At 66.1% G+C, this 103617-nt stretch carries 97 protein-coding genes, 1 pseudogene and 2 riboswitches; of the genes and pseudogenes, 45 read left to right on the forward strand and 53 right to left on the reverse strand.

The window, feature by feature from the left end:
- On the forward strand, nucleotides 1-1250 hold a 1250-nt coding region (madC, locus tag GOSPT_RS17750; RefSeq protein WP_005207832.1), incomplete at its 5' end, for a MadC family VWA domain-containing protein.
- A gap of 10 nt (nucleotides 1251-1260) precedes the next feature.
- Here the strand turns inward: madC and GOSPT_RS17755 are convergent.
- Entirely contained in the window at nucleotides 1261-2490 is a 1230-nt protein-coding gene (locus GOSPT_RS17755; RefSeq protein ID WP_039856568.1) for an acyl-CoA dehydrogenase family protein, read from the reverse strand.
- Nucleotides 2491-2620: 130 nt separating this feature from the next.
- Between GOSPT_RS17755 and GOSPT_RS17760 the strand changes: the two genes are divergently transcribed.
- Nucleotides 2621-3292 (forward strand): (2Fe-2S)-binding protein, encoded by a 672-nt coding sequence (locus GOSPT_RS17760; RefSeq protein ID WP_005207834.1) that lies wholly within the window; start codon nucleotides 2621-2623, stop codon nucleotides 3290-3292.
- A 78-nt stretch (nucleotides 3293-3370) separates the two neighbouring features.
- Here the strand turns inward: GOSPT_RS17760 and GOSPT_RS17765 are convergent, their stop codons facing one another.
- Together GOSPT_RS17765 and GOSPT_RS17770 are read right to left on the reverse strand one after the other, a co-directional pair.
- Complete coding sequence (locus GOSPT_RS17765; RefSeq protein ID WP_005207835.1) at nucleotides 3371-4189, reverse strand: CbtA family protein; 819 nt, start codon at nucleotides 4187-4189, stop codon at nucleotides 3371-3373.
- Between the two features lie 24 nt (nucleotides 4190-4213).
- Nucleotides 4214-4441, reverse strand: a complete 228-nt coding sequence (locus GOSPT_RS17770) for a CbtB domain-containing protein (protein ID WP_005207836.1) — start codon at nucleotides 4439-4441, stop codon at nucleotides 4214-4216.
- A gap of 22 nt (nucleotides 4442-4463) precedes the next feature.
- Nucleotides 4464-4618: riboswitch (cobalamin riboswitch) on the reverse strand.
- 53 nt (nucleotides 4619-4671) lie between these two features.
- Between GOSPT_RS17770 and GOSPT_RS17775 the strand changes: the two genes are divergently transcribed.
- A complete protein-coding gene (locus GOSPT_RS17775; protein WP_005207837.1) occupies nucleotides 4672-9339 on the forward strand; it encodes an ATP-dependent helicase in 4668 nt (1555 codons plus the stop codon).
- On the forward strand, nucleotides 9332-10144 hold the full coding sequence (locus GOSPT_RS17780) for a DNA-formamidopyrimidine glycosylase family protein (protein ID WP_005207838.1): 813 nt from the start codon (nucleotides 9332-9334) through the stop codon (nucleotides 10142-10144). Before GOSPT_RS17775 ends, GOSPT_RS17780 begins: the two co-directional genes overlap by 8 nt.
- 10 nt (nucleotides 10145-10154) lie before the next feature.
- On the opposite strand, the gene GOSPT_RS17785 is transcribed toward GOSPT_RS17780, so the two are convergent.
- The 5 genes from GOSPT_RS17785 to GOSPT_RS17805 all read right to left on the reverse strand — a co-directional run bounded on the left by GOSPT_RS17785 (nucleotide 10155) and on the right by GOSPT_RS17805 (nucleotide 15857).
- Nucleotides 10155-10577: a pyridoxamine 5'-phosphate oxidase family protein gene (locus GOSPT_RS17785; RefSeq protein WP_005207839.1), complete on the reverse strand. Its 423-nt coding sequence runs from the start codon at nucleotides 10575-10577 to the stop codon at nucleotides 10155-10157.
- An 85-nt stretch (nucleotides 10578-10662) separates the two neighbouring features.
- On the reverse strand, nucleotides 10663-12405 hold the full coding sequence (locus GOSPT_RS17790; RefSeq protein WP_005207840.1) for a glycerol-3-phosphate dehydrogenase/oxidase: 1743 nt from the start codon (nucleotides 12403-12405) through the stop codon (nucleotides 10663-10665).
- A 36-nt stretch (nucleotides 12406-12441) separates the two neighbouring features.
- Nucleotides 12442-12927 carry a hypothetical protein gene (locus tag GOSPT_RS17795; RefSeq protein ID WP_005207841.1) on the reverse strand — a complete coding sequence of 162 codons (486 nt, stop codon included), beginning with the start codon at nucleotides 12925-12927 and terminating at the stop codon, nucleotides 12442-12444.
- Complete coding sequence (locus GOSPT_RS17800; RefSeq protein ID WP_141630927.1) at nucleotides 12924-14171, reverse strand: hypothetical protein; 1248 nt, start codon at nucleotides 14169-14171, stop codon at nucleotides 12924-12926. Before GOSPT_RS17800 ends, GOSPT_RS17795 begins: the two co-directional genes overlap by 4 nt.
- A 282-nt stretch (nucleotides 14172-14453) precedes the next feature.
- Nucleotides 14454-15857, reverse strand: coding sequence for an NAD(P)H-quinone dehydrogenase (locus GOSPT_RS17805; protein WP_005207843.1), 1404 nt, complete (start codon nucleotides 15855-15857; stop codon nucleotides 14454-14456).
- 166 nt (nucleotides 15858-16023) lie between these two features.
- Here GOSPT_RS17805 and GOSPT_RS17810 point away from each other — a divergent pair, with 166 nt between their 5' ends.
- A complete protein-coding gene (locus GOSPT_RS17810) occupies nucleotides 16024-16506 on the forward strand; it encodes a gamma-glutamylcyclotransferase family protein (RefSeq protein ID WP_039856596.1) in 483 nt (160 codons plus the stop codon).
- A 34-nt stretch (nucleotides 16507-16540) separates the two neighbouring features.
- Here the strand turns inward: GOSPT_RS17810 and GOSPT_RS17815 are convergent, their stop codons facing one another.
- Nucleotides 16541-17707, reverse strand: coding sequence for an amidohydrolase (locus GOSPT_RS17815; RefSeq protein ID WP_005207845.1), 1167 nt, complete (start codon nucleotides 17705-17707; stop codon nucleotides 16541-16543).
- On the reverse strand, nucleotides 17704-18417 hold the full coding sequence (locus tag GOSPT_RS17820; protein ID WP_005207846.1) for an enoyl-CoA hydratase/isomerase family protein: 714 nt from the start codon (nucleotides 18415-18417) through the stop codon (nucleotides 17704-17706). The genes GOSPT_RS17815 and GOSPT_RS17820 overlap by 4 nt, the downstream gene beginning before the upstream one ends.
- 58 nt (nucleotides 18418-18475) lie before the next feature.
- Here GOSPT_RS17820 and GOSPT_RS17825 point away from each other — a divergent pair, with 58 nt between their 5' ends.
- From GOSPT_RS17825 to GOSPT_RS17840, 4 genes are read left to right on the forward strand one after another with little or no spacing between them, the layout of a single operon-like run.
- Nucleotides 18476-19288, forward strand: coding sequence for a purine-nucleoside phosphorylase (locus GOSPT_RS17825; RefSeq protein ID WP_039856598.1), 813 nt, complete (start codon nucleotides 18476-18478; stop codon nucleotides 19286-19288).
- A 32-nt stretch (nucleotides 19289-19320) separates the two neighbouring features.
- Complete coding sequence (locus GOSPT_RS17830; RefSeq protein ID WP_005207848.1) at nucleotides 19321-21018, forward strand: phospho-sugar mutase; 1698 nt, start codon at nucleotides 19321-19323, stop codon at nucleotides 21016-21018.
- Nucleotides 21019-21066: 48 nt separating this feature from the next.
- Nucleotides 21067-21735 carry a hypothetical protein gene (locus tag GOSPT_RS17835; RefSeq protein WP_039856599.1) on the forward strand — a complete coding sequence of 223 codons (669 nt, stop codon included), beginning with the start codon at nucleotides 21067-21069 and terminating at the stop codon, nucleotides 21733-21735.
- Nucleotides 21736-21788: 53 nt separating this feature from the next.
- Nucleotides 21789-22583 (forward strand): ABC transporter ATP-binding protein, encoded by a 795-nt coding sequence (locus GOSPT_RS17840; protein ID WP_005207850.1) that lies wholly within the window; start codon nucleotides 21789-21791, stop codon nucleotides 22581-22583.
- A gap of 46 nt (nucleotides 22584-22629) precedes the next feature.
- Here the strand turns inward: GOSPT_RS17840 and upp are convergent, their stop codons facing one another.
- Nucleotides 22630-23253 carry a uracil phosphoribosyltransferase gene (upp, locus tag GOSPT_RS17845; protein ID WP_039856600.1) on the reverse strand — a complete coding sequence of 208 codons (624 nt, stop codon included), beginning with the start codon at nucleotides 23251-23253 and terminating at the stop codon, nucleotides 22630-22632.
- A gap of 104 nt (nucleotides 23254-23357) precedes the next feature.
- On the opposite strand from upp, the gene GOSPT_RS17850 reads away from it, so the two are divergent.
- Genes GOSPT_RS17850 through GOSPT_RS17860 form a run of 3 tightly spaced genes read left to right on the forward strand, consistent with a single transcriptional unit; the run spans nucleotide 23358 to nucleotide 25985 of the window.
- Complete coding sequence (locus GOSPT_RS17850; RefSeq protein WP_005207852.1) at nucleotides 23358-23681, forward strand: type VII secretion target; 324 nt, start codon at nucleotides 23358-23360, stop codon at nucleotides 23679-23681.
- Entirely contained in the window at nucleotides 23678-24625 is a 948-nt protein-coding gene (locus GOSPT_RS17855; protein WP_005207853.1) for a C40 family peptidase, read from the forward strand. The genes GOSPT_RS17850 and GOSPT_RS17855 overlap by 4 nt, the downstream gene beginning before the upstream one ends.
- 58 nt (nucleotides 24626-24683) lie before the next feature.
- Nucleotides 24684-25985 (forward strand): SatS C-terminal domain-containing protein, encoded by a 1302-nt coding sequence (locus tag GOSPT_RS17860; RefSeq protein ID WP_005207854.1) that lies wholly within the window; start codon nucleotides 24684-24686, stop codon nucleotides 25983-25985.
- A 30-nt stretch (nucleotides 25986-26015) separates the two neighbouring features.
- Here GOSPT_RS17860 and GOSPT_RS17865 read toward each other — a convergent pair whose 3' ends face one another.
- Complete coding sequence (locus GOSPT_RS17865) at nucleotides 26016-27143, reverse strand: adenosine deaminase (RefSeq protein WP_005207855.1); 1128 nt, start codon at nucleotides 27141-27143, stop codon at nucleotides 26016-26018.
- 186 nt (nucleotides 27144-27329) lie between these two features.
- On the opposite strand from GOSPT_RS17865, the gene GOSPT_RS17870 reads away from it, so the two are divergent.
- Entirely contained in the window at nucleotides 27330-27695 is a 366-nt protein-coding gene (locus GOSPT_RS17870) for a hypothetical protein (RefSeq protein ID WP_005207856.1), read from the forward strand.
- Nucleotides 27696-27891: 196 nt separating this feature from the next.
- Here GOSPT_RS17870 and GOSPT_RS17875 read toward each other — a convergent pair whose 3' ends face one another.
- Nucleotides 27892-29193 carry a thymidine phosphorylase gene (locus GOSPT_RS17875; protein ID WP_005207857.1) on the reverse strand — a complete coding sequence of 434 codons (1302 nt, stop codon included), beginning with the start codon at nucleotides 29191-29193 and terminating at the stop codon, nucleotides 27892-27894.
- Between the two features lies 1 nt (nucleotide 29194).
- Nucleotides 29195-29596 carry a cytidine deaminase gene (locus GOSPT_RS17880; RefSeq protein WP_005207858.1) on the reverse strand — a complete coding sequence of 134 codons (402 nt, stop codon included), beginning with the start codon at nucleotides 29594-29596 and terminating at the stop codon, nucleotides 29195-29197.
- 220 nt (nucleotides 29597-29816) lie between these two features.
- Here GOSPT_RS17880 and sdhC point away from each other — a divergent pair, with 220 nt between their 5' ends.
- The 8 genes and pseudogenes from sdhC (at nucleotide 29817) to GOSPT_RS17920 (ending at nucleotide 37774) form a co-directional block, all read left to right on the forward strand.
- Nucleotides 29817-30224 (forward strand): succinate dehydrogenase, cytochrome b556 subunit, encoded by a 408-nt coding sequence (gene sdhC, locus GOSPT_RS17885; RefSeq protein ID WP_005207859.1) that lies wholly within the window; start codon nucleotides 29817-29819, stop codon nucleotides 30222-30224.
- 12 nt (nucleotides 30225-30236) lie between these two features.
- Entirely contained in the window at nucleotides 30237-30695 is a 459-nt protein-coding gene (locus tag GOSPT_RS17890; protein ID WP_005207860.1) for a succinate dehydrogenase hydrophobic membrane anchor subunit, read from the forward strand.
- A gap of 14 nt (nucleotides 30696-30709) precedes the next feature.
- On the forward strand, nucleotides 30710-32470 hold the full coding sequence (gene sdhA, locus GOSPT_RS17895) for a succinate dehydrogenase flavoprotein subunit (RefSeq protein ID WP_005207861.1): 1761 nt from the start codon (nucleotides 30710-30712) through the stop codon (nucleotides 32468-32470).
- Nucleotides 32470-33252, forward strand: coding sequence for a succinate dehydrogenase iron-sulfur subunit (locus GOSPT_RS17900; protein ID WP_005207862.1), 783 nt, complete (start codon nucleotides 32470-32472; stop codon nucleotides 33250-33252). The genes sdhA and GOSPT_RS17900 overlap by 1 nt, the downstream gene beginning before the upstream one ends.
- 183 nt (nucleotides 33253-33435) lie before the next feature.
- Nucleotides 33436-33855: a hypothetical protein gene (locus tag GOSPT_RS17905; protein ID WP_005207863.1), complete on the forward strand. Its 420-nt coding sequence runs from the start codon at nucleotides 33436-33438 to the stop codon at nucleotides 33853-33855.
- 759 nt (nucleotides 33856-34614) lie between these two features.
- Nucleotides 34615-36121, forward strand: a pseudogene (locus GOSPT_RS17910) (APC family permease).
- Nucleotides 36111-37049 (forward strand): universal stress protein, encoded by a 939-nt coding sequence (locus GOSPT_RS17915; RefSeq protein WP_005207867.1) that lies wholly within the window; start codon nucleotides 36111-36113, stop codon nucleotides 37047-37049. Before GOSPT_RS17910 ends, GOSPT_RS17915 begins: the two are co-directional and overlap by 11 nt.
- The gene (locus GOSPT_RS17920) at nucleotides 37046-37774 is read left to right on the forward strand and encodes a type 1 glutamine amidotransferase (protein ID WP_005207870.1); all 729 of its coding nucleotides are present in this window, start codon (nucleotides 37046-37048) and stop codon (nucleotides 37772-37774) included. Before GOSPT_RS17915 ends, GOSPT_RS17920 begins: the two co-directional genes overlap by 4 nt.
- Nucleotides 37775-37780: 6 nt before the next feature.
- Here GOSPT_RS17920 and GOSPT_RS17925 read toward each other — a convergent pair whose 3' ends face one another.
- Nucleotides 37781-38398, reverse strand: coding sequence for a TetR/AcrR family transcriptional regulator (locus GOSPT_RS17925; protein ID WP_039856574.1), 618 nt, complete (start codon nucleotides 38396-38398; stop codon nucleotides 37781-37783).
- Nucleotides 38399-38451: 53 nt separating this feature from the next.
- Between GOSPT_RS17925 and GOSPT_RS17930 the strand changes: the two genes are divergently transcribed.
- From GOSPT_RS17930 to GOSPT_RS24395, 3 genes are all read left to right on the forward strand, one after another.
- Entirely contained in the window at nucleotides 38452-38898 is a 447-nt protein-coding gene (locus tag GOSPT_RS17930) for a PaaI family thioesterase (RefSeq protein WP_005207873.1), read from the forward strand.
- Nucleotides 38899-38968: 70 nt separating this feature from the next.
- Complete coding sequence (locus tag GOSPT_RS17935; protein WP_005207874.1) at nucleotides 38969-39670, forward strand: NAD-dependent epimerase/dehydratase family protein; 702 nt, start codon at nucleotides 38969-38971, stop codon at nucleotides 39668-39670.
- A complete protein-coding gene (locus GOSPT_RS24395; RefSeq protein ID WP_005207875.1) occupies nucleotides 39670-39897 on the forward strand; it encodes a Rossmann-fold NAD(P)-binding domain-containing protein in 228 nt (75 codons plus the stop codon). The genes GOSPT_RS17935 and GOSPT_RS24395 overlap by 1 nt, the downstream gene beginning before the upstream one ends.
- An 18-nt stretch (nucleotides 39898-39915) precedes the next feature.
- Here GOSPT_RS24395 and GOSPT_RS17940 read toward each other — a convergent pair whose 3' ends face one another.
- On the reverse strand, nucleotides 39916-41337 hold the full coding sequence (locus GOSPT_RS17940; RefSeq protein WP_005207876.1) for an NAD(P)/FAD-dependent oxidoreductase: 1422 nt from the start codon (nucleotides 41335-41337) through the stop codon (nucleotides 39916-39918).
- A complete protein-coding gene (locus GOSPT_RS17945) occupies nucleotides 41337-42836 on the reverse strand; it encodes a gamma-aminobutyraldehyde dehydrogenase (RefSeq protein ID WP_039856576.1) in 1500 nt (499 codons plus the stop codon). The genes GOSPT_RS17940 and GOSPT_RS17945 overlap by 1 nt, the downstream gene beginning before the upstream one ends.
- A 122-nt stretch (nucleotides 42837-42958) precedes the next feature.
- Between GOSPT_RS17945 and GOSPT_RS17950 the strand changes: the two genes are divergently transcribed.
- The 3 genes from GOSPT_RS17950 to GOSPT_RS17960 all read left to right on the forward strand — a co-directional run bounded on the left by GOSPT_RS17950 (nucleotide 42959) and on the right by GOSPT_RS17960 (nucleotide 46245).
- Nucleotides 42959-43411 (forward strand): Lrp/AsnC family transcriptional regulator, encoded by a 453-nt coding sequence (locus GOSPT_RS17950; RefSeq protein WP_005174049.1) that lies wholly within the window; start codon nucleotides 42959-42961, stop codon nucleotides 43409-43411.
- Complete coding sequence (locus tag GOSPT_RS17955; RefSeq protein ID WP_005207878.1) at nucleotides 43408-44781, forward strand: aspartate aminotransferase family protein; 1374 nt, start codon at nucleotides 43408-43410, stop codon at nucleotides 44779-44781. Before GOSPT_RS17950 ends, GOSPT_RS17955 begins: the two co-directional genes overlap by 4 nt.
- Before the next feature lie 99 nt (nucleotides 44782-44880).
- A complete protein-coding gene (locus tag GOSPT_RS17960) occupies nucleotides 44881-46245 on the forward strand; it encodes a D-alanyl-D-alanine carboxypeptidase family protein (protein ID WP_005207879.1) in 1365 nt (454 codons plus the stop codon).
- Nucleotides 46246-46250: 5 nt separating this feature from the next.
- Here GOSPT_RS17960 and GOSPT_RS17965 read toward each other — a convergent pair whose 3' ends face one another.
- From GOSPT_RS17965 to GOSPT_RS17975, 3 genes are all read right to left on the reverse strand, one after another.
- Nucleotides 46251-47306: a YhjD/YihY/BrkB family envelope integrity protein gene (locus GOSPT_RS17965; protein ID WP_005207880.1), complete on the reverse strand. Its 1056-nt coding sequence runs from the start codon at nucleotides 47304-47306 to the stop codon at nucleotides 46251-46253.
- Nucleotides 47307-47375: 69 nt separating this feature from the next.
- Nucleotides 47376-48428 (reverse strand): tryptophan--tRNA ligase, encoded by a 1053-nt coding sequence (trpS, locus tag GOSPT_RS17970; RefSeq protein ID WP_039856578.1) that lies wholly within the window; start codon nucleotides 48426-48428, stop codon nucleotides 47376-47378.
- 80 nt (nucleotides 48429-48508) lie between these two features.
- A complete protein-coding gene (locus GOSPT_RS17975; RefSeq protein WP_039856608.1) occupies nucleotides 48509-49354 on the reverse strand; it encodes an exodeoxyribonuclease III in 846 nt (281 codons plus the stop codon).
- A gap of 144 nt (nucleotides 49355-49498) precedes the next feature.
- On the opposite strand from GOSPT_RS17975, the gene GOSPT_RS23295 reads away from it, so the two are divergent.
- Together GOSPT_RS23295 and bfr are read left to right on the forward strand one after the other, a co-directional pair.
- Nucleotides 49499-49690 carry a (2Fe-2S)-binding protein gene (locus tag GOSPT_RS23295; RefSeq protein WP_005207883.1) on the forward strand — a complete coding sequence of 64 codons (192 nt, stop codon included), beginning with the start codon at nucleotides 49499-49501 and terminating at the stop codon, nucleotides 49688-49690.
- 95 nt (nucleotides 49691-49785) lie between these two features.
- Nucleotides 49786-50271, forward strand: coding sequence for a bacterioferritin (gene bfr, locus GOSPT_RS17980; RefSeq protein WP_005207884.1), 486 nt, complete (start codon nucleotides 49786-49788; stop codon nucleotides 50269-50271).
- Nucleotides 50272-50344: 73 nt separating this feature from the next.
- Here bfr and GOSPT_RS17985 read toward each other — a convergent pair whose 3' ends face one another.
- Nucleotides 50345-51589 carry an MFS transporter gene (locus tag GOSPT_RS17985; RefSeq protein WP_231894917.1) on the reverse strand — a complete coding sequence of 415 codons (1245 nt, stop codon included), beginning with the start codon at nucleotides 51587-51589 and terminating at the stop codon, nucleotides 50345-50347.
- Nucleotides 51590-51704: 115 nt separating this feature from the next.
- Entirely contained in the window at nucleotides 51705-53498 is a 1794-nt protein-coding gene (locus GOSPT_RS17990) for a cutinase family protein (RefSeq protein ID WP_005207886.1), read from the reverse strand.
- 313 nt (nucleotides 53499-53811) lie between these two features.
- Nucleotides 53812-53961, forward strand: a riboswitch (SAM riboswitch).
- 62 nt (nucleotides 53962-54023) lie between these two features.
- On the opposite strand from GOSPT_RS17990, the gene GOSPT_RS17995 reads away from it, so the two are divergent.
- Both GOSPT_RS17995 and metX read left to right on the forward strand, forming a co-directional pair.
- Nucleotides 54024-55346 carry a bifunctional o-acetylhomoserine/o-acetylserine sulfhydrylase gene (locus GOSPT_RS17995; protein ID WP_005207889.1) on the forward strand — a complete coding sequence of 441 codons (1323 nt, stop codon included), beginning with the start codon at nucleotides 54024-54026 and terminating at the stop codon, nucleotides 55344-55346.
- A 29-nt stretch (nucleotides 55347-55375) separates the two neighbouring features.
- On the forward strand, nucleotides 55376-56524 hold the full coding sequence (gene metX / locus GOSPT_RS18000; RefSeq protein ID WP_005207890.1) for a homoserine O-acetyltransferase MetX: 1149 nt from the start codon (nucleotides 55376-55378) through the stop codon (nucleotides 56522-56524).
- 38 nt (nucleotides 56525-56562) lie between these two features.
- Here the strand turns inward: metX and GOSPT_RS18005 are convergent, their stop codons facing one another.
- The 5 genes from GOSPT_RS18005 to GOSPT_RS18025 form a co-directional block, all read right to left on the reverse strand.
- On the reverse strand, nucleotides 56563-57471 hold the full coding sequence (locus GOSPT_RS18005) for a GlxA family transcriptional regulator (RefSeq protein WP_005207892.1): 909 nt from the start codon (nucleotides 57469-57471) through the stop codon (nucleotides 56563-56565).
- 4 nt (nucleotides 57472-57475) lie between these two features.
- Nucleotides 57476-58027 carry an isochorismatase family protein gene (locus GOSPT_RS18010; RefSeq protein WP_005207893.1) on the reverse strand — a complete coding sequence of 184 codons (552 nt, stop codon included), beginning with the start codon at nucleotides 58025-58027 and terminating at the stop codon, nucleotides 57476-57478.
- A gap of 73 nt (nucleotides 58028-58100) precedes the next feature.
- The gene (locus GOSPT_RS18015; RefSeq protein WP_005207894.1) at nucleotides 58101-59627 is read right to left on the reverse strand and encodes an Hsp70 family protein; all 1527 of its coding nucleotides are present in this window, start codon (nucleotides 59625-59627) and stop codon (nucleotides 58101-58103) included.
- A 255-nt stretch (nucleotides 59628-59882) separates the two neighbouring features.
- Nucleotides 59883-60206 (reverse strand): DUF3017 domain-containing protein, encoded by a 324-nt coding sequence (locus tag GOSPT_RS18020; protein ID WP_005207895.1) that lies wholly within the window; start codon nucleotides 60204-60206, stop codon nucleotides 59883-59885.
- Nucleotides 60203-61087 carry a bifunctional methylenetetrahydrofolate dehydrogenase/methenyltetrahydrofolate cyclohydrolase gene (locus GOSPT_RS18025; RefSeq protein WP_005207896.1) on the reverse strand — a complete coding sequence of 295 codons (885 nt, stop codon included), beginning with the start codon at nucleotides 61085-61087 and terminating at the stop codon, nucleotides 60203-60205. Before GOSPT_RS18025 ends, GOSPT_RS18020 begins: the two co-directional genes overlap by 4 nt.
- 139 nt (nucleotides 61088-61226) lie before the next feature.
- Between GOSPT_RS18025 and GOSPT_RS18030 the strand changes: the two genes are divergently transcribed.
- Both GOSPT_RS18030 and GOSPT_RS18035 read left to right on the forward strand, forming a co-directional pair.
- On the forward strand, nucleotides 61227-62183 hold the full coding sequence (locus tag GOSPT_RS18030; RefSeq protein WP_039856582.1) for a serine/threonine dehydratase: 957 nt from the start codon (nucleotides 61227-61229) through the stop codon (nucleotides 62181-62183).
- A 102-nt stretch (nucleotides 62184-62285) separates the two neighbouring features.
- Nucleotides 62286-62750 (forward strand): tRNA (cytidine(34)-2'-O)-methyltransferase, encoded by a 465-nt coding sequence (locus GOSPT_RS18035; protein WP_039856609.1) that lies wholly within the window; start codon nucleotides 62286-62288, stop codon nucleotides 62748-62750.
- Between the two features lie 113 nt (nucleotides 62751-62863).
- Here the strand turns inward: GOSPT_RS18035 and GOSPT_RS18040 are convergent, their stop codons facing one another.
- From GOSPT_RS18040 to GOSPT_RS18060, 5 genes are all read right to left on the reverse strand, one after another.
- Complete coding sequence (locus tag GOSPT_RS18040) at nucleotides 62864-63091, reverse strand: DUF167 domain-containing protein (RefSeq protein ID WP_005207899.1); 228 nt, start codon at nucleotides 63089-63091, stop codon at nucleotides 62864-62866.
- Between the two features lie 66 nt (nucleotides 63092-63157).
- On the reverse strand, nucleotides 63158-66424 hold the full coding sequence (locus GOSPT_RS18045) for an error-prone DNA polymerase (RefSeq protein WP_039856584.1): 3267 nt from the start codon (nucleotides 66422-66424) through the stop codon (nucleotides 63158-63160).
- Nucleotides 66425-66634: 210 nt separating this feature from the next.
- A complete protein-coding gene (locus tag GOSPT_RS18050) occupies nucleotides 66635-68026 on the reverse strand; it encodes an MFS transporter (RefSeq protein WP_039856610.1) in 1392 nt (463 codons plus the stop codon).
- A 5-nt stretch (nucleotides 68027-68031) separates the two neighbouring features.
- A complete protein-coding gene (locus GOSPT_RS18055; RefSeq protein WP_005207902.1) occupies nucleotides 68032-68607 on the reverse strand; it encodes a cysteine hydrolase family protein in 576 nt (191 codons plus the stop codon).
- A gap of 26 nt (nucleotides 68608-68633) precedes the next feature.
- The gene (locus GOSPT_RS18060; RefSeq protein WP_005207903.1) at nucleotides 68634-69062 is read right to left on the reverse strand and encodes a MarR family winged helix-turn-helix transcriptional regulator; all 429 of its coding nucleotides are present in this window, start codon (nucleotides 69060-69062) and stop codon (nucleotides 68634-68636) included.
- 217 nt (nucleotides 69063-69279) lie between these two features.
- Here GOSPT_RS18060 and GOSPT_RS18065 point away from each other — a divergent pair, with 217 nt between their 5' ends.
- Together GOSPT_RS18065 and GOSPT_RS18070 are read left to right on the forward strand one after the other, a co-directional pair.
- On the forward strand, nucleotides 69280-71199 hold the full coding sequence (locus GOSPT_RS18065) for an SDR family oxidoreductase (protein WP_005207904.1): 1920 nt from the start codon (nucleotides 69280-69282) through the stop codon (nucleotides 71197-71199).
- Complete coding sequence (locus GOSPT_RS18070) at nucleotides 71196-72263, forward strand: alanine racemase (protein ID WP_005207905.1); 1068 nt, start codon at nucleotides 71196-71198, stop codon at nucleotides 72261-72263. Before GOSPT_RS18065 ends, GOSPT_RS18070 begins: the two co-directional genes overlap by 4 nt.
- Nucleotides 72264-72445: 182 nt before the next feature.
- Here the strand turns inward: GOSPT_RS18070 and GOSPT_RS18075 are convergent, their stop codons facing one another.
- Together GOSPT_RS18075 and imuA' are read right to left on the reverse strand one after the other, a co-directional pair.
- Nucleotides 72446-74029, reverse strand: a complete 1584-nt coding sequence (locus tag GOSPT_RS18075; RefSeq protein ID WP_005207906.1) for a DNA polymerase Y family protein — start codon at nucleotides 74027-74029, stop codon at nucleotides 72446-72448.
- The gene (gene imuA' / locus GOSPT_RS18080) at nucleotides 74029-74940 is read right to left on the reverse strand and encodes a DnaE2-dependent mutagenesis accessory factor ImuA' (protein ID WP_005207907.1); all 912 of its coding nucleotides are present in this window, start codon (nucleotides 74938-74940) and stop codon (nucleotides 74029-74031) included. Before imuA' ends, GOSPT_RS18075 begins: the two co-directional genes overlap by 1 nt.
- Before the next feature lie 275 nt (nucleotides 74941-75215).
- Between imuA' and GOSPT_RS23955 the strand changes: the two genes are divergently transcribed.
- Nucleotides 75216-75359, forward strand: a complete 144-nt coding sequence (locus tag GOSPT_RS23955; RefSeq protein ID WP_156527456.1) for a hypothetical protein — start codon at nucleotides 75216-75218, stop codon at nucleotides 75357-75359.
- A gap of 76 nt (nucleotides 75360-75435) precedes the next feature.
- Here the strand turns inward: GOSPT_RS23955 and GOSPT_RS18090 are convergent, their stop codons facing one another.
- The gene (locus GOSPT_RS18090) at nucleotides 75436-76467 is read right to left on the reverse strand and encodes an Rv2578c family radical SAM protein (protein ID WP_039856586.1); all 1032 of its coding nucleotides are present in this window, start codon (nucleotides 76465-76467) and stop codon (nucleotides 75436-75438) included.
- 130 nt (nucleotides 76468-76597) lie between these two features.
- Between GOSPT_RS18090 and GOSPT_RS18095 the strand changes: the two genes are divergently transcribed.
- The gene (locus tag GOSPT_RS18095; protein ID WP_005207910.1) at nucleotides 76598-77929 is read left to right on the forward strand and encodes a serine/threonine-protein kinase; all 1332 of its coding nucleotides are present in this window, start codon (nucleotides 76598-76600) and stop codon (nucleotides 77927-77929) included.
- A 35-nt stretch (nucleotides 77930-77964) separates the two neighbouring features.
- On the opposite strand, the gene GOSPT_RS18100 is transcribed toward GOSPT_RS18095, so the two are convergent.
- A complete protein-coding gene (locus GOSPT_RS18100; RefSeq protein ID WP_005207911.1) occupies nucleotides 77965-78660 on the reverse strand; it encodes a response regulator in 696 nt (231 codons plus the stop codon).
- Nucleotides 78657-79997, reverse strand: coding sequence for an ATP-binding protein (locus GOSPT_RS18105; RefSeq protein ID WP_083837496.1), 1341 nt, complete (start codon nucleotides 79995-79997; stop codon nucleotides 78657-78659). Before GOSPT_RS18105 ends, GOSPT_RS18100 begins: the two co-directional genes overlap by 4 nt.
- 82 nt (nucleotides 79998-80079) lie before the next feature.
- Here GOSPT_RS18105 and GOSPT_RS18110 point away from each other — a divergent pair, with 82 nt between their 5' ends.
- Nucleotides 80080-81435 (forward strand): PspC domain-containing protein, encoded by a 1356-nt coding sequence (locus GOSPT_RS18110; RefSeq protein WP_005207913.1) that lies wholly within the window; start codon nucleotides 80080-80082, stop codon nucleotides 81433-81435.
- Complete coding sequence (locus GOSPT_RS18115; RefSeq protein WP_005207914.1) at nucleotides 81432-81713, forward strand: hypothetical protein; 282 nt, start codon at nucleotides 81432-81434, stop codon at nucleotides 81711-81713. The genes GOSPT_RS18110 and GOSPT_RS18115 overlap by 4 nt, the downstream gene beginning before the upstream one ends.
- 25 nt (nucleotides 81714-81738) lie before the next feature.
- Here GOSPT_RS18115 and guaA read toward each other — a convergent pair whose 3' ends face one another.
- Nucleotides 81739-83364, reverse strand: coding sequence for a glutamine-hydrolyzing GMP synthase (guaA, locus tag GOSPT_RS18120; RefSeq protein ID WP_039856614.1), 1626 nt, complete (start codon nucleotides 83362-83364; stop codon nucleotides 81739-81741).
- Between the two features lie 114 nt (nucleotides 83365-83478).
- Here guaA and GOSPT_RS18125 point away from each other — a divergent pair, with 114 nt between their 5' ends.
- From GOSPT_RS18125 to GOSPT_RS18135, 3 genes are read left to right on the forward strand one after another with little or no spacing between them, the layout of a single operon-like run.
- The gene (locus tag GOSPT_RS18125) at nucleotides 83479-84132 is read left to right on the forward strand and encodes a biotin transporter BioY (protein ID WP_005207916.1); all 654 of its coding nucleotides are present in this window, start codon (nucleotides 83479-83481) and stop codon (nucleotides 84130-84132) included.
- Nucleotides 84133-84154: 22 nt separating this feature from the next.
- On the forward strand, nucleotides 84155-84829 hold the full coding sequence (locus GOSPT_RS18130; RefSeq protein ID WP_039856616.1) for an energy-coupling factor ABC transporter ATP-binding protein: 675 nt from the start codon (nucleotides 84155-84157) through the stop codon (nucleotides 84827-84829).
- Nucleotides 84826-85428, forward strand: coding sequence for an energy-coupling factor transporter transmembrane component T family protein (locus GOSPT_RS18135; protein WP_005207918.1), 603 nt, complete (start codon nucleotides 84826-84828; stop codon nucleotides 85426-85428). The genes GOSPT_RS18130 and GOSPT_RS18135 overlap by 4 nt, the downstream gene beginning before the upstream one ends.
- A 133-nt stretch (nucleotides 85429-85561) precedes the next feature.
- On the opposite strand, the gene GOSPT_RS18140 is transcribed toward GOSPT_RS18135, so the two are convergent.
- The 3 genes from GOSPT_RS18140 to guaB form a co-directional block, all read right to left on the reverse strand.
- Complete coding sequence (locus GOSPT_RS18140; RefSeq protein WP_005207919.1) at nucleotides 85562-87364, reverse strand: FAD-dependent oxidoreductase; 1803 nt, start codon at nucleotides 87362-87364, stop codon at nucleotides 85562-85564.
- A gap of 68 nt (nucleotides 87365-87432) precedes the next feature.
- Nucleotides 87433-88575, reverse strand: coding sequence for a GuaB3 family IMP dehydrogenase-related protein (locus GOSPT_RS18145; protein WP_005207920.1), 1143 nt, complete (start codon nucleotides 88573-88575; stop codon nucleotides 87433-87435).
- A 75-nt stretch (nucleotides 88576-88650) separates the two neighbouring features.
- Nucleotides 88651-90162, reverse strand: coding sequence for an IMP dehydrogenase (guaB, locus tag GOSPT_RS18150; RefSeq protein ID WP_005207921.1), 1512 nt, complete (start codon nucleotides 90160-90162; stop codon nucleotides 88651-88653).
- Between the two features lie 316 nt (nucleotides 90163-90478).
- On the opposite strand from guaB, the gene GOSPT_RS18155 reads away from it, so the two are divergent.
- A complete protein-coding gene (locus tag GOSPT_RS18155) occupies nucleotides 90479-90868 on the forward strand; it encodes a DUF5319 domain-containing protein (protein ID WP_039856619.1) in 390 nt (129 codons plus the stop codon).
- A gap of 175 nt (nucleotides 90869-91043) precedes the next feature.
- Here the strand turns inward: GOSPT_RS18155 and GOSPT_RS18160 are convergent, their stop codons facing one another.
- From GOSPT_RS18160 to GOSPT_RS18170, 3 genes are all read right to left on the reverse strand, one after another.
- The gene (locus GOSPT_RS18160) at nucleotides 91044-91982 is read right to left on the reverse strand and encodes an anti-sigma-D factor RsdA (RefSeq protein WP_082933739.1); all 939 of its coding nucleotides are present in this window, start codon (nucleotides 91980-91982) and stop codon (nucleotides 91044-91046) included.
- A complete protein-coding gene (locus GOSPT_RS18165) occupies nucleotides 91966-92553 on the reverse strand; it encodes a sigma-70 family RNA polymerase sigma factor (RefSeq protein ID WP_005207924.1) in 588 nt (195 codons plus the stop codon). Before GOSPT_RS18165 ends, GOSPT_RS18160 begins: the two co-directional genes overlap by 17 nt.
- 61 nt (nucleotides 92554-92614) lie before the next feature.
- Complete coding sequence (locus GOSPT_RS18170) at nucleotides 92615-93418, reverse strand: hypothetical protein (RefSeq protein WP_005207925.1); 804 nt, start codon at nucleotides 93416-93418, stop codon at nucleotides 92615-92617.
- A gap of 452 nt (nucleotides 93419-93870) precedes the next feature.
- On the opposite strand from GOSPT_RS18170, the gene GOSPT_RS18175 reads away from it, so the two are divergent.
- Entirely contained in the window at nucleotides 93871-94167 is a 297-nt protein-coding gene (locus GOSPT_RS18175; protein ID WP_005174148.1) for a WhiB family transcriptional regulator, read from the forward strand.
- Nucleotides 94168-94311: 144 nt separating this feature from the next.
- On the opposite strand, the gene groL is transcribed toward GOSPT_RS18175, so the two are convergent.
- From groL to GOSPT_RS18190, 3 genes are all read right to left on the reverse strand, one after another.
- Nucleotides 94312-95925, reverse strand: a complete 1614-nt coding sequence (gene groL, locus GOSPT_RS18180) for a chaperonin GroEL (RefSeq protein WP_005207926.1) — start codon at nucleotides 95923-95925, stop codon at nucleotides 94312-94314.
- A 114-nt stretch (nucleotides 95926-96039) separates the two neighbouring features.
- Nucleotides 96040-96339 carry a co-chaperone GroES gene (gene groES, locus GOSPT_RS18185; RefSeq protein WP_005174150.1) on the reverse strand — a complete coding sequence of 100 codons (300 nt, stop codon included), beginning with the start codon at nucleotides 96337-96339 and terminating at the stop codon, nucleotides 96040-96042.
- 174 nt (nucleotides 96340-96513) lie between these two features.
- Entirely contained in the window at nucleotides 96514-98049 is a 1536-nt protein-coding gene (locus GOSPT_RS18190) for an MFS transporter (protein WP_005207927.1), read from the reverse strand.
- A gap of 99 nt (nucleotides 98050-98148) precedes the next feature.
- Between GOSPT_RS18190 and GOSPT_RS18195 the strand changes: the two genes are divergently transcribed.
- The gene (locus GOSPT_RS18195) at nucleotides 98149-98559 is read left to right on the forward strand and encodes a MarR family winged helix-turn-helix transcriptional regulator (protein ID WP_005207928.1); all 411 of its coding nucleotides are present in this window, start codon (nucleotides 98149-98151) and stop codon (nucleotides 98557-98559) included.
- On the opposite strand, the gene tsaD is transcribed toward GOSPT_RS18195, so the two are convergent.
- Genes tsaD through alr form a run of 6 tightly spaced genes read right to left on the reverse strand, consistent with a single transcriptional unit; the run spans nucleotide 98560 to nucleotide 103569 of the window.
- Nucleotides 98560-99609 (reverse strand): tRNA (adenosine(37)-N6)-threonylcarbamoyltransferase complex transferase subunit TsaD, encoded by a 1050-nt coding sequence (gene tsaD, locus GOSPT_RS18200; RefSeq protein WP_005207929.1) that lies wholly within the window; start codon nucleotides 99607-99609, stop codon nucleotides 98560-98562. It abuts the gene before it with no gap.
- On the reverse strand, nucleotides 99606-100103 hold the full coding sequence (rimI, locus tag GOSPT_RS18205; RefSeq protein ID WP_005207930.1) for a ribosomal protein S18-alanine N-acetyltransferase: 498 nt from the start codon (nucleotides 100101-100103) through the stop codon (nucleotides 99606-99608). The genes tsaD and rimI overlap by 4 nt, the downstream gene beginning before the upstream one ends.
- Complete coding sequence (tsaB, locus tag GOSPT_RS18210) at nucleotides 100100-100801, reverse strand: tRNA (adenosine(37)-N6)-threonylcarbamoyltransferase complex dimerization subunit type 1 TsaB (protein ID WP_005207931.1); 702 nt, start codon at nucleotides 100799-100801, stop codon at nucleotides 100100-100102. Before tsaB ends, rimI begins: the two co-directional genes overlap by 4 nt.
- The gene (tsaE, locus tag GOSPT_RS18215) at nucleotides 100794-101246 is read right to left on the reverse strand and encodes a tRNA (adenosine(37)-N6)-threonylcarbamoyltransferase complex ATPase subunit type 1 TsaE (RefSeq protein ID WP_005207932.1); all 453 of its coding nucleotides are present in this window, start codon (nucleotides 101244-101246) and stop codon (nucleotides 100794-100796) included. The genes tsaB and tsaE overlap by 8 nt, the downstream gene beginning before the upstream one ends.
- A complete protein-coding gene (locus tag GOSPT_RS18220; protein WP_005207933.1) occupies nucleotides 101243-102370 on the reverse strand; it encodes an alpha/beta fold hydrolase in 1128 nt (375 codons plus the stop codon). Before GOSPT_RS18220 ends, tsaE begins: the two co-directional genes overlap by 4 nt.
- Nucleotides 102367-103569 (reverse strand): alanine racemase, encoded by a 1203-nt coding sequence (gene alr / locus GOSPT_RS18225; RefSeq protein ID WP_082946550.1) that lies wholly within the window; start codon nucleotides 103567-103569, stop codon nucleotides 102367-102369. Before alr ends, GOSPT_RS18220 begins: the two co-directional genes overlap by 4 nt.
- Nucleotides 103570-103617 lie beyond the last annotated feature (48 nt).

Below are 103617 nucleotides of genomic sequence, written 5' to 3' on the forward strand. Positions count from 1 at the left end.
TTCCGCGACCCCGCGGCACGGCAGCCGAACTGCCCGATGACATCGCCTGGGATGATGAGTTCGACGGCGCGGCGAGGAGGATCGGCGCAGACGAGCACACCGATGAGATCGGCGATCTGATGGCCGACGATCCAGACGCACGGGAGCGTCAAGGGGAGAGCGCGCATCGCGAAGAAAACGACTTCTCGGTATCGGCGGGGACCGAACAGTTGGCTGTCGACTCTGACAGCAACACCGTCGCAGGCGGAATCACCTACACGGTCGAGATCGACGGAGCAGCAGCAGCCAAGGCCGGGGAGCTCGTCGGCTCGACGGCCCGCGTCAGCGGAACGTCGCTCTCCATGGCCGATGCCGCAGCGATTCTCGCCGCTCTCGACGCCGCCGACGCACGCAGCGCCTACGACGACGACGGCGCGGACAACCTCACCGACGAGCAACGTGAGGAGCTCGAACATGCTCTGTCCCAGTTCATCTCGGCCCTATCCGAACGTCTTGCCGCCACACCCGTGATCACCGGTCCTGACACCGATCCGGTTCACGGCACCGACCAAGCACAGATCGACCGAGCATGTCACCGACTCGTCCAACGAATTCGGGGAGCGCCGCGCACGGTGGTGCGCGCGGCTGATCGTGGATCGCTCGACATGCGTCGCACGATGCGCTGCGCCGTCCGCACCGACGGGGTCCCCCTCACACTGTGGCGCAGGAATCGCACACCCGGCCCGGTACGGCTTCTCGTCCTTGTCGACGTCTCGTTGTCGGTGCGACCAGTCGCGGGCTTCATCCTGCGACTCGCACAAACCCTGTACGAGTTCGGCGACCACTGCGAGGTCGTCGCATTCGTGGACCGACCCGTGCTGGTCACCACCGCACTGCGAACCGCAGCAGCTGACGACGCACTCACGGCCGTGCTGGCCACCGACGACCTGGACCTGTCAGCGACCAGCGATTATGGCCGAATGCTCACCGAGTTGCTCGAGATCCACCGCGGTCTCATCACGCCGCGTACGTCGGTTCTCGTCGTCGGCGACGCGCGCAGCAACGGTTTCGATCCGCAAGTCGATCTGTTCGCCGAGCTGGCCAGGCGCGTCCATCGGGTGGCCTGGCTCACCCCCGAGCCGCGCCGCTACTGGACCCAAACAGGTTGCGCGCTCGATGAGTACTCACTGCATTGCAGTGGCGCGGTGAGCGCGCGCGACGGGACAGAACTGATCGAGAAGGTCGACGAACTCGGCTCAGCACTGGCCTGACACATCGCTATTACGCCAGCAGCCCCTTTGCCACGTGTGTCACCTGGATCTCGTTGCTGCCGGCGTAGATCATCAACGACTTCGCATCGCGCGCAAGCTGTTCCACGCGATACTCCGTCATGTAGCCATTGCCGCCGAACAATTGCACTGCTTCCATCGCGACCTCGGTGGCCGCGCGAGACGAGTAGAGCTTCATCGCCGACGCCTCGGCAAGCGACAGCGGTTTACCCGCCTTCGCTCGTTCGAGTGCGTTGAACAGCATGTTCTGCACGTTGATCCGTGCGATTTCCATCTCGGCCAGCTTGAGCTGGATGAGTTGGAACTTCCCGATCTCCTGACCCCAGAGCGTGCGCGACTTCGCATACTCGATCGAAAGTCGTTGCGCCTCATTGATGATGCCCATCGACAGTGCGGCGATACCGATCCGTTCAGCGGTGAAGCCCGCCTTGACGCCATCGTCGCCACGACTACCCGATCCGACGTCCTCGGTCTCGCCGAGCAGCCGGTCGCGACCGAGGCGAACGTTGTCGAAGAAGAGCTCACCGGTCGGCGAGCTCATGATGCCCATCTTCTTGAACGGCTTGCCCTGGGTGAGGCCTTCCATGCCCTTGTCGAGGACGAAGGTGAGCACCTTGCGTTCACGCATTGGGGTGCCATCGCCCTCGTCGAGCTTCGCGAACACGACGATCGTGTCGGCGTACGGACCGTTGGTGATGAAGGTCTTCTGCCCGTTGAGGATGTAACCGTCGCCATCGCGGCGGACCGTCGTCTTCATGCCACCGAGTGCGTCTGAGCCGGAATCCGGTTCGGTGATCGCCCAGGCACCGACTTTCTCGAGCGTGACCAGCTCGGGGAGCCACCGCTTCTTCTGTGCGAGTGTGCCTTTCGACCGGATCGTCGACACCGTCAACCCGACACTGACGCCCATCGACACCACCATGCCGAGGCTCGCGGCCGCGAGTTCCATGTTGAGGATCAGCGCCATCGAGTTCATCATGCCGCCGCCGGAACCCCCGGAACCCTTGGACTTCGACTCGCCCGCGGCCTCTGCGTCGAGCTCCTTCTCCAGGCCCTCGCGTGCCATTGCGTCGACGCCGAACGACGTCATCAGCTTGCGCAGGATGTCGTACGGCGGCAACTGACCGCTCTCGAGTTCGTCGGAATGCGGGCGGATCTCCTTGTCGACGAACGACCGCACCGCGTCGCGCACCATGAGGTCTTCCTCGGACCACTCGAACATTGCCACCCACCGTTCAACGCCGGAAATTAGAACACGTTCCATACTGTGTCAGCCCCGATCCCAACTTGTCCAGCGGCGGCCCTCGCGGGCTCGCTGGACGCGCGAGCGGTCGATGAGATAGGCAGAGAGCGTGAACGATCACGTGTTCGCCGAGTTCGGACCGTTCTTTGCGACCGACACCCACGCAGCCGCGGCACCAGTCGACGGGCCGTGGTCGACTCTGGCTGCGGCACTGGCGAATCCACGACGCATCGACAGCCGCGTCGAAAGGGTCCGGAAGGCTCTGGCTGCGGGCGCGGCGTCGAACGTCTCACCTCGCGTCGCGGCGTCGGTGACTCACCTTGGTCTCGTCGCCAGGCTGCTTGCACCGGCGCTCGCTGCAGCGGTGATCGGCACCCGCCTGTCCCTCGACCCCGCAGACGTCTGGTGGCAGGACCATCTCGGCGGGCCCTTCCCCCTATCCGTCGTGACGGTCGACGCGAAGCCTGCGCTCGACGACGGGTTCCCTCGCGCCGTCGACGACCTCACCGCACTCTTCGACGCGTCGTACCCGGTTGGGCCACACGTCCTCGGCGGCAACATCGCGTCGGCGATCAACTCGGCGGTGCGCATGATCGGTACCGCCCGGCCAGAACTCGCCGACGCGGCCCGACGCCACGCCGACCTTTTCCTCGCACGCCCCGACATCGAGGGCGGATACCTGCGGGCCGGACCGAGTTTCCGACGACGCAGCTGCTGCCTGATCTACCAGGTATCGGGCGATCGCACAGCCGTGTGCGGCGACTGCGTGCTGTCCGGATAAGCCAAACGCGGCCCGAACTTGCGAACGCGGCTGGTGTACCAGCCGCGCCTGCCAACTCGAGCCGCGTTTAAAGGAGCGTCAGGCGACCGTTTGCGTCGCGGGGTCGTCGACAACCTGCTTCGACGACCGCGAGCGCGACATCGCGCCCAGGACCAGCGCGAACACCGCGGTGAGCACCGTCCACAGGATCACCTGGTTGGCGATCGCGTAGACGCGGAAGTCGCCGATGACGTCGCCCGGGAAACCTGGGAACACGATCTGGCCCGCGTCGTTGGTGACCGGCGTCGGTACCTCGTCGAAGCTCGGCAGCAACGCGATCGCGACGGTGACCACTACCAGGTAGCCGACGCCGCCCGCGATCGCACCGAGCAGCCCACCGATGCGTGGACGCAGCCACAGCGCGAAGACGACGGCCGCGATGATCGCGATTACCGACACCACGGTGATGGTGAGATAGGCACTCGACCTGTCGGCGATGGTCTCGTCGTTGCCGACAGCCGGCGGGTTGGCCGGATAGGCGAAGTACGGGACGCCGAAGAAGGCCACGAATCCGAGCGCGCCGAGCGCGGCCGCCGCCCAGCGCGGATCGGTCGCGGGGTATCGCCGTCCGAGGTAGGTCCACAAGACCGTGAACCCGACCGCGAAGAACGCGCCCATCGCGATCGCGAAGATCACGGTGCCGACCCCGGCCCCGATGTTTTCCTGCACCGACCTGGTGAACACCTCGTGCTCGTGGCCGTGTTCGCCGCTGAGCATCTCCTCGGCGTGGCTGCGACCCTCTTCGTAGTCGATCGCCTTGGCGACCACCGGCTCGATGAAGATACGAGCGAACACATACGCAAAAATTCCGGCGATCAGGCCTGATAGCAGGCCCGCGCCGACGAACTTCTTCTCCATTGTTCTGTTGTCTCCCGGGTCAGATCAGTGGCAGGGGAAGCCGAGGAAGTGGCGGGAGTCGTGCACGAACTCGTGGATGTGGGTGTCGCTGCCGAACACCGACCAGGCGCCCTGGTCGTACCCGATGAAGTAGTAGGCCAGCGCGGCGATGAGCACAGTGGCGGTGAGCCAGAGCGCGGCCGAAGCGACCGAGAGATTCGGTACGGCGAGCGCAGCGGGCCGACGTTCGGCCTGTGATGAGGTGGCAACCATTGAGAGGGTTCCTTCCGGGATGACGCGTCCCTGACGTGGAGCAATGTGGCCTGGTTGCCACGTCCTGACTCGTCGCGACAGGTCGCTTCCCGTCGGACTTACAGTGGCGCGACCGTCCCGGATTCTCACCGGGTTCCTGGCAACCAGCGTGGATCGACTCTATACCAGGTTCTCGCCGCCGGACCAGCACGTCGCACCGCACTGTCAGACCCGTGCGGAACAATGGAAGAGTGCCCAGCTCGTCCTCCATCCTGAACCGCTTCACCGACCCGACGCGTCGGTGGTTCGGCGGCGCCTTCCCCGCGCCGACACCCGCCCAGCAGGGCGCGTGGAAAGCCATCGCCGACGGCGAGAACACCCTGGTCATCGCGCCCACCGGCTCGGGCAAGACCCTGTCGGCGTTTCTCTGGGCACTCGATTCACTTGCCGCCCGCCCCGATCGGTCCAAGGGCACGCGCGTCCTCTACATCTCCCCACTCAAAGCACTGGCGGTCGACGTCGAGCGCAACCTGCGCGCGCCACTGGCGGGCATCACACGCGCCTCGCAGGAACTCGGGATCACCGAACCGTCGATCACCGTCGGCGTGCGCTCGGGCGACACCCCCGCCGCCCAGCGTCGACTCCTCGCCAAAACGCCACCCGACATCCTCATCACCACGCCCGAGTCGCTCTACCTGATGCTCACCTCGTCGGCACGGGAAGCGCTCACCACGGTCGAGACGGTGATCGTCGACGAGGTACACGCCGTCGCAGGCACCAAACGCGGCACGCACCTGGCGCTGTCGCTCGAACGCCTCGACGAACTGCTCGACTCTCCGGCGCAACGCATCGGACTCTCGGCGACGGTCCGCCCGCCCGAGCTAGTCGCTGAGTTCCTCTCCGGCTCCCGTCCGTGCACCATCGTGCGGCCAAAGGCGTCGAAGACCTTCGACCTCCGCGTCGACGTCCCGGTACCCGACATGGCCAACATCCCGCCGCCACCGGATGCACCGGATGCGGATGAGCTCGACGACGCGTTCTCGCCGACCGCGGGTTCGCTCTGGCCCTACGTCGAAGCGTCGATCGTCGATCTCATCGAGACCAACCGTACGACGATCGTGTTCGCCAACTCTCGACGGCTCGCCGAGCGTCTCACCGCGCGGCTCAACGAGATCCACGAGCAACGCACCGAGCCTGGCCGCGAACCACCACGCAACGACCGCGTCGGTGGCGGCGCACCCGCAATGGTCATGGCCTCGGGGGCCACCACCGGCGCCGCGACTGTCCTGGCCCGCGCACACCACGGGTCGGTCTCCAAGGAGCAGCGCGCCGAGATCGAAGACGACCTCAAGAGCGGCCGCCTGCGCTGTGTGGTCGCGACGAGTTCACTCGAGCTCGGCATCGACATGGGCGCGGTCGATCTGGTGATCCAGGTCGAGACACCACCCTCGGTGGCCAGCGGGCTGCAGCGGATCGGACGCGCGGGCCACCAGGTCGGCGAGATCAGTCAGGGGGTTCTGTACCCCAAGCATCGCACCGACCTGATCGGCTGCACGGTCGCCGTCTCGCGGATGCGTGCGGGCGCAATCGAAGAGCTGCAGGTACCGCGCAGTCCACTGGATGTGCTTGCGCAACAGACGATCGCCGCGGCCGCTCTCGACGTGCTCGAGGTCGACGAGTGGTACGAGATCGTCCGCCGCGCTGCGCCGTACCGGGAGTTGAGCCGGTCGATCTACGAGGCGACACTCGATCTCATCTCGGGTCGCTTCCCCTCCGACGAGTTCGCCGAACTACGTCCACGTGTCACCTGGGATCGTGATGCTGGCACACTGACCGGTCGCCGTGGTGCGCAACGACTAGCGGTCACCTCTGGCGGCACCATCCCCGACCGTGGGCTCTTCGGTGTGTTCATGGTCGGCGAAAAGTCCAGCCGCGTAGGCGAACTCGACGAGGAGATGGTCTACGAGTCGCGCGTCGGCGACGTCTTCGCGCTCGGCGCGACGAGTTGGCGAATCGAGGACATCACCCACGACCGCGTACTCGTCTCACCCGCATTCGGTCAGCCCGGCCGCCTCCCGTTCTGGATCGGCGACGCACAGGGACGCCCGGCCGAACTGGGCGCGGCGATCGGGAAGTTCGTCGGCTCCATCGCCGACGAGGCCGAACTCGACCGTCAGGCAACAGAACTCGGGCTCAGCGAGTACGCACGCGACAACCTCGCGTCGATCATCTCCGAGCAGCGCGACGCGACCGGACAGGTACCGACCGACCGGACCCTGGTCATCGAGCGGTTCCGCGACGAGCTCGGCGACTGGCGCCTGATCCTGCACTCCCCCTACGGTTTACGCGTACACGCGCCGTGGGCGTCGGCGATCTCCGCCCGCCTGCAGGCCACCCTCGGACTCGACGGTGCGGTCACCGCATCCGACGACGGCATCATCGTGCGCCTCCCCGACACCGACGACGAACCGCCGGGCGCCGCAGTCTTCGTCGTCGATCCCGACGAGATCGAGCAGATGGTCACCGACGCCCTCGCCGACTCGTCGATGTTCGCCTCACGATTCCGGGAGTGCGCGGCCAGAGCCCTGCTACTCCCCCGCCGCGACCCCGGCCGTCGGGCACCGCTGTGGCAGCAGCGCCAGCGCAGCGCCCAATTGCTCTCCGTCGCATCGCAATTCCCCGACTTTCCGATCATCCTGGAGACGGTCCGCGAATGCCTGCAGGACGTCTACGACCTGCCGTCGCTCACCGACCTCCTCACTCGCATCCGATCGCGACGTGTTCGGCTGATCGAGGTCGAGACCCCGGAACCGTCGCCGTTCGCGGCATCGCTGCTGTTCGGCTACGTCGGAGCGTTCATGTACAACGACGACGCCCCGCTCGCCGAACGTCGCGCCGCAGCACTCTCCCTCGACACCGCGCTCCTCGCACAGCTACTCGGGCGCGTCGACCTGCGCGAACTGCTCGATCCCGCCGTCATCGCCGCCGTGGTCGCACGGCTGCAACGCCTCGACGAGCACCGCAAGGCACGCGACGCCGAGGATATCGCCGACCTGCTGCGGTGGCTCGGTCCGCTCACGACCGACGAGGTGGCGCTGCGGTATCGGCGCGACGACGACAGCCCTGCGGCGCTTGACGTGTTGACCGAGTTGCATCGGCGTGGCGCGATCATCTCCGTGAGCATCCGTGGCGTGCCGCTCTGGGCCGCTGTCGAAGACACCGCACGCCTGCGCGACGGCTTGGGAGTTCCTGCGCCACTGGGTGTTCCGGCAGCTTTCACCGAGTCTGTTCCCGATCCCGTCGGCGATCTCGTCCATCGGTACGCGCGCACGCACGGCCCGTTCACCGTCGACGAGGCCGCCGAGTCGATCGGAATGGCACCCGCGGTGGTGCGCGACACGCTGATTCGCCTTGCCGCCGAACGCAAGGTCGTCGAAGGCGACTTTCTACCCGCCACCGACGACGACCCCGACGGCAGCCCCGCGTGGACCACACAGTGGTGTCACAGCGACGTGCTCGGGCAGATCCGACGAGGCTCACTTGCCGCGAGCCGAGCCGACGTCGCACCCGTCGACGGCCCGACCTTCGCCAGATTTCTCGGAGCGTGGCAGCACGTCGCCGACGACGAAAGGCTCACCGGAGTCGACGGACTCGCGGCGGTCCTCGACCAACTGGCGGGCCATCAGCTCCCGGCGTCGGCGTGGGAGTCGCTGATCTTGCCGAGCAGGATCAGTGACTACCGGCCGGCCATGCTCGACGAACTCCTCTCCAGCGGCGACTTCATGTGGGCGGGTCACGGCCGGATCGGCTCCACCGACGGCTGGATCAGCTTCTTCCCCGCCGACCTCGCACCGCTGTTCGTACCGACCGAGGTCGAGATCGACACCACCGAGATCCACACCCGCCTCCTCGACACCTTCGGCACCGGGGGCGGACTGCGCTTCGCCCAACTGCTCGACGACGCGTCGACGGAGAGCGAAGCATCGCCGGGCGCCACCGCGACGCGCCAGCAGGTCGAGGACGCCCTGTGGGACCTCGTCTGGGCCGGTCACGTCAGCAACGACACGTTTGCGCCGGTCCGTGCGTTGCAGGCGCCTCGCCGCACCTCGTCGTCGAGTCGGTCCATGCCGTCACACCGATCGCGCGGTCAGGCTCCGCGCCTGCGGCCCGGACGGTTGAGCACGCGGCATCTCCTCTCGCAGACAGGCGGCGCCACGACGCCCTCCACGGCAACCGGTCGTTGGTTCGCAACCCCTACAGCGCTGCTCGAGACCACTGTCGCGACTCAGGCCCTGTGCGACCAACTGCTCGCACGCTACGGGGTCGTCACCCGGGGCAGCGTGACGGCGGAGGACGTCGTCGGAGGATTCGCACGAATCTACAAGGCGCTCAACATCTTCGAAGACAGCGGCCAGGTGCGACGAGGCTACTACGTCGACGGCCTCGGCGGTGCCCAGTTCGCGGGCACCTCCACCGTCGACCAATTGCGCCGCCACGCCCTGACCGACGACGCACCGGGCAGTCACCGCGCACCGAACACCGCGACGGTTCTGGCCGCCACCGACCCGGCCAATCCGTATGGGGCAGCGCTGCCCTGGCCAGACACGACGCCCGGCGCAGGCGGGCATCGACCGGGCCGCAAACCAGGCGCCCTCGTATGTCTCGTCGAGGGCGAACTCGTCGCATTTGTCGAACGCGGCGGGAAGACCGTGTTGACCTTCAGCGACGACGTCCCCGCATTAGAGGCCATGGCAGCAGCGCTCGCCGACATCGTGCGGGCCGGTCGTGTCGCCCGCCTGACCATCGACTCCATCGACGGCGTCACCGCGTTGCGCTCCGACCTGCAGCGGGTGCTCGTCGGCGCCGGATTCGCGACCACTCCCCGCGGCCTCCGAATGCGATACGGACAGCATGCCTGAGGGCGACACCGTCTACCAGGCCGCAGACCGTCTCCGTCGCGCATTCGATCAGACCACGTTGGAGCGCACCGACTTTCGCATTCCGTCGCTGGCCACCACCGACCTGCGCGGCGGACGGGTCGCCGCGGTCCGCTCCCGGGGCAAACATCTGCTCATCGACGTCGTGCCCGCGGCGGCGACTGCGACGTCGGCGCCCGATGGCGTCAGCATCCACAGCCACCTGAAGATGGAAGGCGTGTGGCACGTACATCGCGTCGGCACCAAGTGGCGCCGACCCGCGTATCAGGCGCGAATCGTGTTGGAGGCAAACGGGTACGAGGCCGTCGGCTTCGAACTCGGGATTCTCGAGCTACTTCCCCGTGCCGCCGCCGACCTCGACTACCTCGGACCCGACCTTCTCTCCGACGACTTCGACGCCGCGCGCGCCGTCGCCAACATCGAGGCACGGCCGGACGCGAAGATCGGCGAGGCGCTACTCGACCAACGGCTCATGGCAGGTGTCGGCAATGTGTACCGGTGTGAGGCGTGCTTCCTCCGGGGTGTCCGACCCGACCGACTCGTCGCCGACGTCGACGTGCCACCACTCGTCGACCTGTGCCGAAGAATGTTGTGGGCCAACAGGCTTCGCACGGCACGCACCACCACCGGTCGCACCGGACACAATGCGCGCACCTGGGTCTACGGACGAATCGGGCAACCGTGCCGACGATGCGGAACGCTCATCGCCCGCGAGTTCTGGCGCGACCGGCCGGACTCGACCAGCGAGGATCGGGTCGTCTACTACTGCCCGCGGTGCCAGAGCTGAACGTCGGCGCCTAGACCGGATACCGCTCCGGCTCTGGCCCGAACTCGAAGCGACGCGCGCTGACCTCGTCCGGCACGATCTCGACGTAGTTGTACTTCAACGTCGGGATCAGCGGGCGCAACGGGGCCTCGTCGGCCTTGGCGATCTCGGCGCCGGTGGTCAGAATTCGCGCCGACCCCTTGACCACGACACTCCACCCGCCGTCGTCGTCGTAGGCATCGGCCTCGAAGGCCACCTTGCCGTTGACGGCGAGTTCGGCGAGCTTGGTGCCCTCCGCTGTGCGCATCAACACGCGACCGTCACCGGCGAAATAGTTGATGGGAAAGATGTCGGGCTGGCCACCGACGCTCAACGCGATCCTTCCGACGTCGGAGGTGGCGAGCAGCGCCCATGCCTCGTCGACGGGAAGCTCGTGAATGGGATTGTGCACCATGGCGTCTCCTCTGCTCATGAATCCATTGTCACGCCGCCGAGGCGCCGGGCGAAGGGCATTTGGTCCTGTTGCGAAAGCGTGCCATTCAGTCCGGAATCGGCACCGGTTCCAGGATGTCGACCCGCGACTCAGGTGCAGCGGCACGCAGCGCGTCTGCCGATTCGTCGTCGGGTTGCTGTTGTGAGGCGATCTCCGCGGCGACCCGCGCCTTGTAGGTCTCGACCTCGAACGCCACCTTCTCAGGGCCCCAGCCGAGAACCGGCGCGACGAGGTCGGCGACCTCTTGAGCGCAGTCGACGCCGCGATGCGCGTACTCGATCGAGATCCTGGTTCTGCGCGCCAGGATGTCCTCGAGGTGCAGTGCCGCCTCATCGACGGCCGCATACACGACCTCCACGCGCAGATACTGCGGCGCGGCCTCGAGTGGACGCAGCAGCGACGGATCATCCGCCGCGTAGAACAACACGTCGTCGATCAGCGATCCGTACCGGTTGAGCAGTCGACGGATCCGGTAGGGGTGCAGTCCGTACTTCTCGCCGAGAGACTCGCACTGGTTGATCAGCGCGAAGTACCCGTCGGCGCCGATGAGCGGGACACGCTCGGTGATCGACGGCGCAACGCGTGTCGGGATGAAATCGACGCAGGCATCGACGGCGTCGGCGGCCATCACGCGGTACGTCGTGTACTTGCCACCGGCGATCGAGATGAGCCCCGGCGCGATCTCGGCCACCGCGTGCTCGCGTGAAAGCTTCGACGTCGCTTCGTCCTCGCCTGCGAGCAGGGGTCGCAGCCCGGCGTAGACGCCTTCGATGTCGTCGTGACGCAGCGGTGTCACCAGCACCTCGTTGACACGTTCGAGCAGGTAGTCGATGTCGGCGCGGGTCGCGGCCGGGTGCGCGAGATCGAGGTGCCAGTCGGTGTCGGTCGTGCCGACGATCCAGTGCGTCTCCCACGGGATCACGAACAGCACCGAGGACGCGGTCCGCAAGATGATCGCCGTCTCGCTCACGATCCGATCGCGCGGCACCACGATGTGTACGCCTTTGGAGGCCCGGACCTTGAACCGCCCGCGTTGCTTGGACAGTGCCCGCACCTCGTCGGTCCACACGCCTGCCGCGTTGATCACGCAGTGCGCTTTGATCTCGGCGGTCTCACCGTTCTCGGTATCGCGGACGCGCACACCCATGATGCGGTCGGCGTCGCGCAGAAATCCGACCACCTGCGTCGACGTGCGGATCACCGCACCGTAGTTCGCGGCGGTGCGCCCGACGGTGAGACTGTGCCGGGCGTCGTCGACAACGGTGTCGTAGTAGCGGATGCCGCCGATCAGCGAATCACGCTTCAACGCGGGCGCCACGCGGAGCGCACCCGACCGCGTCACATGCTTCTGGCCCGGCACCGATTTGGCGCCGCCCATCGTGTCGTAGAGGAAGATCCCCGCGGCGACGTACGGACGTTCCCAGACGCGATGCGTGAGCGGGTAGAGGAACGGCAACGGCTTGACCAGGTGCGGGGCCAGCAGGCTGAGTGAGAGTTCGCGCTCGTGGAGCGCTTCACGCACCAACCCGAACTCGAGTTGTTCGAGATAACGCAGTCCGCCGTGAAACATCTTCGACGAGCGGCTCGACGTGCCCGAAGCGATGTCTCGCGCCTCGACGAGCGCGACCCGCAGGCCACGCGTCGCGGCGTCGAGAGCCGCTCCGACGCCGACGACACCACCGCCGATGACGACGATGTCGAACTGTTCGGTACCCAGCCGACGCCACGCCTGCTCGCGGTAGAGCGGCCCAAGGTCAGCTGGTCGGTCCGGATTGAACTCCGTCTCCATGAGCCGAGACTAATCGACACCACGGGGGTTCACCGGTCATTGATACGGCGCGCCGACCGGCACGCGGGCACCCGGTCGGGTGAAGTCGACCAGCACGCCGACCACACCCGCGCTGCCACCCAGAGCGACCGACGCCTCGTACACCGCTTCTCGCATACGACGCCGAGCGACGATGTCGGCGTCGAAAATGATTGCCAGACAAGTCAATCCGCGAGCAGCGCGAAAGTGAACCCGTTGGGTGAACGCATCGCCCGCACGGTGCGCAGCGAGGCCGTCGACATCACGCTGCACCATCGCGGCGTCGAGTCGCTTGCGGGTGTCCTTCGACACCCGACCAGTGGTCTGCCATTGGGTCATCGCGTCGCGTACCGATTCGACCCCACCGATGTCGGTGACGTCGACAACGACGACCGCCAGTCGGCCGAGCGCATCGTCGACGACGTCGTCGGCAATGCGGTCGGCGAGACCGCGAACGTCAGGCGACAACCTGTCGATCCGACCGGCGGTGGCGTTCGGAGTCATCGGCCCGCACCCCGCTCACGAGAGGCCTCAGCGTGCGCACCGGATCGCTGCGCATCGACCTTCGGTTCGCTCGCGCTGGTGTCGGCAGCGGGATCGAGCGGCGGCATCGACTGCGGCGTCCAGTCGCCGATCACCGGCGGACCGACGAGCGGGAGGTCGCCGACGATCTCCTCGCCGTGCTCACGGGTGTTGAGGTAGCGGGCCGACTGGTGCTTGTTGTCGCCACGGTCGCGGGCACCGCCACCCGACGCCGGTGGCATCGCGGAGTTCGGACCCGACCGCATCGCAGGTCCCGCACTCGGGCTCGCCGACATTGCAGGCGTCGACGGCGCGGTGCCCAACCCAGGCGGTCGCGATGCGCCGAGTGATGGCGCAAGTGCACTCCCCGAACCGGCGCCGACGCCCTGACCTGCGCCGAGACCGGACGATCCGCTACGACCCGCGCCGAGCGATCCCGTCCGCCCGGAGTCCGCTGCACCGGGTCCACCGATACCGCTCACCGGTGTGCTCGCCGCGGCAGAGTCGGCGCTGCCGAACCCTCCTCGCGTCAGCCGGTCGGCATCAGCGTCGGCCGTGCCTGCCGCCGACGTTCCGGTGGAGCTCGACGGTCCGCCGGGGCCCACTCCACCCGCAGCGGGGGACGCAGGCGCCGGCGTCGACGGCGAGGTCGAGACCTCGCCGCTCGATCCCGGTCCGGCGGAGCCGCTCAGGTCGGAATCGGCGACGTTGCCCGACTGCGTGCGCCCCGATCCCGCGCCGGTGCCGGCGACGACACCCTGGCCCGAGTCGCTGCCCGCCATCGGATCCGACGACGCAGCCGGCAGTTCGGGTAGCCACGTCTGGACGCTGACCATCGGGTTCGTGTAGACGCCTTCCATCAACGACACGACCTCCGCACGCAACGTCGACGCATCCTCGGGATGCGCGCGGATCTGCGCGGCCGCATGCCTGACAGCACCGGCCTGCTGAGAGGTAGCGGTGAGGACGTCCTGGGCCTGCGCGAGTGCGTCGATCGCGGGCCGGACGGACTCGGCCGCCGCTGAGATGGCTTTGCCGACACCCGCACCCGCCGCGGTACTTCCGTCGGCCGCACGCCCGAGCATCGTGTCGTCTCCGAAGGCGCTCGTCAGACTCTTCACGACCTTCCCGACAGCGTCGAGCGCGGCTTGAATGGCGTTCGCGTCACCGCTGGCAGAGCTGTCGGTGATGCTCTCGATCTTCGCGAGGATCTCGGCGACACTCATCGAAGCCCATGGAGTGCGGCCGTTGCTGGTCGCATGAGCACCCCCGTCGTTGAACAGGTAGCTGTTCCGAGAGCCTGTACCAGTGCTTACCGCGGGCAAATCGGGATGCTCGTAGTACCGACCCGACACGCGTACCCCCCCGTCAGTCGTCGCGTGATCTCGCCGAAACGGTACCGCGACATCGCCGCGCGCGGCCGAGGATTCTCACGCCTGTGCACCAACTCCAGCCTGTGCACCAACTCAACCTGCGCTGGCCCTTCGCCGCGGGCACGCCGAGAGAACTCAGTCGAGGTCGTCGTGCCGCACGAGCTGTCGCGCGGCCTCGGTGATCGAACCCGAGAGCGAGGGATAAACCGAGAGCGTCTGGGCGAGATCGCCGACGGTCAGCTTGTTCTGCACGGCCAAGGCGATGGGAAGGATCAACTCCGACGCCGTCGGTGCGACCACCACACCCCCGATCACGACACCGGTCGCGGGGCGGCAGAAGATCTTGACGAAGCCTCTCCGCAGACCGCTCATCTTGGCGCGCGGGTTGGTGGAGAGCGGCAGCATCACGGTGCGCGCCGGGTACTCGCCGGCGTCGATCGCCTGCTGCGAGACGCCGACGGTGGCGATCTCCGGACGCGTGAAGATCGCGGAGGCAACGGTTTTCAGCTTGATCGGGCTCACGCCCTCGCCGAGCGAGTGATACATCGCGATGCGACCCTGCATGGCGGCGACGGAGGCAAGCGGGAACAACCCGGTGCAGTCGCCCGCCGCGTAGATACCCGGCACAGAGGTGCGCGACACCCGGTCGACGGTGATGTAGCCGCCCTTGTCCGTCGCGACTCCCGCACGGTCGAGACCGATTTCCCCCGTGTTGGGGACCGAACCAACGGTCATCAGCACATGCGAGCCGGTCACCGTGCGGCCGTCGGCGAGGTACACGGTCACGGAGTCGCCGGTGGGCTCCACCTTGTCGGCACGCGCATGTTTGACCAATTCGACGCCGCGCTCGGCCAGCGCATCCTCGAGGACCAGCGCAGCGTCTTCGTCCTCGCCGGGCAGCACGCGGTCGCGGCTGGAAACGAGCGTCACCTTCACTCCGAGTTCGGTGTAGGCGTGCACGAACTCGGCACCCGTCACACCCGAGCCGACGACGACGAGATGCTCTGGCAGCTTGTCGAGGTCGTAGAGCTGGCGCCACGTCAGGATGCGGTCGCCATCCGGCGCGGCGTCGGGCAGGACGCGCGGCGACGCGCCTGTCGCGATCAGGACGACATCGCCGTCGTAGTGCTCGGTCGTGCCATCCTGCAGCGTCGCCACGACGCGGTGCGACGCGATGCCGGGGTGCGTCTCCTCCAGCGAGGCGTAGCCGGACACGAGTGTCACGCCTTCGCTGAGCAGCCTGTCGCGGATGTCTGCCGACTGCGCGAACGCGAGGTCGCGGACGCGCTGGTGAATCTGCGGCAGCGTGACCAGCGCGTCGTCGGTGCGCAGGTTGATGCCGAGATCGATGGCTCGCCGAACCTCGGTTCGGATACCGGTCGACGCGATGAAGGTCTTGGACGGCACGCAGTCCCACAGCACACACGCGCCGCCGATGCCGTCGGAGTCGATCAGGGTGACGTCGGCGCCGTACGCTGCCGCAACCAGCGCCGCCTCGTAGCCGGCGGGGCCACCGCCGATGATCACGATCCTGGTCACAGAGCACACTCCTGTTCGGTGAGAGGGGCCATCGGGTACGGCGCATAGAGGCACCGCTCAACACCTCCAACCTAGTCCCACCCCGACGTCCACGCCGTCACCGGGCGAGTCGCGTCGCTCACCGTCCGCTTTCGTGACGGGCCGCGACCATCTAGAGTTTCCCGACGTGCCGATATATGCCGCGTACGGGTCCAACATGAGTCCGGATCAGATGACCGAGCGCGCGCCGCACTCCCCGATGTCGGGGACCGGCTGGCTGCGTGGTTGGCGACTCACCTTTGCCGGCGCCGACATCGGCTGGGAGGGATCGCTCGCGACGGTCACCGAGGACCGCGACGATCCCGAGGCCAAGGTCTTCGTCGTGCTCTACGACGTCCCCGACGAGGACGAGGCCACCCTCGACCGGTGGGAGGGCTCAGAACTCGGCATCCACCGCAAGATCCGTGCGCGCGTCGACACCTCCGACGGCCCCGTCCTCGCGTGGCTCTACGTGATGGACGCCTTCGAAGGCGGACTGCCGTCGGCGCGCTACCTCGGCGTGATGGCCGACGCGGCCGAAAGTGCAGGCGCCCCAGCTGATTACGTGCAGGACATCAGGCTGCGCGAGGCGCGCAACGTCGGACCGGGACCCGGCCCCATCGACTCCTGAGCGACGCCGCGGGCCCGACGCGGGGCGGGCGTGCTCAGCCTATGTCGAGCACGACGCCCGCGAGGGTGCGCACGCCGACCTCGAGTGCGCGCTCGTCGAGGTCGAAGTTGGGCTGGTGCAGATCCATCTGCGGCCCCAGCCCGTCCCACACGCCGAGCCTGCCCATCGCACCCGGAACGTGCTCGAGATACCACGAAAAGTCTTCTCCCCCAGGCGATTGCGGGGTGTCCGCGATGGCCTGTGGCCCTAGCGTCGATACCGACTTCGCCAACATCGCGATCGCGGTCTCGTCGTTGACCACCGGCGGCACTCCACGGAAGTAGGACAGGTCGTAGGAGACTCCGAGCGGGCCGAGCAGTTGCCCGACGACACTGCGCACCAACGGTTCCAACTCGTCCCACGTGCCGTGGTCCCCGGTGCGGACGGTGCCCCGCAGCATGCCCTCCTGCGGAATCGCGTTGGGCGCGTTGCCCGCATGCGCCGCACCCCACGCCATGACCGTGCCCGAGCGGGGGTCGACCCTGCGCGACAGCACACCGGGGAGTCCGGTGATCACCGTACCCATCGCGTACACGATGTCGCCGGTGAGGTGCGGGCGCGATGTGTGCCCGCCGGGCGAATGTATTTGCAGTTCAATGTGATCCGCCGCCGATGTCAGCGCGCCGGCTCGGAGGCCGACCGAGCCGACAGGAAGTCGGGGATCGCAGTGCAGCGCAAAGATCCGACTGACGCCCTCGGTCACTCCGGCGGCGACGGCGTCGAGCGCACCGCCGGGCATGACCTCCTCGGCGGGCTGGAAGATCAGTCGCACACCGACCGGTAGCAACGGCACGGCCGCGAGCAGCCGGGCCACCCCGATCAGGATCGCGGTGTGCGCATCATGGCCGCACGAGTGCGAGACACCCTCCACGGTCGACGAGAACGGCAATCCGGTGTGCTCGGTGATGGGCAGCGCGTCCATGTCGGCACGGAGCGCGATGCGCTGACTTGTCGTCGGGCCGAGATCGCAGACCACACCAGTGCCCAGCGGAAGACGCGTGGGGTTCAGGCCCACTTCTCCGAGAAGCGCCATGACCATCTGGGTGGTCTTGACCTCTTGCCGAGACAACTCGGGCTGCTGGTGAATGGCACGCCGCCAGCCGACGACGTCGGCGCGGTGAGCCGCCCACCAGTCGTCGATGATCGACGCGCCGTCGCTCATAGCAGCGCTGCAGGGGTCGGGGCCGCGAGATCGGCGAGAAGGTGCTGCCGCAGTGCCCGTTTGACGTTGGCGAGGTTCGGCCCGGCGACCGCCGTACGCTCAGCGGCGACCTCACTCGCCCGCGTGAGCAGGTCGTCGGCCGCCACAGCGTCGTCGACGATGCCCGCCGTCACGGCGTCGGCCGCACCGTAGCGGCGACTGGTCAGCATGGCCTCTGTGGCGGTGCGATCCGGCAGGCGCGTGGTGAGCAGTCCTGCCATCCCGCGCGGGAACGGCATGTTCAACGCTGCCTCAGGGAGCGACCAGAAGCCACGTTCGGTGCGCATGACCACGTAGTCGGCGCACAGCGCGAGCATGGCGCCCGCACCGAACGCGTGACCGTTGACCGCTGCCACCGTTGACTGCGGAAGCGTCAGGACCTTCGCGTAGAGCGCATGCACCCGGTCGAGGTACGCGGGCAGCTCCGACGCGTTGGCGAAGACGAAGTCGGTATCGAGTCCGTTGGTGAAGAACTTGCCTGTCGAGGTGATCACCAGGCCCTTGGCCGGGCCCGCCGCGATCTCGTCGAGCAGGCCTTCGATCGCGTCGAGCCACGCAGGGCTGAACCGGTTCTCGGGATTGTTCTCGTCGAGTTCGACACCCGGCGACCCGAGGTACAGGTAGGCGATATCGGGATTCTCGGACTGCGCTGCGTCAGACAGATACGGCATGGGTCGACCTTATCGCCTGGTCACACGCCGCACGCAGGATGCCCCTAGTGTGATGCCCATGGATCCCACCGTCGACGCCGACGCCGCGGCCATCTCCGCGGCAGCGACCATCGCAGCCGAAACCGATGCCTCCACACACGACGTCGCGGTCGTCCTCGGGTCCGGCTGGGCCCCGGCGGCTGAGGCGTTCGGCGCACCGATCGCGTCCGTGCCGATGGCGCACATCCCCGGCTTCCTGCCGCCGACGGCCGCAGGACACGGCGGCGTCATCCACTCGGTGCGGATCGGAAACTGTCGAGTCCTGTTGATGCTGGGCAGGATTCACGCCTATGAGGGCCACGACCTCGCCCGCGTCGTCCACCCGGTACGCACTGCGGCTGCGGCCGGTGCCCGCACGATCGTGCTCACCAATGCGGCGGGCGGCCTGCGCGACGACATGTCCGTCGGCCAACCGGTCCTCATCAGCGACCACCTCAATCTCACCGCGCGCTCGCCGCTTGTCGGTGCGCAGTTCGTCGATCTGGTCGATGCCTACTCCCCGCGCCTGCGCGCCGTCGCCCGCGGTATCGAGCCGTCGCTGGCCGAAGGGGTGTACGCGGGACTACCCGGACCCCACTACGAGACCCCCGCGGAGATCCGGATGCTCCGGACCATCGGCGCCGACCTGGTCGGGATGTCGACGGTGCACGAGACGATCGCCGCCCGCGCGGCGGCGATGGAGGTTCTCGGTATCTCGCTGGTCACCAACCTCGCGGCCGGGATCACCGGAGAACCGCTCAGCCACACCGAGGTTCTCGAGGTCGGGCGGGCGTCGGCGGCACGAATGGGCACGCTGCTCGCCGCGATCATCGAAGAACTCGGCGCGGCGTGAGTGGCGGAGTCGAGGACGCGAGAGACGGAGTCATGGACCTGAGCGAAGGAGTCGAGGACGAGTGGGTCGCCGCGTGGATCGCCGCCGATCCCGATCCCGCAACCCGCGCCGAACTCTCCGCACTGGACGGCCCCGACCTCGCCGAGCGTTTCGCCGCACCGCTACGGTTCGGCACCGCGGGGTTGCGTGGCCCGGTGCGCGCGGGCCCCAACGGAATGAACGTCGCAGTCGTCACCCGAGCGACGGCGGGCCTTGCCGCGTGGCTGATCGAGCACGGACACCGGGGCGGTTCGGTCGTGGTCGGTCGTGATGCCCGTCATGGTTCCGAGCAGTTCGCCGCTGCGGCGGCGCAGGTCCTCGCGGCGGCAGGCTTCCGCGTCGTCGTGGTTCCCGCGCCGGGTCCGACGCCGCTGGTGGCGTTCGCGTGTCGCGATCTCGACGCCGTCGCGGGTGTCCAGATCACGGCATCCCACAATCCGCCCGGCGACAACGGCTACAAGGTCTACCTTGCGGGGGGCGCCCAGATCGTTCCGCCGGCCGACGGTGAGATCGAGGAACTCATCGCCGCATCGCCCCACGCCGTCGACGTTCCTCGCCGAGACGTCGTGCACGATCCCCGCGCCGACGAGATCGTCGGCCGCTACCTCGACCGCATCAGCACCCGTTTCCCGATGGTCGCCGACGCCTCACTGCGGATCGCTCTGACGCCGATGCACGGCGTCGGCGGCGCGCTCGCCGTCGATGCCCTTGCGCGCGCCGGATTCACCGACGTCCACGTCGTCGACGAACAGTTCGACCCCGACCCGGACTTCCCCACCGTGGCCTTCCCGAATCCCGAGGAGGCGGGGGCAAGCGACCTACTGCTCGCATGCGCGGAGAAGGTCGAAGCCGACATTGCGATCGCACTCGATCCCGACGCCGACCGGTGCACGGTGGGCACGCGCGTCGACGGCACCTGGCGGATGCTCACCGGCGATGAGACAGGTGCGCTGCTCGGCTCGTTCATCCTCTCCGACGCCGCCGCAGGCCCTGACGGCTCGCCACCGGTCGTTGCGAGCACGCTGGTGTCGAGCAGTCTGCTGGAGAAGATCGCCAGGCGCGTGGGCGCACGTCATGTCACGACGCTGACCGGCTTCAAATGGCTTGTGCGCGCGGGCGAACCGCTGCGCTACGCCTACGAGGAGGCGGTCGGGCACTGTGTGGACCCCGACGCGGTGCGCGACAAGGACGGCATCAGCGCGGCGGTGGCATTGGCCGTGTTGGCCGACCGTTGTCGACGCGACGACGTCGGAGTGGCCGACCTGCTCGTGTCGCTCTACGAGACACACGGCGTGCATGTGACGCGCCAACATTCGGTGCGCGTCGACGACACCACCGTGATCGCTGCACTGATGGACCGTCTACGCACCTCACCGCCGAGCACACTGGCAGGCATCGCCGTGACCGCCGAGGACTACGCCCGCCGCGACGACGGCCTGCGCACGGACGCGATCGCGCTCAGCGGGGTGGCTGGTGACGGGATGTCGGTGCGGGTGATGGCACGCCCCTCCGGCACCGAGCCGAAGCTCAAGTACTACATCGAAATGACGACACCTCCCGGTTTCGTGGTGTCGGCAACACAATCGCCCGCGCAAACGACATACGGTGCAGATACCCGTGCACTGGTCCATCTGCTCGACGACATGACGCTGCGTGTCGCGGCCGAACTCGCCGAGTACGGCCGCACCTGATCGACACCACAGTCCGGCAACGGGTCACCGACGGAAGGAATGCTCCGCATGACCTACCCCCAGCTGCCCCCGCAGCGGTCGCCGTGGTCGTCTCCGGCGGTGATCATCGCGATCGTGACGGGAGTCCTCCTCGTCGTCGGCGTCGTTCTGGCCACGCTCATCCTGCTCCCGCGTCTCGAAGGCGACGATTCGAGCTCGGCGGCGGCGTCGAGTTCAGCTGTGCCGACGACCGGGGCACCGGCCAGCGTCGGACCCGCGACCACCACGGGCGGCTCCGGTGGTGCCCAGAACGGCACTCGCCCCACCGAATCCCAGAACAATGGCAACCAGAACGATGGGAGCCAGAACAACGGCAACCAGGACACGGGTAGCCCCACGACCCCGCACGCCACCCCCGACATCGCGGGAACCGACTGGCAGGGGTTCACCGGGGGTCCGCGCTGCAACGCGGCCGACGACCCGGCGATGGTGATCGCCCAGACGAATCGCTCGCAGATCGTGATCTGCCAGGTCGGTTCGCAGTCCGGACGCTGGTACTACAAGGGATACGCCGACGGAAATTCCGTCGAGGTCGGCTATCCGACTCGCAGCGGCAACACCTACAGCGCCACCAACGGCAACGTGACCTACGTCGTGGGGCCGAGCCAACTCGACATCGAGAAGAACGGCGAGACCATCGCCACCGAGCCGATGAGCGCGTACTGGAGCGCATCCTGACCTGCGCCTCCATACCCCGTGACGGGGCGTCGGGATCGCTGGATTACAACTGATTGGTGACCTCCCCCGACGCGCCAGTCCTGAACGCCTCATCGGTCGACGTCGTCCGCAGCGGACGAAAACTACTGCACGACGTCAACCTGTCGGTCTCGCCGGGCGAGCACTGGGCACTGTTGGGACCCAATGGCGCGGGCAAGTCGACGCTGATGGCGATCCTGGGCGCGCGCAGTCATCCCACGACCGGAACCGTTGATGTACTCGGCCGTCGGCTCGGTCGGGTCGACATGCGCGAGTTGCGAACCCACATCGGTCACGTCGACCCGCGCTGGCGTATCGACGTGCCGATCACCGCACACGACGTCGTGCTGACCGGGCTCACCAACACCCCGGAGCTCGACCGCCGCCACGTCTACACCGACGACGAGCATCGCCACGCCGACGACCTGCTCGAGATGTTGGGTATGAGTGCCCGCACAGACTCCGAGTGGCCGGTGATGAGCCAGGGCGAGCGGGGTCGCACGCTGATCGCGCGGGCCCTCATGCCACGTCCCGCGCTCTTGCTGCTCGACGAGCCCGCGACTGGCCTCGACCTCGCCGCGCGCGAACGTCTGCTGTCGGCCATCGACCGCCTGCGCGCAGACGTCGATCGCCTCGCCAGCGTTCTTGTCACCCATCACCTCGAGGATCTGCCGAGTTCGACGACGCACGCGATGCTGCTCCGCGACGGCGAGGTGACGGCGTCGGGACCCGTTGCTCAGACGCTGACCTCGGACGAGATCAGCGCCTGCTTCGACCACCCGGTCTCTGTCCGACGCCACGAAGGTCGCTGGTCGGCGACGGCCGCGTAACACGCTTCGGCGTCGACATCCCCGCTGCGTCCTCCATGTGGGGTCCTCAGCGAGGGCCGAACTGGCGGTCGCCCGCATCGCCGAGTCCGGGCACGATGTAGGCGGCCTCGTTGAGTCCGTCATCGACAGAAGCGACCACCAGTCGTACCGGATGCCCCGAATCATCCAGTGCGGCAACACCTTCCGGAGCAGCAACGACGCAGACCGCGGTGATGTCCGTCGCGTTGCGTGCGACGAGGAGTTCGATCGTGTGCAGCATCGATCCGCCGGTGGCGAGCATCGGATCGAGGACGAACACCGGGAACCCGGACAGATCGTCGGGCAGCGATTCGAGGTACGGCACCGGCTTGGCGGTCTCCTCGTCGCGCGCGATACCCACGAATCCGACGTGCGCCTCGGGCACCATCGCGAGTGCCTGCTCGACCATACCGAGCCCCGCGCGCAGGACCGGAACGAGGAGCGGCGCACATTCGAGTTTTGACCCCGTGTAGGGCTGCAAAGGCGTCTCGATCTCGACGACCGCGGATTTCGCAGAGCTCAACGCCTCGTACACGAGCATCTGCGTCAGACTCGACAGCGCAGCACGGAATTCCGCGTTACCGGTTGTCTTGTCGCGCAACGTGGTGAGCCGGGCCGCGGCAAGCGGATGTTCGACGATCTGTACCTGCATGCGGATCACTCTAGGGCGCGTCCACCGGCAGTGCGCGCTTGTCCGGCAGCCACGAGAACGCAATTCGATGGAACCGATCGGGGCTTCTCGCCGTCTCAGTTCGCATGACGGACCTCACCTCCCAACGAACCTCACTCGACACCGGCACACTCGACGCCTACGCGGGCACCCAGCGCACCGCAGAGCACCGTGTCGCCGCACACGCTGTTGCCAGCCGTACCGACCTCGCGGCGCTGACACCGACGTTCGGCGTGATCGGAGCCGAGTTCCTCGCGGCACTATCCGCGACGATGCAGGCCCGCGCCGAGCGTCTCGACGCCATTGCCGGCGCTCACGATCGGATCGGCACCACCACGACGACCGCCGCCGTCGCCTACTCCGACGCCGACGCCGCGAACGCCTCCGACATGGGGCTCCGCCTGCCATGATCACTGTCGACATCCTCATCGCGCCCTTACGCATCCTGATCACCGCACTCGGTACCGGGGTGCTGCCCGTCGAGAACCCCGCCACGACGATCCGGTCGGCGAGCACCGACCTCGACGAGGTGCGTCGAACCTCGGCAGCGGCGACGTCGGCGGTGCAGAACGGGTGGCACGGAACCGGGTCACGCGGCGCCGTAGCGGCAGCCGAACGCACTGCCCGCGCCTCGACCGCCGTCGACGACGACGGACGGCAGATTGCCACACTGGTGGAAACCGCAAGTGCTCGAATCGAACTCGCGGCCCGACAGCTGCGCGAGCTGGTCGATTCGTTCGAGCGTGCGGCTATCGCGATGGGTCCCGCGCTGTCGACGTCAGCAGGCCTGGTGGCCATCGTGCCGGTCGCAGTCGACCATGTGCAGCGCGGGCTGTCGATCGTGTCGCGTGCACAGGCCGACCTCGCCGACGACACCAGAGCGATGAGCGAACTCGGCCGCCACGAAGCGCCGGCGCAGGTCGGCTCGCGGCCCGCCGCGAACACAACGTCGCCGACAAGCAAGGGCGTAGCGGTCACTCTCCCCGACGGTTCGGTCGCCTACGCACCGAATGAACGCGCTGCCACCGCGGTCCGTGCAGCACTGAGCCAGCAGGGTGTGCCCTACGTCTGGGGTGGCACCACGCCCGACGGCTTCGATTGCAGTGGATTCACCCAGTGGGCCTACCGCCAGGCGGGCGTCGAACTTCCTCGACTGGCGCAGGAACAGGACACCGCAGGCATGGCGGTCACACAGGATCAGTTGCTGCCCGGCGACCTCGCCGTGTGGGATGGACACGTCGCCATGTACATCGGCAACGATCAGCTTGTGGAGGCCGGCGATCCGGTGGGTGTTTCGCCGTTGCGTACCACCAATGCGGGGCAGGGATTCCAGGGCTTCTTCCGGCCGAAGTGATCCCGGGCGGACGGGGCAGGTATCGAGTTCACAGCGATCATCGCTACGCTGTTGCCTCATGGCCGGAGACATCGTTCCCATCGAACTCGGACTCACCAACGGAAACGGTTTCACCCTGTGGGCGCCACGCTGGCGTGAGGGCGACGACGAGTGGGAGGCATTCCTCGGACTCGACGATGACCTGTACGTATTCCCCGGCGTCGCCGAGCTCGTCGGCTTCGTCCGCACCGACACCGACAACGACCTCGTCGAGCATCCCGCGTGGGACACCGTCAAGCAGCTCTCGGCCGACGAACTGATCCCCGACGACCGCCACACCTACGATCTCGTCGGTGTGCCGGAGCTCGCGGCAGAAGACCCGACGCCCGAGGTGATCGCCGAACTCGAGGACGCGCTCGAGATCGTGCGCATCTTCGGCGAGGTCTGCGAACTGATCACCGTCACCAAGTTCTTCAACGGCAATCCGATCCTCGGCGCGGTGACCACCGGTACCCGCAACTTCGAGGGCCGCGACGGCGTCGACCTGTGGGTCCGCATCGGACGTCTCATCGCCAAGCACTGGGACGACGTCCTCGACTCCATCGATGACGTCATCACGACCCCTGACGTCGACGCTGCGGCCGTCACGGTCGCCGCCGACGAACTCGAAGCCGCCGCGTCGGCCGAGGACGAGGACGAACCCGACGACGACATCGACCTGCTCGACGACGACTCCGACGACTCCGAAGACGCCGAGGCCGCGGCGGTTGTCACAGCCGCGAAAGGCGCAGACGACTCCGAGGAAGACGACCTCGATGACATCGACGACGACGATTTCTGGGCGGGCGTCGGCATCGATCCGATCAAGATCGTCACCGGGACCGGTGAGTACCTCTCGCTGCGCTGCTACCTCGGAGACGATCCCGTGTTCCTCGGTACACGTGGCAAGATCTTCGTGTTCACCTCGCCGCGCACACTCTCGAAGTTCCTCGCCGAGAACAACGACCACGACCTCACCGACGTCTCGACGTTCACCGACGTCCGCACCGAGGCAACCGATGGGGCGCTCGAGTTCGACGTCATCGACGACAACGTGTACGTGCTGCCCGGACTGGCCGAGGACATCCTCGACGGCCCGCGCCGCATCGACCGCAACCAACTCGACCTCGCCGTCGAATTGTTCTCCGACGCAGCCGATTACGCCGACGACGACGCGGTCTCGGAGGCCTTGGCGAGCACGACCCCGCTCGGCTGGTTCGTCGACTACGCGATCAATCCGGACCCGAAGCGATTGGCACCGTCGGCACCGTTCGACAACGAGGCCGAGGCGTGGCGCGCACTCGAGCATGACTTCGAGGACCGCCTCGAGATCAAGCGCTGAGGAGCCACCGCCTGCAGGTCGGTTGCCCGCTCAGCCGATCAGGACGGCGTAGCCGGGCTTGATCACCTCGTCGATGAACGCGAGGCGCTCGTCGAAGTGGATGAACGCCGACTTCATCGCGTTCACGGTGAATCGCTCGAAATCGGCCCAGCCATAACCGAATTGCTGCGCGAGCCGGTAGAACTCCTTGCTCATCGTGGTGTCGCTCATCAGCCGGTTGTCGGTGTTGACGGTGACCCGGAATCGCAGACGCGCAAGCGCGTTGAACGGATGGTCGGCCATCGAGGCGACAGCGCCGGTCTGCACATTCGAGCTCGGGCAGAGTTCGAGCGGAATCCTCTTGTCGCGCACCACATTCGCAATCTCTCCGAGTTCTGCACCCGCAAACGACGACGCCGCGAGGTCGACGCCGTCGGGCAACGTGATGTCGTCGATCACCCGCACCCCGTGGCCGAGTCGGTCGGTTCCGCAGAACGCGATCGCCTCGTGGATGGACGGTAGTCCGAATGCCTCGCCCGCGTGGATGGTGAACGGCGCACTGTTGGCGCGCATGTACTCGAACGCGTCGAGATGCCGGGTCGGCGGATTACCCGCCTCCGCACCGGCGATATCGAATCCGACGACACCCTCGTCGCGATAGCGCACCGCGAGTTCGGCGATCTCGCGCGCACGGGCGGCGTGACGCATCGCGGTCACCAGGCAGCGAACCGTGATCGGTCGCCCACCCGCAGCGGCGACCGCCTCGCCCTCGGCGAACCCGCGCAGCACTGCCTCGACGACCTCGTCGAGCGTCAGTCCTCGCTCGAGGTGCTGCTCGGGCGCATAACGGATCTCGGCGTACACGACGCCATCGGCAGCAAGATCTTCGACGCACTCCCGGGCCACGCGCTCGAGCGCAGATGCCGTCTGCATGACGGCAACGGTGTGCGCAAAGGTCTCCAGGTATCGCTCGAGTGACCCACTGTCCGCGGCCTCCCGGAACCAGCGCGCCAACGAGTCGGCATCGGTGGCGGGGAGGTCGTCGTAGCCGACCTCGGTGGCGAGTTCGAGCACGGTCGACGGTCGGAGCCCGCCGTCGAGATGATCGTGGAGCAAGACTTTCGGTGCGAGCGCGAGGGTGCTCAGGTCGAGGGGTCTGCTGGTCGACGTCGAGAACATGACCCGAACTTACCGACAGCGCCGACCGACGGCATGCCCGGACACGCGCAGTTTCCCGGCGGTCGCGCTCGCCGAGCAATCCCACAGGCCTCGTTGATCCGGTCAGATGAAATCGTGCTCGTATGTTCGGACGAATCCTCGCTTCGAGTGACCCTACGGTGCAGTCGTCCGTCTTGGGGTCGGCGCATGTCTTTCGACCCGCGACGCGCGCCCGGTGCCACACCGCCCGACTACCGTAGCGCCACAACACAGTTCGTGGCACCGGGTGTCTCGCGACAGCCCGGGCCGCCTCCCACAGGACCGGCGCTTCGGCTTCCCTCATCGTTCCGCTCCGTTGTCGGCGCGACGGCGGCATACATTGTGGTGCGCGCTCGCGTCGCCGTCGTGACCGCGGGTCTGGCAAGCGGCGACATCGGGCCATTTGACAACCCGAATGTCCTCAAGGTGGTCATACTGGTCGTGGGAATCGGCGGCTCGCTGTTTTCGATTCTGCCCGGGCTCGTGTTGCTCTGCCGCCGCGGTCCGCGCCCCGGTGGCCAGCCATCGGCGTAGCGTTCATCGCGGCACTGAGTGCACACCCGTGGGGAATCGTCACCGCACTGCTCTGCTTCCTCGCGCCGGTGGCGCAGGTGTACTGGCCCAGTACCTTTCCGCCAGAGGCGGCAGCGGAAACGGCAGGCGATGTCATCGGCCAAGCCGCACCTTGGTTCGCGCCCGGCTCGCCCGGCGAAAGGCCTCAGGCAGACGTCTAACCGATGCGGTCGAGGACGATCGGCCGGATGGCCGACGGCGAATCAGGCAAGATCACGGCCGCCTCATCGAGCCTCGCGCGCGCGGCGTCGAATCGTTCCGGTGTCTGGGTGTGGAGCGTGAACAGCGGCGAGCCTGCGCTGATGCGGTCGCCGGGCTTCGCGTGCATCACAACCCCCGCGCTCGCCTGGACGGCTTCGCCGGGTCGTGACCGTCCGGCGCCGAGCAGCCACGCGGCATCGCCGACGGCCCGCGCGTCGATTCGGTGGACGTATCCGGACGTCTGCGCGGTCACGTCGTCGGTGTGCGGTGCGCGTGGTAGCGGAGCATCCGGATCGCCTCCCTGCGCGGTGATCATGGCGCGCCACGTGTCCATCGCGCTGCCGTCGGCCAGTGCGGCGGCCGGGTCGGCGTCTAAAACGCCTGCGGCGTCGAGCATTTCACGTGCGAGCGCAATCGTCAGTTCGACGACGTCCGACGGTCCTCCGCCGGCCAGCACCTCCAGGGACTCGGCGACCTCGACCGCGTTGCCCGCCGTCAACCCGAGGGGGGAATCCATGTCGGTGAGTAGCGCCGTGGTCCGGACGCCCGCGTCGACGCCGAGCGACACCATGGTCTGCGCCAGTTGTCGCGCGAGCGCCTCGTCGGGCAAGAACGCTCCCGACCCGACCTTGACGTCGAGGACAAGCGCCCCGGTGCCCTCGGCGATCTTCTTGCTCATGATCGAGCTGGCGATCAACGGGACGGACTCGACAGTCCCCGTCACATCACGCAGCGCGTAGAGCTTGCGGTCGGCTGGCGCCAGGTCGGCGCCCGCGGCGCAGATCACCGCTCCGACGTTCTCGAGCTGCGCGTGCATCTCAGCTGTCGTCAGGTCGGCTCGCCAGCCGGGGATCGATTCGAGTTTGTCGAGCGTGCCGCCCGTGTGTCCGAGGCCTCGGCCGGACAGTTGAGGCACAGCGACGCCGAAGGAGGCGACGACCGGAGCCAGCGGCAAGGTGATCTTGTCGCCGACGCCGCCTGTCGAGTGCTTGTCCACGGTCGGCAGCACAGCGCCGCCACGACGTAATCCGGAGAAGTCCATCCGTGTGCCGCTGTCGATCATGGCGCGGGTCCAGTCGTCGATCTCGCGACGCGTCATTCCCCGCAGCACAATAGCCATGAGCAGCGATGACATCTGCTCGGGCGCGACGTCGCCGCGCGTGTAGGCGTCGACGACCCAGTCGATCTGCGGCGTGGTGAGTTCCGCTCCGTCGCGCTTGGTCGCGATCACCGACGTCGCGTGGATGAGGTCGCTCATGTCACCGCACCGCGTCGAGGTCGTCGGGTCCGAATGCGTCGGGTAACAGTCGCGCCAGCGTCGTCGGTCCGGCTCGATGGTCGACGAGCAGATCACCGCCACCGTGTTCGTAGAGAACCTGTCGACAGCGCCCACACGGCATCAGAATCGACCCGGTGGCGTCGCACACACTGACTGCGAGCAGTCGACCGCCGCCCGACGCGATCAACGACGCGACGAGGCCGACCTCGGCGCAGATACCGAGTCCGTATGAGACATTCTCCACATTGCAACCAACCACGATTCGGTCGTCATCTGTGAGTGCCGACGCCCCGACCGGAAACGAAGAATACGGGGCATATGCGCGCGAAATCATTCCAGTTGCGCTGTCCCGCAATAGATTCCAATCGATATCGGGGGTCAAGACACTCTCCTGCCGGGCGGTCGCTATCGGAGTCGATGTGATGGGAGATACCCAAACAAGCTTGGTAAGGCAAACCTAATTCGTAATGCCTTGTCCCGTAGATCGGTTCGGGCAATTTAACGACTCACTCAGCATAGGTTTAAAGTCTCTTGCATGGGTCCAAGGTGACACCCAGCCGGTGCCACCGCGTCCATCGACGATGTTGGAGGCCAATTCCCCGATGAGTTCCGAGACCGAGGTCGCACCGGAGCCGGTGCGCAAACGTTCGCTGTACCGCGGCGATCCAGGCATGTGGTCCTGGGTGCTGCACCGCATAACCGGCGTGACGATCTTCTTCTTCTTGTTCGTGCATGTGCTCGACACTGCCGTGATTCGTATTGATCCGAACAAGTACTCGGAGATCATCAACACCTATAAGACCCCGATCATCGGTCTCATGGAGATCGCGCTCGTGGCGTGCGTGCTCTATCACGCACTCAACGGCCTGCGCATCATCCTGATCGACTTCTGGTCGAAGGGCCCCAAGTACCAGCGTCAGATGCTGTGGGTGATTCTCGGACTGTTCGTGGTGGTCTTCGGTGCCGCGGCGATCCGACTCCTGCAGATCCTCATCGAGTATTCGTTCTAAGGAGATACGACAATGACCACATCTCCTGCCTCACAGAACGTCGCCAAGTCGCTGGGCACGCAGTACGACCGGCCCGCCAGCCTCGACAATCCGCGCTCGCCGCGTAAGCCGCGGGGCGGCAACTTCGAGAAGTGGGCGTGGCTGTTCATGCGCTTCTCGGGCCTGGCGCTGATCATCCTGACCATCGGCCACATGTTCATCATGCTGGCGTGGGACAACGGCGTGCACCGCATCGACGCCTCGTTCGTCGCGGCCCGCTGGCGTGAACCCTTCTGGCAGATCTGGGACCTCACCATGCTGTGGCTGGCCCAGCTGCACGGCGGAAACGGCGTGCGCACGGTGATCGCCGACTACTCGCGCAAGGACTCGACCCGCTTCTGGCTGAACGTGCTGCTCGGGGTCTCGATGATCCTCGTGCTGGTGTTGGGCACCTACGCGCTGCTCACCTTCGACGTGAACAGCGCCAACTAAGGAGACCACTGAAGATGCAGGAACACCGTTACGACGTCATCATCGTCGGTGCAGGCGGCGCCGGTATGCGCGCAGCGATCGAAGCAGCGCCCCGCGCCCGTACCGCAGTGTTGACCAAGCTCTACCCCACGCGTAGCCACACCGGCGCGGCGCAGGGCGGCATGTGTGCCGCTCTGGCCAACGTCGAAGAGGACAACTGGGAGTGGCACACCTTCGACACGGTCAAGGGCGGCGACTACCTCGCCGATCAGGACGCGGTGGAGATCATGGCCAAGGAGGCCATCGACGCCGTGCTCGACCTCGAGAAGATGGGTCTGCCGTTCAACCGCACGCCCGAGGGCAAGATCGACCAGCGTCGTTTCGGTGGTCACACGCGTGACCACGGCAAGTCGCCGGTGCGTCGCGCCTGCTACGCGGCAGACCGCACCGGCCACATGATCCTGCAGACGCTGTATCAGAACTGCGTCAAGCACGACGTCGAGTTCTTCAACGAGTTCTACGCGCTCGACCTGTGTCTGAGTGAGAACGAGAAGGGTGAGCCTGTCGCAACCGGCATCGTCGCCTACGAGCTCGCGACCGGCGAACTGCACGTCTTCCACGCAAAGTCGATCATTTTCGCAACCGGCGGCTCCGGTCGCATGTACAAGACTACGTCGAATGCGCACACGCTGACCGGCGACGGCGTAGGCATCGTGTTCCGCAAGGGCTTGCCCGTCGAGGACATGGAGTTCCACCAGTTCCATCCGACAGGCCTCGCGGGTCTCGGCATCCTGATCTCCGAAGCCGTTCGCGGTGAGGGCGGCATCCTGCGCAACGCCGACGGCGAGCGATTCATGGAGCGCTACGCCCCGACCATCAAAGACCTCGCACCCCGCGACATCGTCGCGCGCTCGATGGTTCTCGAGGTTCTCGAAGGACGCGGCGCCGGACCGAACAAGGATTACGTCTACATCGACGTCACCCATCTCGGCGAGGACGTGCTGAACGAGAAGCTCCCCGACATCACCGAGTTCGCACGCACGTACCTCGGCGTCGACCCGGTGAAGGAGTGGGTGCCGGTCTACCCGACCTGCCACTACCTGATGGGCGGCATCCCGACCAACATCGAGGGTCAGGTGCTGCGCAGCAACAACAACAACGATGTCGTCCACGGCCTCTACGCCGCAGGCGAGTGCGCGTGCGTGTCGGTGCACGGTGCAAACCGTCTCGGAACCAACTCGCTCCTCGACATCAACGTCTTCGGGCGTCGCGCCGGTATCGCAGCGGCCGACTACGCCAACAGCCACGGGTTCACCGACCTGCCGGAGAAGCCGACCGACATGGTCACCGGCTGGCTCGAGACCATCCTGTCCGAGCACGGGCACGAGCGCGTCGCGGACATCCGGACCGCGCTGCAGCAGACGATGGACGACAACGCGTCGGTGTTCCGCACCGAGGAGACGCTCAAGCAGGCGTTGACCGACGTCCACGCTCTCAAGGAGCGCTACGACCACATCCGCGTGCACGACAAGGGCAAGCGCTTCAACTCCGATCTGCTCGAGGCCATCGAGCTGGGCTTCTTGCTCGAACTCGCCGAGGTCACCGTCGTCGGCGCGCTCAACCGCAAGGAATCGCGCGGCGGGCACGCCCGCGAGGATTACCCCAATCGCGATGACACGAACTTCATGCGCCACACGATTGCCTACAAGAAGGGTGACAAGCTCCTTTCCGACATCGAGCTCGACTGGAAGCCTGTCATCCAGACCCGTTACGAGCCGATGGAGCGTAAGTACTGATGACCGCCACCATTGAGGCGCCGCACACCGACGAGCCGCCGTTGCCAGAAGTCCCCGACGAAGCGACCATGGTCACGCTGAAGATCATGCGTTTCAACCCGGAGGAGCCCGACGCCCAGGGCTGGGAGAGCTTCCGCGTGCCCGCGCTGCCGACCGACCGGCTGCTCAACCTCCTGCTCTACGTTAAGGGCTACCTCGACGGAACGCTGACCTTCCGACGTAGCTGCGCCCACGGCGTGTGCGGCTCCGACGCGATGCGAGTCAACGGCGTCAACCGCCTGGCCTGCAAGATGCTGATGAAGGACTTCCTGCCCAAGGACAAGTCCAAGGACATCACCATCACCATCGAGCCCATCAAGGGTCTTCCGGTGGAGAAGGACCTCGTGGTCAACATGGAGCCCTTCTTCGACGCGTACCGCGCGATCAAGCCGTTCCTGATCACCTCCGGCAACGAGCCGACCCGTGAGCGCATCCAGAGCCAGAAGGACCGCGCACGTTTCGACGACACCACCAAGTGCATCCTCTGTGCGTGCTGCACCACGAGCTGCCCGGTGTTCTGGAACGAGGGCAGCTACTTCGGCCCCGCGGCGATCGTCAACGCGCACCGCTTCATCTTCGACAGCCGCGACGAGGGCGCCGTCGAGCGTATGGACATCCTCAACGATTCCGACGGTGTGTGGCGCTGCCGCACCACCTTCAACTGCACCGACGCATGCCCGCGTGGCATCCAGGTGACCCAGGCGATCCAGGAGGTCAAGCGCGCGCTCATGTTCTCGCGCTGATCTCGGCATCACCGACGCAGACTCTCTCTGCAGCCCCGGCGAACCCCACCATTCACGGATGGTGGGGTTCGCTGTTTTCGGGTTCGCTGTTTTTTCGTCCCCGATGAAACCGATCGGGGTTCGCGTGCGTCCAAGTCCTCAAGGCCACAGCCGTGGACTCGACACGCCGAACGGAGCGAACCCATGACCATCCGATCCATCCTCGTCAGCCTGCTGATCCTCGTGTGCGGAGCGCTACTGAGCACCGCCACGCCCGCCGCGGCGTCGACCCGATTCCCGGGCACCGGCGACGTGGTGACCATTTCTGTCAGCTCCGACCGCGAGTGGAACGAGCAGATCGTCTGGTTCGACGCCGACAACAAAATCCGCCACCAATCCGACGTGCGGCTTCCGACGCACGACGACGCGAGCGGCCTCTGGTCGGGATCGCTCACGATTGTCAGCCGGTCCCGCAATCAGAACATCGACGTCTCCTTCGGCTCGACGGGTCGCTTCGCTCGCTGCGAGATCTGGGTCGGCAAGGTCAAGGTCCGCGACCACACCGCCCGCGGCGCCCACGCCCTCGCGACGTGCGACCGCCCGACGCCGCGTCGAAAGAGCTGACACGCCGCGCGGTTGCCGGCCGGGTCGGGGGCGCGGTTCGGGGGCGGGTTCTGGCTCCCGCCCGGGGCAGAAAGTAGGGGAAGGGTTCTTTCCCCGGGGTGTCGACGTTTCCCCGCGAAGCTACCCAAGGAACGGCCTAAAACCCGAGGAAGGATCGTTTCCCCTAGTTTCTGCGCAGGTCAGCGCGCCGTCCAGCCCGCCGGCGGCCGCCCGACCACCCCAGCACCAACCACCCCGTCTTTCCCCGAGTTTCCGACGCCCCCGCACGCCCTTCCCCTACTTCCCGACGCCCAGCGCGCAGCTCTTCCCCTAGTTCCCGACGCCGGTTCACGCGCGCGGCCGCGGACAGCTCCCAAAACACACGGAAAAATGTCGCGGAAAGAACTCTTCCCCCACTCCTCGACGTTTCCCCGCGAAGCTACCCAAGGAAGAGCACACAACCCGAGGAAAGAATCCTTCCCCCACTTTCTGCGCGGGCCGAACGCCGAGCGGCCACCGCCCCACCACGACGCCGCACCCTTCCCCCACTTTCTGCGCGGGCCAAAACCGGTCCGGACGCGCGCGCCCGAGCCGCCCAGCGCACACCCCAAACCCCTGAGCGCGCCTAAAATCTTTAGCCTCGTCGAATCGGACAAAAATCGCGTATTCCGAATCAATCCCGCCGATTCGACGTCGATTTGCTCCGTCACCGCGCACAGACTCTGCGGGAACCATAGTCTTGACGAACCACTGAGCGACGTCATAGGGGGTGATCACGGCATGGCAGAGAAGCTTCACGCCGAGATCCAGTCGGGCGACAAGGGACTGCGGGCCGGGTCGATCGGACTGCTGGGCAACGTGATCATCGGACTGTCGGCAGTGGCGCCCGCCTACAGTCTGGCCGCGACGCTCGGCTACGTGGTCGCGGCGGTGCACAGCAAAGCGCCTGCGATGTTCGTGATCGCGTTCATCCCGATGCTGCTGGTGGCGTTCGCCTACCGGGAGCTCTCGCGCGACACCCCCGACTGCGGAACGACCTTCACCTGGGGCACCAAAGCGTTCGGGCCGTGGATCGGGTGGATCGGTGGATGGGGTCTCGCGGTGTCGGCGATCATCGTGCTCGCCAACGTCGCCGAGATCGCGGCCGTGTACCTGCTCCGCTTTCTGCACCTCGATTCACTCGCCGACAACCTCTGGGCCAAGGTCGCTCTCGGGTGCTTCTTCATCATCGTGATGACGTGGATCAGCATCCGCGGCATCGTCATCAGTGAGCGCATCCAGTCGGTGCTCATGTTCATCCAGTTCGGCATCCTGATCCTGGCGAGCGTCATCGCGCTCGTGAAGGTCGCGACCGACCACGCCGGCCCCCAGGCCGTCACACCTCAGTGGAGTTGGTTGTCGCCGACGGGTCTCGACCAGTCGTCGATCGCCGCGGCGGTGATCCTGTGCATCTTCATCTACTGGGGATGGGACGCGTGCCTGGCAGTGGGTGAGGAAACCAAGGATCCCGAGAAGACACCCGGCCGGGCGGCGGTGATCTGCTGCCTGATCCTCGTTGCCACCTACGTCTTGGTCGCCTACGCCGTCGAATCGTTCGCAGGTTTCGGCACCACCGGCATCGGTCTGAACAACCCCGACAACACCGACGACGTGCTCACCATCCTCGGCGAACCGGTCGCGGGCGCCGTGATGGCGTCGGCGTTGCTGCTCGTCGTCAGCATCTCGGCCCTGTCTTCGACGCAGTCGACCATCCTGCCGACGGCACGCGGCACGCTGTCAATGGCCGTGTACAAGGCGCTCCCCCCAGCGGTTCGCCTACATCCACCCGCGCTACATGACGCCTGCGTTCGGCACGGCCGTGATGGGGGCGTCGGCGCTGATCTTCTACCTCGTGCTGTCGTTCGCGAGTCAGAACACGCTCGCCGACTCGATCGCGTCACTCGGTCTCGCCGTCGCGTTCTACTACGGCATCACCGCGTTCTCGTGTGTCTGGTACTTCCGTCGAACCCTGTTCGACTCCGCCCGAAACTTCTTCATGCGCGGACTCTTCCCACTCTTCGGCGGCATCGCGATGGCCTGGGCATTCATCAAGAGCGCCATCGACATGATCAACCCCGACTACGGTTCGACGTCGATCGGCGGAATCGGTGGCGTGTTCATCCTCGGCGTCGGCATGCTGGTCCTCGGGGTCCCGTTGATGCTCGCCTGCTGCGCCGCCGACAGCGACTTCTTCAAGGGCAAGACCCTCAACGCGAATACCGAAGTGAAGGTCCCCGATGTCTACTGACGACAACTCCGCTGCGAGCCCGAAACGTGTCGCTGTCGGCTATCTCGCCACACAATCGGGGGACGACGGGGTCGCACTCGGCGCGGCCATCGCAACCAAGACGGGCGCGGCGATCGACCTCATCTGCGTGGTCCACCCCGTCCCCTACGACGGCCAACCGGGCATCGATCAGTACATGGAGCGCCTCGAAAACCAAGCGGCGGAATGGCTTGCCGACGGTGCATCACGCATCCCGGAGGGCATCGAGGTGCGCACCGTCGTCACCGTGCACGAGTCGTTCACCGAGGGCCTCATCGAGGTCGCCGAGCAATCCGGAGCGGCGATGATCGTCGTCGGCGGCACGGGCGACGGCATCATCTCGCGTCACGCTCTCGGCACGGTGAGTACCGAGTTGCTGCATTCCTCTCCCCTGCCCGTCGCGCTGGCGCCGCGTGGATACGCGCGTCGCTCCGACGTCGTGATCGACATGATCACCGTCGCCGTGCCGGTCAAGAAGTCGGCCAGCGACCCCCTCCCGTTCGCCATCCGCTTCGCCGAAGCCGCGTCGATCGACGTACGTCTGCTCTCGTTGGTGTCACTGGACCCAACGGTCGACGACACCAGCCTCGCGGTGCGCAAGCAACAGGTCGACGTTGCGCGGAAGCTCCTCGAACACACCCGTGACCAGCTCGACGTCGACCTCGAGGTGGACGTCCTCGTCGCCGATGGCGACACCCTCGACGAAGCGCTCGCCAATCTCCCGTGGGACGCCAACGACATCGTCGCTGTCGGCTCGGGGCACCTGGGCGCCGACAATCGCGTCTTCCTCGGCACGACGGCCGCACGCATTCTGCGCTGGACCACAGCCCCGGTGATCGTCGTACCCAAGGAATCAACCGCAGACACTGAAGCCACGGAACCGACAGCAACCAAGGCGCAGGAGAAGTGACGACGCTGCGACTGCTCGAGATCAGGCACGCCGAGTGCGAATCACTCGGCACGTACGCGGGCGGTCTTCCACACGACGCCGAGGTCACCACGTTGCGAGCCGAGCGCGACACGTTTCCCGACGACCCTGCGTCGTTCGACGCCATCGCAGTGATGGGCGGCGGAATGGGAGCCAACGACGGCCCGACCCATCCGTGGATCGACGACGAGATCGAGTTCCTGCGACGGGCACTGGCCGAGGATGTACCGATCTGGGGAGTCTGCCTCGGATCTCAGTTGCTCGCGAGCGCGGCCGATGCGAAGGTCAGCACGGGACCTGCCCCCGAGATCGGTATCTCGAAGGTCACCTGGACCCCGGACGGCGTCGTCGACCCTGTCTGGAAAGACCTGTCGGACAAGACATTCGACTGCATGCAGTGGCACTACGACACATTCGAACTACCCGAAGGCGCGACGCTGCTCGCGTCGTCGGAGGCGTACCCGAACCAGGCGTTCCGTCTCGGCGCGAGTTACGGCCTGCAGTTCCATCTCGAAGTCGACTCCCCGCTGTTCGCCACCTGGCTCGACGACCCCGACTACCGCACCGAACTCGTCGATGCGCTGGGTCCAAGTGGCCCCGATCAGGTCAGCGCCGACCTCGCCGACGTCGAGTCGACGACCCGCGCGATGGCTGCGGCAGCGATGTCGCGGTGGTTCGACGTCGTCGTCGCGCGACAAACACGCTAGGCCCGCTCACACATCGGACACCTGCGCCACGCGGGCAACGTGGAGTTCCACGGCGTCAGCGAGCAGGCTGTCACTGGTGGCGGCGCCGATGTGCCCACGTTGTTCGAGCGCGAGAACCCCGTTGATGGCCGCCCATGCGAGCAGTACCGACGAACGAGCGGAGGGGTCGTCGGAGTCGATCGCATCAATCACGTCGTCGGCTACGCCCGTGAGTGCCCGCGCGATCTCCGACCGCGCCTGGTCGACGACATCCCCGTGCACCTCGGACACGTCGGCGAGACCCAGCATCCGGAAGGCGAGCGGCTCGTCCCGATGGAAGCGCACATACTCCTCGAACGCCGCGCGAGCCGTCGGCGCCCCACCACCGGTTCCCTCGACGCTGCGCCGCATCCGTTCGGCGTGGTCGCGCGCCAGTCGACACGCGACCACCGCGTAGACCTCTGCCTTGCCGTCGGGGAAATTCCCATACAGCGATGTCAGCGCGACGTCGGCGTTCGCAGCGATCGCATCGACCGACGTGCCACGAAATCCGTTGCGTGAGAACAACTCGGCGGCGGCGTCGAGCACAGCGGCCCGCGTCCGCCGTCGTCGTCGATCGCGGGGCTCGTCAAGCAGTGAGGACATGTGCTAATTGTAGTCTGACTACGTTTTCATAGTCCAACTACAGAAGGATCGACATGTCTCCCACGGTCTCCACCTCCGACCTGCCAACACCCACCGACGGCTCCGAGGTGATATCACTACTCATCCCCCGCTCGCCCTTCGTGGCAGAACTCGGGCTACGACTGACCGACATCACCGACGGCCACGCCGAACTGGTCATGCCCTACCGGCCGGAGCTGACGACCATCGGCGAGATGGTCCACGGCGGCGCGATCAGCGCATGTGCGGACATCGGAATCATGGCGGCCGCCTGGGCAGGCCGACCCATTTCCGATCGGCTTCGTGGAGTCACCACCGCGATGTCGGTGAACTTCATCAGCCCACTGATCGCCGACGATCTGCGCATCGTCGCCGACCGCCTCCACAACGGAAATCGGCTGTGCCACTGCACTGTTGATCTGATCTCCGCAACTGCGGGCACACTTGTCGCCCGCGCGACGGGCACCTATCAGATCGGCTGACCAACAACTGCGGACACACTGCGCGCCAATAATTGTTGACACTGCTTACATCGACGCTTAGCGTCGAACCATGCAGACGATCCTTGGCGCCAACGGGCAGATCGGGACAGAGCTCGCTCGCGAGCTCCACCGCAACCACACCCGCGACATCCGCCTCGTCAGCAGACACCCCCGGCGGGTGAACGAGACCGACGAACTTGTCGCCGCCGACCTCATGGATGCCGCCCACACCGACGCCGCTGTCGCGGGAAGCGACATCGCATACCTGACCGTCGGACTGCCCGCCGATTCTCAGATGTGGGCGCAGCGTTTTCCGGTGATGATGCGCAACGCGATCGATGCCTGCGCTCACCACGGCACGAAGCTCGTGTTCTTCGACAACACCTATATGTATCCGATGACGAGTGAGCCACAGACCGAGTACACCCCATTCCGCCCCGCAGGCAGCAAGGGCCGCACGCGCGCGCAGACCGCAACCATGTTGCTCGACGCGATGAACGCGGGAACCGTCGACGCCGTGATCTGTCGTGCCCCCGAGTTCTACGGTCCGGACCAGACCCAAAGCTTCACCAACGCATTGGTTTTCGATCGAATCGCGCAGCACAAGCGGACGTTCGTCCCGATCCGCGACGACACCCTGCGGTCCCTGATCTGGACTCCCGACGCCAGCCGGGCGATGGCGCTGATCGGCAACACCGAGTCGGCCTACGGGCAGACCTGGCATCTCCCGATCGACAGCAACCGACGCACCTACGCACCTACGCACAGCTGATGGAGCTGACCTCACAGGCGAGCGGCCACCGGAACAAGTACACGGTGCTCGGCACACCCGTCTTCGCGCTCGGCAGACTCTTCAGCAAGAACGTCCGCGAACTGTGGGAGTTGTTGCCGCGCTACGGCGTCGACACCGTCTTCGTCTCCGACAAGTTCACCCGAGCCTTCCCCGACTTCGCCGTGACCACGTACGACGCAGGCGTCGCCCAACTCGTCACTTACTAGACAACGCGCGCGGCCACATCAGCTGTCGAAGCCCAGCCCGACCTTGTCCATCACGGTCAACCACAGGCCGCGCTTGCCCTGACGCCGCTCGCTGCGAGCCAGTTCGCGGCGGGTCATGTTGATGCCGAACGCGCGCAAGGGTTCCGGCGGAAACGGAATCGGCTTGGAGCGCACCATGTTCAAACGCGTGCGCTCGGTGTCGGCACCGTCGACGAGGTCGAGTGCCGTTGCGGCAGCGAAGTGCGACGCACCGACGCCGAGACCGGTGAACCCCACCGCGGTGACGACGCGTCCACCGTACGAGCGGTCCCAGAACGCACAGAACCGCGAGCACGTATCGATGGCCCCACCCCACGCGTGACTTGCGCGGATACCCTCGAGTTGCGGAAACATCTGCAGCAGATGCTCGCCGAGCAATGCGAACTCGCGCGGTTCCTGCTGGTGACGCGGAGAATCGTCGGATCTGTAGTGGTACAACGCATCCCAGCCGCCGAACAGAATTCGGTTGTCGGCGGTCAGACGGAAGTAGTGGAACCGCGGCCCCGCGTCGGCAAGTCCCTCCCTGCCCTTCCAGCCGATCGACGCGAGCTGCGCCTCCGACAGCGGTTCGGTCATGATCGCGTAGTCCCACACCGGCACCGTGTACAGCCGTAGACGACGAACCAGCGACGGGCTCGCCGACGTCGCGAGTACGGCTCGATCGGCGACGATCTCGCCGAGGCCGGTACCCAGTCGCAACCTGTCACCCTCGCTGCTGATTCCGGTCACTTCCGACTGCTCGAAGATCTGCACGCCGAGACGTTCCGCGGCGTCGGCAAGACCCCACGCCAGTCGCGCGGGGTCGAGCATGATGACGGCGGGATCGAACACCGCTCCCGCCACCATCGGCGAGTCGACACGTTCGCGCGCCTGCGCCTCCGTCAGCAGCGGCAGGTCTTCGCCGAGTTCTCTTGCCGACGCCGCGTACTCGGCCAATTCGTCTGCCTGCCAATCGAAATTGGCAAAGTCGAGTTCGCCGGTGCGCTCGGCGTCGGCAGCGATGCCGTGGCGGCGGATGGCCTCATCGATGGCGTCGAGCGTCTCGTGACCGAGGCGCAGCAGTGTCGGCAATTCGTCGGCAAAGCGTTCCATGCCATTACCGAGGCCATGGGTGAGGCTCGCCGAGCAGAAGCCGCCGTTGCGTCCGCTGGCGTGCTCGGCGATCCGATCACGCTCGACCAGCACGATCCGACGTCCCGGATTGCGTTCTGCGGCTTGCACCGCGGTCCACAGTCCGGTGAAACCCCCACCGACGATGACGAGATCGGCGGTCACCTCACCGAGCACGCGCGGACGCGGCGCAGGCCGATCCGCGCGATCGAGCCAATACGACGACGCGTGCGCGGTGGAGACCAGTGCTGCCCCGCGTGCTGTGGGCTCTGTGGCCCATGCCTCGCTCATCAGCAAACCTCTCCCGGATTCGTGAACACCGTTCGATGCCAAGGCTTTCGGGCAACACCGGTGATATCACTCATCACGTGTTTGACGGTCAGGTACTCGTCGAGCGAGTAGGTCGACATGTCCTTGCCAAAGCCCGACGCGCCGACACCGCCGTGCGGCATCTCGCTGATGATCGGGATGTGGTCGTTGATCCACACGCAGCCCGCCTTGATCTCACGGCTCGCCCGCTGCGCGCGGTAGACGTCGCGCGTCCACGCCGATGCGGCGAGTCCGTAGACCGTGTCGTTCGCGCGGCGCAGCGCGTCGTCGTCGTCGGCGAAGGACGAGACGGTCAGCACCGGGCCGAAGACCTCGTCGCGGTAGATCTCGGAGTCCTCCGCGACGTCGGCGATCAACGTGGGCGGGTAGAAGCTGCCGGGGCCGTCGGGCAGCACCCCGCCGGTCACCACACGCGCGCCGGCGGCGCGGGCACGTTCTACCATTGCCGAGACCTTGTCGCGGTGTGCGTGGGAGATGAGTGAGCCCATGTCGGTGTCGGGGTCGCGCGGATCGCCGACCCGCACCGACGACATGACATCGGCGACGCCGGCCACGAATTCGTCGTAGAGCGACGGCGCGACGATCGCCCGCGTGGCGGCCGTGCAGTCCTGTCCGGCGTTGATGAGCGCTCCCGCGACGGCACCCTGGATCGCCGCGTCGAGGTCGGCATCGTCGAAGACGACGAACGGCGCCTTGCCACCGAGTTCGAGTTGTACGCGCGTGCCATTCGCCGCGGCCTGCGACATCACCATGCGCCCGACCGCCGTCGAACCGGTGAAGGTCACGATGTCGACGTCGGGGTGTCCGGCGATGGCGGCGCCGACATCCGCGCCAGTGCCGACCAGGACGTTGAAGACGCCATCGGGCAGACCCGCTTCCGTCGCCAGGCGAGCGAGTGTCAGCGTCGTCAACGGAGTGATCTCCGCGGGTTTGAGTACTACGGAGCACCCGGCGGCCAACGCGGGCAACACTTTCCACACGGCCATCTGCAGGGGGTAGTTCCACGGAGTGATCGATCCGACGACCCCGACGGGTTCGCGTCGAATCGACGACGTGTGGTCGCCGGAGTACTCCGCACTCGCCTTGCCGTCGAGATTGCGTGCAACGCCCGCGAAGAAGTCGACGTTGTCGATACTGCCCGGCACGTCGAATTCCGTTGCTAGGCGGATCGCCTTGCCGGTGTGTGAGACCTCTTCGCTCGCCAACAGATCGGCGTTGGCGTCGAGCAGACGCGCGAAGGTGTGCAGTACCGCCGACCTCTCCGCCGGCGTGGCTCCACCCCAATCGTGTTGTGCGCGCGCGGCATGTGCGACCGCAGAGGTAACGTCGGAGGCGGAGGCGAGCACCAGGTGCGCTACCGGAGTATCAGTGGCGGGATCGATCACTGTGTGATCGAGTCCCGATCCGCTGCAGGGAGCACCGTCGACCCAACCACTGGGAACTGTCGTGATGGTTGACACGACAGATCACGATACCGCCAAAACAACGGATTCACGACTCGAAGCATCACTTTTCAACTGAAACCGTGGTTTCGGTTGCCAATATCTGCAGAATCCGCCACCATCGACATGTGGGCGAACCAATGTCGACACACCTCGACGCCATCGCGAAGAAGATCATCGAAGAACTCCAGGCCGACGGCCGGAGTTCCTACGCGGCGATCGGCAAGTCCGTTGGCCTGTCGGAAGCTGCTGTGCGCAACCGCGTTCAGAAGCTCAGCGAGAGCGGCCTGCTGCAGATCGTCGCGGTAACCGATCCGCTCAAGCTCGGCTTCTCCCGCCAGGCGATGGTCGGCATCCGCTGCACCGGCGATACGGAGCGATTGGCCCGGCAACTCGCCGAGCATCCCGAGATCGACTACGTGGTGCTGACCGCCGGTACCTACGACATCATGATCGAGGTTGTCTGCGAGGACGACGATCACCTCCTCGACATCATCAATCGTAGGGTTCGAACACACCCAGAGGTGAACTCGACCGAGACCCTCGTTTATCTGAAACTAGTGAAACAGCAATACAATTGGGGTACACGATGACCGCATCCGTAACCGAATCCCTCGGGCAGCGAAGCGCTGCGCACCTGTGGGGACACTTCTCCCGTCACGGCGACGAGATCACGCCACCGGTGATCACACGAGGTGAGGGCGCACGCATCTTCGACGATCGCGGTCGCAGCTACCTCGACGGACTCGCGGGACTCTTCGTCGTCCAGGTCGGGCACGGACGTGACGAGCTCGCCCAAGCGGCGGCAAAGCAGGCCAAAGAACTGGCGTTCTTTCCGCTGTGGTCCTACGCCACTCCTCCCGCCATCGAGCTCGCCGAGCGACTCGCGGCCAACGCGCCGGGCGACCTCAACCGCGTCTTCTTCACCAGCGGTGGCGGCGAGGCCGTCGAAAGCGCGTGGAAACTCGCCAAGCAGTACTTCAAGCTGACCGGAAAACCGATGAAGCACAAGGTGATCTCGCGTTCGATCGCCTACCACGGCACCCCGCAGGGCGCGCTGGCCATCACCGGCATCCCCGACCTCAAGAAGATGTTCGAACCGCTGACTCCCGGAGGGTTCCGCGCACCGAACACCAACATCTACCGCGCTCCCGACGAGGAACTTGCTGCCGACCCCAAGAAGTTCGGCCGCTGGGCAGCCGACCGCATTGCCGAGGCCATCGAGTTCGAGGGCCCCGACACCGTCGCAGCTGTGTTCCTCGAACCGGTCCAGAACGCGGGCGGATGTTTCCCGCCACCGCCCGGCTACTTCGAACGTGTCCGCGAGATCTGCGACGAGTACGACGTCCTGCTGGTCTCCGATGAGGTGATCTGCGCGTTCGGCCGCATCGGGTCGATGTTCGCCTGCGAGGACTTCGGCTATCAGCCCGACATCATCACCTGTGCCAAGGGCATGACATCGGGCTATTCGCCGATCGGCGCGATGATCGCCAGCGAGCGACTCTTCGAGCCGTTCAACGACAATACGACGACCTTCGCGCACGGCTACACGTTCGGCGGTCACCCCGTGTCGGCGGCGGTCGCGCTGGCCAACCTCGACATCTTCGAACGCGAGGGACTCAACGACCACGTGAAGACCACCGCGCCCGCGTTCCGATCGACGCTCGAGAAGCTCCACGACCTACCGATCGTCGGCGACGTGCGTGGCGAAGGATTCTTCTACGGCATCGAGCTGGTCAAGGACAAGGCCACCAAGGAGACGTTCACCGAGGCAGAGTCCGAGCGCATCCTGCGTGGATTCCTCTCAACCGCGCTGTTCGACGCCGGTCTCTATTGTCGCGCCGACGACCGCGGCGACCCGGTCATCCAGCTCGCGCCGCCGCTCATCTGCGGCCAGGCAGAGTTCGACGAAATCGAGCAGATCCTGCGTGGCGTTCTCACCGAGGCGTACACACTCCTCTGAGGTTCTCCAGGACTGAGCAACGACGGGCGCGTCGGCGGACAAGCAGTTCCGCCGGCGCGCTACCGCTATGACGTGAGGCGCTGTAGCCTCCTGTGCGATATGCGTCCTACTCGCGCCACCGCGCCCTTCGCCACAGACTTCGTCGTCCGCCGCGTGGTCGCACTGATCGTCGCTGTGGTGAGGATTGCAGCTGCGGTCGGGATCGTCGCTGTGGGCGCGATCGGTCCGGGCCTGGTCGCATCGCCCGCGTGGGCGGCCCCGACGCAGGCACAGTCGCAGGACACCTCGCCTGACACCGACCACTGCCCGCATCGGGTCTCGCCGCCTCCCGCTGTCGACGAGTCGGAAGTCGTGGCTCCCGGCTCGACGACACCAACCCCACTGCCGGTGCATTCCCCACCGGTCGGCGGCGAAGCGTTGGGCGGGTGCGGCGTCGTCGCAGACTCGTCGGCGGGTCGTGTGCCGGAGCGGCTGACGTCGGCGGCCTGGCTGGTCGCCGATCTCGACAGCGGCGCCGTGATCGCGGCCAAAGACCCGCACGGTCGGTACCGCCCAGCGTCGACCATCAAGATCCTGCTCGCGCTCACCGCATTGCGCTCGGGGATCTCGCTCGACAAACCGGTCACCGCGACGGCAGACGATTGGAGCGCCGAGGGCGACTCGTGCGGGATGGGTCCGGGCGGCAAATACACCATGCGCGACATGATGATCGGGCTCCTCATGGTGTCCGGAAACGACTGCGCCCACGTCATCGCGCGAGACCTCGGCGGCATCGACGCCACGCTGACCAAGATGAACCAGCTCGCGCACTCGCTGCAGGCGTATGACACCAGGGCGTCGACCCCGTCTGGTCTCGACTCCGCCGGAATGTCGACATCCCCATATGACCTCGCGGTGATCTTCCGTGCCGCCATGCAGAACTCGACGTTCCGCGACATCATCGCCATGCCGAACCACCCGTTTCCCGGGTACCCGAAACGACCCGACGTCCCCGGCGACGTCGACCACCCCGGCTACCTGATGCAGACGTCGAATCATCTTCTGCTGGAAGGCGATCCGGGCGTCCTCGGCGGCAAGACCGGCTATACCGACGACGCGCAGAAAACGTTCGTCGGGGCCGTCAAGAAGGACGGTCGTACCGTTCTGGTGGTTCAGATGTACGGCTTGTCGACTGCCGACGACAACTACTGGGATCAGGCACGCTCGCTCGTCGCCTACGGTGCGCACGCTCCACGCGAGGCGAAGGTGGGCGAACTCGCATCGACCTCAGGCGAACGCGCGAATACCTCCGACGACGCGCGCGTCGCGGTTCCGACGACCGAAGCCGAAGCGTCGACTCCCCAGGGCGCGGCTCTTCAAGAGTCGACATCTGGATGGTCGGTGCGCATCCTCGTCGGACTCGTGGGGCTGCTGGCGGCGCTGCTCCTGCTCCTGCTTGCGCTTCGCTTGATCCGACGCCGCTGATCGGGTCAGCGTCGCCTGGACCGCGTCACGAGAGCCACCGCGGCGCCGATCGCGGCCGCCACGGCCAACGGGCCGGCCTTCGGCACAGGATCCACCTCGTAGACCGGACGCACGACGACGGTCGGCGGCTCGGGCTGTTCGGTGGGATCGACCACCTGGTAGGGCTCATTGGCACTGTCCGTGGCACACCACGCCGTGGCGTACAGAACGATTCGCGAGGCCAGGTAGCCGAAGACCATGATGCCCAGCAGTGGTCCGAACGCCGCACCCGCCGGGCTGCCGAGCACCGATTTCAGGTAGATGCCTGCGACAGACTTGAGGATCTCGAAGATGATCGCGGTGAGCAGGGCCGCCTTGAGCACGTTACGAAACGGCAACGGATGCAAGGGAAGTCGGGCAAATATGAATACGAAGAGCAGCCAGGTCGCGACAAGGGATACGACGATGGCCACAGCCCGCACCACGACGGTCGAGCCACTGAAGCCGTCGACGTGCGCCCACTCGAGGATCTTGTTGATCAACCCGCTGTTGCCCAGGGCGGTGAGGCCGAGCGTGAACAGGAAGGCGAGACCCAGCAACACGAAAATCACGAGGTCGCTGATCTTCGACATGACCGCATTGCGGTTGACCCTGCCCCCGAACATCTCGGTCATTCCCAGGCGCACGCCGGAGATCCACCCGATACCGGTCAAGGCCGCGCCGACCAGACCGATGATGCCGACTGTCGCGCGTGATTCGATGGCCGAGTCGATCGCGCTCTCGAGCGTCGTGCCGAGCTCGCCGGGCATGGCCTTGACGATCTGGTCCTTGATGCTGTCGAGCCACTCTGGGTGGGCTGCGAGGACAAAACCGCCGATCGAGAAGGCGACCATGATGATCGGCACGATCGAGAGGATTCCGGTGAAGGTGATACTCGCGGCGTAGAGGTTGCCGCGACGATCGTTGTATCGCTGCACCGTGCGCAAGATGTGGTCGAGCCAGCCCCACCGCTCTCGGGCCGACTCGAACTCGTCCTTTCCGCGCGCGACAAGCGCTTTGCCCGAATCGATCACCGAAGCCATAGACCCTCGTTTCCCCTTCGGTCGGTGCTGTCCCTACTCACCGTGTCTACCGGAAACGAGTGCCGCGGGTCAGGATTTGGTACCTGACACGCTCGGCGCCAGGAACCCCACCTTGTCGTAGACATCGCGCAGCGTCGCAGACGCCACCGAGCGCGCTCGCGCTGCACCGTCGGCGAGGATGCCGTCGAGGTAGGCGGGATCGGCGAGATACTCGTCGACGCGTCCGCGCAGCGGGGTCACGAAGTCGCTGAGGACCTCGGCTGTCTCGACCTTCAGGTCGCCATATCCCTTGCCCTCGTACTTGGCGACGAGATCGGCGACCTCCACCCCGGACAACGCCGCCTGGATGGTGAGCAGATTCGAGACTCCCGGCTTGTTCTCGGGATCGAACGCCACCTCGCTGCCCGTATCGGTAACCGCCGACCGGATCTTCTTGGCCGACCGTTTCGGGTCGTCGAGAAGATTGATCAATCCCTTGTCGGTCTCGGCCGACTTGCTCATCTTGGCCGTCGGGTTCTGCAGGTCGTAGATCTTGGCGAACTCCTTGACGATGTACGGCTGCGGCACAGTGAACGCCTTGCCGAAGCGCTTGTTGAATCGCTGCGCGAGATCCCGGGTCAGCTCGAGGTGCTGCCGTTGGTCTTCGCCGACGGGTACCTGGTCAACCTGGAACGCGAGGATGTCGGCGGCCATCAGGATCGGATAGGTGAAAAGTCCGACGCTCGACGACTCGACACCCTGCTTGGCGGCCTTGTCCTTGAACTGCGTCATCCGGCTTGCCTCGCCGAATCCGGTGATGCAGTTGAGAACCCAGGTGAGCTGCGCGATCTCGGGGACATGCGACTGGACATACACCGTCGAGCGAGCGGGATCGACGCCGACGGCGAGCAACTGTGCCACCGACATGCGTGTGCGGTCGGCGAGCACCGACGGGTCGAACTGCACGGTCAGCGCGTGCATGTCCGGGATGAAGTAGAAGGCGTCGAACTCGTCCTGCAGCTCGACCCACTGACGCACCGCACCCAGATAGTTTCCGAGGTGGAAGGAATCGCTGGTCGGTTGGATACCCGACAACACCCGCCGCCGCGTACCCGACGCAGGTGATTTCTCGACGTCGCTCATGGCTTCCAGTCTCTCAGACGGCAGCACCTCATTATTCGGAGGTGCTATGCGGGCGTGCTGCTCAACGGTGCTCCGGCGGGTCACTCGAACACGACGGTAACCGGCGCGTGATCAGACCACCGGCGGTCGTAGGTGTCGGCCCGGTCGACGAACGCTTTGACGGTGCGCGCCGCCATTGCCTTGTTGGCGAGGTGATAGTCGATCCGCCAGCCCGAGTCGTTGTCGAACGCCTTTCCGCGCCACGACCACCACGAGTACGGCCCGTCTGCGTCGGGGTGGAGCTCGCGCATCACGTCAGACCAACCGGACTCCAGCAATCCACCGACCCACTCCCGCTCGTGCGGAAGGAAGCCCGGGCTGCGCAGGTTGCCTTTCCAGTTCTTGATGTCGTGCTCAGAGTGCGCGATGTTCCAATCACCGCCGACCACCACCGGACGTCGCTTCCGTGCCAACGAGGCGAGGTGCGCACCGAAGGCGTCGAGAAATCGCTTCTTCTCGGCGAACTTCTCCGCGTCCTTCTCCGACGAGCCGGCCGTCGGGGCTGCGGCACCCTTGGGCAGATAGAGGCTCGCGACGGTGACGGCTCCACCTTCGATGTCGAGGTCTGCTTCGAGATACCTTCCCGTGGAATCGAATTCGTCGCTGGAGAATCCGACGCGCACTGCCGTCGGCTCGACTTTGCTGAGCACTCCGACGCCCGCGTGTCCCTTGACGACCGACTCCGTCATCGACAGGTGCCATCCGTCGTCGAGCAGGGGTTCGAGGACTTCCCTGGCTTGTTCTTCGTTGGCGCGGATCTCCTGCAGGAGGACGATGTCGGTTCCGGCGGAGCGCAGCCACGGAACGAATCCAGCATTGTTCTCCGAGCGCACCTTGGTGGCCGCTCGGACGCCGTTCACATTCACGGTGGTGATCGCAGTTGGCACGGTTCGCCACATTACGGCGAGCCACCGACAACGACGCCGCGTACCCCGCCGCAGGCCAATCCGGACCGAGTCCAAAAGGTAAGGCGAACCTTGCGATCGTCAGGGTTTTATGTAAACCTTGCCTAACAGAATGCGAGGTGCGAGATGTTCGTGTGTATTTGCCGGGCCGTCACGGTGGACGAGGTCCACGAGCACTGCGACGCCGGAGCCAGAACTCCCGACGCCGTCAGTGAGCGCTGCGGCGCAGGCGAAGGCTGCGGAACCTGCATCGAACGACTCACCCAGATCGTCGCCTCGCGCACCGCAGGAAGGGTCGCCACAACTAGCGCAGCCTAGCCTGACCTGCGAAAACACCCCGTGCGGATATTCCCCACGGGGTCTTTTGGCGTGCTAGGTTCACTGTCACAATCAGTCCGAACCGGAGGTATGCCATGCGTGGAGACGATGAGGTCATCGCTCTACTCAACGAGCAATTGACCAGTGAACTCACCGCCATCAACCAGTACTTCTTGCACTCAAAAATGCAGGACAACTGGGGCTTGACCGAGCTCGCCTCGAAGACGAGGGCCGAATCGATCGAAGAGATGACCCACGCGGAAATCCTGACCGATCGCATCCTCTTCCTGGAAGGTCTGCCCAACTATCAGAAGCTGCTGCCGCTCCGCATCGGCCAGACTCTCCGTGAGCAGTTCGAGTCCGACCTCGCGATCGAGATCGAGGTGGTCAACCGTCTGAAGCCGGGCATCGTGCTGTGCCGCGAGAAGCAGGACATCACGACAGCCAAGATCTTCGAGGAGATCCTCAAGGACGAGGAGCACCACATCGACTATCTGGAGACGCAGCTCGAGCTGCTCGACAAGCTCGGTGAGCCGCTCTACCTGTCGAAGACGATCGCCACGCCTCCCGACGTCGGCTGATCCAGCCACTCACTCCGACATCGACCCCGGTACCAACAGGTGCCGGGGTCGATGTCGCTGAAGGTGAAGTCGCTTAGGTTGATGCCGCTTGAGTCGATGCCGATTGAGTCGATGCCGCTGTGTGGCGAGCGGCCGTGCGCCGGGCGACAGCCAGCGCCACACCCAGTACGACGATCCCGGCAACCGCGAGTCCTGCCCCGAGAACCGACGGCGCGCGGTACCCGAGACCTGCGGCGATGACAACGCCGCCGAGCCACGCGCCGAGTGCGTTCGCAATGTTGAGTGCCGAATGGTTGAGCGCCGCGGCGAGCGTCTGAGCGTCTTCGGCCACGTCCATCAGGCGGGTTTGCAGTGCGGGAACCATCGCCGTCGCGCTGACCCCGACGAGGAACGTCAATGGAACGGCCGCCCACGGCGATGTGACGAGTGCGGCAAACAATCCGAGCACCACCGCGGTCGCGACGAGTCCCACGAGAATCGCGCGCGGCACGTGTGAATCGGCGGCAGCACCGCCGACCAGGTTGCCGACCACCATGCCGACACCGAAGACCATCAACACCACCGGAACCCAACCGACCGAGATGCCCGTGAGGCTCGTCAGCGCAGTGTTGAGGTACGTGTAGAACGCGAACATCCCGCCGAAGCCGACGAAGCCGATCGCCGGCGTCAACCACACCTGAGGCCTCGTGAGTGCGCCGAGTTCGGTCATCGGATTGGTGACGGCCATGTCGTCGAGTGCGGGCAACGTGATGAACAGCGCGCCGATCGTCACGATGCCGATGACCACCACGACAACGAAAGCTGCTCTCCAACCCAGACTTTCGCCGAGCCAGGTCGCCAACGGCACACCCAGGACATTGGCTACGGACAATCCGAGGAGAACCAGCCCGACGGCCTTGGCACGGTTACGAGGTCCGGCCAGGTGCGCCGCGACGAGAGCAGCGACGCCGAAGTACGCGCCATGCGGCAGTCCGGCCACGAATCTCGCGACCATCAGCGTCCCGAAGTCGGGCGCCAACACAGTGGCCGCATTGCCGACCGTGAAAGCCACCATCAACCCGATCAACAGCGTGCGACGAGACATCCGCGCGGTCAGTGCGGCGATGAGAGGCGCCCCGACCACCACCCCGAGTGCGTAGGCCGAGACGACGTAGCCCGCAGTCGGCTCGGAGACATGCACCGAGGACGCGATGTTCGGCAGTAAGCCCATCGCGACGAACTCCGTGGTGCCGATCCCGAACCCGCCCAGCGCCATCGCCAGCATGGCGAACCGACGAGTTGTGTTGGAGTGGACCACGTTACTGCTGGTCCCGGCCATGTTCGTCTCGGTTGGGGCGGTTGAGGACATTCACGCTGCAACGAGCACGCCAGTGGGCGTGATTCCGTCGTCGACGGTGACATCGTTCACACCCCGCCTGCGCAGGGGTTCCGAGTCAGGCGGCGGGTGCGCCCGCCGTCGTTGATTTCGGGGTGGCACCCTGCTGCTGCGTCGACGCACCGGGTGTCGACTCGTCAGATGTCGACTTGTCGCGTGTCGACTCCCCCGATGTCGACTGCTCCGATGTTGACTGCTCCGGCGTCGGCTTCTCGGGTGCAGGCTTCTCCGGTGTCGACTCTCCTGGTCCAGGCTTCGGCGCATGCGCGCCGCCGGGAGCCTCAACCGGCTGCGAAGAGCCGCCGAGCGGCGCCTGTGTTTGCAGTGAGCCGCTGCCGGCAGGAGGCGTCGACGCAGCTTCGGTACCGGTCCCGTCACCTGTGCCTGCGCCACCCGAGCCGACAGGATCGTCGACGCCTTGTCGGCCGGAGATTCCCCCGCCGGAGATTCCATCAGTACCCGAGGCACTGCGCGCTTCGGGCCCGCCGAGAGTCTTCGCGGTGTCCACGGCCCCCGGGGCGTCGGCAATCTTCTCCGATGCTGACAGCGCCGCCACCGACGCGGTCTGGCTGGTGGTCGTCGGGGTGCGCAGCGACGCGAGCCACTCTTCGAACGCGACCAGCGACGGTCGGTACGCGGGTCCGGGAATGCCGGTGACATCGCGGCCGGTCAGTGTGTAGGCCCAGAACTTTCCGAAGTTCACCGGCATCGACGCGATGCTCCTGACAGTGGTCCGCAACGCGTCGACGCCCTGACCCCAGAGCACCGGGTTCCACGTGAACAGCCCCTGTGCCATGTTCTGGAACGTGTAGACGTCGGTGAGCACCCCGCCGTAGCCGAGGTCGGGCAACTGCGGGAACCAACCCATGGCCCACCGGATCGGCGGCTGGAAGTCGGCCAGTGTGATGCCGAGGATGTCCGGGAACTTCCACCGCTTGCTCACGAGGTCGGGCACGGTCCAGCCGAGACCGAGCTTGTCGACGAACTGCTGGGTGAGAACCCATGCCGACGACGGCACGACGAGCTGGCAGGTGTTGACCTCAGCGGTGGTGTCCTGGCAGTCCAACGGTTTGACTCCCCAGGCGTCCCACAGGGCTCCTTTGGTGGCGGGCAGATACATGTAGAGCGGATACAGACCGTGCTTGACCCAGTAGCCCGCGAGGCCGTCGAGGGCTCCGATCGGGTCGTGAAGCGGGTCGGGAAGATCACAGATCGGATCGCCCGTGAAGCACACGGTGGTCACCGGAATCCCGCCGAAGTCGTCGACGTCGCGTCCACCCGCCATGGTCAGGCCGGGGATCACGCCGATCAGAACGCGTTCGATGCCCTGTCCGTAGAGAGTTCCCGCTTGCCGCGGATCGGAGTAGAGCAGTCCGGACACGTCGGTCGATGAGATCTCGTAGCCAGAAGTGTTGCCGGTGCCGATATCGGTGAGTACGTCGCCGCCGATTCCCGCGCCCTGGGAGTACCCGACGATCACGACCGGTTTGCCATCACACTGCGCCTGATAATTCGCCACGGTCGACATCGTTGCGGCGACGCCCTGCGACTGACTGTCATCGAAGCCGAAGGCACCCAACGGCCAGATCGACGCCGGATACTCGACACGCTCGACGGTGTAGCCGGCATATTGAGGTTGGCGCGTGACGCCGTCGAGCAGATGTCCCTGGGGATCCCACGTACCGCCGACGAAGACGAGCGCGCCGTTGCCACAGCCGTCATCGGCGGCCTCGGCTCGCGCGACACCCGCGCCGGGGGTTTGACCTATGGCGAGAAGAACCGCTGCGACTGCGGCGAGTCCGAGTGTGCTCGCCGCCGTGATCGATCGCCGGAAACCGAAGTGACCACCCATGCGTTCTCCACCAATCCGGCCGATCTGTGCCGCGTCGCCGCGAGGTCGTCGGCGTCCGCTCCGGCCGAGTTACTCGCGAATGTTCGGATCGTAGAAGTCTGTGACCCACGCCACAAGAGAATCCGACGGCCGATCGGCGAACCGACGACGATGGACGGCAGATTCGACTGTTCGGACTACACGAGAGAGCTTCAATTGCGCCTTTTCGCCGCCCGCGCGCAGTGTCGCCGCTGCGACCCCTTGTCCACCCCAAGAACCAGGCTGCGTCGGAGGGTTCTCACTTCATTTCGGCCGTGTTATATCCTTGACGCCAGGTCATGAGTATCAGCGCAAAGCCCCGGCTCGCTGATCGGCAACCCTCCAACCGCGGTGGGGTGCTCCGGGTGATGACCGGGTTGTGGGACCCCGTTCTGCGACGATCAATTCGTCGATGATGGTTTCGGGTCCCCGGCAAGCGCGGGTCCGAAGGTCGGACCCCAACAGGGTCGTCGTGCCCTGCCGACCGTAGAAAGTGATGCGTATTCAATGTCTGACGTCGACGTCGACCAGAATCCAGCCGACAACTGGAGTTTCGAGACCAAGCAGATTCACGCAGGCCAGACAGCCGACGCGGCGACCAACGCCCGCGCTCTGCCGATCTACCAGACCACGTCGTACACGTTCAACGACACCACCCATGCCGCGAATCTGTTCGGCCTTGCCGAGCCAGGCAACATCTACACGCGCCTGATGAACCCGACACAGGATGTCGTCGAGCAGCGTCTCGCTGCTCTCGAGGGCGGTGTCGCGGCGCTGCTCGTCGCGTCGGGCCAGGCTGCGGAGACGTACTCGATCCTCAACATCGTCGAGAACGGCGGGCACGTCGTGTCGAGTCCCCGCCTCTACGGCGGAACTTACAACCTCTTCCACTACACGCTGCCCAAGCTCGGCATCGAGGTCACGTTCGTCGAGGATCCGGAAGATCTCGACTCGTGGCAGGCCGCAGTCCGCGACAACACGCGCGCGTTCTACGGCGAGTCGATCTCCAACCCGAACAACGAGATCCTCGACATCGAGGGCATCTCGGGGGTTGCACATCGCAACGGCGTGCCGCTCATCGTCGACAACACCGTCGCCACCCCGTATCTGCTCAACCCGCTCGCGCACGGCGCCGACATCGTCGTGCACTCGGCCACCAAATACATCGGTGGGCACGGAACCGCGATCGGCGGCGTGATCATCGACGGCGGCACCTTCGACTGGCGTGTCCAGCGCGACGGCAAAGACCTCTTCCCCGGTTTCACCACGCCCGACCCGAGCTACCACGGCGCGGTCTTCGCCGATCTCGGCGCTCCCGCGTACGCACTCAAGGCACGCGTGCAGTTGCTCCGCGACACCGGCGCAGCAATCTCGCCGTTCAACGCGTTCCTGCTCGCACAGGGTCTCGAGACCTTGAGCCTGCGCGTCGAGCGTCACGTCGCCAACGCACAGCGCGTCGCCGAATACCTCAACGACAACCCGCAGGTCGAGGAGGTCTACTACGCCGGTCTGTCGTCGTCGCCCTGGTACAAGCGCGGCCAGGAGCTCGCACCGAAGGGGCAGGGCGCTGTCATCGGGTTCGAGATCGCAGGCGGCGTCGACGCGGGCAAGCGGTTCGTCGAGGCGCTCACACTGCACAGCCACGTCGCCAACATCGGTGATGTGCGCTCACTGGTGATCCACCCCGCATCGACCACCCACAGCCAGCTGACCCCCGAGGAGCAACTCGCCGCGGGTGTCACCCCCGGCCTCGTCCGCCTCGCGGTGGGCATCGAGGGAATCGACGACATCCTCGCCGACCTCGACCGGGGTTTCGAAGCAGCCAAGTAGCCAACGCAGAGCAAGGAGCGAGGACACCTGTGTCGGTGAGCATCGACCCGCAGACGGATACAGAGCAACGGCCGGACTGGGAGAACGCCCCGGACGGCCAGATGCTCAGCGCCCGTCTCGGGTCGATCTCACTCGACAACGGTGAGCAGATCGACGACGTGACCCTCGCCTTTCAGCGGTGGGGAAAACTGTCGCCTGCTCGCGACAACGTCATCCTCACGCTGCACGCCCTGACCGGCGATTCACACGTGACCGGACCCGCCGATGCTGCTCATCCCTCCCCCGGCTGGTGGGACGGTCTGATCGGTCCCGGCGCGGCAGTCGACACCGACGAATGGTGCGTCATCTCGGCAAACGTGCTCGGCGGATGCCGTGGATCGACCGGGCCCGCATCGCTGGACCCCACCGGCCGACCGTGGGGTTCGAGCTTCCCGCAACTCACCGTGCTCGATCAGGTCCGCGCCGAAGTCGCACTGATGGATCATCTGGGCATCGAGAGCATCGGCGCGGTTGTGGGCGGCTCGATGGGCGGCGCACGCGCACTCGAGTGGATCATCGAGTACCCCGAACGGGTTCGAAGCGCACTCGTGCTAGCCGTCGGCGCTCGTGCGACCGCCGACCAGATCGGTACGCAGACAACGCAAATCGCAGCCATCACGTCCGATCCGGCGTGGCACGGCGGCGACTATCACGGCACCGGCGAGGCGCCGACGACCGGAATGGGAATCGCTCGTCGGATCGCGCACCTGACCTACCGCAGCGAGCCGGAGCTCGACGAACGCTTCGCGAATGATGCTCAGGGCCAAGAGAATCCACTCACCGGCGGACGCTACGCAGTGCAGAGCTACCTCGAGCACCAGGCGGGCAAACTGGTCGAGCGTTTCGATCCGGGAAGCTACGTCATCCTCAGCGAAGTACTCAACCACCATGATGTCGGGCGCGATCGCGGTGGCGTGAAGACCGCACTCAACGCGTGCAACGTTCCGGTGATCGTCGGCGGTATCGACTCGGATCGCCTGTACCCCTTGCGGTTACAGGTCGAACTCGCCGAAGAGCTCGGCAATTGCGTCGGCGGCCTCCAGGTGGTTCAGTCCGACAACGGCCACGACGGATTCCTCACCGAATTCGACGCCATCGGCGATCTACTCAAGCGCACAGTCGATCTCGCGCGTCGCTGAAGTCAGGACGTCAGCTGCCGTTGTACTCCGCTGATAGATCAGCGTGCCCGCTCACGTAGCGACCTGGCGTCGGCGTATCCGATCGCCCGCGCCGCAGCTTCTCGTGTCCACCCCTGCGCCACCAGTTCGCTCGCCGCCTCACGGCGCACCTGCGCCGAGTAGGCGTGCGGAGTCATCCCGGTCGCTGTCACGAAGTGCCGCACCAGTGTTCGAGCCCCCACATGAAGAGTCGACGCCAACGTCGCGAGATCGGGTGGCGGGCCGTCGACCTGGTCGATGACATCCTGAGCACGGTGTACAAGATCGTCGAGATGATCCCGGTGCATGAGCGTGAACGGCGCCTGCCCAGCAGTACCCGGCCTCCATGCGGGCACGACGAGGGTCCGAGCGACCCTCGCGGCAAATGCGGGTCCGTGATCGTGCGCGATGAGATGTAACGAGAGATCGATTCCGCTCGCTATGCCTGCGGAGGTGTGTACCCGGGGTGTGCACGTGTAGAGCACCCCGTGGGCCACCTCGACCCCGCGGAACCGCGCAAGCCGGTCGAGCAACTCGTGATGCGTTGTCGCACATAATCCGTCGAGAACGCCCGCCTGCGCGAGCGTCAATGCACCAGCGCACACGCTCGCCACAGAACCGCTCGCTCGATGGTGTTCGGCGACACGCAGGACGAGGTGATCTGCGAGAGGCGCCACGTCGGCCGCGAGTTTCCCTCCCACAACCATCACGAGGTCGCGCGTCGACAATTCCGGCCACGTCGTCGACGCACCCAACGCGATCCCCTGATGGGAAGTGACAGTGGCGGTGTCGGCTACCGTCGAGATCTCGTAGTCACCGCCGAGATCGTTCGCCGATGCGAACGCCTGTATCGGTCCCGCCGCGTCGAGTAGGTGCACTCGTGGCGGCAGCACGATCAGGACACGACGCCTACGGCGATCGACAGTCATGCTCTCATGCTGGCATGCCGAGTTCCGCGAGTGTGGTGACGAGTGCGAATCGACCCGACAGCGCCGCCGCTGTCCGCTCGATCACCGTCGCCGCGTCAAGCACCCCTGACCCATCGGCGAGCGGCAGTGGATGCGTCGCCGTCGCATCGATCACCACCTCGACGGAGTAGCCGAGATCGCTCGCGACCCGGGCCGTGGTCTCCACGCACTGCTCCGTGCGGATTCCTGCGAGACGCACGGTATCGATTCCTGAGTGGATCAGCAATTGCCCGAGATTGGTTGTGGTGAAGGCATTGTGACTCGTCTTGACGATCACCGGCTCGTCGGAGCGGGGCACGAGGTCGTCAACGAGCCGCACCAATCCGCGTTCCGGATCGAACGGTCCCTCGCTGCCCGGGGCGGAGTGCAGCACCCAGATCACCTGGTCGCCGCGAACACGCGCCGACTCCACGAGCTCCGCCACTCTGATGGCGATCTCCGGATCCGAGATCTGCTCCCACGAGGGCTGCTGTCGAAACGATTCCTGGACGTCGATGACGATCAATGCGTTTGCCATGTATCGATCATGGCCTCACCGCGGCACGCAGAACAGGTACAAGAAGGTCACTGACCGGAACGATCAGGACACGTCATGGCGGCGGCAGCAGTCCGTCGGGAACCGGCGTCGTGGTCGTCGTGGTCGGAGGTGTCAGTTGACCCGCTCCTGCACCACGATCGTTATGTGACTGCGACGCACCACCATTCGAACCAGCCCCGCCAGAGGGTTGCTGATGGCTGGGAGTCGGCGTCTCCACACCGGGAGCGGGCGTCCCCGACGGCGGAACGAACCCCGGCGGCAGCAGCTTGGGCGGAATCGTGATTCCGGGCGGCAGTGGCAAAGTGGGACGACTGGTCTCGGCGCTGGGTGGCCGCGTTGTCGTCGACGGCGTACTCGGACGCGCGGAGAGTGTCAGCGTGGACGGCGACGGCGTCGTCGGAGGCAATTGCGTTGTCGCCCAACCCGGTCCGTCGTCCTCGCGCGCTGTGCGCGGGGCTTCGGCCGACGTCGAGGTGAGTGGTGTCGGTTCCTGTCTCGTCTCCGAGGGAACGATGTCGGACTGGTCGGAGTCGGTCGATATCGACGCGACGCGAGCACTCGAGGGCGACGGGATGTCCGTGGAGTTGCCGGTGAGTGTCGAACCCACCGCATACACCGTGAACATCGCTGCGGCAATGACAACGGCTGCAACAGCGATCGGCAGCGGAGAGAGCACTCCCCTGCGCCTCCCGCCTCCGATGAAGGCCAATCGACTGGGCGCCGTTGCCTGCTCGGAGGAGAGCATCGCGGCGCCCACAGCTGCAATTTGTTCCGGATTCGTCGGGATGACGACCTCGACGAGTCCGCCTTCGGCATCCTCTTCGGGCACCATGTCGGCGATGGTCGGCAGGTTCGCCAGACCACCGACGAGAACCACCGCGCACGCCGAATGCGTTGCGAGGTAACGGCTCAGCTCTTCGCGAGCGTCTTTCAGGAATGGACGTACCGCCGAGGCGAGCGTTGCGTCGCCGATTCGGAACCGGCCGGCGGCGTCGACTGTGCCGTGCTCACCCGACTCCTCCTTGGCGGTTCTGACGGCACTACGCAAAGCGTTGCGACTGAGCTTGTTCGAGAACGAACCACTCACGGCGCCCGCGTCGTCGACCACTTGGCGGACGATCGCGTCGTCGAGCGCGCGCCCCGACAGTGCGCGTGAGTGTGTGATGTCGCCGATGGCTCCGCTCGAAGGCTCGACGGTGTAGAAGGTCGTGCCGGTATCGCCGCAGTCGACGACGACCACCGACCTGTATCGCCCGATCTGGCCCGTTTCGATCAAGCAGGCCACCACGGCCTCCTCGACGGAGACGAGGTGGATCTGCCGGCGTGGACCCGACCCCGTCGAGCCGATGAGCTCACGCCCGAGATCGCCGCCTGCCGCGACGCCGATCGGCCCCACGCGTCGGTCGGCGCCGCGCGCGGCGTCGAGCATGAGGTCGATGCCCGCGTTGACCCTGCCCGCGGTGTCGTGACCATCGCTGGGATCGACGTCGATCACCCGTGACTCCACGAGTTCGCGACCCGAGCCGTCACGTGTGAGCAGGACGAAGTGAATCATGCCCTGACCCAAGGAAACACCCATCGACGTCGTCTCGTCGTGGGTGGAGCGATCGTTTGGTCTATCCAGCGTCGAAGAGATTGGTTGCCTGCCCGTTTGTCGCCGTTCGTCGTTCGCCGTTCATTGCGGCGCGCTCTAGCACTGCCGCAGCGCACCACGACTCACTCGGTGCGCTCACGCCCGGGTTCAATGAATCCAGAGGTCCCGGATGCTGATCCGACAGGTGCCGAATCAGCTCACGTCACGGGACACTTTACCGAAGCGTGCTCCATATTGTAATCAATCCGTGCCCAACGGATCTATTGACGCAGCTAGCCATAACATGAGGGCTCCGACGCTGGCAAGGGATATAACGTCGAAGAATCTTCCTCTGACCTGCAGTAATCCGACTCGTGACGTTGGCAACACCGCGCGCATGAATGCGCCGAGAAGCAGAGCCGTTCCGAAAACGAACGAACCACGTCGCCAACGGTCGAACAACACCAGCGCCGCTCCGGCGATCACGCCGAGCATCACCAGCAGATAGGGAATCTGCGCGATGTAGGCGCGGACCCGACGGGCATGGCGAAGCTGCCGCACCCGCGCATCCGTCGCTGAGTTCACCGTCCGGAACCTCCGGCGACGCTCACTCCGGCTGCAAGATCTGCCTCTGCACGCTCGACCACATTGACGAGCAGGAACGCGCGCGTCAGTGGCCCGACGCCGCCCGGGTTCGGTGACACATATCCCGCGACGTCCCACACGTCTGGGGCGACGTCGCCGACCAGCCCGTCCTCGGTGCGGCTGACGCCGACATCGATGACCGCTGCCCCCGGCTTGACCATGTCTCCGGTAACCAGATGCGGCACACCTGCCGCGGCCACGACGACGTCGGCACGCTTGATCTCTGCGGCGAGGTCGCGGGTTCCGGTGTGACACAGCGTCACGGTTGCGTTCTCACTGCGTCGAGTGAGCAGCAGACCGATCGGGCGTCCGATCGTCACACCACGGCCGACGACAGTGACGCGGGCACCGTTGATCGGGATGTCGTAGCGCCGCAGCAGGTGAATCACGCCGCGCGGCGTGCACGGGAGCGTCGACTCCTTGCCGAGGACGAGTCGTCCGAGGTTGATCGGGTGCAGACCGTCGGCGTCCTTGGCGGGATCGATCCGCTCGAGCGCGGCGTTCTCGTCGAGATGCCGTGGCAGCGGGAGTTGCACGATGTAGCCGGTGCAGCCGGGGTCTGCGTTGAGCTCGTCGATGGCCGCGTTGAGGTCTTCGGTGGTGGCGTCCGCGGGTAGATCCTTACGGATCGACGCGATGCCGATCTTGGCGCAGTCGGAGTGCTTGCCCTTGACGTAGGACTGCGAACCCGGATCGTCGCCGACGAGGATCGTGCCGAGACCCGGCATCACGCCGGCCATCCGCAGCTTGTCGACGCGTTCACGGAGATCGGCGAAGATCTCGTCGCGGGTCAGCTTGCCGTCGAGTCGTATCGCGCTCACCCGTCCATTGTTCCATCCTGTCCGAGCCTCGGTGTCAGGTGTGGGGCGTCGGGGTGTCAGATGTCGGGGCGTCGGATGTCGGGGCGTCGGATGTCGGGATCAGCGATTCGCTGCGTCCATCCGAGTACCGTGCTGCCATATGCCCACGAACGCCGCCCGCCCGGTCACCATCGCCGACGTCAGGAGGGCGCGAGGGCGTATCGCGACGCACGTTCGACGCACGCCGGTGCTGCGCGCGGAGATCGACACGGTCAGCGGAAGTGTTCCGGTGGTCTTCAAGCTGGAGTACCTGCAGCTCGGCGGCTCGTTCAAAGCCCGCGGAAGCGTGAATGCCGTGCTCGCGGCGCGCGACGCGGGAAAGCTCACAGATAGCGGAGTGGTGGTGGCGTCCGGCGGAAACGCCGCGATCGGCGCAGCGCATGCGGCGCGGATCGTCGGCACGCGGTGCACCGTCGTCGTACCCGAGAACGCCCCACCGGTGAAGGTGACGGCGCTGCGTGATCTCGGAGCCGACGTGCGTCTACACGGCTCCAGGTATCACGACGCGGCCGAGTTCGCGGGTGCCCTCGCCACGAAGACGGGTGCGCTGCTGCTCCACGCGTACGACCTTCCCGACATCGTCGCCGGCGCCGGGACCATCGCCCTCGAGTTGGCCGCCGACGTTCCCGGGCCGCAGACCGTCGTCGCGTGCGTGGGAGGCGGCGGACTGCTCGGAGGTCTCGCAGCGGCCCAGCGCCCCGGCGATCGTCTCGTCGGCGCGGAGCCCACCGGAGCGTCGAGTCTGCATCAGGCGGTGGAGGCGGGTGGGCCGGTGTCGGTCGAGCTCGACAGCATCGCCGCGGACTCGTTGGGCGCCACCAGGATCGGCGACATCTGCTGGTCGACCATCGCCGACAAGGCAGTCGAGAGCGTCGTCGTCTCCGACGACGCTATCATCGCCGCGCGTCGAATGCTGTGGGAGCGGTTCCGCATCGTCGTCGAGCACGGCACCGCCACCGCGGTCGCGGCGGTGGCCGCCGGGCTTGTGAAACCGGCCCCCGACTCGACGCTCTGCGTGCTGCTGTGCGGAGCCAACACCCGACTCGACGACCTCTGAGCCGACTGGGCCCTCCCTCACGCCGACTGGGCGTTCCCTCGCGCCGACTGTGCGTCGACCGCCCCGGCGGAGCGTCGGGTCGCCCTCTGCACAATGGACTCCATGTTCCGCATCATGTTCTATCAGCCGTGTATCCCACCCAACACGGGTAACGCGATCCGGCTGGCTGCCAACACCGGCAGCGAACTCCATCTGATCGAGCCGCTCGGTTTCTCGATGTCCGACGCTCAGGTGAAACGGGCAGGCCTCGACTACCACGAGATGGCGAACGTGACCGTCCACCCGAACCTCGTCACAGCGTTCACCGAGCTGAAACCGCAACGCGTCTTCGCATTCACCGCGCATGCATCGCGCTACCACACCGACGTCGACTATCGCCCCGGCGACGTACTGCTGTTCGGTCCGGAACCCACCGGACTCCCCGACGACGTGCTCGCCGAACCCGAGATCACCGACCGGCTTCGTATCCCGATGCTCGCCGGGCGACGCTCACACAACCTGGCGAATGCCGCGAGCATCGTCGTGTACGAAGCGTGGCGACAGAACGGATTCGACGGCGCGGTGTGACGAAAGTGTCTGCGCACTAACGGGACTGACGCACAGTCGGCGCCACGGAGCGCACGGTCGGCACTATGCGGGGCTCACTCGATGGAATCGCGTGGGCTTGGTAGACCGCCCGCCTAGCCGACGCGGAAACGCTTGGTACGCGCGGTCGCTCCCCCGATGAGTGCCACCTTGGACTTCGGCACGCCGAGGTGCTTGGCGAGCAGTTCGGCGACCGCCTTGTTCGCCTTACCCTCGGTGGCGGGCTCGCGCACGTAGATGGTGATGGAACCGTCCGGCCCGGTCTCGACGAGCGGCCCCTTGCGACTGCTCGGTTTTGCCGTGACGATCACCTGTTTCGCCATCTGTTCCTCTCCCCGCTGTCGTTGTGCGCGAATGCTTTCCGCGCAGTTGTCAGTGCACATTTCACATCAGTGCCAATCCCGCGAGCGGGTACCCACTCGAAGATCCATCCGCTGCAACCGATCTGCAACCACCGTCACCGCACCCTCTGCATTCTGCACTCTGCCGCGTACCAGCAGCGCCGACGCCGAGTGTGCCAACTCGCGATACCGCGACCACAGCCCGACCGAGCACACCACGTTGACCATCCCGGTCTCGTCTTCGAGGTTGATGAACGTCACGCCGGATGCTGTCGCCGGACGCTGCCGGTGGGTGACAGCCCCTCCGACGATGACACGTGACCCATCCGGCACAGACAATAGCGCCTCAGCGGGCAGGACACCTATCGCAGTCAACCGCGGACGCAGGAACTGCGTCGGATAATTCGACGGCGTGATCCCCGTCGCCCAGGCATCGGTGGCGGCCAGCTCAACATCCGACAATCCCGGCAGCGTCGGTACCTGCGCAGATGACTCCAACTCGAGTTGCTCGGCGCTCGCGGAGGCCGCGGCGCCCGCCTCCCACAACGCTTGTCGTCGACTCATGCCGAAACACTCGAACGCCCCCGCGCCCGCCAATCCCTCGAGGTGCGCGAGGTTGAGGTCGGCTCGCCGCGACAGGTCGGTGATGCTCGTATACGGACCGTCGACTCCCCTTGATTCGACGATGCGCGCCGCGACGTCGTCTCCGACCCCGCGTATCGACGCCAACCCGAGCCGCACGTCGAGCCCGTCGTTCTCCAACGTCGCCTCGGCCAGCGACGCGTTGATATGCGGCCGGTGCACGTCGACGCCATGTCGGCGGGCGTCGGCGACCAATGACTGCGGCGAGTAGAAGCCCATGGGCTGTGCGCGCAGCAACGCGGCGCAGAATGCGGCAGGATGGTGCAGCTTGAACCACGACGAGTAGAAGACCAACGATGCGAAACTCTGCGAATGACTCTCGGGGAAACCGAAATTGGCGAAGGCCGCCATCTTCTCGAAGATCCGGTCGGCGACGTCGCCGGTAATGCCGTGCGAGCGCTGCATGCCCTCGTAGAAGCGTCGACGAAGCTGGTGCATACGCTCCGGTGATCGCTTCGACCCCATGGCTCGACGGAGCTGGTCCGCCTCGGCGGCGTCGAATCCGGCGACGTCGACGGCCAGCTGCATGAGCTGCTCCTGGAACAGCGGTACGCCGAGTGTTCGCTTGAGCGCCGGCCACATCGACGGATGTTCGACGGTCGGCTCCTCCTGGCCGTTGCGTCGGCGGATGAACGGATGGACCGATCCGCCCTGGATCGGTCCCGGACGGATCAGCGCGACCTCGACGACCAGATCGTAGAAGCACCGGGGCTTCAGCCGCGGGAGAGTCGCCATCTGTGCTCGCGATTCCACCTGGAAAACCCCGACAGAGTCTGCGCGACAGAGCATCTCGTACACCGCCTGCTCGGAGAGGTCGAGTTTGGCGAGGTCGACGTGGATGTTCTTGTGTTCGGCGACCAGATCGATCGCGTAGTGCAGCGCCGAGAGCATCCCCAGACCGAGCAGATCGAACTTGACCAAACCGATTGCGGCACAGTCGTCTTTGTCCCACTGCAATACGCTGCGATTCTCCATCCGCGCCCACTCCGTCGGACAGACATCGGCGATGGGACGATCACAGATCACCATTCCACCGGAGTGGATTCCGAGATGTCTTGGCATGTTGGCGATGTCGCTTGCGAGTTCGCGCACGTCGTCGGGCGCGGTGTCGGGCATCTTGCTCCAGGCGTCTTGCTGACCGCTGGCATAGCCGAGCGCCCGTGCCATGTCGCGCACCGACGATCGGCCCCGATAGGTGATCACGTTGGCGACCTGCGCGCTGTACTCGCGGCCATACCGTCGGTACACGTACTGGATCGCCTCTTCACGACGGTCCGATTCGATGTCGACGTCGATGTCCGGTGGCCCGTCACGCTCGGGTGAGAGGAACCTCTCGAACAGCAACTCGTTGGCCACCGGGTCGACGTTGGTGATACCCAACGCGTAACACACCGCGGAGTTGGCGGCGCTCCCCCGGCCTTGGCACAGGATGTCGTTGCGTTTACAGAAGTCGACGATGTCGGCGACGACGAGGAAATAGCCGGGGAAGGTGAGCGTCTCGACGATCGCCAGTTCGTGCTCGATCTGCCGGTAGGCCGCCGGATGTTGGGCTGGTGTCCCATAGCGGCGTCGTGCGCGGGTCATCGTAAGGTGCCGCAGCCAACTGGACTCCGTATGGCCGGCCGGCACGTCGAACGGCGGTAACTGCGGCGCGATCAATCCGAGCGAGAAAGCGCAATCGTCGGCGAGGTCTGCCGCGGCGGCGATGGCGTCGGGGTGCGCGGGGAGCAGGCGCATCATCTCGTCACCGCTGCGCAGATGCGCACCGCCGACCCCCGGCATCCAGCCCGCGATGGTCTCGATGTCGGTGCGGGCACGCACCGCCGCCATCGCCAGCGCAAGGCGTCGACGACGCGGCCCCGCGAAGTGCGCCCCCGACGTCGCGACGGTCGGCAGCCCGAACCGCTGCGCGAGGTCGGCGAGTACCGCATTGCGCTCGTCGTCGTCGGGCAGGCCCTGAGCGGTGAGTTCGACGACGACGTCGTCGCGTCCGAACCGCTCGACCATTCCACCGAGAGCGGCCTCGGCAGCACCGATACCCGCACGATCCAACGCGCGCCGAACCGCGCCCTTGCGACAGCCCGTCAGGATCACCCAGTGGCCTGCGTCGCGGGTCAGCCGGTCGACGTCGTAGCGCAGCAGCCCCTTCTCACCACCGGACATGTGGGCGTCGGCGATGATTCGTGACAACCTCCGATAGCCCTCACTGTCACGCGCGAGGACCAGCAGATGCTCACCGGCCGGATCGGTCACCCCGGTGCGGGTCACGTCCGGCTCGAGGGAGAGTTCGGCACCGAACACCGTCGGCATCGCGAATTCCTTTGCGGCCTCGGCGAATCGGACCACGCCGTAGAAACCGTCATGGTCGGTGATCGACAGACCGGTCAGGTCGAGTCGGGCCGCCTCCTCCACCATCTCCTCGGGCATCGACGCCCCGTCGAGGAAACTGTAGGAACTGTGCGCATGCAGTTCCGCATAGCGCACAGACGATCGCTCACGAGACACCTCCGGCGCCGTGTAGGCGCCACGTTTGCGCGACCACGCGGGGCTGTCGTTGCCGTCGCCCGTCTGCTCGGGACCGAAGAACTCCCCGGGACGACCGCCATCGGGCGAGCGCCCCGACAGCACCCGCTCCATCTCCCGCCACGTCGGCGGGCCCTGGTTCCAGCCCACTCAGCCAGTATAGAACACCTGTTCGACAGACGATGGGTGGCGGGCTGCCCCGCTCGCCTCGCCGACGACAATCCCCGCCACCCGACTGTGAATGTGTGTCGAACTGAAGGATGTGGGTGCTGCAGCACCCACATCCTTCGATTGGACCCACATCCTCGCCTCAGCTCGACGGCGCTCGGCACCCGCGCCCGTACCGGCGACACCGCGCCATCAGTCGGCCGACACCGCCCGCGGGATTCGACGATCCGCCACGGTCATGGCGATCAGCGCCGCCCCGATCACCACGATGGCCCACCCCGCGACGTGGAGTCCGCCATCGGTGGCGCGGGCGCCGAAGGCGATACCGATGAGGCTCGACGAGAAGATCGCCCCGAAGTACATGAACGTCCGGTACAGCCCGGATGCCACACCGATCGACTCCGGCGGACTCTGCGTGTAGAGCGTCGCCTGATTTGCATAACCGCTCAGTCCGTTGGCGACGCCGAACAGGAACGTCATCGCGAGCAGGATCCACAACCCGGACGAGTGATGGATCGCGACTGCGGTCACGCCCGCACCGACGAAGCAGAAACCCGTGAGGATCAACGGGATTCGTACCCAGCCGTGCGTCGAATTCACCCGCGCGCACACCACGCTCAGCGCCGAGTAAGGGATGAGGATGAGCCCGACCTGCGCCGCGGTGTATCCCGCGGACTGCTCCATCCACTGGCTGATGCCGTACATCGCCGTGTACGAGCCGAGCCCTGCCAGCATCTGGCGCAGGTAGGTGCGCACCAACGGGGAGTTGGCCGCGAGCATCCGCACATCAATGAGGGGTTGTGTCGCGCGCAGTTCCCAGAGCACCAGGAGCAACCCCGCTACGACGATCACCGCCAGCAGCCACCACTTCGGTGAACCGAGCGCGGCGAGGAACTCGAGCGTCGCGATCACGGTCACCGCGAAGAGCGCCACCCCGACGACGTCGACCACGCGGACGAGGCCACCGAAGCCGCCCACCTGCACCGGACCGTCACGAGGGATGCTGCGCAGCGCCCACGCGAGGGTGATCAGCGCGATCGGAATATTGACGAAAAACACTGCCCGCCAGCCGAACACACCGGTCAGCACACCACCGAGCGGCAGTCCGATCACCGCGATCACCTGGGCGGCGATCGAGAACCCGCCGAGCACGCGACTCGGCACTCCCGTTCCGAATGAGTCGGCACGAGACCGCACGAGCGCCATCGCCGTCGGATACGCCGCAGAGGTGCCGATGCCGATCAGGGCACGCGAGAGCATCAGGCACCAGAACGCCGGCGCGGCGGCACCGATGACACCGGCGATCAGCAGAATGACCAGCCCTGAGACGAAGACGCGACGAGGACCGAATACCGTCGCGAGCTTGCCCATTGTCGGTTGCGCCACTGCGCTGCACAGGTAGAGCACCGAGATCAGAATCGTCGTCTGGGCCGGACCCCGATGAAAGTCGACGCCGATCCCGACGAGCGCGGTGGCGATCATGGAACTGTTGATCGGGTTGAGTGTCGACCCCATCAACAGTGGCCCGGTGAACCGCCAGCCGAACGGATTGCGCTGTGCCACACCGGCGTCGCCGGTGGCCACGGCGCTCACTGAGCTGTGGCGTCGAGGAGTTCGAGAAGCTCTGCGGTCGAACCTGTCTCGGCGATCTGGGGAAACACCTCGCGCACGCTGTGCGCGTGACGCTCCCCGTCGGAATCGGTCATCGAGTCGGTCGGCAACGTCACGTTGAACCCCGCTTCGTGTGCGTCACGGGCCGTCGATTCGACACCTGCGCCACTGGCGATCCCGACGACGGCGACCTGGGTGACGCCCCTGGAACGCAACTCCTCCAGGAGGCCGGTACCCGCGAATGCACTGCGCGAATGTTTGGTCACCACCAGATCGTCTAGCTGGGGGGCGAATTCGTCGATGAGCTCGGTCCCCTCCGTCGGCAATTGCGGCCTCGCCGATCCAGAGTTGCGGTCCGTCCGGCCGGGAGGCACGGCGTCGACGTTGACCATCACCACGAGGTGGCCATACTTATGGAACCTGTCGACCAATTGCCCCGCGCGGTCGACGATTTCCGACGCCGGGTACGGTGCGAGATTGTCGCGCAACGCGATTCCACGTTGCATGTCGATGACGATCAGCGCGACCCGCGGGTCGAGAGCTGTCATTGCCATGGATTCCTCCTTGATCGAAGCGACTGTCAGGACTCCGCTACACGGCGGAGAAGCTCTGTTGCGGTGGCGATCTGCGCCCGTTCCTCGTCGGTGAGAACCTGCCCGAGCCGATCAGCGAGCCAGTCCTCGCGAGCCAATCGTCCACGCGCGTAGGTCTCGCGGGCCTTGTCCGAAAGATCAAGGAGCGTCTTTCGACGATCCTTCGGATGAGGCGTCCCGATGATGAGTCTCTGCTCGAGCAGTGCCGCAACCGTCGTCGACATCGACTGCGGGCGAACACCTTCGGCTCGGGCGAGGTCGTTCACTGTCGACGGTCCCCCACGTTCGAGCCTGCCGAGCACGTTGGTCTGCGACCGCGTGAGATCCCCGATCGGGCCCTGCGCGCGGAGTCGGCGATTGAGCGCCGCCAGCACGGGGCGCAGGGTCGCGGCAATCTCGGCGGGATTCTCAGACATATTGTGAGTCTAGCAAATAGTCAGCCAACTGATAAGGTTCCTGACAGAAAGGGAGATTTCAGACAACTCTCCCGCCGACCCTGGGTATCCCAGGGCCTAACAACTCTCCGTGGTGACGTTGCCATTTGGTGATGTAAGTGTCAGGGTGAATCCGAGCACTTCTTACCGCGGAGTAAGAAGGCGCGAGTCCGCAGTTGCCAGCCGGCCGGAGGAACAGATGACCACGTATTTCATCACCGGAGGGACCGGGTTCATCGGACGCCGGGTGATCGAACGACTGCTCGCCGCAGACCGGGACGCCCACGTCTACGCGCTGGTCCGCGCGGGATCACGCGCACGATTCGACGAGATGTTCGCCGACGCTCCCCCGGATCGACTGCATCCGATCGCCGGGGATCTCACCTCGCCCGGGCTGGCCTTGTCTGGCACAGAGTTGCCCGAGATCGACCACGTCATCCACCTCGCCGCGATCTACGACATGACCGCCGACGCCGAGGCCCAGCAACGTGCCAATGTCGACGGCACCGCGCGCGTCATCGACTTCGCCGTCGAACACGACGCGATGCTGCACCACGTCTCGTCGATCGCTGTCGCCGGCGACTGTGCGGGCGCCTTCACCGAGGACGATTTCGACCTGGGGCAGGGGTTTCCGACGCCGTATCACCGCACCAAGTACGAGGCGGAGAAGCTCGTCCGCGAGCGGGAGGGACTGCGCTGGCGGGTGTACCGGCCGTCGGTCGTGGTCGGCGATTCGCGTACCGGCGAGATGGACAAGGTCGACGGCCCGTACTACTTCTTCCCCCGATTGGCGCTCCTGGGACTCCTGCCGTCGGGTATTCCACTGCCGATGCCAGACCTGGGTCGGCTCAATCTTGTACCCGTCGATTTCGTGGCGCAATCCATCGCAACCCTCGTCGACGACGAGCCTGAACGCAGCTGCGAGGTGTTTCATCTCGGCGATTCGCGGGACCGCGGTGTCATCGGCATGTACAACGCGCTCGCTCCTGCGATCGGTTCACCCAAAGGTGTTGGCGTGGTGAGCAATCGGATCGTCGCCCCTGCTATCGGGCTGACCGGATTCGGGCCGCTACGTCCAATCCGCGATCTTGTCGCGTCACAGGAGGGCATCCCACCCGCACTGCTCGACGGCATGCGAATGACGGCGGACTTCCGTGCCACACGAACCCTGGCACGATTGAGTGGCCGCGGCGTCGAACTTCCTGATCTCGACGACTACGGACCACGCCTGTGGGAGTACTGGACCACCCATCTCGACCCGGCACGGCACCGCAGGCGTGATCCGCGCGGACCGCTCGTCGGTAAGCACGTGTTGGTCACTGGCGGGTCGAGCGGCATCGGCAAGGCCACCGCCCGGATGTGCCTCGAACGGGGTGCCGACGTCTACGTGATCGCCCGCAGCGCAGACGAATTGGCCTCCGCGGTCGCCGATCTCAATGCATCGCAATCGAAACCGGGCATTCCGCCCGGACGTGCTTATTCCTATCAGTGCGACATCACCGACGAGGAGGCGGTGCGCACACTGGTGAAGTCGGTCATCGCCGACCACGGTCACGTCGATGTCCTGGTCAACAATGCTGGGCGCTCGATTCGCCGATCAACGCTCAATTCCGTTGAGCGCTCGCATGATTACCACCGGGTGATGGCGGTCAACTACTTCGGAGCCGTCAACGTCGTACTCGCACTGTTGCCGCACATGGTGAAACGACAGAGCGGGCATATCGTGAATGTGTCGTCGATCGCCGTGCAGACGCGTGGCGCGCGATTCGGCGCGTACGCGGCGTCGAAGGCGGCACTTGAGGCGTTCAGCGAGTCGACGGGTGCTGAAACCCTCTCCGAACACGTCTCGTTCACCAACGTGCGGCTACCGCTGGTCCGCACGCGGATGATCGCGCCCACCGAGGCCTATCAGAACTCCGCCGGGGTGTGGAGCGTCGACAAGGGAGCGTCGAAGGTGTTGCAGGGCATCGTGACGCGTCCGGCGCGCATCAGTCCGCCGCTCGGACAGCTCGCCGAGTTCGGCCGGAAGTTCACACCGCGACTGACCGCACGGATTCTGCACCAGGAGTACCTTCTGGTCGACGAATCGGCGGCCTCCCTCGGTACCGTGGATCGGTGACCGACACCCCGTATCTCGCCGTCGACCTCGCGCGCCTCGATCGCAACCTGCAGGCGGTCGCCGAGCTCGCACGGAACGCTCACGTCGATCTGCGCCCCCACGCCAAGACGCACAAGACCGCAGAGCTCGCTCGACGCCAGATCGACAGCGGCGCTGTGGGTCTCACCGTAGCGACGATCGGAGAGGCTGAAGCGTTCGCCGCCGCGGGCTTTGGTGATCTGTTCATCGCCTATCCGCTGTGGGTCACAGCCCACAAGGGTGCACGCCTGCGCGCGCTCGCCGATCGGGTGTCACTCCGCCTGGCCGTCGACTCCGTCGAGGGTGCCGTGCGCCTTGCCGCCGAGCTGTCCGGCGCCGAGGTTCTCGTCGAAGTCGACTCCGGACAACACCGGACAGGTGTGGCACCTGAGTCCGCGGGCGAGGTCGCAGTAGCTGCGCAGTCGGCTGGGCTCAAGGTGGTCGGGGTGTTCACCTTTCCCGGCCACGGATACGGCCCCGGACATGCACGCCGTGACGCCGCCGCACAGGAGATCGCGGCACTCTCATCAGCGGCAGAACAGTTGCGCGACAGGGGAATCGAGCCACGCGTGCGAAGCGGAGGCTCGACGCCGACGATCGAGTTCGCGGATTCGGGCGTGTTGACCGAGATCCGACCGGGCGTCTATCCGTTTTACGACGCCCAGCAGGTGGAGCTCGGCGTCTGCGGATTCGACGACGTGGCGCTGACCGCCGTCAGCACCGTCGTCCGCCGTGACGGGCGTCGTGTGGTTCTCGACGCGGGCAGCAAGATCATCGGCGCCGACCGGCCCGCGTGGGCCAGCGGACACGGTCGGATACTCGACGAGCCTGCCGCACGCATCGTCGCGCTCTCCGAACACCACGCGGTTGTCGAGTACCCGGACGAGTACGTCCCTTCGCTCGGCTCGACGGTGCGCGTCGTACCCAACCACGTCTGCACCGCGGTGAACCTCGTCGACGAGCTGGTCGTCGGCGGTGGTGCTGGTGAGGGTGGTGAGGGCGAGGTTGCGACGTGGCGCGTGGTCGCCCGCGGCGCGAACAGCTGACCGCGGGCTCCGCGCGCGTGCACGGCTCGGGTCGCGCCGCGCCGGCCCGCGCAGAAACTAGGGGAAAGAATTTTTCCGCGGGTTTCGTACCCCTCCCCCAGAAACAACACGAGAAAACGTAAAGAACCCAAGGAAAGAATCCTTCCCCTACTTTCCGCACCGCCGCGCACACCAGAGCACCGCTACTCGTACACGCCCTCGACCATCCATTCGCCTGCCCGGTAGTAGAGCAGCAGCGCGCGTGAATCCTCCAGGAGCACTTGGGCTCTGGCGACGATGCCGGTATCGTCCATGCCCGCAGGCCACGGTCCGGCCCACCAGCTCAACGCCCAGGTGTCGCGGGCGGCGTCGCGGCCGGGACGTGCCATGCGTACGACGGCGGGCTCGTCGGAGAACGCTCCCCGACCGGTGACGGTCACCGGTTGCCCCGACGCGTCGGTCAACGACACCGGGGCGCGGGACATGACCGCGGGTGCGGGCTGGGGCACGCGGCCTGGCCACGGTGCCTGCGGGTCGCGCTCGGGGATCTTCTCGTCACCGAGTGCGATCATCGTGATCTGCTCCGACGGCCCGCGACCACCACTGCGCACCGGCACCTGCACGGCGTCGCCACCGAGCAGACCCTGCACACGCTCCAACGACCGGCGTGCGCGCTCGGAGACCTCCGACTCGCCCGGCAGTCCCGCACCGGTCAGTGCGTAGCGCAACTCGCCGGCGTCGACCGTTTCCACCGGCTCGAGTCGAAGCATCGCGATCGGCGAGTCGGGTCGGGTGTCGCCGCGACTCCTCCCCCTGCCCGCGCCGGTCAGCCAGCCCTCCAACTGCCACCGGACGCGGTCGGCAGTGGCGTCGGGTGTCAGCGGTTGTGCACACCGCCAGATCCGTGAATGTCGTTGTCCGCGTTCGGTAACGGCCTCGACCCTGAGCTTGGTACACGCCGCGGGTACGTCGGCGAGTCGACGATGCAGCATGTCGGCGAGGCGTCGGCCAGCGAACGCCGCGGCGTCGATCCGGTCGATCGGTGGCTCACAGACGTACTCGATCACCAACTCCGGCGCGACCGCACTGCCCGACGGTCGACGATCGGTCAGCGCGTTGGCCAGCCGGTGGGCGACGGCGGCGTCGGCGGAGAATCTGGTTGCGACGTCGCGTGCAGACATCGCGGCGAAATCGCCGATGGTGACGAGTCCGAGTCGACGCAACAGATCGACCAGCTCTGCCCGTTCGGGCACAGACAAACTCGGCTCCACGTTCAGTTCTGCCACAGGGAGATCGGCCAGATAAGCGCGGCTTCCGCCCGGTTCGACGTGATGACCCCGACGTGCAGCGATCACCGCAGTGAACAGTTCATCGGCAACCCCGACCTGCGATTCGACTCCGCACACCGAGATCTGGTCGACGAGTTGTTCGGCCAGCGACTCCTCTCCGCCGTGATGTCGCGCGGCGCCATCGGCAGGCATCACTACCAGCCCCGGGCGTAGCACCTCGACCACGGCGACCACCTCGGCCACCGCAGCCACCACCGGCTCGAAGAAACGTGCATCACGATCGACGTCCGCGGTGAACACCCGCATCTCCGGACACACCGCCTGCGCCTGCCGTTTTCTCATGCCGCGTCGGACCCCCGCCGCTCGGGCAGTCGCCGATGTTGCGGTCACCCGATTGGCCGACAGCACCGCAATCGGTTGTGCCGGAGGCAGATCCTCGTCGGCCGCTGCCGCCATCGCTGGCCAGTCCGGGCACCACACGGCCATGACCCGACCCATCAGTTCGCCACCGCGGTGAGCATCTGGTCGTCTGCGCTGATCTGATCATCCGGTCTACCCACTACCGGTTCTTCCGGGCGTGTCAGCCCCACCAGCCCTGCTTGACCCTGCGCACTCAACGAACTCAGATCGACGTCGGCGCTGCGTCGCCTGCGGTCACGCCCGGTTGCGGTGACCTGCAGCCGCAGACCCCCGATCCGACCGTGCCCACGTCGTGCTGCGGAGAGATCGGCGCCCGACGTTCCCGGGACATGCCGGTAGGTGAGCACGCTCGCCTCCATACGCACCTGCGCGCCCGGCCAATGACCGTCGACGACCAGCAGCGCCGACGACTGCTGGCGCACCCGGCCGCTGACCACCCGGCACCGCGCGGGCGCAACGTCGACTCCACGCAGGCCGAGCACCACCAGATCCATGCCGTCGAGCAATACCGAGGCGATCTCGATCGGATCGACCCCCGGATCCGGCACGATGGCGATACGGGCGAGATCGGCACCCATCTCTGCGACCGACAACAAGCTCAGCCACGGCAAGCCGACGATTCCCACCTGACCACCACTGCGACTCACCGCGGCGATCATCGCGACCACCAACGACCGGGCTCCCGAACAATCGATCACGCTCCCTCGGGGGATCCCCCCGCGGCGAGCATCATGTTGTCGAGAATTGCTGTGCGGCAACAGATCTGCGACAACATCCGGAAGCGGCAACCTGTCGCCGACCTCGTCAACACGATCGACGGACAACCTGTCCGGCATGCCGGACAGCACCGCCATTCGCTTGCGGAGTTGCGCCAGCGTATCGGCCCGCGCCCCGTCGGGCAGACCATCCCGATCGGGCAGACCACCCTCATCGAGAGCATCAGCATCCGACTGCGATGCGTTCGGATGAGCCAACGGCAAAACACTCATGAAGACCTCCTGGCCAGCGTTGTGATGCATGGCGAGCCGGGAAGTTGCTGCGCCGTCGGTCGCTCGGATCACCGAGTTTGATCGAACGTTTTTTCGATATTCAGATCGTACGACGCCCCTCTGACACTCCGCAACAGCCCAGGTGACGAACGGTCGAGCCGCCGCTCACGAACACCGATCACGACGCGAAAATGCAGGATGACCTGCTCTTTCCTGCCCCAAACCTTCGACAAACCGTCGACACCGCAGACGCGACGACCGGCTCAGGAGCCGACATGATCACCACCCGCAACGGCGCAGACCCACAGCGACGCAGACCTACGACGACGCAGACCTACGGCGACGCAGACCCCACAGCGACCCCGCACAACAACCACGCCGCCCGAGAACACCTGGGCGCGTGGCTCAGAACCGCTTGACTCAAAACCGCGCGGCTCAGAACTGCGTGTCCTAGAACTGCGCGGCCTAGAACTGCGCAGCCTAGAACTGCGCGGCTCAGAACAAGGTCAACGCCTCGGCCATCTCGGGCGGGGCGATCAGGTCGCGCTCGCCGGTATCCACCAACTCCGTCCTGCCGTGATCGCGCCCTGCCAAACCGTGTCGAGCCACCAACGGCTGCAATCGATCTCGCAGCCATGACGAGTACTCCGCGGTGACATACGCGCCCCGGCCGTACAACCCGTTGTACTTGCGCACCAGCGCCGGATGATTAGCGGCAAGCCAATTCATGAACCACGGCTTGGTCGAACTGCGCAGATGCATCGGGAACGCGGTCACCCCGGCCGCCCCGGCGTCGGCGAGCGCACCGAGCAGCGCGTCGAGGTGCGCGGTGGAATCGCTCAGATACGGAATGACCGGCGCAACCATCACGTGTGGCGCAAATCCCGCCTCGGCGATCGCACGGATCAGCTCCAACCGTGCCCGCGGCGACGGCGTTCCCGGTTCGATCTGCTTCTGCAGGTCGTCGTCGAAGATGGCCAGCGACACTCCGATACTCACCGGGATCTGAGCCGACGCCTGGCGCAACAGCGGTAGATCTCGACGTAGCAGTGTGCCCTTGGTCAGGATCGACAACGGCGTCCCCGATTCGGCGAGCGCGGTGATCACGCCGGGCATCAGCCGATATCGACCCTCAGCACGCTGATACGGATCGGTGTTGGTGCCCAATGCGACGGTCTCCCGTTGCCACGAACGTCGTCGGAGTTCTTTGCGCAACACCGCGGCGACGTTGAGCTTGACCACCACCTGCGAATCGAAGTCGAGCCCGGCGTCGAGGTCGAGGTACTCGTGCGTCGGCCGCGCGAAGCAGTATCGGCACGCGTGCGAACATCCACGAAATGTGTTGACCGTGAACCGGAACGGCAATCCCGACCCCTCCGGCATGGCATTGAGCGCACTCTTGGCGAGCACCTCGTGAAAGGTGATGCCCTCGAACTCCGGAGTCTGCACCGACCGCACGAGTCCTGCACGCGCGAAACCGGGTAGCGCGCCGTCGTCGACTTCGACCACCTGTTCGGACCACCTCATGGTGATGAGTCGAACATACGTACTAGGCACTGTCAACCCGCGCTGCCATGACCGCCATGTATGGACCACTGAACCGCCGACGGGCTCTCGACGGCCACGTCCCCGCGCGCCACGCGGCTATCATTTCCGTATGTCACTCGCCGAGAGCTACCGCACACCGGGTCCGCAGTACCTGGTGGCCGGCCGTTATCGGCTGAAATCCCGAATCGGCGGCGGTGGCATGGGCACCGTCTGGCTCGCCCGCGACCAACTGCTCGATCGCGACGTCGCGGTCAAGCAGGTCCTCTCCACCGAGGGCCTCTCCGACGATTCCGCCGACAATGCCCGTAAGCGCGCGATGCGTGAGGGCAGGATTGCCGCGAAACTCGCCCATCGCAACGCGATCGCGATGCACGACGTTGCGCTCGACCGCGGTGAACCGTGGCTGGTGATGGAGTACCTTCCGTCACGGAGTATCGCCCAGATCCTCTACTCGGCAGGCACACTCGACGTCACCGAATCGGCCAAGATCGGCGCACAGGTCGCCGACGCCATGGCCGAGGCCCACGCCGCGGGCATCGTGCACCGAGACATCAAGCCCGGCAACATCCTCATCTCCGAATCGGGACGTCACGCGGGGCTGGTCAAACTCACCGATTTCGGTATCTCTCGCGCCAAGGACGATGTCTCCCTGACACAAACCGGCGTGATCACCGGCACCCCAGCATATTTCGCCCCCGAGGTCGCGCGCGGTGCCGAACCGTCTGAGGCATCGGACGTGTACTCGCTGGGTGCGACGGTCTACACGATGGTCGAGGGCGAACCACCGTTCGGAGTCGACGACAACTCACTTGTCATGTTGCACAAGGTGGCTCGTGCGCAGATCAATCCGATGAAGCGGGCGGGCGCTCTCGAACCAGTGCTGCTGCACATGCTCGAGCCCAGTCCCACAAAGCGGATCACGATGGCACAGGCCCGCGACGAACTCATCGCGGTCGCGTCGGGTGGCCGCGCCTCCGCCGACCAGGTACTGACGAGCCTGATTCCCCGCGCATCGGGTGCGGCAACCCTTCCCCCGCAGACGCCGCACGGCGCGGGCCCCGCAGGACCCGGCCAGACGTCGCAACCAGATTCGGCCCGTCCCGGTGGTTTCCCATCAGCCCGCCCCGTGTCAGACCAACTAACCTCCGGCACGTCGGTGGCCGCCGGATGGCAGACCCCACCGTCGCAACCTCGACACCACACTCTGGTCTCGTCGACACCGCCATTCCCGAGCGGCCAGTACCCGAGTGGCCAGTATCCAAGCGGGCAATACCCGAGTGGCCGGTATCAAGGCGAGCATTACCCGATCGACCCGTACGCGAGTCTTCCACCCTCCCAACGAGCTTCGGGCACCTCGCCGACGGCCCTCGCGCTGGCGGTACTCGCCTTCTTCGTGGTGCTGGCCGTCGTGATCGTCCTCGCGATCGTCTTGATGCGCTGAGACACACTCGCACTGAAACACACTCGCGCTGAGCCTCAACCGATGTGGCGAGTGGCCGCCCACCGGGTCAACGCATTTCGGTTGGACTGCTGAGTCTTCCGCAAGACGTTCGACGCGTGGGTTTCGACGGTTTTGATCGAGATGAACAACTCTTCGGCGATCTCGCGGTAGGTGTATCCGCGCGCCAACAGACGCAACACCTCGAGTTCTCGCCTTGTGAGAGAGTCGAGTTCGGGATCGAGGGCGGGCTCGGGCACCGACGACTTCCCGGTGAACGAATCGAGCACGAATCCGGCGAGCCGCGGACTGAATACCGCATCGCCGTCTGCGACACGTCGGACCGCGTCCGCGAGTTCCCGACCGTCGATCGTCTTGGTCACGTACCCGCGTGCGCCCGCCCTGATCGTGGCGATCACATCCTCGGCGGCGTCGGACACGCTGAGCGCGAGGAAGACGGGCGCGTCGTCGCCCAATGTCTCTGTGACACCGCGCAATACGGAGACACCACCGCCCGCGGGCATGTGTACGTCGAGGAGCACGACGTCTGGCCGCAGTCGCGTGATCGCAGTGATCGAATCGGCGACGGTGCCCGCCTCGCCGACCACGTGCAATCCCGGTTCGTCGGCGAGTTCGGCGCGTACACCCGAGCGGAACACCGCGTGGTCGTCGACGAGAAACACGCGGCACAATGCGCTCTGTGCATCCGGCCCGGCGGTCGCGTTCTCGTTCATCGTGCCTTCCCGTGGTCGATCGACTCGTCGGTGTGCGTGGCTTCCTGCGTGGCCTCGTGCGCGTCGTCGTGGCCATCGCTATCCGCGTCGGCGTGCGTCGTGGGACGCGGCATGATCAGTCGGATGTTCGTGCCGCGCCCCGGCGTCGAATCGATACGTGCCTGTCCCCCAGCACGTTCCACCCGAGACGTGATGGAGCGGGTAAGCCCCTGTCTGTCCGGGTCGACACCGTCGCGATCGAATCCGACGCCTCGATCGCGCACGAACACCTCGACCTCCTCGTCGCCCACCTCCATGTAGACGTCGACGCTACGCTCGCCGGAGTGCTTGGCCGCGTTGACGAGCGCCTCGCGCGTCGCGCCGATCAGAGCGGGCCAGCGTCGTACCTCGCTCCCCGGTCCGTGACGGGCTCCCTCGTCGGGCCGCAGATCACCGACGGTGATCACCTCGACCTCGATCCCATACGTGTCTTCCACCTCTGCGCCGACCTCTCGGATCGACGCACTCAACGACGTGCCGCGCTGCGCGACGTCGCCGAAGAGCCACCCACGCAGCTCGCGCTCCTGACTGCGGGCCAACCGGGCAACCTCCTCGGGCTTGCCCGCCTGCTTCTGGATGAGCGCGAGGGTCTGCAGTACCGAGTCGTGCAGGTGCGATGCGATCTCCTCGCGCTCGGCGTTTCGGATACGGGCGGCACGCTCCTCGTTCAGCGCGCGCCACAACCGCATCCACAGGGGCACGGTCAGCAGAACGACACCGATCAACGTGGCCGCAACGGCGAGCAACGTGGTGCTCAAGCCGCCGTAGTTGCGTCTGCCCGCCACGACTATCACTGCAAGACCACCGACGACGAGAACCGCGCCGCCCGCCAACCGTGTCCAGGTGAGCGCGGTGCTGTGGGGCGCGGTCTTCGACGTGTCGAACTCACGCCATACCAGGCCCGCACCGACCATGACGAACACGAACGGCACGAGATAGGCGGCAGGCGTTCCCGACGCCGCGAACCCGACAACGGTCATCGCAACCAGCGCGAGCACCGCGAGACCCAATGCCTGTCGACGCTCCCCCGGCGCGGGCGATTCGGTGTCGTTGCCCTGCGGGCAGAAGAACCACAGCAGTCCGTAGGCCAGCACACCGGCACCCGCCAGCGCAGCCAACACCACAAACACCACACGGACGCGGAACGCATCGACGCCGAGATGGTCGGCAACGCCGCCCGCGACGCCACCGATGACCCGGCCCGCGTCACGCCGCACCAGCCGAGGGATCGGTGGCACGTCCGGGGCAGCAGGGGTACTCACACTTCGATACTGCCCCACACACCCCGGTCGCCACATCAGGGTTGTTCCCCGATTTCCGGGGGAACGTCAGGGTATGTCCCCGATGCCCACAGCACGCGATGCCGCCAGGATTGGACTCATGGATGCCACACAAGTTCGCGGAGACATCGAACAGCTCTGGCACACGCGTCCCGTTCGCCCGGCGATTCCACGCACCGTCGCAGGTGTCTGCGCCGGCATCGCGTTCCGTTACCGCGTCGATCCGACGCTCGTGAAGGTGGCCTTCGTCGTCTCGACGCTGTTCGGTGGTAGCGGCCTGCTCCTCTACATCATCGGCTGGATCGCATTCCCCTCGAGCAGACTGTCGGCCGCCGGACCCGCCAACGATCACAGCGCACACGGTCACGGCCGCCACCACAACCCGAAGTTCGTGATCGTCGTCGCCGTCGTGATCATCCTGGTGATGTCGTTCGGTCCGCACGGCACCTGGAGTTCGGGCGCCGTGCTCGGCACCGTCCTGATGGTGCTCGGCTGGTGGCTGCTGTTCCGTCGAACACCCACACCGCTTCCCGGTACCAGCGCCGACACGCTCGACGCGGGGCCGTCGGCCAGTTCGGATGAGTTCCAACGCTGGACTCCACGCGCGCTGCGCACCGGAGCAGCACCGACATTCGCGAGCTCGACGGGAGCGCCGGTCGCTGCCCCGACCCCCGCCGCCGTCGACGTCCCCACCGCACCTTGCGTCGACAGTGCCGACGCGGTGACCTCGGTGTTCACCACCGCCGACCGTCAACCGCCCTCGTGGGACCCGCTCGGTGCCGCACGGTTCGCCTGGGATCTACCCGAACCCTCGACGCCGACGCCCCCCGCGGTACCGGAGAACCGACGCTCCTCGACTCGGGCATCGCTCCTCGTCGTCGGAGCGGCACTTCTGGTGGCGATGAGCGGTGTGGCGGCACACCAGGCGGGTGTCGAGTGGTTCACCCCGACACGCATTCTCTCCTTGGCCCTCGCGGTCGTGGGCGTTGGCCTGCTCACGCTCGCCGCGTTGCGTCGATCCACTGGGCGACGGCAGGTCGGACTCGTCCCCCTCACCGTCGCGTTGGGCGCGGCGGTCATCGTCACAGGCGCAACGACAACGTGGGTCGGACAGTCCGACGAGAGCGTCGTGCCGTCCGGCGGCGTGGGTCAGCGCATGTATAAGCCACTGTCCGAGAACGACATTCGCGACAGCTACTCGGTCACCATGGGCGCACTCGAACTCGACGTCCGCGACCTCACACTCACGTCGGACCGCACCGTCGACCTTCGTGCGGGCCTCGGCGAGGTGACCGTGCGGGTTCCGAAGGACATGAACGTGCGGGCGAACTGCACGTTGAATGTCGGTGACCCGCAGTGTCCAGAAGGGCTATCCGTCGGCACGGCCGGCGCCGACAAGCCGGTGTTGACGATCAACGCGCACGCCAACGTGGGCAGCGTGGAGGTGACCCGATGAACGACTGGAGCCCAAAAGGCATGAAAACAGAAGGCATGGAGACAGACGGCAAGGGAACAGTCGGCATGGAAACAGGGAGCACCGGGCAGGCTGGTGATGCCGTCGGCCGCCGCGCCCCCGGGCTCGCCCGCCTCGGCATCGCCGCGATCGCGGTGGCGATCTGGGGCCTGACCGATACGCCCGGTCTCCCATCGGCATCGGTCCTCGGCTGGGGCGTCGTCGGGATCGGGCTGATCGTCGGCCTGGTGCTCCTGGTCAGCGGCGCGCGACGCCGATAGCGTTCGCCCTACTCCCGCTCGGCTGCTACTCCCACTCGATGGTGCCCGGCGGCTTGCTCGTGACGTCGAGGACGACGCGGTTCACGTCGGGCACCTCGTTGGTGATGCGCGTGGAGATCGTCTCGAGGACCTCGTATGGCACGCGTGTCCAGTCGGCGGTCATCGCGTCCTCGCTCGATACCGGCCGGAGGACGATCGGATGCCCGTAGGTGCGGCCGTCGCCTTGGACGCCGACGCTGCGCACGTCGGCCAGCAACACCACGGGGCACTGCCAGATCTGGTGATCGAGACCCGCGGCGGTCAGCTCCTCGCGGGCGATGAGGTCGGCTTTGCGCAGCATCGAGAGGCGGTCGGCGGTCACGTCGCCGACGATGCGGATGGCGAGACCGGGTCCGGGGAATGGCTGACGCCCCACGATCTCCTCGGGCAGACCGAGTTCACGTCCGACCGCTCGCACCTCGTCCTTGAACAACAACCGCAAGGGCTCGACGAGACTGAACTCGAGATCGTCTGGCAGCCCGCCGACATTGTGGTGGCTCTTGATGTTCGCGGTGCCGCTACCGCCACCGGATTCGACGACGTCGGGGTACAGCGTGCCCTGGACCAGGAAGTCGACCTTGTCGCCGTCGGCCGCCCGATCGCCGAGCACGTCACTGACCGCACCTTCGAACGAGCGGATGAACTCGCGTCCGATGATCTTGCGTTTCGTCTCGGGATCGCTGACGCCGGACAGTTCGGTGAGGAACTTGTCGGCGGCGTCGACCGTCACCAGCCGCGCACCGGTGGCGGCGACGAAGTCGTGCTCGACCTGCTCACGCTCACCGGCACGAAGCAGTCCGTGGTCGACGAACACGCAGGTCAGACGGTCGCCGATGGCTCGCTGAACGAGCGCTGCCGCAACCGCGGAGTCGACGCCGCCGGACAGACCGCAGATCGCGAGGCCGTCGCCGATCTGGTCGGAGACCTGGTCGATCAGTGCGTCGGCGATGTTCGCGGGTGTCCAATCGGCCTCGAGGCCCGCGATCTCGTAGAGGAACCGGGTGAGCACCTGCTGTCCGTGCGGCGTGTGCAGCACCTCGGGGTGGTACTGCACACCCGCCATCTTCGTCTCGACGGACTCGAACGCCGCGACGGGCGCACCGGGCGTCGACCCTGTCACGACGAAGCCCTCGGGCGCCACCTGCACGGCGTCGTTGTGGCTCATCCACACGGGCTGGTTGCGGTCGAGACCGCGATGCAGCACGCCGTCGTCGGTGGCGGTGAACGTCGTGCGTCCGAACTCGCGCCCACCCGTGTTGGCCACCTCGCCGCCGAGCGCGGCAGCCATTGTCTGGAAGCCGTAGCAGATCCCGAACACGGGGATGCCCAGCTCGAGAATTGCGGGGTCGAGGCTCGGTGCGTCGTCGGCGTAGACCGACGCCGGCCCGCCGGACAGGATGATCGCGGCAGGATCCTTGGCCTTGAACTCGTCGATCGAGGCGTCGTGGGCGATGACCTCGGAGTAGATACGCGCCTCACGGACACGTCGAGCGATCAGTTGCGCATACTGTGCACCGAAGTCGACGACGAGGACCGGTCGCGGGCCCTCGACGAGCGTGTTCTCGGCAGAAGATCGGTCGGCAGGCGAGTTGTCGGCGGAAGAGTCTGTCACCACCCCATTCTATGCGTGCGCACCGACGCCATCACCGCGCAGGCGGTACCCGTCACCGCCGCGCAGGCGGTGCCCTCGGAGCGCAGGTGGCGCCGTGGGATACTCCATGTCGATATGAGCACCTCAGACGAGCGCGAAAAGGCCAGGTCATCCGCCGACAGGCCGGGACGGCGATGGCTGTCCCTGTCGATCTCCGACATCACCCAGGCCGCCGTGTTCGCCGCACTGATCGCCGCACTCGGCTTGCCGGGACAGATCAGCGTCGGCAGCGCGGGCGTACCCATCACCTTCCAGACCCTCGGCGTGATGCTGACCGGAGCCATCCTCGGCCCCAAGAAGGGCACGCTGGCGGTCGTCATCTTCATGGTCCTCGCGATCGCGGGACTCCCGATCCTCTCGGGCGGTCGCAACGGATTGACCGCGCTGTCGTCGCCGACGGCCGGGTTCTTCGTCGGCTTCCTGCCCGGCGTATTCGTGATCGGGTTGCTGACGGCGTTCATGATGCCGCGCTATCGAATCCTGCTGGGCATCGTGGCGAATCTGATCGGCGGAGTGCTGGTGATCTACATCTGCGGCACCATCGGCCTGATGATCCGCGCCGACCTCACGCTGTGGGCGGCGATCGCGGCCAACGGCTGGTTCATCGCAGGCGATGCCGTCAAGGCGGTGATCGCGGCGCTCGTCGCCAGCCAGGTACATCGAGGGTGGCCGGGCCTCATCACCCCACTGCGCATCCGACGTGGACGCGTCGTCGCACTCACCGCATGACAACTCACCGCATGGACCTCGCGTGATCGAATTCCGCGATGTCTCACACTCATTCGACGGTCGTCGAGTGTTGAGTGACGTCTCGGTCGACCTCCCCGAACGACGCATCGGCATCGTGGGCGCCAACGGCAGCGGAAAGTCGACGCTGGCGCGGATGATCAACGCGCTCGTCGTCCCCGACACCGGGACCGTCGTCGTCGATGGCCTCGACGCGTCGAAGGAGAAGCGTCGTGTTCGACGGCGCGTCGGGTTCATCTTCTCCGACCCCGACCGGCAGATCATCATGCCGACGGTGCGTGAGGACATCGAACTCTCGCTGACCAGAACAGATCTGAACAAGGCCGAGCGTCGGGACCGCGCGATGAGCGTGCTCGATCGTTTCGGCCTCGCCGACCACGCCGACCAACCCGCGAGCAGATTGTCCGGCGGGCAGAAGCAACTCCTCGCTCTCGCAGCCGTATTCGTCACCGAACCGGCGATCATCGTCGCCGACGAACCGACGACGCTCCTCGACCTACGCAACAGCCGCATGTTGCGCCGTGTGTTCGCCGACCTCGACGTCCAGCTCGTCGTGGTCACCCACGACCTCGACCTGGTCGACGACTTCGAGCGCATTCTCGTCATCGACGACGGGGTCATCACCGTCGACGATGTGCCCGGCGTCGCACTGCGCGCCTATCGCGAGGCGATGGCATGAATCCGCTCGGCACCTACCGCCCCGGAAACTCGCTGCTGCACAGGGCCTCTCCCGGGGTGAAGTTGCTGGGCCTCGCCGCAGGCATTCTCATCATCACCCTGTGTGTGAGAACCCTTCCGGCCCTCGGCATCGCCGCTGCCGCGGTCGTCGCGGTCTACGCCCTGGCCGGCATCGGTCCTGTCACGGCGTGGCGCCAGTTCCGGCCGACGCTGTGGATTCTGTTGTTCGTCTTCGTGTTTCAGCTCGTCTTCACCGACTGGCGTCGAGCGGTTCTGGTGTGCGGCATCCTCGCGCTCTCGGTACTGCTGGCCGCCGTCGTCAGCCTGACCACCCGCACCACCGACATGCTCGACTCCCTGACGCGCGCCATGTCTCCGCTGAGCAAGCTCGGTGTGCGCACCGACCTCATCGCGATCTCGCTCGCCCTGACCATCCGGACGATTCCGTTGATCGTCGAGATCGCAGGCCAGGTCGACGAGGCGCGCCGCGCACGCGGACTGCGGCCCGGCGCACGAATCCTGGTCGCGCCCATCGTGATCGCCGCGCTGCGGACCGCCGACGGGTTCGCCGAGAGCCTCAGCGCCCGCGGGCTGGACTGATCACACCGCGGTGCTCGGGTTCCGAGCCGCGCAGAAAATTACGCCTCGTGGGTCGCTCGCATGTACCGGTACAGTCGAAGGACCCGAAGGGTGTGGTTTTCTGCGCGCGGCAACCCCGCTGCCGAGCGTGCGGTCAGGAAGGCACAGTCGCCGAGGACACCGGCGTGATCGGCAACCGGAGCGCACCAGGCGCGTCGGCGGGCACCACCGGGTGTGCGGGTGCGATCGGCGCGAGCCGTAGGTAACCACTGCCCTGCTCGGGGCGCTGGTCGACTTCGCCCTTGTTGGGCCACAACGAGATCGCGCGCTCGGCCTGCGCCGAGATGGTCAGCGACGGGTTGACGCCGAGGTTCGCCGAGACCGCAGCACCGTCGGTGACATGCAGCGTCGGATAGCCCCACACACGGTGGTACGCGTCGACGACGCCGTTCGCAGGGTCATCGGAGATGGCACACCCGCCGAGGTAGTGGGCGGTGAGCGGCATGTTCATCACGTCGCCCCACGTGCCACCGGCGAGCCCTCCCGGCAGGATGTCGGCGATGCGTCGAGTTGCCTCGTTGCCCTTGGGAATCCACGTCGGATTCGGCTCACCGTGGCCCTGCTTGCTCGTGACGTAGCGGAACGGCCCGCGCTTGCGAACGAATGTGGTCAGCGAGTTGTCGCTGCTCTGCATCACCAGGGCGATCACGGTGCGCTGACTCCACTTGCGCACGAAGAGAAGTCGCACGAGCAGGAAGGGGTTCCGCGCGATCTCCTTCAGGAACTGCCCGAACCGGTTGCGCCTGCTGCCACCATCGGTCAGCACAGTTTGTAGATACGCAATCGCGTTGCTGCCCTTGCCGTATCGGACGGGCTCGATGTGCGTGTTGGGCTCCGGATGGAACGACGACGTGATCGCCACCCCGTGCGAATAGTCGTGCTGCGGATCGTATTTCGCAGCCATCGCGCCGAGGATCGATTCGGAGTTGGTACGCGTCAACGCGCCCATTGCGTCGGAGATCTTCGGAAGCGTCGTGCCCTTGGCTCGGTGGAGAAGCTTCTGCGTGTTGAACGTTCCGGCCGCGACGATCACCTGATCCGCGGTGAAGGTGCGCTTACCCGCACCGAACGGACCCCACGACGACGAGCCCCTGGTCTCGACCTCCCACGTACCGTCTGCACGCTGCACGAGTCCGTCGACGGTGGTGCGGTCGATGATCGTTGCGCCGTTGCGCTCGGCGAGACCGAGGTAGTTCTTCATCAGGGTGTTCTTCGCGCCCACCCGACACCCGGTCATGCACGCGCCACATTCGGTGCACGCGGTCCGCTCGGGTCCGGCTCCACCGAAGTACGGATCCGGGACGGTCTCGCCCGGCACTCCCGCCAGGCCGGTCTTGGCACCGAAGAACACGCCGACCGGCGTCGAGGTGAAGGTATCGGCCGCGCCCATCTGTTCGGCGACGGTCCGCATCACTCGATCCGATTCGGTCACAGTGGGATTGGTGACGACGCCCAGCATCCGACGAGCCTGCTCGTAATGCGGGGTGAGCTCGGCCTCCCAGTCGGTGATGTGGTTCCATTGGGGGTCGGTGAAGAACGGTGTCGGAGGCTTGTACAGAGTGTTGGCGTAGTTGAGCGAGCCACCGCCGACGCCCGCGCCCGCCATGATCATCACGTCTTTGAGTGCGTGGATGCGCTGAATCCCGTACAGCCCGAGCTTCGGCGCCCACAGCCACTTGTGCAGACGCCAACTCGTCTTGGCGAACTCGTGGTCTTCGAACCGACGTCCGGCTTCGATCACCCCGACGCGGTACCCCTTCTCGACGAGGCGCAGCGCACTGACGCTGCCGCCGAAACCGGAACCGACGATGAGCACGTCGAAGTGAGACTTGTTCTCGCGCTGGTTGAGCTTGTTCTCGCGCTGGTTGAGCTTGTCGAAACCATGGTGGGCTGCCATAGCCAACCATTCTAACGCTCGTTGTCACATGACGTGACGGCGGTCTCACCTGATGGGCAAGTGCGGCCTCACGCGCGGACCGACAGCCCTACCTTCTGGAACTCCTTGAGATCGGAGTAGCCGGCCTTCGCCATCGAACGACGCAGCGCGCCAACGAGATTCAGCTCTCCGAACGGGTCGTCGGACGGTCCGTTGAGCACGGTCTCAAGGCTCGGTCGGCCCTCGTCGGTCGCGACGCGCAGCAGTGCGCCGCGCGGAGTGTCGGGATGTGCTGCGGCCGACGGCCAGTACCAGCCATGCCCTGGGGCTTCGGCTGCTGCGGCCAACGGAGTGCCGAGCACCGCGGCGTCGGCTCCACAGGCGATCGCCTTGGCGAGATCGCCCGAGGTGTGGATGTCGCCGTCGGCGATGACGTGAACGTAGCGTCCACCGGTCTCGTCGAGGTATTCCCGACGTGCCGCCGCGGCGTCGGCGATGGCGGTGGCCATCGGAACGCCGATACCGAGCACCTCCGACGTCGTCGTCGCTCCTTCGGCGGAGCCGTATCCGACGATCACGCCGGCAGCACCGGTCCGCATCAGGTGAAGCGCTGTCCGGTGGTCGTGCACGCCGCCCGCGATCACCGGGATGTCGAGTTCGGCGATGAATGTCTTGAGGTTGAGGGGTTCTTCTTCGCCCCGGACGACGTGCTCGGCGGAGATGATCGTGCCGTGCACGACCAGGATCTCCACTCCGGCTGCCAGGAGAGCAGGCGTCAGTTCCGGCGCGTGTTGCGGGCTCACCCGGACGGCGGTCGTCACGCCTGCGTCGCGCACAAAGCTCACTGCTTCGCCGAGCAGATCGGTATCGATCGGGGCGCGATGCAGTTCCTGCAGAAAGCGCACGGGCGCGGACGGATCGGGATCGTTGAGCGCGATGTCGACGAGTTGCGCGATCTTTTCCTCGACGTCGCGGTGACGCACCCAGAGGCCCTCGCCGTTGATCGCGCCGAGGGAGCCGAGCTTTCCGAGCGTCACCGCCATCTGTGGGGAGACGAGGGCGTCGGTGGGATGGCTCAGGATCGGCGAGTCGAATCGATACGCGTCGATCTGCCAGGCCGTCGACACCTCTTTCGACGAGCGCGTCCGTCGTGATGGGACGATGCTGATGTCGTCGAGTTCGTATGTTCGACGGGCGGTTCTGCCCATGCCGATATCGGTCAGGTCACGCACCGTTGCGCCTCTCTTGGGGTTTGATGGACTGCTATTCGACTGTGCGGCGTCGTGATCGCGACGATCACGACGACGTCAGCGGGAATAGTAGTTCGGCGCCTCGGCGGTCAGTGTGATGTCGTGCGGATGCGATTCCTTGAGGCCCGCCGCGGTGATCTGGACGAACCGTGCACCCTGTAGGTGATCGATGGTCGACGATCCGGTGTACCCCATCGACGCACGAAGCCCGCCGACGAGCTGGTGGACCACCTGGCCGAGTGGCCCGCGGTAGGGCACCCGTCCTTCGATGCCCTCGGGGACCAGCTTCTCCTCGGCGAGCACGTCGTCTTGGAAGTAGCGGTCCTTGGAGTACGACTTGGCCTGTCCACGACCCTGCATGGCGCCGAGCGATCCCATGCCTCGGTAGCTCTTGAACTGCTTACCGTTGACCAGGATCAGGTCGCCGGGAGCCTCGGCCGTGCCTGCGAGGAGCGAACCGAGCATGACGGTCGACGCGCCCGCCGCGAGTGCCTTGGCGATGTCGCCGGAGTACTGCACGCCACCGTCGGCGATGACCGGAACGCCTGCCTTGTTGCAGACGGCGACGGCTTCGAGGATGGCGGTGATCTGCGGGGCACCGACACCTGCGACGACGCGGGTCGTGCAGATCGAGCCGGGACCGACACCGACCTTGACGGCGTCGGCGCCCGCGTCGACGAGCGCCTGCGCGGCCTCACGCGTTGCGACGTTGCCGCCGACGATCTGTACGCGATCGCCGATCTCGGCCTTGAGCTTGGCGACCATCTCGAGCACTAGCCGGTTATGCGCGTGGGCGGTGTCGACGATGATCACATCGGCGCCGGCGTCGGAGAGCGCCATCGCGCGTTCCCACTGCGGGTCGCCGGTTCCCACAGCCGCACCGACGAGCAGTCGACCGTCGGAATCCTTGGTGGCGAGCGGGTGCTGCTCGGTCTTGACGAAGTCTTTCACCGTGATGAGACCGGTGAGCTTGCCGTTGCCGTCGACGATCGGCAGCTTCTCGACCTTGTTGCGACGCAGGAGGCCGAGCGCGGCCTCGGCGGACACGCCCTCTTGGGCGGTGATGAGCGGCGCCTTGGTCATCACTTCGGAGACGGGGCGGTTCTGGTCGACCTCGAAGCGCATGTCGCGGTTGGTGATGATGCCGACGAGTTCGCCGCGATCGTCGACGACCGGCAGGCCGGAGATGCGGTACCGAGCACACATGGCGTCGACCTCGGCGAGGGTGTTACTCGGCGAACAGGTCACCGGATCGGTCACCATGCCCGCCTCGGAGCGCTTGACCGTCTCCACCTGGCCGGCCTGGGCCTCGATCGACAAGTTGCGGTGAAGGACGCCCATGCCGCCCGCGCGCGCCATGGCGATGGCCATGCGCGACTCGGTGACGGTGTCCATCGCCGAACTGACGAGAGGCACGCGGAGCGTGATCTCCTTGGTCACCCGCGTGGATGTGTCGACCTCACTGGGAATCACATCCGATGCCGAGGGCAACAAAAGGACGTCGTCAAACGTCAGTCCGAGCATTGCGACCTTGCCGGGGTCGTCTCCTCCGGTGCGAACCTGCGTCATTCGTCCATTCTATCTGGTAATGGGCCGCCGCTGATTTCGCCCGCAGCGAAGCGATCGCGCCGGGCCGTGGCTGCCCCGCCCCGTTCTGCGCGACGAAGAGCGAGGGCGTCGGCTCGTGGCTGCGCCGCCCCGTTCTGCACGACGACGGGAGGCGAAGTGGCCGCGCCGCCCCGTTCTGGACGACGAGCGAACGAGGAGCGAAGCGACGATGTGAGCGAGGAGGAAGAACGGGGCAGAGGGCGCGGCCACGCAGCCGACCCAGTACTTCTGTGGAGCGATGCGGCAGCCGTGCGCTGCAATCGGTTACGGTGGAGTCGTGCGTGATCATCTCCCACCGGGCCTTCCACCAGACCCGTTCGCCGACGACCCCAGCGATCCGGCTTCGATGCTGGATTCGATGGAGCCTGGCATCCCGTTGGATGAGAGCGAGCGGCTCGCGGTCGAAGAGGATCTGGCCGACCTCGCAGTCTATGAGGCGTTGCTGGCACATCGGGGGATTCGCGGGCTCGTCGTGGTATGCGACGACTGCCAGGAAGACCACTACCACGACTGGGACATGCTGCGCGCCAACCTACTTCAACTGTTGATCGATGGGACCGTGCGGCCGCACGAGCCTGCCGTCGATCCGCGTCCCGATGCCTATGTGACGTGGGACTACTGCCGCGGCTATGCCGACGCGCATCACCATCTCGACAACGAGCGCTGACCGTATCGACCTACGTCGGGGTTTCGAGATCTTCTGCCCATTGTCGCCTGCGACACCACACAACAAGCCACGAGCCCTGCGACTGCGGGACTCGTGGCTTGTGTATTACGGAAGGTCCTACTCCGTCTGACTGACAGCCGATCACTCGACGGTCACTTCAGCTAGAGCGCAACATTCAGCTCGATGGGGGCCAGCTACTCGACGGCCCTTCGTTGGCCGCCGTCGTGGTGGTCGTTGTGGTCGTCGTCGGCGGCTTTGTCGTGGTCGTCGGCGTCTCGCTGGTCGGCGGCGTCGTGTGGGGCGGGGTCGTCTCAGGCTTTGTCTGACTCGTGAGCTGGTCGGTCGGCTGTTGCGGTTGAGACGTTCGCGCCTGCGAGGGGTCAGGGTTTCCGCCGTTCGGTGAGGTCGCCGCGGCACCGCTGCGCGCTGTGGTCCCGGTGTCGGCTCGCAGCCGTCCGATCCACTCGTCCATGTGTGAGCGGGTATCGGAATCCCGGACCGGTCCCATCGAATTCTCCGCCTGGGAGATCAACGATTCGGCGGCAGGAGTGTTGCCCGCGGCGAGTTCCGCCTCGGCCTTCTCGAGGTTCGACCGGACGTCGTATGCAGCTTGCGTTTCCGATGCGGCCTGCGCGAACACGACCTTCTTGACGTTCCACAGCGGGTCGCCGGGTTCGGAACCCTGCGACATCACCGTGAGCCCGGCAGCGGCAACGATCGCAACCGCGGCGGCACCGGCGACAATGCGGAGCGTACGCACGATAGTGCGGGTCCGAGCGCGCGGATGTTCCGCGGCGATGGCGTTCTCGACGTCGGTGACAGTCGGGCCGAGTGGCAGCGGATCGGCGAGCGACTCATGGCGCCACGCGGAGAGCAGTCCCGCGAGCTCGTACTCGGCGTCATCGCGTGTCGGCGTCGGTACATCGTGCGACAGCGCGTCGATGAACGCGTCGTCGAATGCAACCGCGGAGATATCCACGGGTGGTGTGTCGTCGGGAGTCGCCCACTCCCCTGTCGGAAATCTGTACGCACCTGTTCCGGTGTCGTGCATGCCCCCCGACTGCCGCCGACCCGGCACGGAGCGACCACGATGCGACTCATGCTCGTCGTTCATCATGCCCTCCCGCCTTTCTCAGCTGTTCCTTCAACTTGGCCAATGCTCGGTGTTGCGCGACACGGACCGCACCGGGGGTGCTCCCCACGGCTTCTGCGGTCTCTTCAGCAGACAGTCCGACGACCAGACGCAGGATGAGTACTTCGCGTTGCTTCTCCGGAATCAACGCGAGAAGTGCCTTCATCTCTCGGCTGGCGTCGGCGTCGAGTGCGCTCTGCTCCGGTCCCCCAGTGACCTGGACGACCTCGGGGAGCTGCTCAACAGGGTCGGCTTTCACGCGACCGGCGACACGCATGGCGTCAGCCACCTTGTGCGAGGCAATGCCGTACACAAAGGCCATGAACGGTCGCCCCTGGTCCTGATACCGGGGCAGCGCGGTCATGACAGCCATAAGGGCCTCCTGCGCCACGTCGTCAGCGGAGAACAAATGGCGTTCTCCGACACCGATTCGCCCTCGGCAGTAGCGCACGATCGGTTCCTGCACACTTTCGAGGACTGACGTGAGTGCGACCCGGTCGCCCGACGCGGCTGCGCGGACGGCTTCGTCTAACTCAACACCTGTCAGTTTCATCGTCAGTTGAGATTCCCGTGTTACACGTTTGTGTTGCCTGATCAATCGGGTCGTGATGGATCTACGAGCGGCCAGCGAAAGGCATCCCCCGATCCACAAGCATGTCATGCGACGCGGCGATGGCTGCAATCGTCGTATACGACGTGTCGCCAAGGCCCTGCAGCAAAGACAACGATGCCCAGGTCAGCGGCACAAATCCGCCCCCGCGCGCGCGACGCAGACATGCCTGCGCAACTGCAGCAGCGTCGGATGTATCGTTCGCCGACGCTGCGGCGATGAGGTCTGTCTTTATGTGATGGCGCTCATGGTCCGACGACACCGAGGCCATCATTTTTTGGGCCTCACCGATGAGACGACGCGCCTGCTCAGCGTCGCCGGTGTAGATGGCCAGTTCGGCACCGACCCAACGCTCGCGCACGCGGGGGCGAAGATCGGTGACAAACGTCGACCACGCGTCGGCGGCCGCATCGTCGACGTCGCGGCCGCCGAGTAGCTCTCGAGCCCTTGTAAGTAGCCGACCCGACGCCGGGAATCGGAATAGCCCGAGGTTGTCGGCGGCGAGCCCGACGACGGCGTCGTGCGCGGCAACGCGAACCCAGGGATCTGCGGAGCCGAAAGGATCGTCCAGCGCGGCTAGCGCCGCGGCGTCGAACCCCAGGGCGAGGTCATGTCGACCCGACTGTCGGTGCAGCGATGCCGTGGTACTCCACGTCAGGGAGATCACCTCGCAGGCGTCGACCGTTCTGGCGCGCTCACGGAGTCGGTCGAGCATGGTCAGCGCCGCAGCCCCGTCGCCGAGCCCTCCGCGTTCGACGGCCTTCCACCATTGATTTCGCAGCGAATTCAACACAATCCCGTGGTCCACATCACTTCCATTGTCTCCGTTTTCCTGAATTTAACCTGCCGTCACAATCCTTTAATTCGACGCCAACGTCACGTACGCATGATGAGAACATTTCCTCCGTGTTACCCGGCGTTCTTGGTCCCGTAGGCGCCTACGCTCGTACTTCCGCTCGTCCAGAGTGAAATCAATCCGCATCTGCGCAGCTCACGACCCCTTGAGGGGTTCCGATAAGGGTCTCCGCAGGTGGCGGGGTCGGCCTGTGCTAGCCAAGGCCGACCACACAACATTTCGTTAACAACGATGGAATTTTTTGAACGATCTTGTCCTCGAGAGGCACTATTGACGCTGTTTCCGCCGTCCGCCTAGTGTTTGCGATGCACAGCCGATAGCGGCGATGCGCCAGTGTGGTTCCGCCGGTCTCGCGGTCGGTGGAGCAGTGCAGCGGTACCTCGAGAATCAAAGGAGTTCGTGCCATGCCTCAGCCAAATCATCTCCCCGGACCTAATGCCGATATCTGGGATTGGCAAATGCAAGGCCTATGCCGCGGCGTCGACTCCTCGATGTTCTTTCATCCCGATGGTGAGCGGGGACGGGCACGTGCCCAGCGCGAGCGTCGCGCGAAAGAAATGTGCCACCAGTGCCCGGTGATTGCGCATTGCCGTGAGCACGCTCTCGCGGTCGCCGAGCCCTACGGGATCTGGGGCGGACTGTCGGAGTCCGAGCGCAGCATGCTGATGAAGCGCGGCGTCGGACGACGTATCGCGAGCTGACCGAACACTCACACAGCGCAACAGTCCATAGGAACACTCCGCAGGCCATAAGAACGCAGACAAGCCCGGGCCGACCATCGTGGTCGGCCCGGGCTCTTCTTCGTGTCACGTGCGGTCAGACGTCAGACCGCGAGCGCCGATCGGTCAGTGCGCGTGTCCGTGACCGTGATCAGCGGCCGCACCGGCCGGCTCGTCGGCAACTGCGGCCTCGGTGGTCAGCACCATCCGCGACGCCGACGCCGCGTTCACGACCGCAGACCTCGTCACCTTGACCGGATCGATGATGCCGTCTGCGAGCAGGTCACCGTACGAGAGCGTCGCGGCGTTGAAGCCGTGACCGGTCTCCTGGCGTGCGACCTTGTCGACCACCACGGCACCGTCGACGCCCGCGTTGCTGGCGATCCAGTACAGCGGCGACCGCACGGCGTCGCGAACGACCCGCACACCCAGCGCCTCGTCCTGGCCGAGTCCCTCTGCGAGAGAGTCGAGGACCTTCGACGCCTGCACGAGCGCAGACCCACCACCGGGGATGATGCCCTCCTCGACAGCGGCCTTGGCTGCGGCGACCGCATCCTCGACGCGGTGCTTGCGCTCCTTGAGTGCTGTCTCGGTCGGCGCGCCGACGCGGATCACGGCGATGCCACCGGAGAGCTTCGCCAACCGCTCGGCGAGCTTCTCGCGATCCCAGTCGGAGTCGCTGTTGTCGATCTCGCGTCGGATCTGGTCGGCACGTGCGGCAACGGCCTCCTTCGAACCGCCACCCTCGACGAGGGTGGTGGTGTCCTTGGTGACGACAGCGCGACGCACAGTGCCGAGCTGATCAAGCTCGGTCGTCGACAGCGAGAGTCCGATGTCGGTCGAGATCACGGTGCCACCGGTGACGACTGCGAGGTCGTCGAGGAACGCCTTGCGACGATCACCGAAGAACGGTGCCTTGACCGCGACGGCCTTGATGGTCTTGCGGATCGAGTTGACCACCAGCGTCGAGAGCGGCTCGCCCTCAACGTCCTCGGCGACGATCAGAAGCGACTTACCCGACTGCGCGACCTTCTCCAGCAGCGGGAGGAAATCGGGCAGTGAGCTGATCTTGTCGCGGTAGAGGAGCACGAGAGCGTCCTCGAGCACCGCTTCCTGGAGGTCGGGGTCGGTGATGAAATACGGCGAGAGGTAGCCCTTGTCGAACTGCACTCCCTCGGTGACCACCAGTTCGGTGTGTAGTCCCGAGCCTTCTTCGATGGTGACGACGCCGTCGGTGCCGACCGTCGTCATCGCCTTGGCGACCATCTCGCCGATCTCGGGGTCGCGCGAACTGACGGTGGCGATCTGCGCGATGGCCTTCTCGCCCTCGACAGGCGTCGCCACGCGCACCAGTTCGTCGCCGATCGCGTCGGCAGCCTTGGAGATACCCGCGCCGAGCGCCACCGGGCTCGCGCCAGCTGCGACGTTGCGCAGACCTTCGCTGACGATCGCCTGCGCGAGAACCGTCGCGGTGGTCGTGCCGTCGCCCGCCACGTCGTTTGTCTTGGTGGCGACCGACTTCACCAACTGAGCACCCATGTTTTCAAACGGGTCCTCGAGTTCGATGTCGCGCGCGATCGTCACGCCGTCGTTGGTGACCGACGGTCCGCCGAACGCCTTGGACAGCACCACATGTCGCCCGCGCGGGCCGAGTGTCACCTTGACCGTGTCAGCGAGCTGATCGATACCGCGCTCGAGTGAGCGGCGGGCCTTCTCGTCGAATTCGATCTGTTTGGCCATGATTTCCTTCTTGAGTGCCTTCTATTGGGAAATGAATGGGGGCACAACGTAGTCCGCCCCGGGGTCTGCGTACAGACCCCGGGGCGGAACGACCACACGTTGGTCCGTGGGGTCTTACTTGCCGATCACCGCGAGCACGTCGCGGGACGAGAGGATCAGGTACTCCTCGCCGGCATACTTGATTTCGGTGCCGCCGTACTTGCTGTAGATGACGGTGTCGCCTTCTTTGACGTCGACAGGGACGCGGTTGCCCTGCTCGGTGACACGCCCTTCGCCGACGGCGATGACGGTGCCCTCCTGGGGCTTCTCCTTGGCGGTGTCCGGGATGACCAGACCGGATGCGGTGGTCGTCTCGGCCTCCACAGCCTGCACCAGGATCTTGTCCTCAAGCGGCTTGATGTTCACGCTCGCCACGATGTGAGTCCTCAACTTTCTCATCTGAGAAACGATGTATGTGTTTGCGGGCCCTGCACGAAACCTCGTCGTCGCGGGTGGCCGAGGTTCACTTTCAGTGCCTACTGGCACTCTATACGTGAGAGTGCCAGCACTCAAGGGGCACGGGTGCAAACGTCGCTCCCCTGACTTGGCTCACGCACTGACCGGGAGGCGTCGCGACCACCACGATGCCACGAGCGCTCCGAACAATCCGACGACCGCGAGCGCACTGACCACCCAGATCGCCGTTGACATACCGCCCAGCAACTGACCGTGCTGCTGGGTGACGCCCGAACTTGCCAGAATGGCGGTGATGATCGCGAGCATCACCGCGCCGCCGACTTGAACGCTGGTGTTGACCAGGCCGGAGGCCAGGCCCTGCTCGTGGTCGGCGACGCCCGCGGTGCCCTGCGAGTTGATCGACGGGAAGGTCAGAGCAAACCCGACGCCCAACAGAATGATGGTCGGCAACAGGAACTCGGCGTAGGACATGCCCGGCTGGACACGGGAGAACCACAGGTAGCCACCGAGGAACGACGCGAAACCAGCGACAAGCAGAAGTGGAGTCGGAACCCTGTCGAGGACGCGATCCATCCGTGTCGCGCTCGCGACGACGATCACGCCTGCCGGCAGAAAGGCGAGCGCCATTCCCAGCGGCGACCAACCCAACGAGTCCTGCAGATACAGCGTCACGACGAACTGGAACGCGACGTAGCCGCCGAACATCAGCGCACCGGAGAGGTTCGCATGGACCAGCAACGCCGACCTCAGAATTCCGGGACGCACCAGCGGGTGTCGGTGGCGGAACTCAACGGCGACGAACGCGACGCCCAGGATTGCCGACGCGGCGAAACTCGCGATCGTGACGGGCGCGGTCCACCCGACCTCGGGAGCGCGCACGACCGCGAAGACGAGCAACAGCAGTGCACCGGTGCTCGTGAGAGCGCCCAATGCGTCGAACTGTCGCCAGTGCATGGGTGTGCGAGGCGCTGTCGGGATCACGCGCAGCCCCGCGAAGAGCAACGCAAGCGCGACAGGTCCCGGGAACAGAAGCGTTGCGCGCCAGGAGAGTTCGGTCAGCAGTCCACCGAAGACCAGACCGAGCGAGAAGCCACTCGCTCCGCACACGGTGTAGATACTGAAAGCCTTGTTGCGAGCGGGCCCCTCGGCGAACGTCGTCGTGATGATCGACAGGCCCGCGGGCACGGTGAACGCGGCGGCGATCCCCTTGATGAAGCGCAGAGCGATGATGACCGCATTGACGTCGACGACGGCGCTCGCGACAGAGGCGACGCCGAACACCCCCAGGGCCACCAGGAACACCCTGCGGCGGCCGAACAGATCACTTGCACGCCCGCCCAGCAACAGCAGACCGCCGTAGCCCAGCACATATCCGCTCACGATCCACTGCAACTGCGACTGACCCATGTGGAGGTCTTCGCCGATCGACGGCAGTGCGACACCGACCATCGAGATGTCGAGGCCGTCGAGGAAGAGCGCTCCCGCCAGAACCACAAGGAGCAGCCATACCCTTCCGGTCCACCCCGTCGCGGAAGTGATGTGGAGAGCGGTGATGTGCAGGTTCGACGATGGCTCGGGCGCCGCCCGATCGGTGTCGTGTGCCCGATCGTCGACGCTCGACGAATCGGACCGGTGCGCGATGACCACGTCTCGTGTGTTGTGTGCCATGCGAGCAACTATATGCACATGCATTCAATGCGTATACATTAATTGTCATCACATCTTTTGTCCGAGCATATATTGCAGTTGCAGGGTAGGATGCGGGGCATGACCAAGGCGGTGACTTCTCAGGACCAGTTGGCTGCCGCGTGGCGGGATCTGTCGATCCGATACAACAAGGTCCTGTGCAGTCTCGACCGTGAGCTGCAGGCCAAGCACGGCCTGTCATCGAGCGAGTTCGAGGTGCTCGAGTTGCTCGCAGAGTCCGACGACCATCAAGCGCGGATGAGCGAGCTCGCAGGCGGAGTGCATCTGAGCCAGAGCGCTCTCTCCCGGGTCGTCGGAAGACTGGAGAAGGACGGGCTGGTCGTCCGCACGATGTGCGCCTCGGACCGACGCTCGGTTTTCGCCACTCTGACCGCCTCCGGCGAACAGCGATATGCGCAGGCACGCCCGACGCAGCGCGAGACTCTCGCGTCGCTCACGGACGGGTGCCCGCAACTGTTACGCGAGGGCTGATCAGCGCTCTTGCGACACCTGCACACTCAGCCCCGGATCGGTGGCAACCGTCAGCGGTGAGGGTTGCGCGCCACCCGCGATGACGTGCGCTCCCAGCGTGGCGATCATGACGCCGTTGTCTGTGCACAGGCGAGGCTTGGGCACGCGCAGCGTGATTCCGGCTGCGGCACAACGTTCTTGCGCCAGCGACCGAATCCGAGAGTTGGCGGTCGCGCCGCCGCCGAGCACCAGGGTATCGACGCCGAGATCCGTGCACGCGCGAACTGCCTTGAGCGTCAACACGTCTGCCACGGCTTCCTGAAACGATGCCGCGATATCGGCGACCGGGACGTCGACGCCATCGCGACGGCATTTCTCCACGTACCGAGCGACCGCGGTCTTGACGCCGGAGAAGGAGAAGTCATAGCGCGAATCGCGCGGCCCGGTCATGCCACGTGGGAACTCGATCGCGTGCGGATCTCCCTGCGCCGCAGCCTTGTCCAGTGCCGGACCGCCCGGGAAGCCGAGGTCGAGCAGACGCGCCACCTTGTCGAAGGCTTCGCCGGCGGCATCATCGACGGTGGTGCCGAGTTCGACGATGGGGTCGGCGAGATCGGTGACGTGCAGGAGATGGGTGTGGCCACCCGAGACGAGTAGTGCGACGCATTCGGGCATCGGCCCGTGTTCGAGTGTGTCGACGGCGACGTGCCCGCCGAGATGATTCATCGCATACAGCGGTACGTCCCACGCCAGCGAATACGCCTTGGCCGCAGCAACTCCGACGAGCAGCGCGCCTGCGAGGCCCGGCCCGATGGTGACGGCGATGGCGTCTGGCTTTTCGATCCCGGCAGCCTCACGCGCTCGCTGCATGGCAGGCACGATCGCTTCCAGGTGCGCACGCGAGGCGATCTCGGGCACCACTCCCCCGAAGCGTGCGTGCTCGTCGACACTCGAGGCCACCTCGTCGGCAAGCAGCGTCACCTCGCCGGGCCCGTCACCCTCACCCGGCGTCCACTCGACGATCCCGACTCCGGTTTCGTCACACGAACTCTCCACACCCATCACGATCATGTGGGATCACCTCCACGCCCCGACACCGAGGGACGCGCCATCGTGTAGGCGTCGGCACCGGAGGGCTGATAGTAGTTGCGGCGCACTCCACGTCGGACAAAGCCATTGCGTTCATACAGCGCGATCGCCGTGTCGTTGTCGGTCCTGACCTCGAGGTAGACCGGGGCATCCGCGGCGTCGGCGACGTCGAGCATCACGTCGAGCAGTGCGCGTCCGTAGCCGAGTCCGCGATGGCTCGGCGCGACGGCGATGGTGTGGATCTCACACTCGAAGTTTCCCTCACCGCCCAGCGTCGAGATGCCCGCGTATCCGACGACGTCGCCACCTGGCGTCTCGCGCGCCGCGAAGTACCGGTTGTACGGCGCGTTGAGCTCGGCACGGAATGCGGTTGCCGGCCAGGGCGAATCGCCGACGAACATCTCACGCTCGAGCATCGCGCACCGTGGGATGTCCGAATAGTCGAGGCGATCGATCAACAGTTTGTGAGTGGTCACTTCGGAGTCACCGCCTTGGCGCGCTCGTCTTTTCGTTCGACGGCATCCGGGCGGCGGAGATAGAGCGGGACGAGCGGTCCCGGCGCCACGCCCGCCACGACGTCGCTCGCACTTGCCAGGAGCAGGCCGCGCACCGTTGGGGTACTCACCAGCGACGGCTCTCCCCGCCACCCGCACAGTTCGAGATGGCTCGGCGAGCCTGCTGCCACGTCGACCGGTTGCGCCGCAAGCGATTCAGCGACCACCGTGGGTGCCGACACATCGGGACCGCTGATCCGCGCACCGTCGCGGTAGCGCGCCCAGTAGACCTCGCGGCGTCGTGCGTCGGTCACCACAGCCATCGACGATCCGGCCGGAAAGTGTTGCGCGGCGTCGGCGGCTATCGCGTCGAGCGAGCAGACCCCGTACACCGGAAGACCGAGCGCGTCGCCGAATCCGGCACCCGTCGCCATACCGACCCGGAGACCCGTGAAAGGTCCTGGGCCACAACCGACCACGACAGCGTCGAGTCCGTCGCGGCGCACGCCTGCCTCGTCGAGCGCCTCCGACATCAGCGTCGTCAGCACTTCCGCGTGCCTCCGGTGGTCGGCAGTCGCACGGTCGGCGAGAACCCGTGCGCCGTTCCCGTCGACCGTCCCGACACCGGTCACCACCACATCGGTCGCGGTGTCGATGACGAGCACCGTCATCTCATCCATCTATCCAACTCCATTGTGCGTGACGGACATCGGTGTCGGGATCGCGCCGCAAGCGCACCAGCAGGTGCCGGTCGGCGAGACGCTCCGCGACGCCCTCGCCCCATTCGACGACGACCACCGCGTCCGTGAGATCGGTGTCGAGGTCGAGCGCGTCGAGTTCGTCGAGCCCTCCGAGGCGGTATGCGTCGACGTGCACCATCCCGGGACGGTCGGGCGACCCTGGTTTGTGCTCGCGAGCGATGATGAAGGTCGGCGACGACACCCGACCAACCACATCGAGACCCGCGGCGATACCGCGTGCCAGTGCCGTCTTACCCGCCCCGAGCGGCCCGTCGAGGATGACGACGTCACCCGCCGAGAGGCCCTGTGCGAGTTCGGCTCCCAATGCCTCGGTGTCGGCGACATCGGGCAGCTCACGAGTCTGGACACTGCCGGCGTCGCTCATCGTCGCCTGCCCAACAACGGGATTCGACGACGACGCGGCTGCGGGCGTGCTGCCCGCGACCGTTCGACGAGGTCGGCGATGGCGTCGGTCACCCGGTCGGGCTGCTCCATCAGGACCATGTGGCCCGCGCCGTCGACGATGTCGAGTCGGGAGTCGTCGCCGAGGTCGCCGAACATGTGCAACGAGTTGGGCAGCGGTGTCATCTGGTCGGCGGTCCCACAGACGACTGCCGTCGGGACCGCGGCGATGACGGGCAGGCCCATCGATTCGTCGTGATGCTCCAGCGCATTCAGGAAACTCACGACGGTGGAGATCGGCGTGTTCTGGATCATCTTCTCCACGGCCCGTCCGAGCGCGGGGCTGTGGAAGTCGGGCCCGAAACTCGCGGAAAAGAGAACCGGCTCGAGGACCAGCCTGGTGAGATCGCGACCGGCTTGGATCACGCGCGGGGTGTGACGAACCGTGGCGCGGAACGCGTCGACGAGTGGGTTGCGCAACCCGCGCGCGAGCCCCGCCTCGGTCAGTCCACGTGCGGCAGTGGCGACGAGCGCGACGCCTGCCACGGGACCATCGGGGCCGAAGAGCTCCGAGTGGCGTCGGGCGAGCGCCATGATCGACATGCCACCCATCGAATGTCCGCACAGCACAACAGGTCCCGACGGCGCGACGGTCCGCATCACGGCGGCGACGTCGTCGGAGAGCTGCGCGATCGTGCAGGTGTCGGGGGGTGCGGCGTCGGACTTCCCGTGTCCGCGATGGTCGAAGAACACCAACCGGATTCGCCGTTGTGCCCAGTGCTCGGCGAGGTCGAATCGCTGAAAGTGCCACGACGCCATACGAAGACTGAAGCCGTGCACGAACAGCACTGTCAGCTCCGGCTTCTCACCGGGTGCGATGCCCCCGAGGTCGACGGTGCGCACCGCGAGCGCCAGCCCGTCGTCGGTGGTCACCGTCGACGGCTCGTCGGAGTAGATGGCGGTGAAATCGATTCCGGCGTAGGGATCGTCGAGTGAGTCGACACGACGGCGTGACAACGCACGCCCTGCACCGGCTGCGGCCAATCCGCCGAGCGCTCCCAGACCCCCGAGACCCGCCACGAGGCCCAGCCGTTCGTACGGCTTCACCGCTGCTCCGCGCTGTCGTCCGAGGCTGCGCCACCGACGTACTGTCGATGCGCGCGAGCGCCGATGCCGGTGATGATCTCGTAGTCGATGGTGCCGATCTGATCGGCCCAGTCACGCGCGATGGGAGCGCCACCCGTTCCGGCGCCGAACAATTCGACGACATCGCCCTCGGCGACCCCACCGCCGTCGGGTCCGAGGTCGATGACGAACTGATCCATACACACTCGACCGACCTGCGGGAAGCCCCGACCGTTGACCTGCACGTGCATCTGGTTGGACAGCAATCTCGGCACACCGTCCGCGTAGCCCGCGGGAACGACAGCGATCACCGTGTCGCGATCCGACGTCCAATGATGGTTGTACGAAACACCCTGCCCCGCAGCAAGATTCTTGACGAGAGCAACCTCGGCGCGCAGCGTCATCGCCGGCACCAACCCGAAGTCGCCGCGCTCGGGAATCGGAGTGCATCCGTAGAGCGCAATGCCTGGCCGAACGAGGTCACGTGCCAGGTCCGGACGTGTCAGTGCGGCAGGCGAATTGGCGATGTGCATCACCTCCGCGGGACTTCCGAGCCGCACGAGATCGGCGGCAGCGGCGTCGAGGCGTTCGGCCTGCTGCGAGTTCAGCGGATGCTCGGGTTCGTCGCCGCGTACGAGATGACACATGATCGCCCGAACCCGTACGGCCCCGTCGGCCTTCGCTTTGGCGAGATCGTCGGCGAAGTCGGCCCATTCGTCTGCGGCGACGCCGCTGCGGTTGAGACCGGTGTCGACCTTGGCGGTCACGGTGGCAGTTCGTCCCAGACGTCGCGCGGCGTCGGCAACCAGGGCGAGTTGACGCCGCGACGACAGCGCGACGTCGATGTCAGCGCCGATCGCGGCGTCGAACGGTGCGTGGTTGGTGTGCAGCCACGCCGTGATGTGCGCGTCGATGCCCGCCTCGCGCAGTGCCAGCGCCTCGCCGATGTGGGCGACCCCGAGTTCGGCGGCACCCGCTGCCAGCGCGGCGCGCGCCACGGGCACGGCACCGTGGCCGTAGCCATTTGCTTTCACCACGGCGATCACGTCCGTACCGGCCGCCGCGCGGACAACACCCACGTTGTGGGCGATCGCGTCGAGGTCGATGAACGCCGTCAGCGCTGCGGGCAGGCTGGTCTCGGCAGCCCCCGGCGCATCGGGCATCGAGTCATATGAGGTCATCGCGTCCATTGTCCCAGATCCGACGGAGTGGTCGGCGGCACACTCGAG

This window comes from Gordonia sputi NBRC 100414 (assembly GCF_000248055.1).
Taxonomy (GTDB): Bacteria; Actinomycetota; Actinomycetes; order Mycobacteriales; family Mycobacteriaceae; genus Gordonia; species Gordonia sputi.

Coding starts and splice junctions, on each gene's coding strand:
- GOSPT_RS18030 (WP_039856582.1), top strand. CDS start 61,227: ATGCCCACGAACGCCGCCCGCCCGGTCACCATCGCCGACGTCAGGAGG.
- GOSPT_RS17930 (WP_005207873.1), top strand. CDS start 38,452: ATGTCTCCCACGGTCTCCACCTCCGACCTGCCAACACCCACCGACGGC.
- GOSPT_RS17855 (WP_005207853.1), top strand. CDS start 23,678: ATGATCACTGTCGACATCCTCATCGCGCCCTTACGCATCCTGATCACC.
- GOSPT_RS18090 (WP_039856586.1), bottom strand. CDS start 76,467: ATGAGGTGGTCCGAACAGGTGGTCGAAGTCGACGACGGCGCGCTACCC.
- GOSPT_RS18035 (WP_039856609.1), top strand. CDS start 62,286: ATGTTCCGCATCATGTTCTATCAGCCGTGTATCCCACCCAACACGGGT.
- GOSPT_RS17790 (WP_005207840.1), bottom strand. CDS start 12,405: ATGGAGACGGAGTTCAATCCGGACCGACCAGCTGACCTTGGGCCGCTC.
- GOSPT_RS17825 (WP_039856598.1), top strand. CDS start 18,476: ATGGATCCCACCGTCGACGCCGACGCCGCGGCCATCTCCGCGGCAGCG.
- GOSPT_RS17890 (WP_005207860.1), top strand. CDS start 30,237: ATGACCACATCTCCTGCCTCACAGAACGTCGCCAAGTCGCTGGGCACG.
- sdhA (WP_005207861.1), top strand. CDS start 30,710: ATGCAGGAACACCGTTACGACGTCATCATCGTCGGTGCAGGCGGCGCC.
- GOSPT_RS18135 (WP_005207918.1), top strand. CDS start 84,826: ATGAATCCGCTCGGCACCTACCGCCCCGGAAACTCGCTGCTGCACAGG.
- GOSPT_RS18175 (WP_005174148.1), top strand. CDS start 93,871: ATGCCTCAGCCAAATCATCTCCCCGGACCTAATGCCGATATCTGGGAT.
- tsaB (WP_005207931.1), bottom strand. CDS start 100,801: ATGGATGAGATGACGGTGCTCGTCATCGACACCGCGACCGATGTGGTG.
- GOSPT_RS17875 (WP_005207857.1), bottom strand. CDS start 29,193: ATGAGCGACCTCATCCACGCGACGTCGGTGATCGCGACCAAGCGCGAC.
- trpS (WP_039856578.1), bottom strand. CDS start 48,428: ATGAGCGACGTCGAGAAATCACCTGCGTCGGGTACGCGGCGGCGGGTG.
- GOSPT_RS18075 (WP_005207906.1), bottom strand. CDS start 74,029: ATGGGTCGGGTCATGGCCGTGTGGTGCCCGGACTGGCCAGCGATGGCG.
- GOSPT_RS17960 (WP_005207879.1), top strand. CDS start 44,881: ATGCGTCCTACTCGCGCCACCGCGCCCTTCGCCACAGACTTCGTCGTC.
- GOSPT_RS18100 (WP_005207911.1), bottom strand. CDS start 78,660: ATGAACGAGAACGCGACCGCCGGGCCGGATGCACAGAGCGCATTGTGC.
- imuA' (WP_005207907.1), bottom strand. CDS start 74,940: ATGAGTGTTTTGCCGTTGGCTCATCCGAACGCATCGCAGTCGGATGCT.
- GOSPT_RS18010 (WP_005207893.1), bottom strand. CDS start 58,027: ATGGCAAACGCATTGATCGTCATCGACGTCCAGGAATCGTTTCGACAG.
- GOSPT_RS17925 (WP_039856574.1), bottom strand. CDS start 38,398: ATGTCCTCACTGCTTGACGAGCCCCGCGATCGACGACGACGGCGGACG.
- GOSPT_RS17865 (WP_005207855.1), bottom strand. CDS start 27,143: ATGTTCTCGACGTCGACCAGCAGACCCCTCGACCTGAGCACCCTCGCG.
- GOSPT_RS18105 (WP_083837496.1), bottom strand. CDS start 79,997: ATGTGGCGACCGGGGTGTGTGGGGCAGTATCGAAGTGTGAGTACCCCT.
- GOSPT_RS18165 (WP_005207924.1), bottom strand. CDS start 92,553: ATGAAACTGACAGGTGTTGAGTTAGACGAAGCCGTCCGCGCAGCCGCG.
- GOSPT_RS18160 (WP_082933739.1), bottom strand. CDS start 91,982: ATGAACGACGAGCATGAGTCGCATCGTGGTCGCTCCGTGCCGGGTCGG.
- tsaE (WP_005207932.1), bottom strand. CDS start 101,246: ATGAGCGACGCCGGCAGTGTCCAGACTCGTGAGCTGCCCGATGTCGCC.
- GOSPT_RS17835 (WP_039856599.1), top strand. CDS start 21,067: ATGACCTACCCCCAGCTGCCCCCGCAGCGGTCGCCGTGGTCGTCTCCG.
- GOSPT_RS18125 (WP_005207916.1), top strand. CDS start 83,479: ATGAGCACCTCAGACGAGCGCGAAAAGGCCAGGTCATCCGCCGACAGG.
- GOSPT_RS17955 (WP_005207878.1), top strand. CDS start 43,408: ATGACCGCATCCGTAACCGAATCCCTCGGGCAGCGAAGCGCTGCGCAC.
- GOSPT_RS17780 (WP_005207838.1), top strand. CDS start 9,332: ATGCCTGAGGGCGACACCGTCTACCAGGCCGCAGACCGTCTCCGTCGC.
- GOSPT_RS17755 (WP_039856568.1), bottom strand. CDS start 2,490: ATGTTCGAGTGGTCCGAGGAAGACCTCATGGTGCGCGACGCGGTGCGG.
- GOSPT_RS17820 (WP_005207846.1), bottom strand. CDS start 18,417: ATGCCGTATCTGTCTGACGCAGCGCAGTCCGAGAATCCCGATATCGCC.
- GOSPT_RS17950 (WP_005174049.1), top strand. CDS start 42,959: ATGTCGACACACCTCGACGCCATCGCGAAGAAGATCATCGAAGAACTC.
- GOSPT_RS18005 (WP_005207892.1), bottom strand. CDS start 57,471: ATGACTGTCGATCGCCGTAGGCGTCGTGTCCTGATCGTGCTGCCGCCA.
- GOSPT_RS18190 (WP_005207927.1), bottom strand. CDS start 98,049: ATGGCACACAACACACGAGACGTGGTCATCGCGCACCGGTCCGATTCG.
- GOSPT_RS17870 (WP_005207856.1), top strand. CDS start 27,330: ATGTCTTTCGACCCGCGACGCGCGCCCGGTGCCACACCGCCCGACTAC.
- GOSPT_RS17995 (WP_005207889.1), top strand. CDS start 54,024: ATGTCTGACGTCGACGTCGACCAGAATCCAGCCGACAACTGGAGTTTC.
- GOSPT_RS17990 (WP_005207886.1), bottom strand. CDS start 53,498: ATGGGTGGTCACTTCGGTTTCCGGCGATCGATCACGGCGGCGAGCACA.
- tsaD (WP_005207929.1), bottom strand. CDS start 99,609: ATGATCGTGATGGGTGTGGAGAGTTCGTGTGACGAAACCGGAGTCGGG.
- GOSPT_RS17940 (WP_005207876.1), bottom strand. CDS start 41,337: ATGAGCGAGGCATGGGCCACAGAGCCCACAGCACGCGGGGCAGCACTG.
- GOSPT_RS17905 (WP_005207863.1), top strand. CDS start 33,436: ATGACCATCCGATCCATCCTCGTCAGCCTGCTGATCCTCGTGTGCGGA.
- GOSPT_RS18115 (WP_005207914.1), top strand. CDS start 81,432: ATGAACGACTGGAGCCCAAAAGGCATGAAAACAGAAGGCATGGAGACA.
- GOSPT_RS18110 (WP_005207913.1), top strand. CDS start 80,080: ATGGATGCCACACAAGTTCGCGGAGACATCGAACAGCTCTGGCACACG.
- GOSPT_RS18060 (WP_005207903.1), bottom strand. CDS start 69,062: ATGTCTGAGAATCCCGCCGAGATTGCCGCGACCCTGCGCCCCGTGCTG.
- GOSPT_RS17800 (WP_141630927.1), bottom strand. CDS start 14,171: ATGAGTGTCGCCGAGATCCTCGCGAAGATCGAGAGCATCACCGACAGC.
- GOSPT_RS17900 (WP_005207862.1), top strand. CDS start 32,470: ATGACCGCCACCATTGAGGCGCCGCACACCGACGAGCCGCCGTTGCCA.
- upp (WP_039856600.1), bottom strand. CDS start 23,253: ATGCAGGTACAGATCGTCGAACATCCGCTTGCCGCGGCCCGGCTCACC.
- GOSPT_RS17770 (WP_005207836.1), bottom strand. CDS start 4,441: ATGGTTGCCACCTCATCACAGGCCGAACGTCGGCCCGCTGCGCTCGCC.
- GOSPT_RS17965 (WP_005207880.1), bottom strand. CDS start 47,306: ATGGCTTCGGTGATCGATTCGGGCAAAGCGCTTGTCGCGCGCGGAAAG.
- GOSPT_RS17795 (WP_005207841.1), bottom strand. CDS start 12,927: ATGACTCCGAACGCCACCGCCGGTCGGATCGACAGGTTGTCGCCTGAC.
- GOSPT_RS17830 (WP_005207848.1), top strand. CDS start 19,321: ATGGACCTGAGCGAAGGAGTCGAGGACGAGTGGGTCGCCGCGTGGATC.
- GOSPT_RS24395 (WP_005207875.1), top strand. CDS start 39,670: ATGGAGCTGACCTCACAGGCGAGCGGCCACCGGAACAAGTACACGGTG.
- GOSPT_RS23295 (WP_005207883.1), top strand. CDS start 49,499: ATGTTCGTGTGTATTTGCCGGGCCGTCACGGTGGACGAGGTCCACGAG.
- alr (WP_082946550.1), bottom strand. CDS start 103,569: ATGACCTCATATGACTCGATGCCCGATGCGCCGGGGGCTGCCGAGACC.
- GOSPT_RS17935 (WP_005207874.1), top strand. CDS start 38,969: ATGCAGACGATCCTTGGCGCCAACGGGCAGATCGGGACAGAGCTCGCT.
- GOSPT_RS17850 (WP_005207852.1), top strand. CDS start 23,358: ATGACGGACCTCACCTCCCAACGAACCTCACTCGACACCGGCACACTC.
- GOSPT_RS23955 (WP_156527456.1), top strand. CDS start 75,216: ATGATCACCACCCGCAACGGCGCAGACCCACAGCGACGCAGACCTACG.
- GOSPT_RS18065 (WP_005207904.1), top strand. CDS start 69,280: ATGACCACGTATTTCATCACCGGAGGGACCGGGTTCATCGGACGCCGG.
- guaB (WP_005207921.1), bottom strand. CDS start 90,162: ATGACGCAGGTTCGCACCGGAGGAGACGACCCCGGCAAGGTCGCAATG.
- GOSPT_RS18140 (WP_005207919.1), bottom strand. CDS start 87,364: ATGGCAGCCCACCATGGTTTCGACAAGCTCAACCAGCGCGAGAACAAG.
- GOSPT_RS17985 (WP_231894917.1), bottom strand. CDS start 51,589: ATGGCCGGGACCAGCAGTAACGTGGTCCACTCCAACACAACTCGTCGG.
- GOSPT_RS17785 (WP_005207839.1), bottom strand. CDS start 10,577: ATGGTGCACAATCCCATTCACGAGCTTCCCGTCGACGAGGCATGGGCG.
- bfr (WP_005207884.1), top strand. CDS start 49,786: ATGCGTGGAGACGATGAGGTCATCGCTCTACTCAACGAGCAATTGACC.
- GOSPT_RS17815 (WP_005207845.1), bottom strand. CDS start 17,707: ATGAGCGACGGCGCGTCGATCATCGACGACTGGTGGGCGGCTCACCGC.
- GOSPT_RS17915 (WP_005207867.1), top strand. CDS start 36,111: ATGTCTACTGACGACAACTCCGCTGCGAGCCCGAAACGTGTCGCTGTC.
- GOSPT_RS18195 (WP_005207928.1), top strand. CDS start 98,149: ATGACCAAGGCGGTGACTTCTCAGGACCAGTTGGCTGCCGCGTGGCGG.
- GOSPT_RS17765 (WP_005207835.1), bottom strand. CDS start 4,189: ATGGAGAAGAAGTTCGTCGGCGCGGGCCTGCTATCAGGCCTGATCGCC.
- GOSPT_RS17860 (WP_005207854.1), top strand. CDS start 24,684: ATGGCCGGAGACATCGTTCCCATCGAACTCGGACTCACCAACGGAAAC.
- GOSPT_RS18040 (WP_005207899.1), bottom strand. CDS start 63,091: ATGGCGAAACAGGTGATCGTCACGGCAAAACCGAGCAGTCGCAAGGGG.
- GOSPT_RS18055 (WP_005207902.1), bottom strand. CDS start 68,607: ATGGCAATGACAGCTCTCGACCCGCGGGTCGCGCTGATCGTCATCGAC.
- GOSPT_RS18015 (WP_005207894.1), bottom strand. CDS start 59,627: ATGGGTGTTTCCTTGGGTCAGGGCATGATTCACTTCGTCCTGCTCACA.
- groL (WP_005207926.1), bottom strand. CDS start 95,925: ATGGCCAAACAGATCGAATTCGACGAGAAGGCCCGCCGCTCACTCGAG.
- sdhC (WP_005207859.1), top strand. CDS start 29,817: ATGAGTTCCGAGACCGAGGTCGCACCGGAGCCGGTGCGCAAACGTTCG.
- GOSPT_RS18095 (WP_005207910.1), top strand. CDS start 76,598: ATGTCACTCGCCGAGAGCTACCGCACACCGGGTCCGCAGTACCTGGTG.